Below are 114,000 nucleotides of genomic sequence, written 5' to 3'. Positions count from 1 at the left end.
GCACCGGTGGCCGCCACGCTTTCGGGCATCATCGCCTTGACGGTGGCCGCCGTGCCCACCGGCATGAAGGCGGGCGTGCGGATCTGACCGCGGGGCGTGTCGATCACGCCGCTGCGTGCGCGCCCATCGGTGGCGGTCAAACGGTAGGAAAAAACGCTGTGTCATGGCCGCTCTGTGGCGTATCGCACCCCGATTGCCAAGCCCCGCCTAGCGTTCGAGCACCAGCGCCGAGACGCCTTCGGGGTCCGAGATCCGCCGCACGGGATATCCTGCGGCCCAACCGCGCGCCTGTGCCGCCGCGCGCGCGATCAGCGGGTCGCTTTCCGGCAGAACCCGCGCAAAGCGCCAATCCCGTGGCCCGGACACGCCGACGCGCGGCGCCACCAGGGCGGCAAGAACGGCCTCGCCGTCGGGCACCTGCGCCGGTTCGGCCACGGTGCCGGCCCATGGCTCTCGCAGCAGCCGCAGAACCGAGACCGGGCGCGCCGGCACCTGCCCCGACAGACCGGGCGGGCGATAGGCGATGATCCCCTGCGGCTCGGCCCGCAAACCGACCAGATCCACCGGGATGGGCACCTCGCGCAGGATCGCGCCGCGCGACAAGGCCGCGAGGCCCGCCGCCTCGGCGAGATAGGCGCCAAAGGTCAGGCAGCCCGCGCCGCCGCCCGACCACGGGTCCTCCAGCAGGCCGTAGCGCCGCGCCCGCGGCGACGTGGCAAAATCGGCCAGCCGCGCGCGCATGGCCGCGCAGGCCCCCGGGCTGACCTCGGCCGCAAGGACGGCACCGCCCCCGGTCGCAAAGGCGCGGTCCTGCGGCGCGGGAAACCCCGCCTCGGTCACCAGCCCGCCATCCTGATAGGTGGCCAGCACCGCTGACAGGCCCCAGCCCTGCGCCAGCAGGCGCAGGGCCCGCCGCCTGCGATCGCCGGTATGCGAGGTGACGCCGCGCCGGCCATTGCATTGCCAGGCCACCACCAGATGCCCGATCCAGGCGGGCGACATGGCCACGGCCACCGGGTTGGACGCCAGCCGCACAAGGCTTTGGCGGGCCAGATCGGGGCCGCGCATGTCAAAAGGCACGCGCGGCGGCAGATAGGCCAGAACCACGTAATCGCGGCTGTCATCCAAGCCGAGGCGCGTCAGGAAAAGGGGCCAGGGGGCCTCTTCGAAGGGCGCCAGCGTCAGATCGGTCGCATCGCGCGTGACAGTCGGCGTCCCGCGCGCGCTGCTGGCCGTGGTCTCCGGCCCCGCCGGGCCCTGCGGCACGGCCACGCAGCCCGCCAAGGCCGCCACTGCCCCCGCCAAGGCGATTGCCACATGCCGGCGCGCGCTCAATGCCCTGTTGCGCCGCATCTGTCCCCGTGCTTTTGTCGCGCCAAATCCGCCATCGACCCTGACGAGCGATCGCATCCCTGCCAAGACAATCGACCCTTTGCAGCGCCCGGCCCCGCGCCGACCGTTGCCTTGCTACCACGCCTATGCCGGGAGAGGACACAGCCATGCCCGAGAGTGACAGCCCCCTGCGCCTGGGGTGGGAGGAATGGGTCGCCCTGCCGGGCCTTGGTCTGCCCGCCATGAAGGCCAAGGTGGACACCGGCGCGCGCACCTCGGCGCTGCATGCCTTCGACATCGAGACCTTCGGCCCCGCCAGCCGGCCCAAGGTGCGCTTTGCCGTGCACCCCGTGCCGGGCCGCACCGACCTGACCATCGCCTGCTCGGCCGCGATCAAGGACCGGCGCGAGGTCACCAGTTCGAATGGCGAGACCGAGTTGCGCTATGTCATCGAAACCGACCTGTCCGTCGGTGGCACCTCGACGCCCATCGAGGTCACGCTGACCGACCGGGGCACCATGGCCTATCGCATGTTGCTGGGGCGTCAGGCGATCCAGCCCGACTGGGTCGTCGCCCCCACCGACAGTTTCTGCCAGGAAAAGCTGAGCTATGACATCTACAGCTCGGCCCGTGTGAAACAGGCTGCGCCCAAACGCGCCCTGCGCATCGCGGTGCTCAGCCGCGAGGACAATTACTCGACCCGCCGCCTGGTGGCCGAGGGCGAGGAACGCGGCCATACGATCGAGGTGATCGATACCACGCGCTGCTACATGGCGATCAACGCACTGGCCCCCGAGGTGCATTACGACGGCACCCGCCTGCCCCGCTATGACGCGGTGATCCCGCGCATCGGCGCCAGCGTGACCGCCTACGGCACCGCCGTTCTGCGCCAGTTCGAAACCATCGGCACCTATTGCGTGAACGGGGCGGCGGGGATCACCGCCAGCCGCGACAAGCTGCACGCGCATCAGTTGCTGGCCCGCCACAGGATCGGCATGCCGCAGACGGCCTTTGCCGCCTCGCCCAAGGATACCGACAACATCATCGGGCTGGTCGGATCGGGCCCCTTGATCATCAAGCTGCTGGAATCGACGCAAGGAAAAGGTGTCGTGCTGGCCGAAACCCGCAAGGCCGCGCAGTCGGTCATCGATGCGTTTCGCGGCCTGCGCGCCAATTTCCTCGTCCAGAGCTTCGTCAAGGAGGCCGCCGGCGAAGACATCCGTTGCCTCGTCGTGGACGGCAAGGTCGTGGCCGCGATGAAACGCACCGCGGGCGGGGATGATTTCCGCTCGAACCTGCATCGTGGCGGCAAGGCCAGCGCCGTGCGCATCACCAAGGCCGAGCGCGACACGGCCCTGAAATCGGCCAAGCTGTTCGGCCTCGGGCTGGGCCGGGGTCGATCTGCTGCGCTCCGAGGATGGGCCCAAGGTGCTCGAGGTGAATTCCTCGCCCGGGCGTCCAGGGTATCGAGGAGGCGACGGGCAAGAACGTCGCCGCCCATCTCTTCGATGCCATCGAGAAACATGTCCGGCCGCAGCCGGTGCGCAAACGTCGGGGCGCCTGACGGCTTTACCCCGATGCCGCCAATCCTTATATGTCTTGTCGGATATTGAACGAGGCCGCGCATGACCGAACATCAAGAGCATCTCGAAGGCACGCCGCTGATCAAGCCGTCGTCCACGGATCATCCCCTGTACGAGCAGGTGGTCGAGGCCTGCCGCTCGGTCTATGACCCCGAGATTCCGGTGAACATCTTCGATCTGGGTCTGATCTACACGATCGAGATCTCGCCAGAGAACGCCGTCCATGTGACCATGACCCTGACCGCGCCGGGCTGCCCGGTGGCGGGCGACATGCCCGGCTGGCTGGCGGATTCGATCGAACCGCTGGATGGCGTGAAGCAGGTGGACGTGGAAATCACCTGGGATCCGCCCTGGGGCATGGACATGATGTCGGACGAGGCCCGCTTGGAACTGGGGTTCATGTAACCGCCCGCAGACACGACGGCTTTCTCCAATCCGCCCCGGCGCGGCACCGCGTCACCCTGGCACGGATCGCCGCCCACGGACCGGCGCGCGCCGGCCTTGTGCGCGGCGACAAACGGACCCCCCTTCCCCCATGGCCGCCCACACCTTTGCCGCGCTGTTTCTGGCACATGTCATCGCAGACTATCTGGCCCAGACACGCTGGCTGGTCGACAACAAGCGGCGTCCGATCGCGCTGGGCACCCATATCGCCCTTGTGTTTCTGGCGATGGTGCTGACGACCCTGACCTTTTCGCCCTGGTTTCTGGCGCTGACCGCCGCGCATCTGCTGATCGACATCCTCAAGACCTTCGGCATGCCATCGGGCTTGCCCAGCTACATCGCCGATCAGCTTTTTCACATCGCCTCGATCGTCGCTGTCGCCGTCCTGGCGCCGGGGCTGTGGTCGCTCAGCCCGCTCTCCTCGGTCCCGGCGCTTCCGCAGGCTTACCTGATCGCGGGCGCGGTCATCTTTGCCGCGCGTGGCGGGCAATATGCCGTGCTGACCCTGCTCGGCGGGACCGAGCCGCCGGCGCGCGAAGGCGTCGTGACAGGCTGGGTCGAGCGGGTGGGCCTGTGCCTGGCGATCCTGATGGGCCTGCCGCTGCTGGTGCCCGCGATCATGGCACTGAAGCTGATCTATGTCTGGCGCCATTGGGCGCAGCGGTCCCGGCAGGGACGCCGCCGCCTTGTGCTGGGCAGCGTGGTCAGCTTCACCTGGGCCTTTGGCACCGCACTGGGCCTTGCGCTGCTGGTGCCGTCGGCCCTGCCCGGTTGAGCCGAGGCCAAAGACCCCCTACATTACGCCTACAACGCGCAGGAGTAGTCCCGATGTTCGGCATTCCCGGAAAACAGGCCGTCACCCTCACACCCGCCGCCGCCCGGCAGATCGCCAAGCTGATGGCCCAAGGCGGCACACAGGGTCTGCGGATCGGTGTCAAGAAAGGCGGTTGCGCCGGCATGGAATACACCATGGATTACGTGACCGAGATCGACCCCAATGACGAGGTGGTCGAACAGGACGGCGCGCGCGTGATGATCGCGCCGATGGCGCAGATGTTCCTGTTCGGCACCGAGATCGATTACGAGGTCTCGCTGCTGGAGGCGTCGTTCAAGTTCCGCAACCCCAACGTGACCGATGCCTGCGGCTGCGGCGAGTCGATCAAGTTCAAGGATGCCGAGGAACTGGCGGCCGAACGCGCCGCCGCGCAAGGCGGCTGACTTGGCCGTCGCCGAGGCCGATGTCGCGCATGCGATCGAGCTGTTCTCGGATTTGGGAGATATCACAACGCGCAAGATGATGGGCGGCCTGTGCCTGTATCATCAGGGTAAGATCTTTGCGATCCTGATGGCCGACGGGTCCCTCTGGCTGAAGGGCGCGGGTGCGATGGTCGACAGTCTGACCGCCGAGGGCTGCACGCGCTGGACCTACCAGCGCGCGGGCCGGGCGCCGACGGTGATGCCCTATTGGTCGATGCCCGAAAGCGGACTGGACGATCCCGAAATCGCCTGCGACTGGGCCCGCCGCGCCCTGTCTCACCTGTAGACCGGACCGACGCGGACCGCCGCGCAAGGGCTAGTCTTGCCCATGCAGATGAACATAGGTTTCGGTGTAGCGCCGCGACAGGTGGTCACCGGCCAGAATGACCTTGCCCGACCCGATCGGCGCGACATTGGTGTCATGGGTCGGGTTGAAGAACAGCGGCACGGAAATCCGCTCCTCCGGGCCGCCCAGCACACGGTGCAGGGTGGCGCGCACCCGTCCGTTGCTCCACATCTCCAGCATCTCGCCGAAATTCACGACGAACACACCGGGGTCCGCCTGCACTGGGTGCCAAGAGCCATCGCGCAGCGCCACTTCGAGGCCGGGCTGGCCATCGGTCGCCAGCAGGGTGAGGCACCCGTAATCGGTATGGGGCGCGATCCCGAAATCCTTGTCGCCCGCCCAACCGGGCCGCGCCGGATAGTAATTGCCCCGCAATAGCGCCATGGGCTGCGCGAACTTGTCTGCGAAATAATCGCCGTCCTCGCCAATGGCCCGTGCGATCCCCGACAAAAGCGCAAGCGCTACCCGGCAGGCCGCGTCGAAATACGCCTCGATCACATCGCGAAAGCCTGCGGGTGCCTCGGGCCAGCGGTTCGGCGCGTAGAATTGCAGCTGCGCCAAGGGATCGTCCTGGGCCAGGGTGACACCGCAATCGAAGAATTCCTTGTAATCCGGGTTGGACATCGGATCGACCTGTTCCGACTGCGCCGCCCCCCAGCCACGGTTCGATCCCGTGGCGGCCATGTCCACTTTGGCCTTGAGCGCCGGGGGCAGATGGAAAAAGGCCCGATAGGTTTCGATCACACGCGCAACCGCGGCCTGGCCGAGGGCCGTGTTCTCCAGCAACAGGAACCCCGTGTCGAAAGCGCCCGTGCGCACGTGATCCATCGCCTGCGCATCGCCGCGCGCCAATGCAGCCGCATCCACCTTGGGGATCATCGTCGCCTCCGTTCGCAGCGGGCGGCCCGCTTGACCGGCCCGCCTTTCCTTGCCATCCCAAACGGGCAGAGAACAAGGAGTGATGGGCATGCGCGTCAAGCTGGCGGCTGGAAACTGGAAAATGAATGGCACGCGCGCCGCGCTGGCCGAGATCGACACGCTGGTTGCCGCGCATGGCGATGCCGCGATCGAGATCTTGATCTGCCCGCCCGCGACCCTGCTGGCCCCGATGGCCGAGCGGATCGGAACGGCGAAGATCGCCCTTGGTGGCCAGACCTGTCACCCCCAGGCCTCGGGCGCCCATACGGGCGACATCTCGGCCGAGATGCTGGCCGATGCCGGCGCAACCCATGTCATCCTCGGCCATTCGGAACGGCGGGCCGATCACGGCGAAAGCGATGACACCGTCCGGGCCCAGGCGCGCGCGGCGCTGGCGGCGGGGCTGACCTGCATCATCTGCGTGGGCGAGACCGAGGCACAGCGCGACGCGGCGAATACGCTCGACATCATCTCGGGGCAGTTGGCCGGCTCGATCCCCGATCTGTCCACCGGCGAAAGCCTGATCGTCGCCTACGAGCCGGTCTGGGCGATCGGCACCGGCCGGACGCCGACCCTCGACCAGATCGGCGAGGTTCATGACTACATCCGCGCCGAGCTGGAACGCCGTTTCGGCGCGGGGGTCGGGCGGTCGGTCCGGCTGCTTTACGGGGGATCGGTCAAGCCCGGCAATGCCGCCGAGATCTTCGCCGTGTCGAACGTGGACGGGGCCTTGGTGGGGGGCGCCTCGTTGAAGGCCTCCGATTTCGGAGGGATCATCGACGCCCTGCAACAGGCCTGAGCCCCTGCCCCCGAAAGCGCCGCCAGCCTGCAAAGCCGGCGGCGCCTGTCGGGTCGCGTTCCGCGTTACTCGGTGGCCGGAACGAAGCGTTCCGTCGCGATGCGGATGATGCCCTGATAGCTGTCGGCATATTGCACCACCGACAGCATGTAGCGGCCGGGATCGAGACGCAGCGCCAACTGGCTGTTGAGCGACCCGCCCGCATCGTCGTTGAAGGCGATCTCGCGTCCCAGATCGTCGAACAGCGCGATCATCGGGTCGCTGTCGGTGACCTCGATCGCGTCGATCAGGATCATCCCCCGCGATGGCATCTCGAAGGTGAACCATTCGGCATTGCGCCCGCTGACCTGGGCGTCGCGCACGGCGCGGGGCGGCAGCACGCCCATATCCACGACCGGCCACGACCCGTCGAGCGGCGGCGCGGCCTCGCCCAGGGTATAAAGCTCGTTCAACGCGGCCTGCTGGTCATAGCGCGCCACCCGCACCGTCACCGGCAGCTCGGGGTCCGCCAGCGCCCGCATGCCGATGCAATAATCGCCTGCGGGAAGCGGATCGGTGAAATCGATCCGGCTGTTGAGGCTGTCGTAATCGTCGTTCTCGGCCAGCAATTCGCCCTGCCCGTCGAAAACGTAGATGTAGGGATCTGCATTCGGGTTTTCGGCCCGAATCGTCAGGGGCTGCGGCGATGCCAGCGAGAAGCGGTAATACGGGGTGCCGCTGATCGTGTTCGTCGCCTCGGCCCCGCCCTCATCCAGCATCGCATCCAGCATGTCGCCGCCAAGCGGGGTGGCCGGCGTGTCGGGCAGGCAAGGATCGATGCCGACGAAGATCGGCATGTCGGGGTCGCCATCGCCATCGAAGAACCCGCCCGACAGGCCCTGCGTGATCGCGGCATGACCCAATTGTCCCACGGCGATATCTGCCGTCAGGGCGGAGCCGCCAAATCCGCGGGTCGCAAGGCAGTACTCGCCCGGTTGCAGCAGGGTTTCGGCCCGGGATGCCAGCCCGCCGCCCGAGTCGTCGTCGGTCACGACAAGTTGGCCGCCCGCATCATAGAGCTCGATGACGCTATCGCCGCCCGGTGTCGGCTGCGCCTCGAGACGCACCTCCATGGGCTGACTGAGCGAGAACAGGGCCACGGTGCTGCCGCCCGAGGGCACGGGTTGTTCGATCAGCGACAGGGTGCCCATGGCGGTGGCGACATCGGACGCCTCGGGTGTGCCGCCGATCCAAGTGCCGCCCGCCCCGATGCCGCCGCACTCGACCTGCTGGGCCAGGGCCGGCCCCGTCGTCAGGCCCAGGACCAGGGCCAGGGGGGACGCGGCAGCGGCCACGCTCAATCTGAATCTCATCGCAAATCCTCCACATGGTCCGTGCTCATTCAGCGCTCGGACAGGGGCAGACTAACAAGGCCGCCCCCGCCGAGGCCAGAAAAAGCGCGCGCCCCCCACGGGGAAAATCACGCGATCCGCACCGCGGTTGCGACGCCTAGATGTTCTCGCTTCGGATCGCCTCGCAGACGGCATCGGTGACCTGCTGGGTGGTGGCCGTTCCACCCACATCCGGCGTCACGATCCCGTCGGCACAGACCTTTTCCACCGCGCGCATCAGGCGGGCCGAGGCCGCGCCCTCGCCCAGATGGTCGAGCATCTGGCTGGCCGTCCAGAAACTGGCCACCGGGTTGGCGATGCCCTTGCCGGTGATGTCGAAGGCCGAGCCATGGATCGGCTCGAACATCGAGGGAAACCGCCGCTCGGGATCGATATTGGCCGTCGGCGCCACCCCAAGCGACCCGGCCAGCGCCCCGGCCAGGTCCGACAGGATGTCGGCATGAAGATTGGTGGCCACGATCGTGTCCAGCGACTGCGGGGTCTTGACCATGCGCACGGTCATCGCGTCGACCAGCATCTTGTCCCAGGTCACGTCGGGATAATCCTGCGCGACCTCGGCGGCGATCTCGTCCCACATCACCATGCCAAAGCGCTGCGCGTTGGATTTCGTCACCACGGTCAGCAGCTTGCGCGGACGCGACCGGGCCAGGTCGAAGGCGTAACGCATGATGCGCGTGACGCCGACGCGGGTGAAGATCGACACCTCGGTGCCCACTTCCTCGGGCAAGCCCCGGTGTGCGCGCCCGCCATGGCCGGAGTATTCCCCTTCGGAGTTCTCGCGCACGATCACCCAATCCAGATCGCCCGCCTCGACCCCGCGCAACGGCGAGGCGACACCGGGAATGATCCTGGTCGGGCGGACATTGGCATATTGGTCAAAACCCTGGCAGATCGGCAGGCGCAGGCCCCAAAGCGTGATGTGATCGGGCACATCGGGTGCCCCCACGGCCCCGAAATAGATCGCATCGAAGGGCTTGAGCTGGTCCAAGCCGTCCTCGGGCATCATCACGCCGGTTTTCTTGTAGTAATCCGACCCCCAGTGGAAGGTGGTCAGATCAAAGCTCAGCGTCTCTTCGCGCTTTTCCAGCGCGGCCAGAACCTGTGCGCCCGCGTCGATCACTTCGGGGCCGATGCCATCGGCGGGGATGGCGGCGATCTTGTATGTCTTCATTTCGGGCTTCCTGTGCTGGCATGCCGTGCGGCGCGTCATCGGGCGCCCGGCCGGCGATCATCGGTTGGGGAAGGTGTGGCAATTCGAACACCGGCCGGCAATAAGCGCTCGATCATATAAAAAAATGATATTATCCAGGCCGCCATGGATCTGCGACAACTCAGGTGCTTCATCGCCGTGGCCGACACCTTGCATTTCGGACGGGCGGCGCAACGGATGGACATGCTGCCCGCCTCGTTCGGGCGGCAGATCAAGCTTTTGGAAGACGGGCTTGGCAGTCGCCTTCTGGTGCGGACCACGCGCCATGTCTCGTTGACGGCGGCGGGCCGTCGCTTTCTCGACGGCGCACGCGATGTGGTCGAGCGCGCCGACCGCCTTGAAAAGGCGTTTCGCGACGAAAACGAGGATCGCGCCGCCGTCTTGCGCATCGGGGCCATCGACAGCGCGGCCGCCGGGCTGATGCCGCAACTTCTGCCGCATCTGCGCGAGGTGCATCCCGAGATCGAGGTGGAACTGTTCGAGCAAAAGACCATCCGCCTGATCCCGCGCCTGCTGTCCGGTCGCCTGGACATCGCCATCATACGCCCGCCAGAAAGCAGCGACCCACGGCTGACCTTTCAGCACCTGTTCCATGAAACAGCCGTGGTGGCGGTGCCCAAGGGGCATCGCCTGGCCGGGCGCGATGCGCTGAGTGTCGCGGACATGGCCGACGAGCCGCTGATCGTGCCCGACCGCCGCTCGCGTCCGCACAGTCATGACCTGACCATGAAACTGTTTCTCGAGGCCGGGCAAAGCGCCCGCATCGTGCAGATCGCCGAGGAAAAACAAACGATTGTCAGCCTTGTCGGTAGTGGCGTCGGCTTGGCGATCGTTCCGAAATGGGCCTCGCGGCTGGCGGTGGGCGGTGTGGCCTTTGTCGCGCTGAGCCCACCCTCGGCGGCGGTGCGCGACAAGCTTTCGCTGGCCGCAGTCTGGCTGCGCGACACACGCCACCCGGCCCGCGACGCCTTTCTCGAGGTTCTGCATGGCAAACTGGCCGAGATTGCCGCGACGGCCTGATGGGTGTTCGCAATTATTATATAATTTACATGTGCGACGAGCCGAGCTTTTGCCCTTGAGCGGCTGGCTCGGTGCCTTATACCTTCACGCAATGCGCCCGCTGGGGTGCATGCCGCGAGAGACAGGGCAAAACGTCCCGGCGGCAAGAACAGTGGAGGACTAGATGACAAAATCTGCATTTGCGAAACTGACCGTCGTCGCGACGGCGACCGCCCTGAGCACGGGCATGGCATTCGCCCAGGCTGACGCGGATCGCGAGGGCTGGCCCGAAAGCTTTACCGTCGGCACGGCATCGCAGGGCGGCACCTATTTCGGCTATGGCAATGGCTGGGCGAACCTGGTGGCCGAAGAGAGCTGGGCCTTTCGGGCAGCGGCGAAGTGACCGGCGGTCCGATGCAGAACATGGCGCTGGTGCACACCGGCGAGGTCGATTTCGGCATGACCACGATGGGCCCGGCCGCAGAAAGCCTGGCCGGCGGCAACCCGATCGCACCCGGTCTTCAGATGACCAATGCCTGCGCCATGTTCCCGATGTACCAGACGCCCTTCTCGATCACGGCGCTGGCGTCCTCGGGCATCACCTCGGTGTCGGAAATTCCGGCGGGCGCCCGTATCGGCTTCGGCCCCGCAGGCTCGACCTCGGACACGTACTTCCCCCGCATGATGGAAGAACTGGGTGTCGAATTCGACCGCCGCAACGGTGGCTGGTCGGACCTTGGCGGCCAGTTGCAGGACGGTCTGCTGGACGTGATCGCCTTTGCGGCGGGCGTTCCGGTTCCGGCCGTGTCGCAGCTCGAGGTGCAGACCGACATCAACATCATCGAATTCACCGAAGAAGAGCAGGCCCAGATCCTGGAAAGCTTCCCGGTGGCCCCGTTCGAGATCGCGGCCGATACCTACACCACGCTTGAGAACGGCGCACGCTCGGTGTCGATGTGGAACTTCGCCATCGCCAACTGCGCCCTGCCCGAAACCTTCGTCTACGCTGTCGTGGACGCGGTCATGTCGGATAACGAGCGCATGGTGAACGTCCACCGCGCCGCCCGCTCGACCCTGCCCGAGTTCTGGGATCGCAACACCGTCATGATGTGGCACCCCGGTGCAGCCCGCTGGTTCGAGGAAAACGCCAGCGCCGACATTCCCGATGACATGATCCACGGCGACATGTAATCTGGCGCGATCCGGGTCGGGGCGGACCGTTCCGACCTGACCAAGATCACCTCACGGGCCGCGCTCCTCCACGGGGCGCGGCCTATCCAATCACCCGATCAGGGCAAGCCCCCGTTGACGGGGAAAGACAGCGCCGAGCCAGTCGGCCATAGGGGGACATGACATGAGCGACCGGGCCAAGGCCGCCGCAGAGGACCAGATCCAGGGGGCCGTGATTGCCGACGGCGTCGACGAGGAACCCGTCGAGTCCAACCGCCGTCTTTTCACCGGCAAGGCGTATCTCGCCATCGCCACGCTCTCGACCCTTTACGCCGCTTTTCACATGGCCGCGCTGAACGGTCTGTCCGTGTCGGGCATGACGGGGCTCGACCTGCCCTTCCTGCCGCAATTCCCGCTCGAAACCTGGAATTTCCGCATCATGCACATTGCCGGCGCCCTTGCGCTGGGGTTCCTGCTGTTCTCGGCGCACACGTTTGACGGCAAGCAACACCGCGACACGCGCTGGCTGTCCCTCGTTGCCCTGGCGCTGGTCATTCCCGTCGGCATCTCGGCCTTCACGGTCATGGGCTTCATGCAGATGATAAATTCGGGCGATCTGCCCGAAATGGGCGGGCTGATCACCTGGGCCGCTTTTCCGGGCACCGAGATCTACCAGACCGAAATCACCTGGTTCGGCATTCCCCTGCTGATCGCGACGGGCGGTGCGATCGTCACGGGCTGGTTCGAACGGCGCGGGCGCGAGTTGTTCGCCGCCTCGGACGTGGTGCTGGCGCTGTGTGGCATCGTGGTCGCGATGTATCTGGTCACGATCTACGGCACTGCGGCGCGCAACTCGGTCGGCACGCCTTTCGTGCCCATCGGCGTGGCCTTTGCGGCAACCGCCGGGGCGGCCATGATCCTGGAACTGACGCGGCGTGTGGCGGGCCTTGCGCTGGTCATCATCACCGGCGTCTTCCTTGTCTACACCTTCACGGCACATCTGTTGCCGGGCCTGCTGGCCGTGCAGAACCCCTATAGCTGGCAGCGGTTCTTCGGGCATGTCTACTCGGATGCGGGCATCCTCGGGCCGACAACGGCCGTGTCCTCGACCTATATCATCCTGTTCATCATCTTCGCCGCGTTCCTGCAGGCGTCGAAAGTGGGCGATTACTTCGTCAATTTCGCCTTTGCTGCCGCCGGACGCGCGCGCGGCGGCCCGGCCAAGGTGGCGATTTTCGCAAGCGGATTGATGGGCATGATCAACGGCACCTCGGCGGGCAACGTGGTGGCGACCGGCTCGCTGACCATTCCGCTGATGAAAAAGGTCGGCTACGAGAAAAAGACCGCCGGCGCGATCGAGGCCGCCGCCAGCACGGGCGGGCAGATCATGCCGCCGATCATGGGCGCAGGCGCCTTCATCATGGCCGAGATCACAGGCATCCCCTACCAGGAGATCGCCATCGCCGCGATCATTCCGGCGATCCTGTATTTCGCGTCGATCTATTTCATGGTCGATTTCGAAGCGGCCAAGCTGCACATGCGCGGCATGCGCGAGGATGAGCTGCCCAAGTTCCGCGCACTGGCCAAGCAGGTCTACCTGTTCGTCCCGATCATCATCCTGATCGCGGCCCTGTTCATGGGCTACTCGGTGATCCGGGCGGGCACGCTGGCCACCGCGGCCGCGGCCGTCGTCAGTTGGCTGACGCCCCATCGCATGGGGCTGCGCTCGATCCTCAAGGCCTTCGAACTGGCCGGGGTCATGTCGATCCAGATCATCGCGGTCTGTGCCTGCGCCGGCATCATCGTGGGCGTCATCAGCCTGACGGGTGTGGGCGCGCGGTTCTCGTCGGTCCTGCTGGACCTGGCCGCGGCCTCGCAACTGCTGGCGCTGTTCTTTGCCATGTGCATCGCCATCCTGCTGGGCATGGGCATGCCGACCACGGCGGCCTACGCGGTTGCGGCCTCGGTCGTGGCACCCGGCCTAGTGCAACTGGGCATCCCGATGCTGACGGCGCATTTCTTCGTCTTCTACTTTGCCGTCGTCTCGGCCATCACGCCGCCCGTGGCGCTGGCCAGTTACGCCGCCGCCGGCATATCGGGCGCGAACCCGATGGAGACCTCGGTTGCGTCCTTCAAGATCGGGATCGCTGCCTTCATCGTGCCCTTCATGTTCTTCTACAACTCGGCCATCCTGATGGATGGCACCTGGGTCGAGGTGATCCGCGCCGGCATCACCGCGACCTTCGGAGTGTTCCTGCTGTCGGCCGGGGTGCAAGGATGGTTCATGGGCGGACGGTCAGCCTGGTTCCTGCGCCTTGGCCTGATCATTGCGGCGCTCTTCATGATCGAAGGCGGTCTGGTCAGCGACCTGATCGGGCTGGGGGCCGCGGCCATCATCTATTTGTGCAAAAGGTCGTTCACCCGAACCCCGACGCGACCATCCCGGTGCGCGGCGCCGACTGATCGGCCCTGTACCGCCAACGCCGGACCGCAACCGGCCGCGCCACCATGGCGCGGTCGGTCTGATCTGACGGCAGGACTGTGCAGCGCGCGCGGAATGGGGCAGAACACCCCCCATGCAGCGCCTCAGCCAATCCCCCACCGAGCCCGCCTTCGTCCAGAACCCCTATCCGTTCTACGCCCGCGCTCGCGCCGCCGGACCCCTTGTGGTCTGGCAGGAGTACGGCCTGCCGGTCGCGACCACGCACCATGCGATCAACACCATCCTGCGCGACCGCCGTTTCGGGCGCGAGCCGGTGACACCGCCCGACATCCCTGCGCATCTGGCGCCCTTCTATGCCGTCGAAGCGCATTCGATGCTGGAACTCGAACCGCCACGGCATACCCGGCTGCGCGGCCTCGTGCTGCGGGCCTTCACCACGCGCCGGATCAAGGCCCTGGCACCCGAGATCGAGCAGCTGGCCCGTGACCTGATCGACAGTTTCCCTGACGGCCCCTTCGACCTGCTCGACGCCTTCTGCCGACCGATCCCGGTGATCGTGATCGCGCGGCTGCTCGGTGTGCCCGAGGGCATGGCCCCGGATCTGCTGCGCTGGTCCAACGCGATGGTCATGATGTACCAGGCTGGCCGCACGCCCGAGGACGAGGCCCGTGCCGTCGCCGCGACCGAGGAGTTCGTGGCCTTCATGCGTGACTATGTCCGGCGCCGCCGATCCGAGCCGCGCGACGATCTGATCTCGGCCCTGATCGCCGCCGAGGCAGACGGCGACAAGCTCACGACGGACGAGTTGATCACAACTTGCATCCTGCTCTTGAATGCCGGGCACGAGGCGACGGTGCACACCATGGGAAACGGGGTGAAACTGGCGCTCGAGATGGGCGTTCGCCCCGGCACCGCACCCGAGGCCTTCGTCGAAGAGGTGCTGCGCCTCGACCCGCCGCTGCACCTGTTCACGCGATGGGTCTATGACGAGGTCAACCTGTTCGGCCACCGCTTTCGGCGCGGTGACGCGGTGGGGCTGCTGCTCGCCTCGGCCGGGCGCGACGCGGACTGCTACGCGCAGCCCGACCGGTTTCAGCCGACCCGCCAGGGGCCGCCGAACCTCGCCTTCGGGGCCGGGCTGCATTTCTGCGTCGGCGCCCCGCTGGCGCGGCTGGAACTCGGCATCGCCATGTCCGCGCTGTTCCAGGCCTGCTCCGGCCTGCGCCTGGTCGAGGCCCCCCGCTACGCCGAGATCTACCATTTCCATGGGCTCGAGCGGCTGATGGTGACGCGCTGACGCGGCGGCGCTATGCGCCCTTACGGGTTGGACAGGGCGCTCTCGATCCGCGGCATGGCGGCCAGGGCCGCGGCGCGGCCGGCCTTGATCGCGGTCTCGGCCTCGAAAAAGGCCATGGTCGAGAACTCCGTCAGGTCGACCTCGACCACCACATCCGCCGGGTCGGCGGCGGCGCGGGTGCGGCGCAGGTATTCGGTCAGCATGTCGATGGCGGCATTGACCGCGTCGATCCCCTGCGGCGGCGGCGGCACGTCCTCAGGCGGCGGTTGGGGTTGCCAGCCCTCGGGCAGCATCTCGGTGAACCGCGACCCCAGCGTCTTCCACAGGCCCGAGCCCTGCGCTTCGGGCACCCAGACCCGCCCCGAGGGCTTGGCGTTGGGATTGACCGCGATGATGATGTCGGCGCCGCGCGCCCGCGCCACCGAGACGGGCACCGGGTTGGTCAACCCGCCATCCACCAGCCAATGACCGTCGATGAATTGTGGCGTGAACAGGCCCGGTATCGCAATCGAGGCCCGCACCGCCGGCAAAAGCGGGCCATCGCCCAGCCAGATCTCGCGCCCGTTGTCCAGGCGCGTCGCCACCGCCGTGAAGGGCCGAGCCAAAGCGCCGATATCGCAATCCAGCCCCCAGTCCGACAGCACATCGGCGATCGCCTCGCCCGCCACCAGCCCGCCCGATTGCGGACGGAAATCCACCAACCCCAGAAAGCTCGTCTGCGTCAACGCCCGCGCCCAGGCGTCCAGCTCGGCGCGCACGCCCCCGGCCTCGGCCGCGCCGACCAGCGCGCCCATCGAACACCCTGCGATGATGTCGGCCTCGACACCCATCTCGTCCAGCACCGACAGAACGCCCAGATGGCACCATCCCCGCGCCCCGCCCGAGCCCAAGGCCAACCCGATCTTCGGCCGCCGCGTCATCGCCTCGCCCTCACCACCCGAAACACCACATCTTTATCCTGAAAAATATGCCCGCCGGAGGCAAGCCGCGTCAGGGGCTCAAGGCCCCTGTCGCGGCTGCACCGGGCGACGCGCGCCCGCGCGACGCACCCTTTCGGGCGCTATTCGGCGGCGTGTTTGCGGGGCCGCAGCATCGGGCCAAGATAGCGCCCGGTATGCGATCGCTCGACCCCGGCCACATCTTCCGGCGTGCCCTCGGCCACGATCTGCCCGCCGCCATCGCCCCCCTCGGGGCCGATATCGATGATCCAGTCGGCCGTCTTGATGACATCGAGATTGTGCTCGATCACCACCACCGTGTTACCCTGCTCGACCAGTTCGTGCAGCACTTCGAGCAGTTTGCGCACATCCTCGAAATGCAGGCCGGTGGTCGGCTCGTCGAGGATATAGAGCGTCCGTCCGGTCGAGCGTTTGGCCAGTTCCTTGGACAGTTTCACGCGCTGCGCCTCGCCCCCCGACAGGGTCGTGGCCTGTTGGCCCACCTTGATATAGCCAAGGCCCACGCGGACCAGCGCGTCCATCTTTTCGCGGATGCTCGGCACCGCCTTGAAGAACTCCTGCGCGTCCTCGACCGTCATGTCCAGAACGTCGGCGATGGATTTGCCCTTGAACTGCACCTCTAGCGTTTCGCGGTTGTAGCGCGCGCCCTTGCAGGTCTCGCAGGTGACATAGACATCGGGCAGGAAATGCATCTCGATCTTGATGACACCATCGCCCTGACAGGCCTCGCACCGCCCCCCCTTGACGTTGAAGCTGAAGCGTCCCGGCTTGTAGCCGCGGGCCTTGGCCTCGGGCAGGCCGGCGAACCAGTCGCGGATCGGCGTGAAGGCCCCCGTGTAAGTGGCTGGGTTCGAGCGTGGCGTGCGCCCGATGGGCCGCTGGTCGATGTCGATCACCTTGTCGAGATGTTCCAACCCCTTGATCGTCTCGCAGGGCGCGGGCGTCTGCCGCGCGCCGTTCAGCTTCATCGAGGCGGTCTTGAACAGCGTCTCGATGGTCAGGGTCGACTTGCCGCCGCCGGAGACGCCCGTCACGCAGACGAATTTGCCCAAGGGAAACTTGGCGGTCACGTCCTTGAGGTTGTTGCCGGTCGCCTTGACCACCGTCAGGGATTTGCCGTTGCCCTTGCGGCGCTTGGCCGGCACCGAAATCTCACGGCTGCCCGACAGGTATTGCCCGGTGATCGAGGCCGGGTCGGCCGCGATATGCTCTGGCGTGCCCTGCGCCACGATCTGCCCGCCATGCACCCCCGCGCCGGGGCCGATGTCGAAGACGTAATCGGCCTCGCGCACGGCCTCTTCGTCATGTTCGACGACGATGACCGTATTGCCCTGATCACGCAGGTTCTTGAGCGTCGTCAGCAGGCGGTCATTGTCGCGCTGGTGCAGGCCGATGGACGGCTCGTCGAGCACATAGAGCACCCCGGTCAGGCCCGAGCCGATCTGGCTGGCCAGCCGGATGCGCTGGCTCTCGCCGCCCGAGAGCGTCCCGGCATTGCGCGACAGGGTCAGGTATTCCAGGCCCACATTGTTCAGGAACCCAAGCCGCTCGCGGATTTCCTTGAGGATGGCGCGGGCGATCTCGTTCTTTTGCACGCTCAGATGCTCGGGCACCGTTTCGCACCACTTGAACGCCTCCTTGATCGACATCTCGACCACCTGGCCCACATGCAGGCCCGCGATCTTGACCGCCAAGGCCTCTTCGCGCAGGCGATAGCCCCCGCAGGCGCCGCAGGGGCGGTTGTTCTGGTAGCGTTCGAATTCTTCGCGAATCCAGGCGCTGTCGGTCTCGCGATAGCGCCGCTCCATGTTCGGGATCACCCCTTCGAAGCTGCGTTCGACCTGGTAGACGCGGCCGCCCTCGTCATAGCGGAACTTGATCTCGGTCTCGCCCGATCCGCGCAGAAAGACCTGCTGCACGTCCTTGGGCAGATCCTTCCACTTGGTCTTGGGGTTGAACCCGTAATGCTTGGCGATGGCCTGAATGGTCTGCAGGAAATAGGGCGACTTTCCCTTGCGCCAGGGCGCGATGGCCCCGTCTTCCAGCGACAGGGCCGCGTCGGGCACCATAAGCCGTTCGTCGAAGAACAGCTCGACCCCCAAACCGTCGCATTTCGGGCAGGCCCCGAAGGGCGCGTTGAAGGAAAACAGGCGTGGCTCGATCTCGGGGATGGTGAAGCCCGAGACCGGGCAGGCGAAGTTTTCGGAAAAGGTAATGCGTTCGGGCTCGCCCGCGTCCTCGCGCGGGGCGGTCTCGAAAATGGCGATCCCGTCGGCCAGGTCCAGCGCGGTGCGGAAACTGTCGGCCAGCCGCGTCTCGGCCCCTTCGCGCACCACCACTCGGTCCACGACCACGTCGATGTCGTGGCGGAATTTCTTGTCGAGTGTGGGCGGTTCGTCCAACTCGTAAAATTGACCGTCGACCTTGACCCGCTGGAACCCCTGTTTGCGCAACTCGAGGAATTCCTTGCGATACTCGCCCTTGCGGTCGCGCACGATCGGCGCCAGCAAATAGGCGCGCGTGCCTTCCTCCATCGCCATAACGCGATCGACCATATCCTGGACCTGCTGCGCCTCGATCGGCTGGCCCGTGGCGGGTGAATAGGGCGTTCCGGCGCGCGCGAACAGCAGGCGCAGGTAATCGTAGATCTCGGTCACCGTGCCCACGGTCGAGCGCGGGTTCTTGCTGGTGGTCTTCTGCTCGATGGAAATCGCGGGGGAAAGGCCGCTGATGTGATCGACATCGGGCTTTTCCATCATGTCAAGAAACTGCCGCGCATAGGCCGACAGGCTTTCGACGTAGCGCCGCTGCCCCTCGGCATAGATCGTGTCGAAGGCGAGGCTGGATTTGCCCGACCCCGACAGCCCGGTGATGACAACCAGCTGATCGCGCGGGATATCCAGGTCGATATTCTTGAGGTTGTGCTCGCGCGCGCCGCGCACCTCGATCTGCTTCAGCTCGGGCATCGGGGGAACCTGTCGTTAACCGTCTCAGCACAGATAGGCGAGCGGGGCCGAGTCTCCAACCGTAATTTGAGAACGTATAGGGAACGAGCCCTGGGCACAGGGCTGGCTCCGCCGCCGCCGCCCGTCCGCCCCCCCACTCGCCGCGGACCCGATCAGGCCCTTGCGCGTTCCCCCCACCAGACGAGCGGAGGGCGCGATGCTGGAGTTTTTCGAATCCTGGGGCGATGTGATCTCGCCGGTGACGAATGTGGCGATGGTGGCGATCTGGATGATCTATCTACAGGTGTTCTACAACACCTATCGCCGACAGAAACGGACCTCGATCCATATCGACAGGGGCGCCGCGCGGGACGAGACGGCCCGCTGCCTCGTGACCAACATGGGCAAGGAACCAATCTATGTTCTGGCCGTGGTGGTCGATTTCGGTCAACCCGACGGCACGTCGCGCGCCGTCGTCACCGATCGCGACGAGTTGACCGAGACCGAGGTCACCAACCCGATAGACCGCACGACCCAAGGGCCTTTGACGCAGGGCCAGGTCATGGATATCGGCAGTCTGGAGGATCTGATGCTGCGGGGCCGCACGCGCCTGGGCGTGGGTATCGACCGCGACCGGCTGCAGGCGATGTGGGTGTCGCTGGTGGCAATCTCGACCCAGGGCGACCATGTCGTGGCGGCGTCCAAGGGCTTTGACGTGGCGCATGTCGAGGGCCAGAACCCCACCTTCACGCCGCGCACGGTGCTGACCAACCAGATCCGCGCGCGGTGGCGGCGGCGGGATCTGCTGGCCCTGCTCGAGGATCGCGACCAGATCTGACGCCTAGCGCAGGACCTGATCGCGGATCGCTGCGCGATAGGCCAGGGCCGTGGCGCCGGCTCCGACCACGCCGAGGCGATGGCAAAGGGCAGCGACGCCCCGACCCCCAGCGCGGCCAGCATCGGCGTGCCCGAGAACGTGCCGACATTGCCAAGCTGCGCCAGCGCGCCATTGGCCAGGGCGCGCTCGGGCGCGTCCGCGTTCAGCCACGGCACAGCTGCGAAACCGGCCCCCGCCACCACGCCGCTGACCGCCATGGCCAGAACCGACATCGCGGGCGCCATGCCGGGGCCGGCAAGCCAAGTGGCCGCGAAGAGCGTCGCCATCACCGCAAATCCCGCCGGAACCAGATGGCCCGGCAAAATCGCGCGCGCCAGGTACCCGGCCGTCAGCGATCCCGCCAGACCGGCCAGTGGCAAGGCGGCGGCCAGCCACGCGGCCCCAAGCGCGACGGGCAGATATGTCACCAGCGCCAGAAACAGGGCCGCGTAGATGCCATGCCCCAGCGCCGGCGCGAACAGGCGCGGTGTCGCATAGATCACCAGATGATCGGCCAGCCCGGGGGCCGCGCGCCGCGCGCCACCGATGCCCCGCGGCAGCATGCGCCACAAGATCACGGCCACGGCCCCGGCCAGCAGCGCGTGACCGCCATAGACGGGCCCCGCCGCCTCCCCCGCCAGGACGGCCGTCAGGCTGAAACCCACGCCAAAGAAGGTGGCCCAAAGGCCCATGACCATCGGCCGATCGCGGTCGTTCGCGACACCCGCCATCAGGGTCGGGATCGCCACAACCAGCGCCAGGTGCCCCGCCCCCTCGACCACACGCAGCGCCATCAGAACGGGGAAGGGCGGCAACACCGCCTGCCCCGCCCCTGCCACGGCCGAGATTGCCAGCGCCAGCAGGATAACCCGCCGCGGCCCGAGGTTGGCCACCACACCGCCCGCCAGAACGCCGAACAGCACCCCCATCACCGCCACCCCCGAAACGGCGAAGGCAACCGGCGCACCGGGATAGGCCGCCGCAAGCGCGTCGAGCGTGACCGAGACCTTGGCGAATTGCGCCGCGGCGATCAGCCCGGCCAGATAAAGCGCCCCGATCAGGGGCCATGATGTCGAAGGCTGCGCCATGACCGCGCGCATCGCACCCGACCTGTCCGCCGTCAAGCACGACCGACGGGCCGGCGCGGGGAAACCCCACCTTTGCCGGTGCCGCGACTCGGCCTAACCTGACATCGACCTAGCGCCCGCGCCCAATTCGCTGCGGGTCGCGCGCCCAGCAATTCAGCCCAAGGATCTTCACGATGCGCCGCCTTTTCCTTGCCCTTCTCAGCCTGTGCCTGTTGCCCTTGGGCGCTGCGGCGCAAAGCCCCGACCGCGCCAACACGATCCTCGTGCTGGACGGCTCGGGCTCGATGTGGGGGCAGATCGACGGCATAAACAAGATCGTCATCGCCCGCGAGGTGATCGCGGACCTTCTGGCCGACATGCCCGACGATCAATCGCTTGGTCTGACGGTCTATGGGCATCGCCAGCGCGGCAGTTGCACCGATATCGAAACCATCGTCGCGCCCGCCCCCTTCACGCAGGATGAGATCCTGTCGGCGGTCAATGCCATCAACCCGCGCGGGCGCACGCCCATGACCGATGCTGTCGTCGCCGCCGCGCAATCCCTGCGCCATACCGAGGAGCCGGCGACCGTGATCCTCGTCTCGGACGGGATCGAGAACTGCAACCCCGACCCCTGCGCCATGGCTGCCGAACTGGAAGCGGCGGGCATCGGGTTCACCGCCCATGTGATCGGCTTCGACGTCGCCTCGGAACCCGAGGCGCGGGCGCAGATGCAATGCATCGCGGACAACACGGGCGGCCTGTTCCTCACCGCCGACAACGCGGCCGAGCTGTCGGCCGCGCTGCAACAGGTGACGATGGCGCCCCCCGCGGCCCCGGCCGTCACCGCCACGCCGCTGCGCATCGAGGCGCGGTTGACGCCTTCGGGCGCGGTGCCGACACGGGCCATCGGCTGGACGCTCTTGTCGGGCTCGGGCGAGGTTCTGGACACCGGCGCACAAGGCCCCGCGATCACGGCCGAGCTGATGCCCGGCGACTATATCGCGCGCGCCACCCGCGCCGAAGAGGACGGCCCGGTGACCTATCAGACGGCCTTTGCCGTCACCCAGGGCATGCCGGGCCCCGTCGTCGTTGCCATGCCCGAGATCGTCGAGGCCGTCCCCGTCACCTTCACCGCGCGGGTCGAGCCGGACATGACCGTGCCCGCCTCGCCCCTTGTCTGGAGCCTGTTCGACGCCACGGGCCAGCAATTGCTGGGCCCGGTCGAGGCGCCGGGCGGAAACGTGGCGCTGTTGCCCGGTGACTACCGCCTGTCGGTCACCCGCGTGACGCAGGAAACAACGCATGAGGCGACCTTTGCCGTCGCCGCCAACACCCCGCAGGAGGTGGTCGTGCCCCTGCCCGTGCTTTTGGTGGATGTCACCTTGTCGGCCCGCATCGGCGGCGCCTCGGGGCCGGCAATCACCGATCCCGTCCTGTGGGAGATCGAGGGGCGCGACGCCGCTCTGGACACGACCAACCCCGTCACCCTCGGCCTGAGCCGCGGGGCCTATCGTGTGACGGCCTATTGGACGGCGCAGGAAATCGAGGAAAGCGTCGATTTCGTGATCGTCGATCAACCGCGCGAGGTCGCCGTGATCTTCCCCGAACCGCAACCCCGCGCCACGATTACCGCACCCGCCTCGGCCGTGGCGGGATCGACGGTCGAGGTCGGCTGGACCGGCCCGGACAATCGCGGCGATTACATCGGTATCGGTCGGGCCGATGGCGAAGGCTCGGGCTGGGTCACCTATGCCGAGACCGACAGCGGCACCCCCGTCACGCTGCTGATGCCGATCGAGGCGGGCGACTACCTGATCCGCTATTTCCTGCGTGACGGGCGCACGCCCATCGCCAGTGCGCCGATCACGGTGACGCCGGTCGCCGCCTCCATCACCGCGCCCGAAAGTGCTGTGGCCGGATCGACCATCGAGGTCGGCTGGACCGGGCCGGATTATCAGGGCGACTATATCGGGATCGGGCGTGCCGACGGACAGGGCAGCGGTTGGGAAAACTACGCCAACACGCGCGACGGAACGCCCCTGCAGCTTTTGGTGCCGGAAACGCCGGGCGATTACCTGATCAGCTATTATGCCCGTCAGGATCGCACACGCATCACCGCCGTGCCGATCACGGTGACGCCTGTCGCCGCCTCCATCACCGCCCCCGACAGCGCGGTGGCCGGATCGACCATCGAGGTCGGCTGGACCGGGCCGGATTATCAGGGCGACTATATCGGGATCGGGCGTGCCGATGGCCAGGGCAGCGCCTGGGAGAATTATGTCGACACGCGCGAGGGCAGCCCGGTGCAACTCCGCGTGCCGGAAACGCCGGGCGACTACCTGATCCAGTATTTCCTGCGGCAGGACCGGACCGCCATCGCCTCGGTCCCCGTCACGGTGACGGCGGCCGAGGCCACGGTCACGGCCCCCGGGACGGCCATCGCGGGACAGGTGGTCGAGGTCGCCTGGACCGGCCCTGATTACGAGGGCGACTATATCGGGATCGGGCGCTCCGACGGCCAGGGCAGCGCCTGGGCCAACTATGCCTACACCCGCGACGGAACACCGGCCCAGCTGACCGTGCCGCCGGAACCGGGCGACTACCTGGTTCAGTATTTCATGGCGCAGGATCGCACGCCGATCGCCAGCACCCGCATCGTCGTCTCGTCCGCCGCGGCCAGCCTGACCGCCCCCGCCGGCGCGGTCGCAGGCGACACCATCGAAATCGGCTGGACCGGCCCGAACTACGACGGCGACTATATCGGGATCGGGCGCGCCGACGGCCAGGGCAGCGCCTGGGCCAACTATGCGTACACCCGCGACGGCAGCCCGGTGCAATTGCTGATGCCCCCCGAGGGCGGGGCCTATGTCATCCGGTATTTCATCGCGCAGGACCGCACCCCAATTGCCGAGGTGCCGATCACGCTTTCCCCGGTCGAGGCCTCGCTCACCGCGCCGGCCACGGCGCAGGCCGGCACCACGATCGAGGTCGGCTGGACCGGGCCCGATTACGCGGGCGATTATATCGGGATCGGCCGGGCCGATGGGCAGGGCAGCGGGTGGACCGCGTATGTCTATACCCGGGACGGCAACCCGGCACGCCTGGTCCTGCCAGACACGTCCGGGGCCTATGTCCTCCGCTATTTCGTGGCACAGGATCGCACGCCGGTGGCCGAGGTGCCGATCACCCTGCTGCAGTAACCGGCCGGCACGAAAGACAAAGGGCGGCCTGTGCAGGCCGCCCTTTTTGCATGGGGCTTGCGCCGAGATCAGATGTGGATCACGCGGTCGAAGGCATCCAGCACCGACTCGTGCATCATTTCGCTGAGCGTCGGATGCGGGAACACTGTTTCCATCAGGTCCTGCTCGGTCGTCTCGAGCTTTTGGCCCACGACATAGCCCTGGATCAGCTCGGTCACCTCGGCCCCGATCATGTGTGCGCCGAGCAATTCGCCGGTCTTCGCGTCGAACACGGTCTTGATCATGCCCTCGGCCTCGCCAAGGGCGATGGCCTTGCCGTTGCCGATGAAGGGAAAGCGCCCGACCTTGACCTGATGCCCCTGCTCCTTGGCCTGCGCTTCGGTCAGGCCGACGCTGGCCACCTGCGGGTGGCAATAGGTGCACCCGGCGATGCTTTCGGGTTTCACGGGATGGACGTTGTTCTTGCCCGCGATCAATTCGGCCACCATGACGCCCTCGTGGCTGGCCTTGTGCGCCAGCCAGGGGCCGTTGGTCGCATCCCCGATGACGAAGAGCCCTTCGACCCCGGTGCGGCAGTAGTCGTCCGTCACCACGAAGCTGCGGTCGATCTTGGCGCCCAACTGTTCCAGCCCCAACCCTTCGGTATTGGCGACGATTCCGACGGCGGAAATGACGGTGTCGAACTCCTGCGTCTCGGTCTTGCCGTCCACCTCGATATGGGCGGTGACCTTGTCAGCGGCGCGGTCGAGTTGCTTGACCATCGCCTTGGGCATGATCTTCATGCCCTGCTTTTCAAAGGATTTCCTGGCGAATGCGCTGATCTCGGCATCCTCGACCGGCAGGATGCGGTCCATGACCTCGACCACGGTCGTGTCGGCGCCCAGCGTGTTGTAGAAACTGGCGAACTCGATCCCGATCGCGCCCGAGCCGATGACCAGCAGCTTTTTGGGCATATGCGGGGGCATCAGCGCGGTCTTGTAGGTCCAGACCCGCTTGCCGTCGCCCTCCAGCCCCGGCAATTCGCGGGCCCGTGCCCCGGTGGCAAGGATGATGTTCTTGGCCGACAGATCCCGCGCACCCTTGTCGGTCTTGACCGACACGCGGCCCTTGGCGGGGATCGTCGCCTCACCCATCACCACGGTCACCTTGTTCTTCTTCATCAGATGGGCAACGCCCGAGCTGAGTTGCTTGGCGACCCCGCGCGAGCGTTTGACCACCGCGTCGATGTCATAGCCGATGCCCTCGGCCTTCAGGCCGAACTCCTTGGCGCGGTGCATCAGGTGGAACACCTCGGCCGAGCGCAGCATCGCCTTGGTCGGGATACAGCCCCAGTTCAGGCAGATCCCGCCCATGTGTTCGCGTTCGACAATGGCCACCTTCAGGCCAAGCTGGCTGGCACGGATGGCGGCGACATACGCCCCCCGGCCCGGCCCCGATCACCACAACGTCAAAACTCTCTCCGGCCACGGTCGTTCCTCCCGGCGAAATGCGATTTGTTCAACGTTAAACAAAATCGCGCCCGCAGGCAAAGCCCGTTCACCCGCCGCATGGCGGGGTTTCTCGGCACGCAAGGCGTGTGCGCCGCCATGTTGCAGACCCGCGCGGCACAAATGCCTGTGGGTCCGCCCGCGCCCGGCTCAGGCGGCCTGTACCTCGGACAGGATCGCCCCGTAGCCACCGTTTTCCAGAAACGCGCGTTCCGCATCCGTTGACACCCGGCCAAGCGCGGCATTGCGATAGGGAAAGCGGTTGAAGCGGCGGATGATCTCGCGATGCGCGCGGGCATGCAGCAGATTGTCCGTGCCCGCCATCCGTTCGGCCATCAGGCGCACGCAATGGTCCTGATCGGTCAGCCGCTCGGAATGCATGAAGGGCAGATAGAAGAACTGCCGCATCGGGCCATCCACGCGCAGGTCCCAGCCGCGTTCGATCGCGTAGCAGGCGATGCTGCGCGCCCGGTCGTCGCTGGCAAAGGCACGCCCGTCATCGCGGAACATGTTGCGCGGAAACTGGTCCAGCAGCACGATCAGGGCCAGCGCCCCTTGCGCGTTGGTGGCCCAGATCTCATCGAGCGCGCCGCCGGCGGCCGCCTCCCACAGGGTTTCGAATTGCGCCCGGATCTGGGCGTCGAACGCGTCGTCTTTCTTGTACCATTTTTCGGGGCCTGCACCCTGCCAAAAGGCCAGCACCTCGTCTGCTCGGTCGGTCATTTGCCGTGTCTCCTCTTCCTCTCAGATCCCGGATTACCAAGCCTATGAGGCATTTTCCGGGCGATTCTCGGCCATCGCGGCCTCTTCCTCGGCGGCCTCGGCCAATTCCTCGGCAGCCTCGACATAGAGTTCCTGCGCGGTTTCGACCGCCACCGGCGAGGCCGCGCCCGGCAGGATCGACGCGTAGGACACCGCCTCGTATTCGTCCTCTTCGGCATAGGCCGACACGCGCTGTGTCATCCGCCAAACGCCATAGACCGCAATCATGACCAGGATCGCGGCGAGAAACATCCAGAACCCGGCCGGGCCGAATTGCGACATCAGCACCCCCATGGCAAGCGGGCCCAGGATGGCGCCGATCCCGTTGACAAACATCAACCCGCCGGATGCGGCCGCCATGTCCTCGGGATCCAGATAGTCGTTGGTATAAGCGATGATGAGCGCGTAAAGCGGTTGCGCCAAACCACCGTTCAACAGGCCCAACACCAGCAGGATCGTGTAGCTGCTTCCCACCAGAGCGCCGATAAGCGCCACGGCCGCCCCTGCGAAAGAGGCACCGATGATCAGCACACGCCGGTCCATGCGATCGGACAGCCAGCCGATCGGGTATTGCAACACGATCGCGCCAATGAAGAACGAAGACACGAAACCTGACAGTTCCAAAAGCGACAGCTCGATCTCGGTCGCATAGACCGGTGCCATGGCGAACTGGCCCGCAAAAATGCACCCCATCGCGGTCATGCCGATCACGCCGAAGGGCGAGGCGGCATAGAGTTGGCGCAGGGTCATGGGCCGCGCCGCATCGAAGGCCGGGGTCGGTGTGGCGCTGAGCAGGATTGGCGCGAAGCTGAGCGATACGAGGATCGACGGAATGACGAACAGGATCCAACCCGATGGATCGCCCGCCGACAGGATGGCTTGCCCGGCCACAAGTCCAAACATCTGCATCAGCATGTAGGCCGAAAGGGACTTGCCCCGCGTCTCGTTCGTGGACGAGTTGTTTAGCCAGCTTTCGGCGGTCACGTAGACGCCCGAGAGGCTGAAACCGACGATGACGCGAAGGGCCATCCAGACATAGGGATCCGTGACCACCGGGTAGGAGATCATCACGGCCGAGATCAAAGAGGCAAGAGCGGCAAAGACCCTGACGTGACCGACCCGCGCGATGAATTTGGGGGCGAGGGTCGACCCCCCGAGAAAGCCCACGAAATAGGCCGAGCCAATCAGCGACAGCTGGACGGTGGTGAACCCCTCCAATGCGCCGCGAACACCCATGAGCGAACCTTGCAGACCATTGCCGATCTGCAAAAGGAACATCCCGAGCAGCAGGGCCCACGAGGCCCGTATCACGTTCAACATGGCGCGCTTCCTTCGCTTTCCGGCAGGCTGGACCAGCGGTCGCCCCGGCGTCTGTCAGATTCGCGACGGAATCAAAAGCGATGCGTCGCCATAGGAAAAAAACCGGTATCCGTTCGCCAGCGCGTGATCGTAGATCGCCTTGATCCGCGCCTGTCCCATCAGGGCCGAGACCAGCATCATCAGCGTCGATTTCGGCAGATGGAAATTGGTCATCAGTGCATCCGTGACGCGCCAGGTGTAGCCCGGGTAGATGAAGATATCGGTATCGCCCTCGAATGGCCGCATGGTGCCATCCTCGGCGGCGGCGGTCTCGATCAGGCGCAAGGCGGTGGTGCCGACCGGAATGATCCGACCGCCCGCCGCGCGGGTCGCGTTGATCTCTTCGGCGGCCTTTTCGCGCACCTCGCCCCATTCGGCATGCATCTTGTGGGTGGTCACATCCTCGACCGTGACCGGCAGAAAGGTGCCCGCCCCCACATGCAGCGTGACGAAGGTGAACGCGATCCCCCGTGCGGTCAGCGCCGCGACCAGCTCTTCGTCGAAATGCAGGCTGGCCGTGGGGGCGGCAACGGCCCCCGCGCGCTTGGCCCAGATGGTCTGGTAATCCTCGCGGTCGCGTTCGTCGGGGGCGCGCTTGCCCGCGATATAGGGGGGCAGCGGCATCGCGCCCGAGGCGTTCAGCGCCGCGTCGAAATCGGCCCCCGACAGGTTGAAGCGCAAGCGCAACCCATGCTCGAGCGAGACCACATCGGCGCTCAACGCGTCGGAAAACACCACCGTTTCGCCGACGGCCAGTTTGCGCAGCGGCTTGGCGAGCGCCGACCAACTGCCATCGGCCTGCGGCTCCATCAGCGTGACCTCGATCTTGGCCGCGACGGGACCCTGCGCGCTGTCGCGATGGCGATGGCCCGTCAGGCGCGCGGGGATGACCCGCGTGTCGTTCAACACGAGGCGGTCGCCGGGCTGCAGTAGATCGGGCAGGTCGTAGACATGGCAATCGCGCGTGTCGGGCCCATCGGCCACCAGCAACCTGGCCGAGGATCGTGGCCGTGCGGGACGCGTGGCGATCCGCTCGTCGGGTAGATCGAAATCGAAATCATCCAGTTTCATCAATCCTGTCCTCGATCCAAGAAATCGGGCGGCGGCGCGCGAAAGATCTCGCGAAACACCCCGGGGGTGAGAATCGACAACGGATTGACCGTCACGTTCGTGTCCGCCCGCGTGCCGCGCAGCATATAGGAGAACCCGAACAATCCCTCGCGCCTGGGGGCGAAAATGGCACCGATCAATCCGTTGACCACGTAGATGGGGGAAATCACGCCCTGCATTTCAAATTGCCGCGACGCGATGTCATAAACCCCGTCCATCGACAAGCCCAGAGACGGCCCGACCGCCGTGCCCTCGCGCAGGCGAATGCGCTCGGGCGTCAGGCGAAAGCGCGCGTCGACATCGCCAAGGTTGATGCCGTCGCCGCTGAGCTGTTCCAGCAAACCGACAACCGAGATCAGGTTCAGCAACTCGGCCACCGCCGGGGCGTTGCGCAGGCGCGGACCGTCCACCGACAGGCGGCCATCATAGCTGCCCGGTTGGCCGGTGGCCTCGAGGATCAGGTCCATCTCGCCGCCATAGGCGTTGGCGTAGATGCCCGCCGCGCGCAGGGCCGCCCCGCCATCGTCGGATTGCAGCCGCACCGAGGGCCCATCATCCCCGGCCACCAGCACGCCCGACACCTGCGCCTCGCCATTGATCAGGCCCCGGAACTGCCCGTGCAGCCCGCCAACGCTGTTGAGGTCGGCCCGCAGGTTGGTCAGGGCGATCCCCTCAGCCACTTGCAGGCGATCCAGCGCCACGCTGACCGGGCCGGCGGCGGTGCCGCTGGCGCCCGCGCCGCCCGTCCCGCCCGAGATGGCTGGGGCGCTGCGCATGTCCAGGATGCCGCCCGTGACCTCGATCACCGGTGCCCCCCCGGATCGGCCGATCAGCGCCCCCTGCACATCCAGCCATGTCCCGATGCGGAATCGCGTGGCGCTGAGCCGGCCCAGCCCGCCCCCCGGCCGCAAGGCGGACGCCCCCTTGCAGGGTCAGACCGCCCGCCTCCAGCCGCAGGTCGGTCACCTCGGGCTCGGGCCCGAGGCGGATCTCGGCACGCAGATCGCCCGTGCGATCCGGGGCCAGACGCCAGCCCAGGGCGGGAATCGCCATGGCCAGCCCCGACAGATCCGAGCGCAGCGACAGGCGCGGCGGGGTTCCGGCCGCACCGAGCACCAGATCGAGATCGGCCATCCCCTGCCCTGCCATCAGCCAGTCGGGCAGACCGATCCCGAGATCGGCCAACGCCGGGCGCGACAGCCGCGCCCGCGCCTCGAGCCGCGAGCCGGGCGCGGCCCCCGGCCCGATCGCGCGCGACCAGGCTCCTGTGACGGGCACGCCGTCAAACGCCGCCCGACCAGCGATCGCAAGGCGGTTTTCGGCAATCGTGAGGGTCAGATCGTCGGCCTCCAGCAGCCGGCCCGGCACAAGGCTGTCGCTGCGATAGCCGGTGACGGCGCCGTCGGCGGCAAGGGTCACACCGGCAAGCGGATCACTGCCCGCCTCGCGCCGCGCCAGCGAGGTGTCTATCCGCACCCGCGCCGTGACCTGCCCGGTGCCGATCCGTTCGGGCGTCATTGTGCCCGCACGTAGCACGCGCAGGGGCGGGGCATTCAAGGCATGCATCAGCGGCACCAGCCCGCCCTGCAGACGCAGGTCGAACGCGGCCGTGGCGGGGCGCTGGCGCAGATCCGCGATCACCATGTCGGATCCGGCCAGCGAGATGCCCTGCGGCTGCCCCTCGGCGGCGTAGCGCGCGGCATCGACCCGCACCACCATGCGCGCGTCCTCGAGATGGAAATACCCGACCCCGTCAGTCAGTGGCGGCCCTTCGGAAAACGGGGCCACGACCGCATCGGCAAAGTCGAACTGGACCGCGTGGTGCCAGTCGCCCCGCGCGGCACGTCGCAGCGCGACATCGACGCCCGTCAGCGTGCCGCCCTGAACGCGGCGCGCCACCCAGTCCCGCGTCCGCGGCACGGCGGAGACCGGCCAATAGCCCAGAACCGTGTCCACATCGGTGCCGGGCACATGCGCATCGACACGGACGCTCAGCCCCTCGGGCGTGACCATGGCCTCGCCATCGGCCAGGATGCGCAGATCGCCGTCATGGATCACGGCCTGACCGACCTCAAGCCGCATCTCGGGCTGAAGGGTCAGGCGCAGGTCCACCGCCCCCCCCTCCGAGCGCGAGCGGCTCCTCGTAAAGATCGCCCGGCGCGGCCAGAATGCGCGTCAGCCGGAACTGGCCGACAAAGGTGTCGCCCCGCGCCGAGACATCGGCATGGCCCGTGGCCTCGAAGCTGAGTTGTTGCGCGGCCAGCGACAGCTGTCCGAATGCCAGCCTGCGCTGCTGCGCGTCATAGGTCAGAACCGCCTCGATCCCGTCGAACCCGACAGGGTCCGTTTCGGGGCCCAGCCCGATCTCGCCCGCGCCGATGGACAGGGTGCCGCCGAAATCGGACACGGTGCCATCATCGGCCAGCCGCGCCATCAACCCGCCCGAGATCGGCGCGCGCATCGGCCCAAGCCACGCAAGCGCCGGGTCGATCGCCGCCAGATCGCGCGCGCCCAGATTGTCAAATCGCAGCGCGATGCCGGTTTCCCCGACGCCCGAGCGGCGCGAGAATTCCATGGCGACGGTAGCGTCCCGCAGGCCCTGCAACCGGCCCGTCACCGATAGCTCCAGCCCCTCGGCATTGCGCGTCAGGGTCGCGTTGGCCTGTTGCACCCGCAAGACGGGGCCGGTCGTCTCATCCTCCATGTTCAAGGTCACGTCGGTTGCCGATATGGCCCGCAACTGGGCAAAGGCGGGCGCGGCGAACATCGTATCGAGGCGCGCCATGGTTTCCGTCAGCGGCCGTTCCGCCGCGCCACGGCCCGCGCCCATGAAATCGACATCGAACCGCCCGTCGGCCCCGCGCGTCAGATGCAGGCCCGGGCCGCGCACGGTGATGTCGCGCGGGCGCACCTGCCCCCGCAGCAACGGTCCGGGCGCGACCCGCACCTGCAGGGCGGGAAAGGCGGCGCGCTCGACCCCGTCATGGTCCAGCATCACCACATCGCGAAACTCGATCGCCGGGGCCCGCCCGCCATCGGGCAGGGCCAGCGCCATGTCGCCCATGGTGATCCGGTTCGCCTGCATCGCGGCATCCAGATGCGCCTCGATGCGCGCCTGCAGCCCCGCAGGCAGGCTGAGCGGCGCCTGCGTCAGACGCCACCAGAGACCGCCGGCCCCAAGCGCCAGCAGCAGCGGCAGGACCGCCAGCAGCAGCAGCGCCGCAAGACGCCAGCGCCCACCGACGCGCCGGCGGGCGCCGGCCCCAGCCCGAGGGGAAGGATCTTCTGACATGATGGCGCGGCCCGGTTTCCTGCCCTTGCTTAATGCCCTTTATAATCGCTCCAAACCGCCTAGCTTGCAATTGCGTCGGGGTGCGGAGGCGCGCCGGCACGACAGCGACACCTGAACGGAGATTTCCCGATGCCCGAGGCCGGCGATATGGCGCCCGATTTCACCCTGCCCCGCGACGGTGGCGAGACGATCACCCTGTCGGCGCTGCGTCCGCGACCCGTGGTGGTGTATTTCTACCCGCGCGACGATACCTCGGGCTGCACCAAGGAGGCCATCGCCTTCACCGACCTGGCACCCGAGTTCAAGGCCGCAGGCGCCACCGTCATCGGTATCTCCAAGGATAGCGTGGCCAAACATGACAAGTTCATCGCCAAGCATGACCTCGGGGTGATCCTCGCCTCGGACGAGGCGGGCGACACCTGCGAACGCTTTGGCGTGTGGAAGGAAAAAAGCATGTACGGCAAGAAATTCATGGGGATCGAACGGTCCACCTTCCTGATCGATTCCGAGGGCAGGATCGCGCGCGTCTGGCCCAAGGTGAAGGTGCCGGGCCATGCCGACGAGGTGCTTGCGGCCGTACGCGCCCTTTGACCCGCAGCGCACCGGGGAAGGTCGGCCCGTCCGGAACGGCCGGCCGCGCGCCACGCCGTCTTGACGCGCCGGCCCCGGTTTCGCAGACCATCGGCCCATGACCGACATGCCCCCCCTTGCCCAAATGGCCGAGGCCGTGCTGCGCACCGCCGATGGCCGCGGGAAGACCGCCCTGTCGCGGCGCTACGCGGCGCAGTGGCAGGCGGCGCGCGCCCGTGGCGAGACACCCGAAATCGGCAGCGCCACGCCGCCGGACCGCCCCGCGCGCCCCGACCGGCCCGCCTTGCTGGACCCGCGCGATGTGCCGCGCCGCCGCCCCGGCAGCCCGCAAGGCCGCCGCGCCATCCTGCATGCGGTCGCCCATATCGAGTTGAACGCCGTCGACCTGCATTGGGACATCGTCGCGCGCTTCACCGATGTTCCCATGCCCATCGGGTTCTACGACGACTGGGTGAAATCGGCAGACGAGGAATCCAAGCATTTCAACCTGATCTGCGATGTGCTCGATCGCATGGATTGCCCTTATGGCACCCTGCCCGCCCATGCCGGCATGTGGCGCGCGGCCGAGGATACCAGGGACGATCTGATGGGCCGCCTTGCGGTGGTGCCGATGGTGCTCGAGGCGCGCGGGCTGGATGTGACGCCCGGCATGATCGAGATTTTCGAAAGGGCGCAACGCGACGAACCGGCCGCCGCCCAGGCCGTCGAGGCGATGCGAGTCATCTATGCCGAAGAGGTCCACCATGTCGCCTATGGGTCGAAATGGTTCCATTTTCTCTGCGGCCGCCACGACACCGACCCCAGGGATGCGTTCCACGATCTGGTGCGTCGCTATTTCCATGGCGCGCTGAAGCCGCCCTTCAACGAGGAAAAACGCGCCGAAGCGGGTCTGCCACCCGATTTCTACTGGCCGTTGGCGGAGTGAGTCGCGCACCCCGGCACAAGCGTTTTCGGCGCGGCAGTGCCGGCGGGTCGGCGGAATTTTGCCAAATTTCGATGATTTAAGCTGCCTTCCGCGCGGAAAACCGCTAGGATGTTGCTCAAAACGACGGTGTGTCTTATCCCCCGGGCGGGCCGTCTTCACCAAGGGACATGGTGAGATGGTCAAAAAAATCGGGGAAGACGAGGCGCAGGACAGTGAATTCTCAGCTTGCAAGTCGCGTGAACGCGACACTTGAGCGACACTTGCCGGAACAACGGCTATTCCTGAAATCAAACGAAGGCACGCGGTTCGTTCGCCTTCGCCCCCTGACCCAGGCCGGCATGATCCTGGGCTCGGCGGTCCTGGTCGGCTGGACGATCATCGTGACCTCCTTTTTCCTGATCGACACGATTTCCGCCGGCAATGCGCGCGAACAGGCGCAGCGCGAGGAACTGATGTATCAGGACCGGCTGAACGCCCTGGCCGAAGAACGCAACGCCCGCGCGACCGAGGCCCGCATGGCCCAGGAACGCTTTGCCCTTGCGATGGACCAGGTCTCGGACATGCAGACGCGTCTGCTCGACGCCGAGGAACGGGCGCGCGAATTGGAAACCGCCGTCGATCGGATCCAGGCGAGCCTGCGCACCACGATCGAGCAGCGCGACGCCGCCCGGATCGAGGTTGCCGCGCTGCAATCCGAATTGCAGGCGGATACAGGCTCGATGCAGACGGCCGCCGCGCGCGAGCGCGAACTGAGCGAGACGCTGGCCTTCCTGACCGAGGCGCTGGAAGAAACGGCGCAGGACCGCGACCTGACCCTGCTGGCCATGGCCGATGCCGCGCAGACCATCGAAGAGCTGAATTTCCAGGCCGCCCTTGACCAGGAGCGTCAGGAACGCGTGTTCAGCCAGATCGAGGATGCGGTGGCCTTGTCGATGGAGCCGCTGGACGAGATGTTCCGCGCCGCGGGCCTGGCGACCGATGATATCATCGGACAGGTGCGCGCCACCTATTCCGGTCAGGGCGGCCCCTTGACCCCCATCGCCATGTCGACCTCGGGCGACCGGCCGGACCGCCTGTCGGGCCGCGCCAACGAGGTGCTTTCCACGCTGGATCAACTGAACCTCTATCGGATCGCGGCCGAGCAACTGCCCTTCAGCATGCCGGTCGGCGGCAATTATCGCATGACCTCGCCCTTCGGCTGGCGCCGCGACCCCATCAACGGCGGCCGCCGGATGCATAACGGCACCGATTTCGCCGGCGCGCGCGGCACCCCGATCCTGGCGGGCGGCGATGGCGTCGTCACCTATGCCGGGCGCATGTCGGGCTATGGCAACATTGTCGAGATCCGCCACGCCTTTGGCCTCAGCACCCGTTACGGCCACTTGTCGCGCATCCGCGTGAGCGAAGGCGAAAGGGTCTCGCGCGGGCAGTTGATCGGTGATATGGGCAATACCGGACGGTCGACGGGCACCCACCTGCACTATGAGGTGCGCCGCAATAACGATCCCGTAAACCCCATGACCTTCATTACGGCAGGACGCGATGTTTTCTAAATCCAAGATCAACGAACCCGGGCCGAAGCAGGGCGGTGCCTCCGACAGCACGCCAGGCACCGCCGGGAGCTCGGCATCGTCTGGCTCCACATCGACGAAATCGGGAGACCCCATGAACAAGCCCACGAACGCCCCCGCCAAGTCCAAGCCGAGCCCCTCGGTGCTCAGCTCCGATTTGACGGTGGTAGGAAACCTTCGCACCTCCGGCGACATTCAGGTCGAGGGGACGGTTCAGGGCGACATCCGGGCCCATCTGCTGACCGTCGGCGAAAGCGCGAATATAGAGGGCGAGATCGTCGCCGACGATATCGTCGTCACCGGCAAGGTGGTGGGCCGCGTGCGGGGCCTGAAGGTGCGCCTGACCTCGACCGCGCGGGTCGAAGGCGACATCATTCACAAGACGATCGCCATCGAAAGCGGCGCGCATTTCGAAGGCTCGGTGCAACGCGCCGAGGACCCCCTGTCGACCGGGCAGCGCAACACCCCGGCGACGGGTCAGACCAGCCGCCCCGCGACCCCGCCGCCGATGCAGCGCCCGATGGCCGCCGCGTCCAAGAGCGACGACAGCTGACGCTGCCACCGGCCGCGCCCCTGGTGTGGCCCCGCGACAAGATCAAAGGCCGGGCCTGCGCGCCCGGCTTTTTTCTGTCACGTTTCCTGCCCTTGCGGTCAGTCCAGCGGCGTCAGGGCGCGGCGATAGATATGCCACGTCGCATGCCCAAGGATCGGCAGCACGACGAACAGGCCCACAAGAAACGGCATCAATCCCAGAAATGTCAGCCCCGCGATGGTCGCGGCCCAGACCAGCATCACGCGCTTGTTGCGCTGCACCACCTTGATCGAGGTCAGCATCGCGGTGACGAAATCCAGTTCCTTGTCCAGCAACAGGGGCAGCGAGACCACCGTCAGCGCGAACAGCACAAGGGCGAAGACCGCGCCAAAGGCCGTTCCGACCACCAGCATGCTGACCCCCTCGGGCTCCAGCAGATAGGCATAGGACGTGGTGACGTTGGTCAGGACCGATGGCCCGAGGAACAGCGCGAACAGCATATGGGCGAAGAAGGACCAGAACAGGAAATACACGATCACCACCCAGGCCATCGAGGGCAGTTGCCGCAGGCGCTGCCGCCAGATCACGCCGAAAATGTCGTTGCGGCGGAAATCGGTGTCGCCGATCTCGAGCCGGCGTGACACCTCGTAAAGGCCCACGGCCAGAAACGGCCCCAGCAGGGGGAAGCCCACGGTAAAGGGGATCGCCCACCATTCCTGCTCGGTCACGAAGAGGAACAGGTAGATCAGCCAACCACCCACCACGTAGACGTGCGAAAAGAACAGGCCCATCATCGGTTTGCGGTAGAAATCCCGCGCGCCCATCCGTAGCGCGTACCACAGATCGCCCATGGCCATCTGGTTCACGCGCGGCACCTTGGACGGCGCGCCGTGGCCCGACACGTCAGTCATGTTCGCACTCCTCCCGTGCGAAGCTTAGACCGCCGATTTCACATGCGTAAAGCGTCTTGGCGGTGGATGGGGCGCGGGCCCATCATCTCTTCCCAGGCCGCAGCCAGGGTCAGCAGCCTTGCGTCCGACCCGGCCGGCCCGATCAGTTGCAACCCGTGCGACAGGCCATTCCCGGCAATCCCGGCGGGCAGATTCACCACTGGAAGACCCGCAAGGCTGGCCGGGACGACCACCTCCATCCAGCGGTGATAGGTATCCAACCCCTGCCCCGCGATCTCGCGCGGCCAGTCCCAGTCGACCGGGAATGGCCAGACCTGGGTCGAGGGCAGAACCACCGCGTCATACTGCGCGAACAGTTGGTCCAGCGCGGCCAGCCAGTCGCGGCGCAGCGCGGCGGCGGCCTCGACCCGGTCGCCTGTCATCGCCAGCCCGCGCGCCACCTCCCATTGCGCCTGGGGGTTGAGGCGCGCACGGGTGTCTTCGTCGCGGTAGTGGATCGCCAGGTCCATCGCCACGGCAAAGCTGCGCAGGTCGGTCCAGCTTTGCCAGAGCAGATCGGCCGGCACCGGCGGGGCCACCGCCTCGACCGTCCAGCCCAGATCGGGCATGCGCGCCACCGCCGCCTCGGCCGAGCCGAGGATGCCTGCCTCCATCGGATAGGCGCCGCCCCAATCGCCCAGCCAGCCGATGCGCGGTTTGGTCGATGCATCAGCGCTTGCGTCGAATGCCCCACCCGACAAGGTGCCGAGAAAGGCCGAAAGGTCAGCCAGGTCGCGCGCCATCGGCCCCAGCGTGGACAGCCGATGCAGCAGCACCGCATCGCGCACATCGCCCGTGACAAGGCCCACGGTCGGGCGCATCCCCCAGACATCGCACCAGGCCGCCGGGTTGCGCAGGCTGCCCATCATGTCCGAGCCATCGGCGATGGCCAACATGCCCGTGGCCAGTGCCGCCGCCGCGCCGCCGGAACTGCCGCCCGCGGTTTTCGACAGGTCCATCGGGTTGCGCGTGGGGCCGAAGACGGGGTTTGTCGAATGCGAGCCCAGGCCGAATTGCGGCACATTCGTCTTGCCGATGATGATGGCCCCTGCAGCGCGCATCCGGCGCACGATGGCGTCATCCTCGACCGGCACGTTCCCCGCCAGGATCGGTGAGCCCCAGGTCGAGCGCAGCCCCTTGACCCCGACCAGGTCCTTGATGGCGACGGGGATGCCGTGCAGCCACCCCTCGGGCGCCATCGCCTCGGCCAGGCGGGCCTCGCCCATCAGGGTTTCGCGGTCCCGCAGGCTGACGATGGCGTTGACATCGCCATTCACCGCGTCGATCCGGGCCAGCGTGGCACGCATCAGATCGACCGGCGAAAGATCGCGCCGCGCGATGGCCTGTGCCAGGTCGAGCGCCCCAAGGCCCATCAGATCGCGCATCTCTTCCCCCGTTCTTTTCTTGTGTCCCCTTCCCCTAGCCCGGATGTGACGAAGCGCGCAATCATCAGGGCTTGATCCCGATCGAGGTCTGGGCGCAAGAACCCGATAGAAAGACTCGGGCAATGCCACCCGAGGCGAGGAGTTCATGCGTCTCAGATTCCTGCCACCCAGCGTCAGCGCCAACCTGCTGGCCGTGTTGATTGCGACGACCGCAACGATCCCGACCCATCCGGGCACGCCCTCGATGCTGGAGGCATTGGGCACGCGGCTGTTTTCCGACGCCGGTCTGACCGACCCTGACAGAAGCCCCGCCGCGGACCCGACCGCGATGGGCGCAACCCCGATGAGGGGGGCGCGGCCCTAATCCTCGGCGCGGGCGTCGGCGCGGCTTTTGCCCGAAACATCCTGCGCCAGAACGCTGGCCATCAGCCCGTCGAGATCGCCGTCCAGAACGCCCTGGGTATCGCTGGTCTCGAACCCGGTGCGCAGATCCTTGACCATCTGGTAGGGCTGCAACACGTAAGATCGGATCTGGTTGCCCCATCCGGCATCGCCCTTGGCCTCGTGGGCCTCGTTGATGGCGGCGTTGCGACGATCGAGTTCCAGCTGATAGAGACGCGATTTCAAGGCCTTCATGGCGATGTCGCGGTTCTGGTGCTGCGATTTCTCGGAACTGGTGACGACGATGCCGGTGGGCGCGTGGGTGATCCGCACGGCCGAGTCGGTCGTGTTCACATGCTGCCCGCCCGCGCCCGAGGATCGGTAGGTGTCGATGCGGATATCGGCGGGGTTCACGTCGATCTCGATATTGTCGTCCCGACCGGGTAGACCCAGACCGAGGCGAAAGACGTCTCTCGCGTGCCCTTGCCGAAGGGCGAGATGCGGACAAGCCGATGCACGCCGCTTTCGGATTTCAGCCAGCCATAGGCATTGGGGCCGGAAATCTTGTAGCTGACCGATTTGATCCCGGCCTCCGTGCCGGCCTCCTCGGATTGCAGCTCGACCTCGTAGCCCTTCTTCTCGGCCCAGCGGGTGAACATGCGCGCCAGCATCTGCGCCCAGTCGCAGGCCTCGGTGCCGCCGGCGCCCGCGTTGATTTCGAGGAACGTGTCGTTGCCATCCGCCTCGCCATCGAGCAGGGCCTCAAGCTCCTTGGCGGCGGCCACCTTGACCAGATCGGCAAGGGCCTGCTCGGCCTCGGCGACGACCTCGGCATCGTCCTCCCATCTCCCAGTTCGATCAATTCGACATTGTCGTTCAGACCCGACTTGATCTGCTCGTAGGTGGCCAGCTTGTCGACCAGCATCTGGCGGTCGCGCATCAGCTTTTGCGCTGCGGCCTGGTCGTTCCACAGGTTGGGATCCTCGACGCGCGCGTTGAATTCCTCCAGCCGGTGCTGGGCGGTCTCGATATCCATGCGCTGACCCAGCAGGTCCAGCGATTTGCGGATCTTCTCGATATGGCCTTGGGTTTCGGCGCGCATCTTTGTCTGCCTTTCTCGAACGGTGTGGCAGAGATAGAGGATCGCGCGCCCACCCTCAAGCGGGCGCGCGCAGATCCCGCGCGCTAGTAGAGACCGCCCGAGGACAGCGTGCCGAACCCGGTGCCCGTGGGCACGCGCGCCTCACCACCGCCGGTGGTTTCGACCGTCGCCTCTTCGGGGGCGGTGGCGGCGGGGCCGCCCTCGGGCGCATCGCCCTCGCCCGCGCCGAACATCGGCAGGTCCGACCCCATGCCCCAGCCGCCGTCGATGACCGACAACAGCCCCTCATAGGGGGCCTCGCCCTCGCGAAACAGCTCGTAGACCACATGCTCGCCCTGGCTGCCGGCCGGCAGACGCTGACCGGAATAGCGGTCGATCGGATAGAAGGTGCCGCCCTCGGGCACCTCGAAGGCGCCGCCGCCATATTCGCGGATCGCCTCGCGCATGAACTGGGCAAAGACGGGTCCGCACATGCCGCCGCCCGACGCCCCGCGCCCAAGGCTGCGCGGCTGGTCATAGCCGATGTAGCAGCCCGCCACGATGGTCGAGGAAAAGCCCACGAACCACACGTCGCGTGCATCGTTGGTCGTGCCGGTCTTGCCCGCTAAAGGCACGCCCAGACCCGCGCCGCCCACCGTGCCGGCGGCGGTGCCGCGTTGCACGACGCCCTGCATCATCGAGGTTAACTGATAAGCGGTGATCGGGTCGATCACCCGCTCGCGGTTCGACACGATGCGCGGGGCAAGGCCAGCGTCGATCTGCTCGAGATCGCAATCGGCGCACAGCCGCTGATCATGGCGATAGACGGTGCGGCCATAGCGATCCTGGATGCGGTCGACCAGCGTCGGTTCGACCCGCTCGCCACCATTGGCGAACATCGCATAGGCCGCCACCATGCGGAACAGGGTGCTCTCCTGCGCGCCGAGGCTGTTGGCCAGGAACGGCTGCATGTCGTCATAGACGCCGAAGCGTTCGGCATAGCGCGCGACGGTTTCCATGCCCACATCCTGCGCCAGGCGCACCGTCATCAGGTTGCGCGACCGCTCGATCCCGGTGCGCAGCGGCGAGGGCCCGTAAAACTGGTTCGAGGCATTGGTCGGTCGCCAGATGCCATCGCCGGTCTCGACCTCGATCGGGGCGTCGATGACGATGGTATTGGGGCTGTAGCCCGAATCCAGCGCGGCGGCATAGACCAGGGGCTTGAAGGACGAGCCGGGCTGACGCGTGGCCTGCGTGGCGCGGTTGAAGCTGGAGGCCTGGTAGGAAAACCCGCCCTGCATCGCCAGGACGCGCCCCGTGTTCACGTCCATCGCCATGAAGGCGCCCTGCACCTCGGGCACCTGCCGCAGGGTCCAGCGCATGAAGCTGCCATCGCTGTCGCGGGTCATGGCGCGCACATGCACGACATCGCCGACGCTCAGCAAATCGCCGGCCACCCGCGCCTGCGATCCGCGATTGCCGTCTGCGTCCACCGGGCGCGCCCATGTGACATCCTCGGCCGGGATGAAATGGCCGTCCGCGTCCTCGTCCACGCCCTCGATCCCGATCCGGGCGCTGCTGTCGCCGACCGCAAGAACGACGGCCGGGTACCAGCCGTCGATATCGCGCGGAATATCGGCGCGCGCCAAGGCACCACGCCAGCTTTCCTCGTCGGTCAATTCGGCGGGGTCGACCCGGTCCTGCGGGCCGCGCCACAGCCCGCGGTCGCGATCATAGCGTTCAAGCGCGCGGCGCAACGCGGCCTCGGCCACCTCTTGCAGGCTTTCATCCATCGACGAGCGCACGGCATACCCGCCGGTGAAGAACTCATCCTCGCCATAGCGGTTCGACAGCTGGCGGCGGATCTCGTCGGTGAAATAGTTCCGCGGCGGGATCGAGCCGCGATACGCCTCGATATGGCCGCCCTGAACGGTTTCCAGCGGCGCGGCCTGCGCCTGTTCCATCTCGTCGCGGGTGATGTAGCCGTTCTGTAACATCTCGCGCAGCACATAGTTGCGGCGGCTGACGGCATCGTCGTAATCGCGCACCGGATGCAGCGTAGCGGGGCGCTGCGGAAGGGCGGCCAGGTAGGCCGCCTGCCCGATCGTCAGATCCTCGAGCGGGGCGTTGAAATAGGTTTGCGCGGCCGCGGCCACACCGTAGGAGTTCTGCCCGAGGAAGATCTCGTTGAGATACAATTCCAGGATACGGTCCTTGGACAGGCTCCGCTCGATCCGCGCGGCAAGGATGATCTCGCGCACCTTGCGTTCGATGGTGCGGCTGCCATCCAGAAGGAAGTTCTTCATCACCTGCTGCGTGATGGTCGAGGCCCCGCGCACGTCGCGCCCGCGCGAGCGCACGGCCTCGACGAAGGCGGCGGCGATGGCGCGGGGGTCATAGCCCTGGTGCTCGTAGAAATTGCGGTCTTCGGCCGAGACGAAAGCCTGGGCCACGAAATCGGGGATTTCCTCGGCGCTGATGAACAGGCGGCGCTCGGCGGCGAATTCGTCCACCACCTGCCCCTCGCGCGAATAGATGCGGCTGATCGTGGCCGGCGCGTAATTGGCGAGGGTCTCGTGATCGGGCAGATCGCGCGAATACATGAACAGCAAGCCGCCGATGCCAAGCGCGGCAAAGACCAGCCCGAGGGTCACCGCGCTGAACAGCGCGCCGAAAATGCCAGTGATGAATCGGATCATGCCCGCGCCTTTTTCTGCATATCCCGCTTATACGGGGCGCGGCGGATCGGGTCAAAAGCCACAGGCGGGTTTTCGCGCGCCCCAAAGAGGTGCAGATTGCCCCGATGAGCACGCGTCCCGGCCCCGATGACATTCTGCCCACCTACGAGGTCGAGGCCGCGCAATGGGCCGCCACGCGCAACCGCAGCTTGTGGGAGGAACCGGCCCTGCAGGCCTGTGTCGCGGACCGTCCGCCGGGGTTGCGCGTGCTGGACCTGGGATGCGGATCGGGTCAGCCCATCGCCGCGTGGCTCGTCGGGCGGGGCGATCGTGTCACCGGCGTCGATGGGGCGGCCGCCATGCTGGCCGAGGCGGCGGCACGGGTGCCCGAGATGCGGCGCGTTCACCGCGACATGCGCGGCCTGGCGCTCGGGCAGACATTCGACATCCTGTTGGCGTTTAACAGTTTCTTTCACCTCTCGCCGACGGACCAAGAGGGCATGTTCCCGATCTTTGCCGCCCATGCCGCCCCCGGCGCGCGCCTGTTGCTGACCACCGGCCCCGCGGCCGGCGAGGCGGTCGGCACCGTGGGACGCTCGCCCGTCTATCACGCCAGTCTCGCGCCCGAGGCCTATCGGCGGCTATTGATGTCACATGGCTTCGACGTGATCTGGTTCCGCCCCGAGGATGCCGCGTTGATGGGCCACTCGGTCTGGCTGGCCCGGTATACCGGCGGACCGCGCGACGCCTGAATTTCCTTCTCGAAGGAAATTCGGCCCAGTCCGCGCGGATCACTGCCGCAACAGGGCGCTGCGCGCGGCGTCGGCCTCGGCCCAGTCGAGGATGGCCGCGACCAGCGCGCCCTGCATCCGCGCGCGCCAACCCGGATTCAACAGGTTTTCCAGGTCGCCATCGGCGGACATGAACCCGATCTCCAGCAGGACCGACGGGATATCCGCCGCCTTGAGCACCGTAAACCCCGCCGCACCCCTTGGGTGGGAATGCAGCGCCACACCGGCCCGGTCTATGCCCGCAACCAGCGTGTCCGCCAACGCGGCGGCGCGCGGCGCGGTTTCGACCCGCGCCAGATCCATCAGGATGTCGGCCACCACGTCGTCGGTGCCCGACAGATCCACCCCTTCGAGCAGGTCGGCGCGGTCATGCTGTTCGGCCAAGGCCGCCGACGCCGCGTCCGAGGCCGTCTCGGACAGGGTATAGACGGTGGCGCCCTGGGCCCGCCCCTCGGCCACGGCATCGGCATGGATCGAGATGAACAGGTCCGCCCCCGCCGCCCGCGCCAGAGTGATCCGAGTGGGCAGCGGGACGAAAATATCGGCATCGCGAGTCATCACCACCTCGACCTGACCGGTGCGGCGCAGCGCCTCGCGCAGCTCGCGCGCAAAGGTCAGGACGAGGTCGGCCTCGTGATGCGCCCCCCGCACGGCACCGGGATCGACCCCGCCATGGCCCGGGTCGAGAACGACCACCAGCCGTCCATCGGTGCGGCTGATCTCGTCCACAAGCGGTGCGGCCTGCCTGGCGGCAAGACCGGCCTCGGTGCCCGGTGGCGCACCGGCGGCGGCGGCGAAGGCCTCGGGCGTTGCGGGCTCGAGCCGCAGGGTGATTTCGGCCGCACCTGTCACCGGATCGGTCTGCATCGCTGCGACCGCGGGCAAAAGCGGGGCGTCGAGTGTCAGCACCATGCGCGACCAGCCCGGCTGGTAGGCCGCGCCGGTATCGACGCCGGTCACGGCCTCGGCCCCATCGAAATCGGCTGGCAAGCCAGACCAACTTACCTGTCGCAGATCGACCACCACACGATAGGGCCCGGTCAGGCTAAAGACGCGAAACGGCACCGCCTGGGTCAGGGCCAGCGTCATCTCGGCCCCCTGCCCCCGATCGCCGAGCGCGCTATCGCCCGCCAGAACACGCGCCATCGCGCCAAATCCCTGCGCCGCGGCAGGCAAGGACGCGACCAGCGTCAGGCATAGGATCAGAACTGCTCTCAGCACGACATTCGCTCCGGTGTCGTTTGGCGCGACGTTAGCAAAGGTCCGGCGCGGCCCCAAGCCTCGAGTCAAGAGCCGTCATCCGGCGGAGAAAACCGGATCAGGCGGGTCACACCCTCTTCGATCTCGGCCGTGCCGCGCGCGTAGGAGAACCGCAGCGTCCCGCCGCCGCGCCCCTTGTCGAAATCGAGCCCCGGCGTGACGGCCACCCCGGCCTCGGCCAGGATGCGGTCGGCCAGGGCAAGGCTGTCGCCGGTCAGATGGGACACATCGGCATAGACGTAAAAGGCCCCGTCGGCTGGCGCTGTATTGGTCAGGCCGGCCTTGGCCAGGCCGGCCAACAGGATCTCGCGGTTTCTGGCATAAACCGCGCGGTGCTGGTCCAACTCGGCCCGCCCCTCGGGCGACAGGGCGCCAAGGGCCGCGATCTGGCTGGCATGGCTGGGGCAGATGAACATGTTCTGCGCCAGCCGTTCGATGGTGCGCACGTGATCCTCGGGCACGACCATCCAGCCAAGACGCCAGCCCGTCATCGAGAAATACTTGGAGAAGGAGTTGATGACATAGACCTCGTCCGTCACCTCAAGCGCCGAGATGGCCCGCCCCTCGTATTGCAGGCCGTGATAGATCTCGTCCGAGATCAGGGCGATGTTCTGGGCGTCGCAGGCGCCGGCCAGCGCGTCGATCTCGCCCTGCCCCAGCATGGTGCCGGTCGGGTTCGCGGGGCTGGCCACGATCAGGCCGGCCAGATCCTCGGTCAATTGCCCCGGCGTGGGTTGAAACCGGGTCTGGGGCGTGGTGACGAGGCCGACGGGATCGAGGCTCATGGCGCGCAGGATCTGCCGATAGGAGGGATAGCACGGCTCGCCCAGGGCCACCCGGTCGCCCGCGTCGAACAGCGCCGAAAAGGCCAGAAGGAACCCGCCCGACGCCCCCGAGGTGAGCACGACCCGCGCCGGATCGAGGTCGAGCCCGTACCATTCGTCATAAAGTGCCGCGATGGCCGCGCGCAGATCGGGACGGCCCAGGGCGACAGTGTAGCCAAGGGGGCCTTTTTCCATCTCGTCCGCCAGCCGGCGCCGGGCGGCCTCGGGCGCGCCGCTGCCCGGTTGGCCGACTTCCATATGGACGATGTGGCGCCCGGCCTCTTCCGCCGCGCGGGCGGCCTCCATCACGTCCATCACCATGAAGGGATCGACATTCGATCGGGTTGATATGCGCATGCTCTGCCCCCTATGCTCCGCGCCGATCAGAAAGCAGCCCCGAGCCGGGGCGTCAATGCGACCCGCCTGCCCGCCACATCGACACGTGCCCCATCGTGCGCCTGTGTCGCGCAGGTCGCCGCGGCGCTTTGTGCTACGTGGGCACGACCGTGTCCGACAACCGGAGAGAGTGAGCCGAATGAAATTCCTTGCCCCGCTGGCGCTTGCCGCCACCCTTGCCACGCCCGCCCTGGCCGATCTGACCGAGATGACAGATGCCGAGCGCGACGCGTTCCGCGCCGAGGTGCGGGCCTATTTGCTGGACAACCCCGAGGTTCTGATGGAGGCCATCGCGGTTCTGGAAGAGCGTCAGGCCAATGCCGAGGTCGAGCGCGACCAGATGGCCGTGGCCGCCAATGCCGATGCGCTGTTCAACTCGGCCTTCGACTGGGTGGGCGGCAATCCCGATGGCGATGTCACCATCGTCGAGTTCTTCGATTATCGCTGCGGCTATTGCCGGCGTGTCGCCCCCGAGGTCGATGCGCTGATCGAGTTCGACGGCAATATCCGCTATGTCGCCAAGGAGTTTCCGATCCTGGGTGACCAATCCTTACTGGCCTCGCAGTTCGCCATCGCGACACGCGTCGCCCTGGGCGATGACGCCTACGAGACCATGTCGGATGCGTTGATCACCATGCGCGGCGACATGACCGAGGCCGCGCTGATCGCCTTGGCCGAGGAAAACGGCCTCCCCTCGCAAGAGATCGTCGCGGCGCTGGACGATCCGCTTGTGGCCAGCACCATCGCCTACAACCGGGATCTGGCCGGTCGGCTGAGCATCACCGGCACCCCCACCTTCGTCTTCGGCGACCAGTTGGTGCGCGGGGCGATCGGTGTCGATGACATGCAGCGTATCGTCGAGCTCATCCGCGCCGAGGCGAACTGATCCCACGGACAGCCGCATGAAAAAGGCGCCCCGCGGGGCGCCTTTTTGTTTGTCGCGGTTGTCAGGGGTCAGCCGCCGAGCGACCACCACCCTTTTTTCTTGGGCTTGTCCGGCGCTTCCGACGTGTCCGGCTCGGGCCCTGCGTCGGCCAGTGCAGGCTCCGGCTGGGCCTCGGGGTCAGGCGCGGCGTCGGCTTGGGTTTCAGGCGCGGCGTCTGCCTCGGGCGTGGGCTCCGGCTCGGCCTCTCGTTCGGGCTGAACAACAGGCTCGGGGTCCGGGGACGCCACAGCAACGGGCTCGGCCGCGGGCGACGCGTCGCCCCCTTGGGCGGGTTCGGCGACCTCCGCCACTGCGGGCTCCGGCGTGACCTCAGGGGCGGTCGCGCCCTCCGGCGCGGCATCGGCCTCGGGGGTGGGATCGGACGCCGCGACGGCCTCGGACGCATCCGCGGCAGGACTGTCGCTCACGGTCTCGGAGGTGTCGTCCTTGCGGCCAAGCCCGCCCCGACGGCTGCGCCGCTTGCGCTTGGGCTTTTCCTCGCCCTCTGCCTCGGGCATCTCATCCACGGCCTGACCCTCGCCCGAGGGGGCATCGGCCGTGTCGCCGGCTGTATCGTCGCCCGCCTCGTCCGTGGCGGTCTGATCCTCGGCTGCCGATGCCTCGCCATTGGATTTGCGGCGCCCGCGCCCACCGCGGCGGCGGCGGCGTTTCTTGCGGGGCTGCTCGTCGCCTTCGGCCTCGGGGCGCTCCGCCGACTCGTCCGACAGAACGGTATCGGCTTCGACGGCCTGCGCCTCGCCCTCGATTTCCTCCATCAAGGCGGCGATCCATCGACACCACGGGCGCGCTGGCCACGACCTTGCGCGTCGCGGTCTTGAACTTCTCGATCTTGAAATCGGGCGAGATCAGCGCGGCATCCGCCTCGATCCGGACGGCCATGCCATAGCGGGCCTCGATGGCGGCAACATAGTCGCGCTTGTGGTTGATCAGGAAATTCACGATCCCGACCGGCGCCGTCAGCAACACCTCGCGCGAGCGGCCGCGCGTGCCCTCTTCCTCCAACTGGCGCAGGATGGACAATGCAAGACTGTCATCGGAGCGCTGGATGCCCGTGCCATGGCAATGGGGGCAGGGCGTGGGTGGTCGCCTCGAGCATACCGGGGCGCAAACGCTGGCGCGACATCTCCAGCAAACCGAAGGTCGAGATCCGGCCCACCTGGATGCGGGCGCGATCGGTCTTGAGCTTGTCCTTGATGCGCTTTTCGACCGCGGCGTTGTTGCGCCGCTCGTCCATGTCGATGAAGTCGATCACGATCAGGCCGGCAAGGTCGCGCAGACGCAACTGGCGCGCCACCTCTTCGGCAGCTTCGAGATTGGTCTTGAGCGCGGTTTCCTCGATCGAGCCTTCCTTGGTGGCCCGCCCCGAGTTCACGTCGATCGCCACCAGCGCCTCGGTCACGCCGATCACGATGTAGCCACCCGATTTCAGCTGTACCACCGGGTTGAACATGTCGGCGAGATAGCCCTCGACCTTGAAGCGCGCAAACAGCGGCATCGGATCGGCGTAGTGCTTCACGTTCTTGGCGTGGGACGGCATGATCATCTTCATGAAGTCCTTGGCCTGCCGGTATCCGGCATCCCCCTCGACCAGCACCTCGTCGATCTCGCGGCTGTAGAGATCGCGGATCACGCGGTGGATCAGGTTGCCCTCTTCGTAGATCGGGGCGGGCGCGACCGATTTAAGCGTCAGTTCGCGGACTTGTTCCCACTGGCGTTGCAGGTATTCGTAATCGCGCTTGATCTCGGCCTTGGTGCGCTTGGCGCCCGCCGTGCGGATGATCAGGCCCGCGCCCTGCGGCACGTCCAGCGACTGCGCGGTTTCCTTGAGCTTCTTGCGGTCGGCGGCATTGGTGATCTTGCGGCTGATGCCCCCGCCACGGGCGGTGTTGGGCATCAGAACGCAATAGCGCCCCGCCAACGACAGATAGGTGGTCAGCGCAGCGCCCTTGTTGCCGCGCTCCTCCTTGACGACCTGCACCAGCATGATCTGGCGGACCTTGATGACCTCCTGGATCTTGTATTTGCGCGGGCGCGGCTTGCGCACCGGGCGGATGTCGTCCTCGGTGTCGTCATCCGCGACAGTTTCCGCGTCGCTGTCATCGGTGCCATCGGCCTCGTCGGCCTCGGCAGCGTCATCGTCACTGTCGTCACCGTCTTCGACATCGTCGCCCGTGTCAGCGTCGTCTTCGGACACGCCGCTTTCGACTGTGTCTTCGGTGTCGGAGACCGCCTCTGACGACGTATCCTCGGCGGTGTCGTCCACCGGGGCTGCCTGATCCTCGACCGGCGCGTCGGTGTTGGCCTTTGCGGGGGCGTCCGCGGGCGCGGTCGCCGAGCCGCCGTCATCCTGACGGAAGCCCTCGACCGGGCCGGCCTCGTCCTCGGTCTCGGTCAGATCGACCACGTCCATGCCGGCCGGCGCGCTTGTGACCGCGTCGCTGTCGTGCCGTGCGGCCATCGTCTCGGGCGCGGTTCCGTCGGCCTCGGGCTTGTCCGTCGTCTTCTTGCGACGGGTGCGGCGGCGTTTGGGTTTTTGCTCCTCATCGGCCTCGGCGGCCATCGCCTCGGCGTATTCGCGTTCCTCGGCCAGCAGCGCCTCGCGGTCGGCGACCGGGATCTGGTAGTAATCGGGATGGATTTCCGAAAAGGCGAGGAACCCGTGGCGGTTGCCGCCGTAATCGACAAATGCGGCCTGAAGCGAGGGTTCGACCCGCGTGACCTTTGCCAGATAAATGTTTCCTGCCAGTTGCCGCTTGCTCAGCGACTCGAAATCGAATTCTTCGACTTTGGTTCCATCAACCACGACAACCCGTGTTTCCTCGGGATGGGTGGCATCGATGAGCATCTTCTTTGCCATGATGTCCTTGCTCGCAGCCCGACCGGCGGTCGCCCTGGGGGTGCCGCCGCGGAAAGACTGCGTTGTTCTGTAGGGGCGATGTGGCGTCGGTGCAGGCCGGGGCGCTGTGCCCCGTCCCTTCGTCCGATATATGCGTCGCGCCGTTGCATCGCGTCCGTGACTCCGGCGTTCAGGTCCAATCCTGACCGCCAATACATGCCCCCGCACGCGGCTGGGGACGGTTTCAATGGGCCGAAGGGCTGACACGCGCTCGGGCCCGAGTGACCTGCTGCCCCCCGATCGTGGCGGGGTTTGTCGCGCGGCGACGGACGGGTGCAGAGAAACTGTGTGACCGGTCGCCTGTGCGACCGTATCTTCACATTAGGGGATGGAATGCGGCAATGACAATGCAGAAACGTGAATTTCGTGCATGGATGCACGAGACGCGGGGATGATCGGCCGGCTTCGCAGCGGCGCGACGGCCGATCCGGCCCGCAATCACAGGTAGTCCGACCGGCTGAGCCCGTATTTCGCCATCTTTTCGTTCAGCGTCCGCCGGGGCAGGCACAACTCCTCCATCACCGCCGAGATCGAGCCCTTGTGACGGCGCATCGTGTTGTCGATCAGCATCCGCTCGAACGCCTCGACATATTCCTTCAAGGGCTTGCCCTCGGTGGTGATGGTCGGCCCCGTCGCTTCGTTATCGGCCATCAGGAGCGAGGTGATCGAGCCCGAGCCGCGGCGATTCTGCAGCACCGCCCGTTCCGCGATGTTCACCAACTGCCGCACATTGCCCGGCCAGGGCGCCTGCAACAGTTGTGCCGCCTCCTGCGCGGTGACCTGCGGCGCGTCACAGCCGTATTCCTCGGCGAATTGCTCCGACATGCGGTTGAAAAGCGTCAGAATATCCTCGCCGCGGGCGCGCAGGGGCGGGCAGACGATGGTCATGGCCGACAGACGGAAAAACAGGTCGGGCCGCAACACATCCTCGAGCGTCTGGCCCTGCGCGTGCTGGTTGCAGATCGCCAGGATCCGGGTCTGCGGCGGGGTTTCCTGTTCGTTGATGAAGGTCAGCAGGCGCGATTGCAACGCGTTGGGCAGCGCCTCGATATCTTCCAGGCACAGGGTTCCGCCGCGCGCCTCCTCGACCAATGGCAGGCCCTCGTCGGGGGCCGGGCCGAACAGCCGGGCGGCAAGATCGGCCTCGTCATAGGCCGAGCACGAGATGGTGATGAGTTTCTTGGCGGCCCGCGGGCCGACGGCATGCAGCGCATGGGCCACCAGCGTCTTGCCGGTGCCGGTTTCGCCGTCGATCAGCACGTGGCTGTCGGCCTGACCCAGATCGAGAATGTCCTCGCGCAGGCGCTCCATCTCGGGGGACGAGCCGATGAGCTTTTTCATCAGCACCTTGCCGTCACTGAGTTCGCGGCGCAGCGCGCGATTGTCCAGCGTCAGGCGACGCTGGGTGCTGGCCCGTTTGGCCAGTTCGGTCATCCGGTCGGGGTTGAAGGGCTTTTCCAGGAAATCATAGGCGCCAATCCGCATCGCCTCGACCGCCATGGGCACGTCGCCATGGCCCGTGATCAGGATCACGGGCAGGCCGCTGTCCTGCGCCATCAACCGCTTGAGCAGCGTGACCCCGTCCATGCCGGGCATCTTGACGTCGGTGACGACCACGCCCGGATAATCCGCGCCGATCCCCTTGAGCGCATCCTCGCCCGAGGCGTAGGTCTCGGTCTCGAAGCCGGAAAGCGACAGCCACTGGCTGATCGACTGCCGCATGTCCTGCTCGTCATCCACGATCGCGATTTTCATTGCGGCCCCTTCCTTGTTCGTTGCCGTCACGCCCCTGACCCGTCGTCATCCGCATCGGCCGGCCGGTCGCCCAGGCGCGGCAGGCGCACCTCGAACACCGCGCCATCGCCCGCACTGTTGCGCGCGGTCAGTCTGCCGCCAAGGTCCGACACGATACCGGACGAAATGGCAAGGCCCAGCCCGACGCCCTCGCCGGGTTTCTTGGTGGTATAGAACGGCTCGAACAGGGTTTCGAGATCGTCGATGCCGCTGCCGCTGTCGCGCACGCTCAGCACCGCCTCGTCGCCTTCGGCGATGATCAGGTCCAATTCGCGACGGTCGCTTTCCTTCATCGCGTCCAGCGCGTTCCTGAGCAGGTTGATCACCACCTGCTCCAGCCGCAGCCGGTCGGCCAGCACCATCACCGGGCGGCGCGGCATGCTTTGCGTGATCTCGACATCGCTGGAGCGCAGTTGCGGCTCCATCATGGTGATCGCGCCCTTCAACGCCTCGCGCAGATCGACGGGTTCGAGCGCATCGCCGCCCTTGCGCGCATAGGATTTCAACTGCCGCGTGATCGCGCCCATCCGTTCGATCAGGTCGTCGATCCGTTGGAACGAGGACGCCGCCTCGTCCACGCGGCGGCGCTGCAGCAACAAACGCGCGCCCGCCAGATACGTCTTCATGGCCGCAAGGGGCTGGTTCAACTCGTGGCTGACCGCGGCCGACATCTCGCCCAGGGCGGCCAGTTTCTGGCTCTGGGCCAGGCTTTGCTCGGCCTCTTCCAGCGTCTTTTCGACCCTCTGACGCTCGGCGATTTCGCGCTGCAGACGGACGTTCAGACGCCGCAGTTCGGCCGACTCGCGTTGCAGCACCACCGATTGCAGGCGCGCGCGGCGGCTGAGGACATAGAACGCGCCGGCCAGCAGCAGGGCAAATCCCATGATTTCCAGCGCCAGCACCGAATTCACGCGCTCGCGCACCGAGGCATAGGCCGTATAGCTGACGATGCGCCAGCCCCGGAACGAGATGCGGCTTTGCAGGCGGATCGTGTCATCCCCGAAAAAATAGGGACGCGGATCGCCAAAGGCCCAGTCGCCCGTCGCCTCGAGCGCGCGCTGGATCGCGTTGGGGGCCGGCTGACGTTCGAGGGCCTCGTCCTCGGTCAACCCGCGCCAGCGCGGTTCGGTGGACAAGATGATCTGGCCGGTGCTGTCGGTCAGGAACACCGCCTCGGAGGTGCCGCGCCATCGCTCGACGATCCGCGCCAGGTCGACCTCGACCAGGATGACACCCAGCAGGCGGTTGTCCAGTTCGACCCGGCGCGAGAAGGTAAAGCCGAACACCCCCGATTCCGACTGCGAGATGTTGAAAACCGTATCCGAGGACCGCAGGGCCGAAACGAAATAGGGCTCGGACGACCGCAATTCCGACAGGCGCTGGCGGTCGGTGGCTGCAACGACGCGGCCCTCGCGGCTCAGCAGCATCAGCGACGCGGCCCCGATCTCTTCGACAAAGGAAATCAGGTGGGCGGAAGTATTGGAATATTCGTTCTGTTCGAGCGAGCGGATCAGCACCGGATCGCGCGACAGCAAAAGCGGGACAACCGAATGGCGCTGCACCTCGGACAGGATCGACCCTGAATAGAGCGCAAGCCGCAGTTCAGCCCGGTTGCGCGTGGTCTCGGTGAACCGTTCGGTGAGCAGGATGTTGGACACCCAGACCACCGCCACGGCCACCGACAGAAACAAAAGCATGGTCAGGCGCGTCACCCAGGGGCGGCCCACCCTGTTGCGACGGCTGGCTGAAGGGGCGCTGTCTGTCACGCTCATGGGGGTCAGGTTACGCCAGCGGGGGCATGGCGCTCAACCCTCGGCTGCCGCGCGCCCGGCTCAGGCCGCGACCAGCGCTGCGGCGAGGCTGGCAAACAGGACCCCGCCGTCGGTATTGCCATGGGCCGCATCCACCGCGCGTTCGGGATGCGGCATCAGCCCCAGCACCCGCCGATTCTCGGACAGAACCCCGGCGATATGAGCGACCGAGCCGTTCGGATTGCCCTCATAGGCAAAGGCGATCCGGTCCTCGGCCTGCAACCGCGCGAGGCCCGCGTCGTCGATCTGGTAGTTGCCGTCATGATGGGCGACGGGCAACGCGATCTCCTGACCCGGCTTGTAGGCATTGGTAAAGGGGCTGTCGGTCGTGGCGACAGTCAGCGGCTGCATCCTGCAGGTGAATTTCAGCCCCGCGTTGCGCATCAGAACGCCCGGCAGCAGCCGCGTTTCGCACAGCACCTGGAACCCGTTGCAGATGCCCAGAACATGCCCGCCACGTTCCGCGAACCCGGCCACGGCGCGCATGATCGGCGATTGCGCGGCAATGGCCCCGCACCGCAGGTAGTCGCCATAGGAAAACCCGCCCGGCACGCCGACAATATCCAGCCCCTCGGGCAGATCGGTGTCCTTGTGCCAGACCATCTGCGTGTCGAACCCCGCCTGTCGGAAGGCCACGGCAAGGTCGCGGTCGCAGTTGGAGCCGGGAAAGACGAGAACGGCGGCACGCATGGTCGAAACTCCTGATCAGGCGGTGAAATCGGTGATGACGGCCACGCCCGGCGGCGCGGCGCGGTCGAAAAGCTCAAGCTCGGCGGTCGCATCGGACAGGCCCACGCGGCGCGCGATCATCGGCGAGAGGTCCAGATCCGTTGCGGTGAGGAAATCGAGCAGCGAGGGGTAGCGATGGGCCGGCATCCCGCGCGTGCCATAGATGGCAAGCTGGCCGGAATAGACGGCATCCCACGGCAGGTCCATCCGCAGATGATCGCCCGCCGGCATGCCGACCTGAACCATGCGCCCCAGCTTTCGGCAGGATGTCAACGCGTTCTCGGTCGTTGTCGTGACGCCCAACGCCTCGACAGACAGGTGGACGCCGCCGCCCGTGGCCTCGCGCATGGCGCCCGTCGGGTCGTCGCCGCGCGCATCGATCACCACCTCGGCCCCCAGCGCGCGGGCCTGCGCCAGCTTCTCGGGTACGACATCGGCCAGCGCCACGCGCGCGCCCATCGCCCGGCCCAGCATCAGGGCCGCGATGCCCACGCCGCCACCGCCCCAGATACCCAGCCATTCGCCGGGCCTGAGCGCGGCACGCCCCGTCAGCGCATGCCAGGCCGTCGTCACGCGGCATCCCAGCGCCGCGGCAAGTGCCGGGTCCATCCCCTCGGGCAGGCGCGTGAGATTGGCATCGGCATGGGCGACCGCGACACGCTCGGCATAGGCGCCGTCACAGGTGAAACCGGGCAGCACTTGTGTCGCACAGATCGTCTGCTGCCCCGCTTGGCAGTCGGGGCAGGCGCCGCAGGCCAGAATGAAGGGCGCGATCACGCGGTCGCCCACACGCCAGCAGCGCGTCTCAGGGCCGGTTTCGACCACCACGCCGCAATATTCGTGGCCGGGGATATGGGGCAGATCGACCGGGTCGCCCCCGGTCCAGACATGCCAGTCGGACCGGCAGATGCCGCAAGCCAGCACCTCAAGCACAACCCCGTCGCGGGGACAAACCGGGTCGGGCGCGCGGCCGATCTCAAGTGGCTGGCGCCAGCCGGTCAGCCGCGCCGCCCGCATCAGGCGATCTCCACCCGGTAGCTTTCGATCACGGTATTGGCGAGCAGCTTTTCGCACATGTCGGTCACCTGCGCCTCGGTCGTGCCGGGCGCCAGGTCCAGCTCGATCACCTTGCCCTGGCGCACGCCTTCGACCCCGTCGAAGCCCATCGCGCCGAGCGCGGATTTCACCGCCTCGCCCTGCGGGTCCAGAACACCGGGTTTCAACATCACGGTCACGGTGGCCTTCATCGCCCCTGCCCTTCCCTTTTGCAGTCTCATGCACGACCCCGGCGGGGCAGCGCGGTCAATTGATCAGCGTCGGCTTGGTCGGGCCGGCTTCGCGCTGCGGCATGACACCCAGCCGGCGCGCCACCTCGGTATAGGCGTCGGCCAGATTGCCCAGATCGCGGCGGAACACGTCCTTGTCGAGCTTCTGGCCGGTCTCGATATCCCACAGGCGGCAGCTGTCTGGGCTGATCTCGTCGGCCACGATCAGGCGCATGTAATCGCCGTCCCAAATGCGGCCGATCTCGATCTTGAAATCGACCAGCTTGATGCCGACGCCCAGAAACAGGCCCGACAGGAAATCGTTCACCCGCAATCCCAGCGACACCATGTCGTCGAGATCCTGCTGCGTCGCCCAACCGAAGGCGAGGATATGCTCTTCGGCCACCAGCGGATCGCCCAGAGCGTCATCCTTGAAATAGAATTCGACGATCGGGCGCGGCAGGGGCGTGCCCTCCTCGATGCCGAGACGCTTGGCAAGGGACCCGGCGGCGACGTTGCGCACGACCACTTCCAGCGGAATGATCTCGACGGCGCGGATCAACTGCTCGCGCATGTTGATGCGCTTGATGAAATGGGTCGGCACGCCGATGCTGTTCAAGCCGGTCATGAAAAACTCGCTCAGACGGTTGTTCAGAACGCCCTTGCCCTCGATGGTGGCGCGCTTCTCCGCGTTGAAGGCGGTGGCATCGTCCTTGAAATACTGGACGAACGTGCCCGGTTCGGGGCCTTCGTACAGGACCTTGGCCTTGCCTTCATAGACCTTCTTGCGCCGTGCCATGGACAGGTTCTCCCGGGGAAAAGCGAAAAAAGCGGCGATGCCTTGCGCGACACGCCGCCCTTTCCCCGAGCCTATAGGCCAAAGCGCGGAGTGTCGCAAGGCGCGGTGAAGATCGCGGCTTGCGGGCGGGGGGCAGAGCCACGTATTGTCGCGCTCAAACGCCCCATTCGGACGCAGGAGACACCGATGACGACCTTCGACGACCGCGAAAGCGCCTTCGAGAACAAATTCGCCCATGACGAGGAAATGAAATTCAAGGCCGAGGCCCGCCGCAACAAGCTGATGGGTCTGTGGGTGGCCGACATCCTGGGCAAGACGGGCACCGAGGCCGAAGAGTATGCCAAATCGGTCGTTCTGGCAGATTTCGAAGAGGCCGGCCATGAGGACGTCATGCGCAAGGTGATGGGCGATCTGGGCGACAAGGTCAGCGAAACCGACGTGCGCAAAAAATATGACGAGCTTCTGGCCGTCGCCAAGGGGCAGCTGCTGGAAGAGAACTGAGTTCGGCCCGTGCCAGGATCCGGCCCCGCGCGGACGCGGGGCCGTTTTCGTTTCCGGTGGCCGGATCCGGCGATCGGGCCCTTGTGCCGCGACATCACGCAGCTCACGTCAGGATGACGCAAAAGATCGGAGAGAAAGCTCGATGACCAATGCCCTGAGCGACATGCTGGAAACCCGTGACTGGCTGATGGCCGACGGGGCCACCGGCACCACCTTGTTCAACATGGGCCTGCAATCGGGCGACTCGCCCGAATTGTGGAACACCGACCATCCCGACCGGATCGCCGAGTTGTACCGGGGCGCGGTGGACGCGGGCTCGGACCTGTTTCTGACCAATTCCTTCGGCGGCACCGCAGCGCGGCTGAAGCTGCATGATGCCCAGGACCGGGTGGGCGAGCTGAACCGCGCCGCCGCCGAGATCGGGCGCGAGGTCGCCGACCGCGCCGACCGCAACGTGATCGTCGCCGGCTCGATGGGACCAACGGGCGAGATCATGGCGCCGATGGGCACCCTGACCCACGAGAGCGCCGTCGAGATGTTCCATGAACAGGCGGAGGGGCTGAAAGAGGGCGGCGCCGATATCGTCTGGGTCGAGACGATCAGCGCGCCCGAGGAATACGCCGCCGCCGCCGAAGGGGCGCGGCTGGCCGGCATCGACTGGTGTGGCACGATGAGCTTTGACACCGCGGGCCGCACGATGATGGGGTTCACCTCGGCCGATCTGGCCGCGCTGGTGGAACGGATCGACCCCGCCCCGATCGCTTATGGCGCGAATTGCGGCGTGGGCGCGTCGGACCTGATGCGCACCGTGCTGGGGTTCCGCGCGGCCGGCAGCGAGCGGCCGATCATCGCCAAGGGCAATGCCGGCATCCCGAAATACGAGGACGGGCATATCCACTACGACGGCACGCCCGAGTTGATGGCCCGCTACGCCGTCATGGCACGCGATGCGGGGGCCACGATCATCGGCGGGTGTTGTGGCACCACGCCCGCGCACCTCCGGGCCATGCGCGCCGCGCTTGAAGAGACCCCGCGCGGCCAAGCCCCGACGCTGGAGCAGATTGCCGCCGCCCTGGGCGCGTTCTCGTCCGGGTCGGACGGCACCGATCGCGACAGCCCCAAGCGCAGCCGCGGCGGCCGCAGACGGGCCCGCAACTAGGCCGCGCCGCCGTCACCGGGCTTGCGCGCGATCAGATCGACAAGGGCGGACAGGCCGTTGTGACCGATGCCTTCGTCGATTTCGGCGTCGTAATCGGCAAGGCGCAGGATCTCCCACCCGTCGAAAGCGGCCTGTAGCTGGGGGGCGGTATACATGTTCGCGGCATCGGGTGGACCGCCCGTGCCATAGCCGACCTGCCGCGGCGCATAGCCATGCAGCAGCATCAGGCCACCAGGGCGGGTCGCGCGGGCCATGTCGGCGAGCATGCGGTCGCGCGCCGGCGGACCGAGAAACTGGATGAAGATGCCGACAACCGCGTCGAACGCGCGTGACCAATCCCAGGCGTCGATGTCGGCGACGTTGAAATCAACATGCACCCCGCGCGTTGCGGCGAGGTTTCGGGCCTTTTCGACGGCGACGGCACTGCCATCGAAAGCGGTGACCGCGTGGCCCAACCCGGCCAGATGCACGGAATTGCGCCCCTCGCCATCCGCCACGCAGAGAACGCGACGGCCCGGCCCGAGGACATGCGCCCGGTCTGCAAGGAACCCCGCCGGCGCGGTTCCGTAAACATAGTCGTCGCGGTCGAACCGCGCATCCCAGCCCGTCATGAGCCGTCTCCTGTCGCGTTTCGTGAGGCAGGTAAAGCGACGACGACGCTGGGACAAGGTTGTTTTTCTCGAGAAAAACGGACCGGAAAACCCCCGGTTTTCCGCTCCGGAGATCTCGAGATTTCCGTCCCCTGCCGTCACAGCAACGGCAGTTGATCGCCCGGACGCGGCGGGCGATGAAACAGGTCGCAGCGCAGGCGCGGCTGTTCGGTATCGAGGCCCAGCGCCCGTGTCGCCCGGGCAAAGCGCTGCTGGATCAGGTCGGCCCAAATCCCCTGCCCTTTCAGGCGCTTGCCCCATTCGGGATCATAGTCGCGCCCGCCATGCATATCGCGGATCTTGGTCATGACGCGCCCGGCGCGGTCGGGGTGGTGTTCGGCCAGCCAATCGGCCCAAAGACCCGCCACCTCGCGCGGCAGGCGCAGCGGGATGGTCGAGGCCGCCACCGCGCCGGCGTCGCGCGCCGCGCTCAGGATTGCTTCGAGCTCGTGGTCGGTCAGACCGGGCACGAGGGGCGCGGCCATGACCCGCACGGGGCAACCCGCCCTCGTCAGCGTTTCGATGGCGCGCAGACGGTGCGCGGGCGCGGGCGCGCGCGGCTCCATCCGGCGCGACAGATCAGGGTCCAGCGTGGTGATCGAGATGCCCGCGCGGGCAAGCCCCGCCTGCCCCATCTCGCCCAGGAGATCCGCGTCGCGCTCGATCAGCGCGCCCTTGGTGACCACAGCGACCGGGTGGCGATACTCGGACAAGACCTGCAACAGGGCGCGCATGATCCGGCGCTCGCGTTCGATCGGTTGATACGGGTCGGTATTGGTGCCGATGGCGATGACCTTGGGCATGTAACCGGGTGCGCGCAGCTCACGCTCCAACACGCGCGGCGCCTCGGGGCGGGCGATCAGCCGGGTTTCGAAATCGAGGCCGGGCGACAGGCCCAGATAGGCATGGCTGGGGCGGGCGAAACAGTAGATGCACCCGTGCTCGCAGCCACGATAGGGGTTGATCGAGCGGTCGAAACTCAGATCGGGCGAGGTGTTGCGCGTGATGACCTTGCTCGGCACTTCGTCGGCAACCTCGGTGCGCAACAGCGGCGCGTCCGCGCCGCCGCCATGCCAGCCATCGGCCTCGACCACACGATCGTAGCGTTCGAACCGTCCGGCATGATTGGCCGTCGCCGCGCGCCCGCGCCGGCGGGTCGTTGCCATGTCGGGGTCATGCACCATGCCTTAAAACTAGAACATACCATGAACGTTTGCAATGGCAGGTCGCGGCCCGCTGGAACCATGTCGCAAACCGCCATGTGCGGTCGCGGCAAATGCCTACCTATCCTTTCAGGGACATGGGGCCATGCCCGCATCAAGGAGACGCGCAGATGTCCGAGGAAGAAGACGACATCATCCTGTCGGAGCTGGATGACGAGGAGCTCGTCCAGCAGATGTTCGACGACCTCTATGACGGGTTGAAGGACGAGATCGAGGAGGCGGTTCACATCCTGCTGGACCGCGGATGGGAACCCTACCGCATCCTGACCGAGGCGCTGGTGGGCGGCATGACCATCGTGGGCAACGACTTTCGCGACGGGATCCTGTTTGTCCCCGAGGTCTTGATGGCGGCGGGCGCGATGAAGGGCGGCATGGCGATCCTCAAGCCGCTGCTGGCCGAAACGGGGGCCCCGCGCATCGGCAAGATGGTCATCGGCACGGTCAAGGGCGACATCCACGATATCGGCAAGAACCTTGTGTCGATGATGATGGAGGGCGCGGGCTTCGAGGTGGTGGATCTGGGCATCAACAACCCGGTCGAAACCTATCTCGAGGCGCTGGAGACCGAAGCGCCGGATATTCTGGGCATGTCGGCGCTGCTGACCACCACGATGCCCTACATGAAGGTCGTCATCGACACGTTGTGCGAAAAGGGCATTCGCGACGACTACATCGTTCTGGTCGGCGGCGCGCCGCTGAACGAGGAATTCGGCCGCGCGATCGGGGCCGACGCCTATTGCCGCGACGCCGCCGTCGCGGTCGAGACGGCCAAGGACTTCGTCCTGCGCAAACACAACCAGATGGCCGCCGGCGCCTGACGCGCCGGTGCGGATCGTCCCGAGACGGGCGGCGCATCCGGGGCGCGGGCCTTTTCGTTTCGCGGGGCGGACCTTCTGAGAGCGCGCGCCGCTTTGGGCTTGCAGGCGGCGTGTCATAGGTCTTTTGTCGCCCCATGACCGTCTATGCCATTGGCGATATCCACGGACACCTGACCAAGCTGCGCGCGGCGCACGCCCGCGTCGACGCGGACCGTGCCGCCCATGGCACCGACACAGCGCCGTTGATCCATATCGGCGATCTGGTGGATCGCGGACCGGACAGCGCCTGCGTGATTGCCTGCCTGATGCGCCTGCAGGCGCGCGATCCGCGCATCGTCACGCTGACGGGCAATCATGACGCCATGTTCCTCCGCTGGCTCGAGACCGGCCCCGGCCCCGATCCGCGCGACCCGCCGCATGTGCGCTACCTCTCCGACAAGGCCGGCGGCGGGGCAACGCTGGCCTCCTACGATGTCGATCCGACAGGGCCGCCCGACGAGGTCCATGACGAGGCCGTCGCCCGCATCCCGCGCGGCCATCGCGATTTCCTTGCGGGATTGCCGCGCTGGCACCGCGCGGGCGACTGCCTGTTCGTGCATGCGGGCCTCCGCCCCGGCATCCTGGTCGAGGACCAGGACCCCGAGGATCTGATCTGGATTCGCGACGCGTTTCTCGAGGATCCCCGCGATCACGGGGCCCTGGTTGTGCATGGTCACACGCCGGTCGATACCGTGACACATATGGACAACCGCCTCGCCATCGACACGGGCGCAGCTTATGGCGGCCCGTTATCGGCCGTCGCAATCGAGGGGCGCGAGGTGTTCCTTTTGACGGAGGACGGCCGCGTACCCGTCCCGCGCCCGCGCTGATGCCCGCGCGCGATCTGGTCCTCGTGATGGTGGTCGTCCTCGCCTGGGGGTCGAATTTCACCGCGATGAAGATCGGGCTTCAGGAGCTTCCGCCGCTGCTCTTCGTGGGGTTGCGTTTCGCGATCCTATTGCCGCTCCTGGCATTTTTCCGCCGCCCCGCGCCGTGGTGGACGATCCTGGGCGTCGGGGCCTTCATCAACACCGGCCAGTTCGCGTTTCTGTTCAGCGCGATGCGGGACGATGCGACGGCGGGGCTGGCCAGCCTGATCCTGCAAAGCCAGGCCCCGATCACCATCATCCTGGCCGCGATCTTCTTTCGCGAACGGGTGCGCGGCGTGCAGACGGTGGGCATCGCGCTGGCCTGTGCCGGCCTGGCGCTTTTCGGGATCGCGGGGGGAGGGAATGTCACGCTCTGGGGTCTTGTACTGATCTTGACCGGGGCGCTCTCCTGGGCCTGTGGCAACCTCGTGCTTCGCAAATCGCCCGGCGTGAGCATGACGGCGCTGTTCGTCTGGGCCAGCCTGGTGCCGCCCTTGCCGATGCTCGGGCTGTCCATGGCGTGGGAGGGGGGCGACCCGGTCGGCCAGATTGCCGCGCTCAGCCTGGGGGGCTGGCTGGCGGTGGCCTACGTGGCCTTCATCTCGACGGTGCTGGGCTTCTCGATCTGGGGCAATCTGTTGTCGCGGCACCCGGGCGGCCCTGGTCACCCCTTTTGCGCTCTTGATCCCGGTCGTGGGCCTGTCGGTGGCCGCTGTGGTTCTGGGCGAGACGATCACCGGCGGCGAGGCGCTGGCCGCCCTCGTGGTGCTGTCGGGCCTGATCCTCGCCGTTCTGGGGCCACGTTTCGTCGCGCGGTGACCTTCCCGCGCGGCGGTGCCCGCCCCATATTGGGCGCGAGAGAGGAGTCGCCCATGCCCCCTGCCCGTTTCGCCCTGATCCTTGGCCTTGTGATCGCCGCCGGCGGCCTGACCGTAGCCCTTGCGGCCTGGGCCGGCCCGGTTGCGGGCAGCGCCGGCATGGCGCTTGTCATGGTCATCGCCCTGATCGCCCGCGCAGCCCTTGGGCGCGGCGCGTGACGCGGCTCGACGACATCGCCTTGACCGAACATGGGCTGTCGCCCGCGGGCCGGGGCCGGGTTCTGCTGATCGGCTGCGGCGCGCTGGCCCGCGACGTGCTCGCCTTGAAGACCGCCCATGGGTGGGACCATCTCGACCTCGCCTGCCTGCCGGCGATCCTGCACAACCACCCCGAGAAGATCCCCGATGCCGTCGCGCAGGAGGTCGCGGCGAACAGGGGCGCGTATGCGCAGATCTTCGTGCTTTACGCCGATTGCGGCACGGGCGGCCTGTTGCAGGCGCGCTGTGCCGAGCTGGGCGTCGAGATGCTGGAAGGTCCGCATTGCTACAGCTTTTTCGAGGGTAACGACGCCTTCGCCGCGCGCGGCGAGATGACGGCTTTTTACCTGACGGATTTCCTGGTGCGCCAGTTCGACGCCTTCGTGACGCGCCCTCTCGGCCTCGACCGGCACCCGCAGTTGCGGGACGTGTATTTCGGAAACTACGAGAAACTGGTCTATCTGGCCCAAACCAACGACCCGGAGCTGACGCAAAAGGCGCGGGCCTGCGCCCTGCGGCTGGGGCTGGATTTCGAGCGGCGTGTCACCGGGCACGGGGATCTCGAAACAGCCTTGCGGCGGCTCTGAGTGCCAAGAGGGATTGCGCCGGGCCTGCGGCCCGTCGCCCCGCGCGGGCTGCGCCCGCGTGTGGGGGCGTCTGCCCCCGCCGCCTGCGGCGGCTCCCCCGGCATGTTTTTCTGGATAAAGATGAGGATAGAGCACGGGATTGGGTCGATACCGGATCGCGTGTCGGAGGCCGGGCGGCGCGGATAGACGCCTGCCAAGGGGCCGCAGAAAATTGCCGAATTTTCTGCCAGTCACGGCCGTGTTCGGGCGGGTTTGGTGCGACTGGGGCTTTTGCTCGGCCGGGTGGGACTATAGGGAATCGGTGGAGCTGGAGGCGGTGTGGATGGACAATATCAAGGGCATGGCCTGGATGACATTGGCGATGCTGGCCTTTGCGCTGGCCGACATGTTCATCAAGATGACGGTCGATCGCCTGGCCGTGGGCCAGGTGATCCTGTTCTTCGGGGTTGGCGGCGCCCTGGTCTTTGGCGTTGCCGCCAGGATGCAGGGCGCACAGCTGACCTCGCCGGCCTTTTTGTCGAGGCCGGTCCTCGCGCGCAACGCCTCCGAGATCCTGGGCACCGTCTGTTTCGTCATCGCGTTGTCCAAGATCGACCTGGCGACCCTGTCGGCGGTCATCATGTCCTCGCCCCTGCTGGTCACGCTGGGGGCGGCGGTGATCCTGGGCGAGCATGTGGGCTGGCGGCGCTGGCTGGCCATCGGGATCGGGATGGTGGGTGTGCTGATCATCCTGCGCCCGGGTCTCGCCGGGTTCGAGCCGGCCGCGCTCTGGGCCGTGGGGGCGGCGATCGGGTTGTCCGGGCGCGACCTGGCCACGCGCCCGATCCCGCGCGAGGTCTCGACGCTGTTGCTGGGGTGCTGGGGCTTTGTGGCGGCCGCATCCGCGGGGGCGGCGCTGCTGGTTGCGCTTGGCGGCGCGGTGGTGCCCGACGCGTCTGAGACCGCGCAGCTTTTCGGCGCGCTGGCCTGCGCGCTGGTCGCCTATTACGCCATCACGGCGGCGATGCGCGTGGGCGAGATCGGGGTCGTGTCCCCCTTTCGCTACACGCGGCTGGTCTTTGCCTTTCTGATCGCCGCTGTCGTCTTCGGCGAGCGCCCGGATGCCTTTACCCTGATCGGCGCCGGTATCGTCATCGCCACGGGGCTTTATACCTTCTGGCGCGAGACGGCCGCGCGTCGGGCTGTGGCGACCTCGCCCCTTCCCACGGGACGCGCCGGGCGTTAGACCCTGCGGCAATCGAAACAGCCGCAAGCGGAGCTGCCCCCAAATGAGCTACATCATCGACATCCACGCGCGCGAGATCCTCGACAGCCGTGGCAACCCGACGGTCGAAGTGGACGTCACGCTGGAGGACGGCACCCTGGGCCGCGCCGCAGTCCCCTCGGGGGCCTCGACCGGCGTGCATGAGGCGGTCGAACGCCGTGATGGCGACAAGGCCCGCTACATGGGCAAGGGCGTGCAGGAGGCCGTGGCCGCCGTGAACGGCGAGATCGCCGAGGCGCTGGTGGGATTCGACGCGACCGAGCAGGAAGCCATCGACGCCGCCATGTGCGAGCTGGACGGCACCGACAACAAGGGCCGGCTGGGGGCCAATGCCATTCTGGGCGTCAGCCTTGCCACGGCCAAGGCCGCGGCCGATTTCACCGCGCAGCCGCTCTATCGCTACGTGGGCGGCACCGCCGCGCATGTCCTGCCCGTGCCGATGATGAACATCATCAATGGGGGCGAGCATGCCGACAACCCGATCGACATCCAGGAATTCATGATCATGCCGGTGGCCGCGACCTCGATCGCCGAGGCCGTGCGCATGGGCGCCGAGGTGTTCCACACCCTCAAGAAAGAGCTGTCGGCGGCCGGCCTGTCCACCGGCATCGGCGACGAGGGCGGCTTTGCCCCGAATCTCAGCTCGACCCGCGACGCGCTGGATTTCGTCCTGCGCTCGATCGAAAAGGCGGGCTACACGCCGGGCGACGACATCATGCTGGCGCTGGATTGCGCCTCGACCGAGTATTTCAAGGACGGCAGCTACGTCATGGCGGGCGAAGGCAAGACGCTGTCGGCCGAGGAAAACGTCGCCTATCTGGCGGCGCTGTGTGGCGACTACCCGATCCTGTCGATCGAGGATGGCTGCGCCGAGGATGACTGGGACGGCTGGAAGATGCTGACCGATACGCTGGGGGACCGCGTGCAACTGGTGGGCGACGATCTGTTCGTGACCAACCCCGCGCGTCTGGCCGAGGGCATCGAGAAAGGCTGCGGCAATTCCCTGCTGGTGAAGGTCAACCAGATCGGCACCCTGTCCGAGACCATGGCCGCCGTGAACATGGCCCATCGCAACCGCATGACCTGCGTGATGTCGCACCGCTCGGGCGAGACCGAGGATGCCACCATCGCCGATCTGGCGGTGGCCACGAATTGCGGGCAGATCAAGACGGGCAGCCTGGCGCGCTCGGACCGGCTGGCGAAATACAACCAGCTGATCCGTATCGAGGAATTGCTCGGCGAAACCGCCCATTACGCCGGCAAGGGCATTCTGCGCGGCTGACCTCGGGCCCCGGACCGCGACGCCGTGAAGGCCGGGCCATCGCCCGGCCTTTTCTACGTCCGCGCTGCATCAATGCTGCCGGAATCGGCCCGGATCGCCCGCTTGCTCTGGACCTTGTCGCGCAGGCGTTTCACTCTGTCGGGAAGATGACGACTGCACCCTATCCGCGCGGCTCGACCGACCGTCCGACGGCCCCCGTCCTTGCCGCCCCGCAAGGCGAGGGGGCGGCGACGCCGCGCGATTTCTCGGCGCAGATGGCCCTGTTGGTCGAGGCCGATGGCAGCCATTGGACCGAAATGATCTTTCGCTGGTCGGGGATCACGGCGGGCGGGCTGTTGGCGTGGCTCTTTTCAGGCGACTGGCTCTGCCTTGCCTGGGTGGCGGCCTATCTGTCGCTGAATGCGGTGTATCTCGCGACGCTGCATGCGGTGAAGCGGCCGGTCGCGCGGCGGCGCTATATCGCCGCCCTGTTGCTGAATTTCGCCCTTTCGGGGCTGTACACCGCCCTTCCTGTCTACCTGGTGACATTCAAGGATCCCGCGCTGCATTTCATCGGGATTGTCGGCTTCCTTGCGCTGGCTCTGCACAACCTCGTGCAGCATCGCGGCCTGGGGATCGTCGCCCTGTGGGACCAGGGGCTGATCGTGATCGGCGGCAGCGTGGTGGCACGCGAATTGTACATGAACGCCGGCAACGAGGCCGAGCAGATCATGGTCGTGACCGGGACAATGATCCTGATGGTCTATTTCCTGCTGAGCTATCGGTCGAACATCGCGGTCCACAATCGCCTGAGCCGGGCCGAGCGCCTGCGCGCCGAAGGGCAGAAGATGGAAGCGGTCGGGCGGCTTACGGGGGGCGTGGCCCATGATTTCAACAACATCCTGACGGTCATTCTGGGCAATCTCGACCTTTATCGCGAGATCGACTCGCCGGCCGAACGCGATCACCTGATCGACGAGGTCGAAAAGGCCGCCCGCCGCGCGGCGACGCTGACGGCGCAATTGCTGGCATTTTCGCGCCGCGCCACCCTGCTGCCCGAATCGATCCGGCTGGCCGGGTATCTCGATGGGCTGGGCGCGATGCTGGCCCGCGTGCTGCCCGCCAATGTCGATCTGGTCATCCGCCCCCCGGCCCCGATGCTGACGGTCCATGCAGACCCGAACCAGTTGAGCACGGCGCTGCTGAACCTCGTGATCAACGCCCGTGACGCCATGCCGGACGGGGGCCTGATCGAGATTTCCGCCGAGGCCCTGACCCTGCCCGACCCAATGGGCGACAGCCCGGCCCGCCGCGATGGAAGCCGGTTGGAGGGGACATTCTGCGCCATACGGGTCCGCGACCAGGGGACCGGCATTCCACCCGACATGCTGGACGAGGTCCTGCAGCCCTTCGTCACGACCAAACCCCTCGGTCAGGGCTCGGGGCTGGGGCTGTCGATGGTGTTGGGATTTGCCGAACAGACGCGCGGCGCCCTCTTGCTGGGGAACCGGCCGGGCGGCGGCCTCGAGGCCTCGCTGATCCTGCCATCGACAGGTCCGGCGCAAGATGGCGCGCCGATACGGGCCGGTGGCGCGCAGTCGGGCTGACGCTACGCCGCATTTGACAGACAATGGACAGGCCGGAACACTGGAAAACAGGATCGCACGGCTTTGGGAGGAGCCGGGCCCATGCCCTTGGACATGTTATTGACGCTGGTGATCGGCGGCATCGCGGGGATCGCCCTGCTGCTGCATCTGTTCGGCCATTCCGCCGCGCTGCGGCTGGACGCGGATGACGCCCGCCGTCAATGGACGCGGCAATTCCCCGATATCCCGCCAAGCGACGTCCACCTGTCACAGGATCGCGCCGCGGCCCTGATCGAAACGCCGCACGGTCCGGGCCTTGTCTGGGCCATGGGCGCGGATGCCACCGCCCACCGTCTGATCGGGGCCAGCCTGACCGAAACGCGCGATGGTCTGCGCATCGACGTGCATGATTTCGCGGCCCCCGGCCTGCGCGTGCGCCTCGCGCCCGAGGCGCGGGAAACATGGGCGCGGCTGATCGTGACGCAACCCGAGCCCAAGGATGCCAGACCCGCATGACCGAGCCGTTGACCTACCCCGATGTTGTGCAATGGGCCGTGCCGATCTTCATCGCCGCCATCCTGATCGAGTTGATCTGGATCCACCTTTCGGGCCGCGGCGGCCGCTACGAGACGCGCGACGCCGTCACATCGCTGATCATGGGGGCCGGCAATGTCGCCTCCGGGATCGCACTGGGTTTCATCGCCTGGGGCTTTTTCATGGCGCTCTGGGCGATCACGCCGCTGGATCTGGGGACCTCGGTCTGGGTGGTGGCGCTGTGTTTCGTGCTGGATGACCTGCGCTATTACTGGGTGCACCGCTTCGGGCATCGCATCCGCTGGGTCTGGGCCAGCCATGTCAACCACCACTCCAGCCAGCACTACAACCTGACCACGGCGCTCAGGCAGACCTGGACCGGCACGTTCACCTTCATGATGGTGGTGCGCGCGCCCTTGATCCTGCTGGGCTTTCACCCGGCGATGGTGCTGTTTTGCGGCGGTTTGAACCTGATCTACCAGTTCTGGATCCATACCGAGGCGATCGGCCGGATGCCGCGCTGGGTCGAGGCGGTTATGAACACCCCCTCTCATCACCGCGTCCATCATGGCCGCAACCCGCGCTACCTGGATGCCAACTACGCGGGCGTCTTCATCATCTGGGACAAGATGTTCGGCACGTTCGTCCCCGAAGACGATGCCGAGAAACCCGATTACGGGCTGGTGCAGAACCTCGGGACATTCAACCCGATCCGTGTGGCGTTCCACGAATGGGTGGCGATATTCCGCGATCTGCTCCGCCCCGGCCTGACCCTGCGCCAGCGCTGGAACTACGCCGTGAAGCCCCCGGGTTGGAGCCATGACGGCTCGCGCCTGACCTCGGAGCAGATCAAGGCGCGCCACCGCACCCTGCCGCCTGACCCGCGCACCGGGCAGAGGGGCTGAACACGCCGCATTTCCCCTCGACACGGTCATGTCTTTGCCACAAGTTTTTGCCAACGTTCCCCAACGCTTGGCGCGCGAGGTCGAGATACCGTCTGGCACGCCAAGGCCCCTGCAATCCTGACCCCGGCGCGCGCCCCATGCTAGAAACCCTCCTGTCCGGGCCATACGCCCCCTTCACCTTTGCGCTGGCACTGTTGTTCGGCCTTCTCGCCCTGGAAATCGCGGCGCTGATCCTGGGCGGCACGATGATGGGCGATGGCGCGGGGGCGGGCGATCTGGATGCCGAGCTTGATCTCGACTTCGACCTCGCCGATCTGGCTGACATGCCCGAGGTGGGGATCGGCGATCTCGACCTCGATCCGGCCGAGTTCGAGTTGCCCGCCCTCGAAGACGTGGCGACCGAGGCGCCGGCAGCCACGGGCGGTGGCCCCCTCCTTCTCGGGTGGCTGGGTCTGGGGCGCATGCCAACGCTGCTGTGGCTGGCCACGCTTTGCCTGATCGTCGGCTTGGGGGGGCTGATCGTGCAGAACGCGGCCACGGCTTTGCTGGGCAGCCCCCTGCCCGCGATTGCCGCAGCCCTGCCGGTGGCGGGGGCGGCGCTGTGGGCGACGGGCCGGGTCGGAATGGCTTTCGCGCGGCTCCTGCCCCGCACCGAGACCCAAAGCGTCGCCCGGCGTCAGCTTGCCCGCCGTCGCGGCAGGGTGACCCAGGGCACGCCGCGCGCGGACGCCCCGCCGAGGTGCGCGTGCATGACCGCTACGGCAACATGCACCACCTGCGCGCCGAGCCATTCCGCGACGACGACCGGATTCCACAGGGCACCGAGGTCCTGGTGCTGCGCCACCGTGCAACCGGCACGTTCCGCCTCATTCCTCTTGGCGATTGATCCATTGAAAGGAGATTTCATGCAATTCAACAGCCTGCTGATCGCGCTGGTCGCGGTCCTTGCCTTTCTCGTGCTCTTCGGTCTGGTCCTCGGGCGGCTCTACCGCCGGGCCACCCGCGAAATCAGCCTGGTGAAAACCGGGGCCGGCGGTAAGAAGGTGATCATGGATGGCGGCACGCTGGTCGTGCCGCTGCTGCACGAGGTGTCGCCCGTCAACATGAAGACGCTGCGCCTCGAGGTGAAGCGCGACGGCGACGGCGCCCTGATCACGCAGGATCGCATGCGCGTCGATGTGGGCGTTGAATTCTACGTGTCGGTGCAGCCCACCGACGAAGGCATCGCACGCGCCGCCCAGACGCTGGGGGACCGAACCTTTTACGTGGACCAGCTGCGCGAGATGATCGAGGGCAAGCTCATCGACGGGCTGCGCGCCGTGGCGGCCCAGATGACGATGGACGGCCTGCACGAGAACCGCGCCGATTTCGTGCAGGAGGTGCAGAACACCGTCTCCGAAGACCTGCTCAAGAACGGCCTGTCGCTCGAGTCGGTCTCGCTGACCGCACTGGATCAGACACCCTTCGAGGCGCTGGACGAAAACAACGCCTTCAACGCCGTCGGCATGCGCAAACTGGCCGAGGTCATCGCGACCTCCAAGAAAGAGCGCGCCAATATCGAAGCCGAGGCCCAGGTCGCCGTGCGCCGGGCCGAAATGGAGGCCGAACGCCAGAAACTCGCCATCGAGCAGGACGAGCAACAGGCCCGCATCGCCCAGACCCAACAGATCGAAACCATGAAGGCCGCACAAGAGGCCGAGATCGCCGCCCGCATGGAGGACTCGGCCCGCGAAACCGAACGCGCCCGCATTGCCCGCGAAGAAGCCGTCCGCGCCGCCGAGATCGAACGCGAACGCAACCTGCGCGAGGCCGAGATAACCAAGGAACGCGAGCTGGAAGTGGCCGAGCAGGAACGTCAGATCATCATTCAGCAGAAATCCGAGGAAGAAAGCCGCGCCCGCGCCTCGGCCGACCGCGCACGGGCCGAGGCGACCGAGGCCACCGAGGCCGTCATCACCGCCCGCGAGATCGCCGAAGCCGAGCGGATAAAGCAGATCGCCCTGATCGAGGCCACCCGCGAGGCCGAACGCGACGCCACGCGCGTGCGCCTCACCGCCCAGGCCGAAAAGGATGCGGCCCATGACCGTGCCGATGCCCGCCGCGAGGAAGCCCAGGCCGAAGCCGATGCGATCGCCATCCGCGCCGAGGCCAAGAAGAAGGATCTTTTGGCCGAGGCTGAGGGCACGCGCGCCATCACCGATGCCGAGAATGCGCTCAGTTCCAAGATCATCGCGATGAAGGTGGACATGGCGCGTCTCGATGCCATTCCGCGCGTCATGTCCGAAATGGTCAAACCCGTCGAAAAGATCGACTCGATCAGGATCCATCAGATCGGCGGGCTTGGTGCCGGTGGCTCCAATGGCGCGGGCGGCGGCGCATCGGCGGGCGACAAGCCGGTGGTCAACCAGGCGCTCGACTCGGTCATGGGCATGGCGGTGCAAATGCCCGCGCTCAAACGACTGGGTGAGGAACTGGGCCTCAGCCTCGAGGATGGCATGGACGGGATCGTCAAGGGCGTGACCCGCGAAGCCGATACCTGGCAAGACGCCACGCCCGAGGGCGCATCGAACGGAACAAGCGCCAGCCCCGGCACCCCCACCCCAGGCCCGACATCATGAGGCCGACCCCGATCCGGGTCCGCCTGCGCAGATGCGCGCGCGGGCCCGATCGGGGGCAGCAGCCCAAACGCGCCTTGCCCCGCATGACGGCCCTGACGAACAGGAACTGCCATGACCGCTGACCAGATCATCGCAACCTTGCGCCTCACCCCCCATCCGGGAAGGGGGGCATTTTCGCCAGACCTGGATCGACACCGAGGGCCCCGGCCGCCCCGCGGGCACCTGCATCTATTTTCTGCTCCAAGGCGGCGAGGTCAGTCACTGGCACAAGGTCGACGCCACCGAGATCTGGCACTATCACGCCGGCGCGCCCCTCCTGTTGTCGCTCTCGGAAACCGCGGCCGGCCCCACCACCGACCATCTGCTCACCCCCGACCTCGCCCAGGGCCGCCCGCAGATCATCGTGCCGAAGGACCATTGGCAAATGGCCCAAAGCACGGGAGAGCATACGCTGGTCTCCTGCACGGTCTCGCCCGGCTTTCGCTTCGAGGGGTTCACCCTCGCCGCGCCCGGTTTCGACATCCCGCGCAGCTGATCCTCCATCTTTATCCCCAAAATATGCCGGGGGCTTGGGGGCAGAGCCCCCAAAGCCTGAGCCTAGGCCCGCAAGGGCCGCAGGCGAGGCAGGACCAACGCGGCGTCAGCCGCTCCTTTTGCCGGATCGCCCTCAGGGCCGCGAGCGCCGCCCACCGCCCACCGGCGCCGCCACTCCGGTCGTGCCCGGCGCGCTGGTGGGCAGGCCCCGCATCACCCGCGCCGCGAGATAGGCAAAGGCCTGCGCCTCGAGAAAATCGCCATCCAGCCCCACGGCCTCGACCGGGTCGACCGCGCAGCGCAGCGTCGCGGCCACGCCCCCCCATCACCGCCGCGTTGTGCCGCCCGCCCCCCGTCACCAGAACCCGCGCCGGACGGGCCGGCAGATGCTGCATCCCGGCCCCCACCGCCGCGACGGCAACCGCCGCCAGCGTCGCCGCGCCATCGGCGTCCGACAGCCCGTCAAGGCAGTCCACCAGCCCCGCGAAATCGTCGCGGTCCAAAGATTTCGGCGGCATGCGGGCAAAGAACCGCTCGCCCAGCACGGCGCGCACCACGTCGCGGTCGGGCCGCCCATGCAGGGCCAGCGCGCCGCCTTCGTCGCGCGCGCCCAAACCCCGCGCCGCCATGAAATCGTCGATCGGCGCATTCGCCGGCCCGGTATCGAAGGCGACGCAGGCCCCCGGCACCTCGGGGCCGTCCGTGCGGGGATCGACCCAGGTGATGTTGCCCACCCCCCCGAGGTTGAGAAAGGCCACCGGCCCCGCGGCCCCGATCCACCGCGCGCAGGCCCAGTGAAAGAACGGGGCCAGGGGTGCGCCCTGCCCGCCCAACTGCATGTCGGTGCTGCGGAAATCCCAGATCACCTGCCGCCCCGACGCCTGCGCCAGCCGCGCGCCATCGCCCGCCTGATGGGTGCGCGCGCCCTCGGGGTCATGCGCCAAGGTCTGGCCGTGAAACCCCAGCGCCTCGACCGGCTCCAGCCCGTCCAGCGCCTCCAGATGGGCGGCCTCGACCACGCGCGCGGCGGCCTTGGCCCGGTCATCGCCGGGCCAGGTGCCCAAGGCGTCGCGCAGCACCGCGCGTTCGCGCGCATCATAGGGCCGGTAGCGCGTTTCGCCGAACGCGACGATGCGCTGGCCATCGGTTTCGATCACGGCCAGATCGACGCCATCCAGCGACGTGCCCGACATCGCGCCCGCCATGCGCCACCGCTGCCCCTTTTCCTTCATGCCCGTGCCCGTTATAGCCAGCCCCCAAAGCCGCAGCATGGACGCAAAGCGCGATGACCTACCAGCCCAAATCCGATTTCCTGCGCATCATCATCGAGCGCGGGTTCCTGGCCGATTGCACCGACCTGCAGGGCCTTGACGAAAACCTGATCGAGGGTCCGGTCACCGCCTATATCGGATATGACGCCACCGCGCAGTCGCTGCATGTCGGGCATCTGTTGAACATCATGCTGCTGCGGTGGTTCCAGAAAACCGGCAATCGCCCGATCACGTTGATGGGGGGCGGCACGACCAAGGTGGGCGATCCCAGCTTTCGCGCCGATGAGCGCCCGCTGCTGACACCGACCCAGATCGACGCCAATATCGCGGGCATGAACCGCGTCTTCGCGCGCTACCTCGATTACGGCACCTCGGCGACAGGCGCGGTGATGCTGAACAATGCGGATTGGCTGGACGGGCTGAACTATCTCGATTTCCTGCGCGATATCGGGCGGCATTTCTCGGTCAATCGCATGTTGAGTTTCGAGAGTGTGAAATCGCGCCTCGACCGCGAGCAGTCGCTCAGCTTCCTCGAATTCAACTACATGATCCTGCAGGCCTATGATTTCCTCGAACTGTACCGCCGCGAGGGCTGCGTGCTGCAGATGGGCGGCTCGGACCAGTGGGGCAATATCGTCAACGGAATCGACCTGACCCGCCGCGTGCTGGATCAGGAGATCTTTGGCCTGACCACGCCGCTTCTGACCACCTCGGACGGGCGCAAGATGGGCAAGAGCCAGAGCGGCGCGACCTGGCTGTCGGCCGACATGCTCAGCGCGTACGAATTCTGGCAGTTCTGGCGCAACACCACCGATGCCGATGTGGGCCGGTTCCTGAAACTCTATACCGAGTTGCCGGTCGCCGAATGCGACCGTCTGGGCGCGCTGGAAGGGTCCGAGATCAACGAGGCCAAGATCGTCTTGGCCAACGAGGTCACGACCCTTCTGCACGGGGCCGAGGCCGCGCAGGCCGCCGAGGCGACCGCGCGCGAGGTCTTCGAGAAAGGCGGCATGGGCGAGGATCTGCCCACCCTGACCCTGTCGGCTGAGGATCTTGGCGATGGCATCTCGGTGGTGCAGCTGATTACCCGCTCGGGTCTGGCCAAGTCCGGCAAGGAGGCCAAGCGCCTGATCGCCGATAACGGTGCCCGGCTGAACGACGCGCCGCTGACCGATGCGGGGCTGATGATCTCGGCAACCGATCTTGCCCAGCCGATCAAGCTGAGCGCGGGCAAAAAGCGTCACGCGCTGGTCGAACTGGTCAGCTGACGGCGGCACGTTAACGCGATCTTCACCGTGGGCCCTGTAGTCTCGGGCGCATGTTCGACTGTCACGCTTTCGATCCTTGCGACGGGCGCGGCCCCGCCGGCCATGCCGCCGATGCCATGCCCTTGCAACAGACCGCGCTCTGGAGCGCGGCCTGTCGGTCCCTTGGCGCCGTTATCCGCGCCTTGCCTGCGCCTTATGCCGGGACGGCCCTAGTTCGCCATGTGCCCGTTCTGGGCACGATCGCCATGGTGTCGCGGCCGACCGCGGCCCTTGACGTGTCAGGCGCGGCGCGACTCAGGCATGATCTGTCGGCACGCCACCTGGTGGTTCATGCCGAAAACACCGCGCAAGCCAGCGCACTCGCGGCGGCCGGGTTCCGCCGCATTGCCGCCCCGCGCCACATGGCCGAGCTTGACCTTGGGGCCAGCCCGAAAAGCATGGCCGCGCGCCTGTCGGTCAAATGGCGCAACCGCCTGCGCCACGGCCTGCGCCAGCCCGTGATACTTCGCCGCCGCCCCTTCCCCGCCGACCCGTCCCACTGGTTGCTGCGGGCCGAGGCGAAACAGGCGCGGCGCCTGGGGTATCGGCCGCTTCCGCCCGCGATGATCGCAGCCCTGGCCACGGTGCAACCGGGCGCGGCACAGCTGTTCACCGCCTATATGGCCGGGCAACGGGTGGCCGCGATGCTGATGCTGCGCCATGGCCGGGCCGCGACCTACCAGATCGGCTGGACCACGGCCGAGGGGCGCGCGGCCTCGGCGGGTAACCTCCTGATGTGGCGCGCCATGCTGGAGTTGCAGGCGATGGGGGTGGCGCGGATCGACCTTGGCCTTGCCGATCCCGCGGGGGCAGACGGCCTGACCCGGTTCAAATGCGGCACCGGGGCCACGACGCGCCGCCTCGGCGGCAGTTGGCTTGACTCGGGCCTTCTTGCATGGCGCGCGGGCGCAGCGTACCGAACGCCCTGCCGCGCCGCACTCAGCCCGCCACCATGCGCAAGAGCCGCGCGCGCGCCGGTGGCACAGCCCGGATCTCGAGCCCCGTGAACACGTGCAAGGTGCCAAGATCGCGGTCGATCACCGCGTGGTCGCTGACCCAGCCGCCCATCATCAGATAGGTGCGCAGCAATGGCGGCATCTTGGCCTGTGCGCGTTTCAGGTCGGGCTTGCGGCGCAGACGCTTGGCAAAGTCGAACACGGCGGGCGCCTTGACGCGCGGCAACCAGCGCGAGGGGGCGATGTATCTGTCCCGCAACAGGGCAAAGGCGTCGTAATAGTCGCGCGCTTCGGTGCCGTGAAAGGACGAACACCCAAACAGCATCTCGACCCCCTGCGCGTCGACATAGGCCGTCATGGCACCCCAGGCGACGCGCAGGATGTCGGGGTCGCGGCAGGCCGGGTCGATGCAAAACCGCCCCATCTCGACCATCGGCCCGTCAAAGGCCGACAGCGCCGAAAGCTCGTAGAACTGCGCGGAATAGCTGCGTCCGATCTCGGCGCCCGAGGGCAGGTGCAGCATGCGAAAGCAGCATACCAGGCGGTCCGACCGGAGATCCTCGATCAGGACATGGGCGCAGGACGCATCGAAAGCGTCGCTGTCGCGCCCCTCGGGCCGGTCCTGCGCGCCGCCACGAAACGCCCGCCACCGCAGCCGTTGCGCCGCGTCGAGATCCGCGTCGGTTTCAGCCAGCCGCGACCGATACCGCCCTTTCACGAGGCTCAGCACGTCTTGTCCTCCTGCCCTGCCATCCGACACACGGGCCATAGCGGCCCCGCGTGACGGAGGTTTGACACGCACCCGAAGATGACGCTCCGAGCCGTCCGCCACAAGCGGCCCGGACGCCGCAGGCCGATGCATGGAGCGCGCGCACGGCGCGGGGCGTCAGAGGACCTCGCCGAGGTTGATCCGGCCGAAATTCGACAGCAGTTGCTGGAAGAAGCCGAGATTCTGCACCGTCGATTCGGTCACCCGGCGCGACAGTTGCACCACCTGGCCGTCCTCAAGGCCGAAGCGCTCGATATTCTGCACGCGGCCGCCCTGATCAAAGGAGATCGCCACGATCTCGCGTTCAACCACCTCGGGGGCGCGGTAGGTGAAGTTGCGGATCCGATAGGCGGTGTAGAACCAGGCCTCGTCGCGCATCACCCCGGCGGTCGCGGGCCGGCCCACGCGTTCGGCCACCTCGTCGCGGGTGTCGCCAAGGCTGATCTCGGCCAGATCGCCCTCGGGCGGAACATAGCCGTGATTGTCGTAGGTCGCAGCACAGGCCACGAGGCCCAGGCCAAGGATCGCGGCCAATATCAGGCGGTGCGCGGCCCGGCCAAGACGGGGAAGAAGGACGTGATTTCCCATGGTGCCTCTGCTCTCGTTCGTCCGGATCCGGTCGGGTCGCGACGGTGGTGCCGCGTCGGGCTTGCGCCCCGTGCCGACCCTTTGTATCCGCTTAACTTAAGGAGGGCCTCGGGGCAAGACGACCGGCCGTGTCGCGCCCAAGCGCCCTCGCGCCGCAACAAAAGGCCCCGTGCCATGCCGACCGATCCACCGCCCCCCTCGCCTGTGCCCCCGCTGGTCCCCGGACGCCTGTCGCGGGCGGCCCCGCACCAAATCAGCCTCCAGCCCACGGCCGAGGCGCGCGCAGAGCTGGCGCGCGCGCTGTCCATCGATGCGATCCGCAAACTGCGCTTCGAGGGTGCGTTGATCCCCGAGGGCAAGCACGACTGGCGCCTTGACGGGACGTTGGGCGCGACCGTGGTGCAGCCCTGTGTGGTGACCCTGGTGCCGGTGACCACCCGGATCGATGCACCCGTCACCCGACGTTTCCTGCACGACATGTCGCCTCCCGTCCTCGACGACAAGGGCGAGGCCGAGATGCCCGAGGATGACAGCGCCGAACCGCTGCCCGACCGGATCGACCCCTATCAGATCATGGTCGAGGCGCTGGCGCTGAACCTGCCGGACTACCCGCGCGCCGAGGGCGCGGATCTGGGCACGGCGGTGTTTTCCGAACCCGGCATCGCGCCCATGACCGATCAGGAGGCCAAGCCATTGGCCGGTCTGAAAGCGCTGCGCGACAAGCTGGCCAAAGGGTCGGACGACCCGAATTAGCACGGTGATCGCGGCGTGTGGAAAAACGCTTGCATGGCGGGGGAATCCGAGTATGTTCCCGGCCTCATTCGCCCCTGCAGGTCGCGTGGTCTTGTTGACGCGCTGCGCCACCGGATCGACGGGCCGGACCGGCCCACCGGACCCGGCATGACGATCGGGACCGGGGACGAAACGAGATAGAGATACACAGGAACACGGGGCCGGCGCCATCGGGGCGGGGCCCCTCGCAATTTCGAGGTTGAGACATGGCTGTCCCCCAGAACAAGGTCACGCGGTCCCGCCGCAACATGCGCCGCGCCCATGACGCGCTGACCGGCGCCAATCCCAACGAGTGTCCGTCCTGCGGCGAACTCAAGCGCCCGCACCATGTCTGCCCGTCCTGTGGTTCCTACAACGATCGTGAAGTCGTTGCGCAGGCCGACGAGATCGACCTCGACGACGACGCAGCGTAAGTCGATCTGAAGGCGGGCCGGGGATGAGCGACGGCACGGCTCTGACAGGCGAAACGATCCCGGGCACGGTCCTCTCGATCGACGCGATGGGCGGCGACCGTGGACCATCCGTGGTCGTGGACGGCATGGCGAATGCCAGCGCAAAGAACCCCGACCTGCGGTTCATCGTGCATGGTGACCGGCCCGAACTGGAACGTCAGATTGATCGCAAGCGTGGCCTCCTGGCCAAGTGCGAGATCCGCCACGCCGACAGCGTGGTTCGGATGGATGAAAAGCCGTCGCATGTGTTGCGCCACGGCAAATCCACCTCGATGTGGTCGACGATCGAGGCTGTCCGCTCGGGCGAGGCCCAGGTGGCGATCTCCTGCGGCAATACCGGTGCGCTGATGCTGATGTCGATGACACGGCTGCGCAAGATCGAGGGCGTCAACAGGCCCGCCATCGCCTGCCTTTGGCCATCGCGCAACCCCTCGGGGTTCAACGTGATGCTGGATGTGGGCGCCGATATCCGCGCCGATGCCGAGGACCTGCTGCAATATGCGCTGATGGGCGCAAGCTATGCCCGCAACGGCATGGATCTGGCGCGACCGCGCGTCGGCTTGCTCAATGTCGGAACCGAAGAACACAAGGGCCGGGCCGAAATCAAGGTGGCCGCGGACCTGATCGGGCGCGTGGCGCCGGCGGCGGATTTCGATTTCGTGGGCTTCGTCGAAGGCGTCGATCTGCCCTCGGACAAGGTCGATGTCATCGTCACCGACGGGTTCACCGGCAACGTGGCGCTGAAGACCGGTGAAGGCACCGCCAAGATGATCAGCGAGCGCATGCGCGAGGCGTTCAAGCACACGCCGCTCAGCCGTATCGCAGCGCTTTTGGCCTATACCTCGCTGCGCCGCCTGTCCAAAAGCATCGATCCGCGCCGCGTCAATGGCGGCGTGTTCCTGGGCCTGAACGGCACGGTCGTCAAATCCCACGGCGCGTCGGACGCCACCGGGGTGGCGGCCGCCATCAAGCTGTCGGCGCGGCTGTCGGCCTCGGACTTCACCAAGCGTCTGGCCGCGCGCATCGCCCAGGCCGAGCATGCGGCCGCCGCCGCCATGCAGACGGACGCCGACAAAGGGGCCGCCGAATGACATTGCGCGCCGTGCCGGTCGGGATCGGCCATTACCTGCCCTCTCGTGTGGTCGAGAATGCCGAGTTTGAAAAGACGATCGACACCACCGACGCCTGGATCCGCACCCGCTCGGGGATCGAGCGGCGCCATTTCGCCGCCGAGGGCGAGACCACCAGCCAGATGGCGATCGCAGCGGCCAAGGCCGCGCTGGCCCAGGCCGGCCTGACGGCGGGCGATATCGACGCGGTCGTGGTCGCCACCTCGACCCCGGACCTGACCTTTCCCTCGGTTGCGACCATGGTCCAGGCGGGCCTTGGGATGGAGGGGGGATTCGCCTTCGACGTGCAGGCGGTCTGCGCCGGGTTCGTCTATGCCCTGGCCAACGCCAACGCGCTGGTGATCTCGGGCCAGGCCAGGCGGGCGCTGGTGATCGGTGCCGAAACCTTTAGCCGGATCATGGATTGGACCGACCGCAGCACCTGCGTTCTCTTCGGTGACGGCGCCGGGGCCTTGATCCTCGAGGCGCGCGACGAGGCCGGCACCGCCGCGGACCGGGGCGTGCTGGCCACCGACCTGCATTCCGACGGGCGTTTCCGCGATCTGCTCTATGTGGATGGCGGCGTCTCGGCGACCGGCTCGACCGGCGTCTTGCGCATGGAAGGGCGCGAGGTCTTTCGTCATGCCGTTGAAAAGCTTGCCGAAACCGCCCACGCAGCCCTGGATAAGGCCGGGCTGACCGCAGAAGATGTCGATTGGATCGTGCCCCATCAGGCCAATCTGCGCATCATCACGCGCACGGCGCAAAAGATGGGCGTCGGCATGGATCGCGTCGTCGTGACCGTGCAGGATCATGGCAATACGTCGGCCGCGTCGATCCCGCTGGCGATGTCGGTCGGGGTCGCACGCGGCCAGATCAAGACCGGCGATCTGCTGGTCGCAGAGGCCATTGGCGGCGGTCTGGCGTGGGGCGCCGTGGTGCTGCGCTGGTAGCGGCCGGTGGGCGGTGAAACGCCACCCCGCAAACCCCTGCATTGACTTGAGAAATCGCATCCCCCATCCTGCAGCGGATCTAACTGGGGAAGATGTCGATGGCTGGCAAGACTCTGACGCGGATGGACCTGTCCGAGGCGGTGTTCCGCGAGGTGGGACTGTCGCGCAACGAAAGCGCGCAACTGGTCGAACGTGTGCTGGACCTGATGTCCGATGCTCTGGTGTCGGGCGAACAGGTCAAGATCTCGTCCTTTGGAACCTTCTCGGTCCGCTCGAAAACCGCGCGCGTCGGCCGCAACCCGAAAACCGGGGAAGAGGTGCCGATCAGCCCGCGCCACGTGCTGACCTTTCGGCCCTCGCACCTGATGAAAGATCGCGTGGCGGCCGGAAACCGACGCTGACGCCCGCCGCGCACAGCCAAACGCCACAGGGCGGGATCAACCCGCCCGTGACACGAGGACAGAGTGGAATCCGGGGACGGAGCAGGCCATGAGCAAATCCCCCGAAGCGTTTCGCACCATCCGCGAGGTTGCGGATTGGCTGGGTGTCGCCGCGCATGTGTTGCGGTTCTGGGAATCGAAATTCAGCCAGATCCGCCCGGTGAAACGGGCCCGGCGGTCGGCGCTACTACCGGCCCGCCGACATGGAATTGGTGGGCGGAATCAAGGTGCTGCTGCATGATCGTGGCCTGACCATTCGCGGCGTCCAGCGCATGATCCGCGAGGAAGGCACCGCCGCTGTGGCCGCGCTGTCGCCACCGCTCGACACGATGGCCTCCACCGAGGATCTCTTCGAAGGCAGCGCCGAGGAAGCCGCCTGGCGCGCCGACGAAACCCAAGAGGATCTGCCGAAGGCCGACGCCGCGGCGACACAACAGGCCGCACCCCGTCGCGCGGCCGCCGATGACCGTCAGACCCACCTGGCCCTCGATACGCCCGAGACAGACCAGCCTGTCCCCGACACCGCGCCCGAGCCGGACCGGCCGGCCCCCGACACCGCGCCCGCACCGGCCGCGTCGCCGCCCACCGACGCGATGGCCACGCCCGCCCCCGCCAGCAGCACTTGCGCCGATGGCCTTGCGCGCCTTGCCACCTTGGTCGGCGGTACGACCGAGGGCCGGCTCAGACCCGACACGATCACGGCGCTGCGGGCCTTGCTGGCGCGGATGGGCACCGACCCGGCCTGAGGGCGGATCGCAGCCGTCGCGCGCCGCCCGTGCGGTGCGGCCCGGAAAATCCGCACCCACGGCCCCGCCCCCCCTTCGCGCCCGATCTGAAACTTGCTAGAAGGCTCCCCACGTCGGGCTATGGCGCAGCCTGGTAGCGCGTCCGTCTGGGGGACGGAAGGTCGCAGGTTCAAGTCCTGCTAGCCCGACCATGGAAAAACCGCCTTGCCCTGTCGGGTTGGGCGGTTTTTTCTTGCGCGACCCCAATGCCCGGAAAAGAGAGGCCCGCTATGACCGACACCGTTTCCGGCGTTCTTCCCGATCACCGGCTGCGCGCGATGATCGACGCGGGCCAGATCACCGCCGACCGCCCCGTGACGGCGCAGCAAATCCAGCCCGCCTCGCTGGATCTGCGCCTGGGACATGTGGCCTATCGGGTGCGCGCCTCGTTCCTGGCCGGCAAGGGCAACCGACTGTCCGACCGACTGACCGAGTTCGAAATGCACCGCATGGATCTGCGCGAGGGCGCGGTTCTTGAAAAAGGCTGCGTCTATGTCGTCCCCCTGATGGAGGGGCTGGCCCTGCCCGCTGGCGTGTCGGCGGTGGCCAATGCCAAAAGCTCCACCGGCAGGGTCGATTGCCTGACCCGCGTGATCACCGATGGCGGCACCGAATTCGACCGCATCGCCCCGGGCTATGCAGGGCCGCTCTATGCCGAGATCTGTCCGCGCTCCTTCTCGGTTCTGGTCAAGCCGGGCCTCGCGCTCAACCAGATCCGCTTTCGCCTGGGCGAGGCGGTGCTCAGCGACGACGAATTGCGCGCGCGCCACGCGGACCACCCTCTGGTCACCGGCACCGAGGCCGCGGTGATCGATGACGGGCTTGGCTTTTCGGTCGATCTGCGGCCCGAAACCGGCAGCCTGGTTGGATACCGCGCCAAACCCCATGCCGGCGTGATCGACCTGACCCGGATCGCCGCCCATGACATCGCCGAGTTCTGGGAAGAGGTCCGCAGCGAAACCGGCCGCATCATCCTCGACCCCGGCGCCTTCTACATCCTTGTCAGCCAGGAGGCCGTGACCATCCCCCCCGACTGCGCCGCCGAGATGGCACCCTATCTCGCCATGGTGGGCGAGTTCCGGGTTCATTACGCAGGCTTCTTCGATCCGGGTTTCGGCCACGGCATCCCGGCCCGCGGCGTGCTCGAGGTGCGCTGCCACGAGGCGCCCTTTGTCCTCGAACACGGTCAGGTCGTCGGCCGCCTGGTCTATGAGCGCATGGCCCATGCGCCCGAGCAGCTTTACGGCGCCGATCTGGCCTCGAATTACCAGGGCCAGGGCCTGAAACTCTCCAAGCATTTCAAGGCCTGACCCGCCCCTTCATCTTGGCCGAAAAACCTCCGGGGGGCGCGCGCATCGCGCGCGGGGGGCAGAGCCCCCCTGCCCCGGCACGCCCATGTCACGCCCGCCAGCAATACCGCGCAACCGCAGCGCGTCAGCGCTGCCACCGCCGTCGCAGATCGCAGGCCGCAGGCCGAGACGCGCGGCCCTCCCGTCTCAGATTGACCGCCCCGCATAGTCGATCGGATGCGCGTCCAGCGCCGCCTGCTGCTCGGGCGTCAATCGCGCGAAGGGCAGCACATAGGTGTGAATCGAAAAGACCACAGCGCCGGTCTCAGGCAGGCGCAGCAGGCACTGCCGCTCGGATCGCAGGTAATCGGGCCGGACTGTCGGCGTCACCCGCGGATGCGCCTCGGTCGCGGGCTGAAACAGGGCCGGATCGGCATAGAGCAGCGCGTTCTGCCGCCACAGCGGCCGGCCCGGTCGGATGCCGTCGAACAGGCGCTGAACGCGCGGCGCGATGCCGGCGTCATATTGCGCCACGGGGATGTGGATCGCGGTCAGGGGGCGGCCCATCTTCTCGGCCAGCGTCCAGCTGGCCGGGAAACACAGGACGGCCCCCGTCAGAATATGCTCCTCGGCCCCGTCGGGCTTCTGCAGCAGGCACAGATCCTCCTGCACCAGCCGCGCGGCCACAACCAGCGGCCTGTCCGAGGCAAGCGCGACCGTGACGCCATCGGGCCGGGTGACGCTGTCGCCGCTGCGTGAAAACCCCTTTGGCAGATGCGCCAGCACCATCGCCAGCAACTCCGCCGCCGCCGCCTCGCAGCCCGGCACCTCGGCCCAGACGTGCGCGCGCTCTTCCGCGATCAGCCGGTCGCGCAGGGCCATCTGCCCGTCATAAGCCTCGTCCGCGATCAGCCACTCGGCCATATCCAGGGGCGCGATCCCCGGCAGTTTGCGGCCCACCGGCGTCATCCAGGGGGCGCTCGGCAAGCGTTCATGCAGGATTGGGTCACCCATTTCCGACCTTTCATGCCGCGTACTGGCGCGCCGGGCCGGCTCGGCCCTCGCAGGATTTTCCCATCACCATCTTGTGCGTGAGGGAGATGTGCCATGACTGAAGCCTATCGACTTCCCGCGCGCAAGATCGACCCGTCCAAGGGCGTCACCCCGCCCGACGGCACCCTGAACGACCAGGACCGCGTCGAGATCGGCCCTACGCCTCTGGCCTATGCCGAGTGGGCGGCCGCGGGCCTGACGCTGCCCGATCTGCCCGCCATGCGGGCCTGGCGCTTGCAGCGGCTGGTGGACCGGCTGGCCAGACGCTGTTCGACGGCGAGGAGGTCACCGAGAAGGCGCGCGCCATCAAGGGCCCCGACGAGATCCGCGCCATGCGCTGCGCCAGCCATGCCTGCGAAGCGGCCGTCGCCACGATGGAGGCCGCCTGCCAGCCCGGCCTGACCGAGGATGACATCTGGGCGGTGCTGCATGCCGAAAACATCCGCCGGGGCGGCGAGTGGATCGAGACGCGTCTTCTGTCCTCGGGGCCGCGCACAAACCCGTGGTTCCAGGAATGCGGGCCGCGCCGGGTACAGGAAAACGAGATCGTCGCCTTCGATACCGACCTGATCGGCTGTTATGGCATTTGCGTCGACATCTCGCGCACATGGTGGGTCGGCCCCGGCCGGCCCCGCCCCGACATGGTCGAGGCGATGCAGCATGCGCATGAGCATATCACGACCAAAATGGCGCTGTTGCGCCCCGGCCTGTCCTTCCACGAGTTGACATTCGGCGGCCACCAGCTCGCCCCGAAATACGACGCGCGCAAGTATTCCTGCCGCTTTCACGGTGTGGGGCTGTGCGATGAATGGCCCCTCATCGCCTATCCCGACCATTACGTCGACGGCGCCTTCGACTACGAGGTTCAGGCGGGCATGACCTTGTGCGTCGAGGCGCTGGTGGGCGAAGACGGTGGTGATTTCTGCATCAAGCTGGAAGATCAGGTCCTGATCACCGAGGGCGGATACGAGACCCTGACGCGCTATCCGTTCGATCCGGCGCTTATGGGCGAAGGCAGCGGACCGGCGGCCTGAACGACACGACCGCGTGACCTGCCGGGACGCCGGGTTGCGGCCTTGCGCGTCTGCGCACATGCTCCGCCTGCAAGGAGGAGCGCGTCGATGCCCACTGAAAAACTGACCTTTTCCGGCCATGCGGGCGACAGGCTCGCCGCGCGGCTGGACTTGCCCGAGGGGCCGCATCTGGCCACGGCGCTGTTTGCCCATTGCTTTACCTGCGGCAAGGATATCGTGGCGGCGCGGCGCATCGCGGCGCGGCTCGCGGCCGAGGGGATCGCGGTGCTGCGCTTCGATTTCACCGGGCTGGGCCATAGCGCGGGCGAGTTTCGCAACACCTCGTTCACGTCGAACGTGGGCGACCTGCACGCAGCGGCCGAGGCGCTGGCCGAGCGCGGCATGGCGCCATCGCTCTTGATCGGGCATTCGCTGGGGGGCGCGGCGGTGCTCAAGGCGGCGCGCGGCATCGCATCGAGCAAGGCCGTGGTGACCATCGGCGCGCCCTTCGACCCGGCCCATGTCACGCATAATTTCGGCGATGCGCTGGACCGGATCGCGCGCGACGGCGTGGGCGAGGTCGACCTTGGCGGGCGTCCGATCCAGATCGGGCAGGGCTTTGTCGAGGATGTCCGGGGCGAGGCGCTGGCCGGGGATATCGCCCATCTGAACCGCGCGCTGCTGGTGCTGCACGCGCCGCGCGATGCGGTCGTGGGCATCGACAACGCCACGCGCATCTTCACCGCCGCGAAACACCCCAAGAGCTTCGTCACCCTCGACGACGCGGACCACCTGATCACGCGCGGGGCGGATGCCGAATACACTGCCACCGTCATCGCAAGCTGGGTGCAGCGGTATCTCGACCTGTCGCCCCCTGCCCCGCCACCCGGCGCGCCCGAGGGGGTGACCCGCGTGTCCGAGGCAGACCCCGACGGGTTTCTGCAGGATGTGATGGCGGGGCGGCTGCACCATGCCCTCGCCGACGAGCCGCGCAGCTATGGCGGCACCGATCGGGGGTTCGACCCCCTACCCAGTTCCTGGCCGCGGGGCTGGGGGCCGTGCACCTCGATGACGATCCGCATGTATGCACGGCGCAAGGGCTGGCCGCTCGAACATGTCTCGGTGGACGTGACCCATGACCGCGTCCATGCCCAGGATGCACAGGCCGCCGACGCCCCGCTCGACCGTTTCACCCGCTCCATCACGCTGGTTGGCGCGCTCAGCCCCGAGCAGCGCCAGCGCCTGCGCGCCATTGCCGACCGCTGCCCGGTGCACCGCACCCTGGAAGGCGGCGCCAGGATCGAGACCCGCCTGCACGACAGCCCGCCGGCGCCTTGATCCGGATCAAGGCGCAAATCGCAGGACGCGCCCATGTTTCGCCGAACGCTCAGGCAAAGGGAGTGAGGCCATGGGGCTTTTCAGCCGTTTGGACGATGCCAACGAACTGGCCACGGGAATGGCCCATCGCCTGGGCATCGACCTCGAGTCGGGGTTCCAGGGCGGGCCCGTCCAGGCCGCCTACCAGTTTCGGGACATGGTGATGCGATGCTCGACCTGCCGCCACCACGCGGAATGCCGACGCCTGCAAGCCCACAGCATGATGCTCGACTTTCCCCCCCTTTTGCCGCAACCGCGAACGGTTCGAGCGTAGCTGAGACCTAAAGCTCCGACTCCAACGGCAAAAGCGGCGAGGCCTTGATCTCCTCCATGCTCAGCAGGGCGGTGACATTGTGGATTTTCACCTCTGAGATCAGGGCCTGATAGAATCGGTCATAGGCGCGGGCATTGGGCACGCGCACCTTGAGGATATAGTCGATATCGCCGGCCAGCCGATGCGCCTCCATCACCTCGGGATGGGCGCGCAGGGTTTCGAGGAACCGCGATTGCCATTCGGCCTCGTGTTCCGATGTGCGGATCAGCACGAAAAAGCACGCCTCCAGCCCCAGGGCCTCGGCATCCAGCAGGACGGTTTGCCGCCCGATCACGCCGGCCTCGCGCAGCTTGCGAATCCGGGTCCAGACCGGCGTCTTGGACGAGCCCACGACGCGCGCGATCTCTTCCAGCGACCGGCTGGCATCCTCTTGCAACGCGCCGAGGATTTTCCGGTCGAGCGCATCGATCTGAACGGGCATTCCCGCCTCCGTGCTTGGGTGGAACAACGATCCTGTCGCGTCCTCGATACGGAACATTCATCCCTTTTCGCAAGGGATATCTGCCGCTTCACAGGAAAATATTCTATCTTTTTCGCGAAACATAGGTGCGAGGTTCGCCATGCGTCATTTTCCGATCTTTCTTGACCTCGACGGGGCCCGCGTCGTGGTGTCCGGCGGCGACCAGGCGGCGCTGGCCAAGCTGCGCCTGCTGTTCAAGACGCCTGCACGGATCACGGTTTTCGCCGCCGATCCGGCCCCCGATCTGCACGCGCTGGCGCATGCAGGGCGGATCACGCTCATCGCCCGCGCGATGGAGCCAGGCGATGCGCTTTGCGCGCGTCTGTTCTATGCCGCCAATGACGACGCCGCCGAGGATGCCCGCGCAGCCGCCCTGGCCCGCGCCGATGGCGCGCTGGTCAATTGGGTCGACAACCTGAACGGATCGCAGTTCATCACGCCCGCCATGGTCGACCGCAGCCCGGTCACCGTCGCCATCGGCACCGAGGGGGCGGCCCCTGTCCTCGCGCGGCGCATCAAAGCACATCTCGAAAGCCATCTGCCGTCGAACCTGGGCGTGTTGGCGCGAGCCGGGCAGGCCTTTCGCAAGGCGGCCGAGGCCCTGCCGATGGGCCGCAAGCGGCGAGAGTTCTGGGCGGATTATTATGACAGGACTGGCCCGCGCGCCTTCGAACAGAACGGCGCGGCTGCCCTGCCCCGAACCTTGCAAAACCTGCTGGACGACCACTTGGCGGCCAAGCCATCGGCGGGCCATGTGGACCTTGTCGGCAGCGGGCCGGGCGACCCGGACCTGCTGACGCTGAAGGCGCGCAAGCTGCTGGACGAGGCCGATGTGGTGATCCACGACCGGCTGGTCTCGCCCGCGATCCTCGAGCTTGCCCGGCGCGAAGCGGTACTGATCAATGCCGGAAAGAAGGGCTTTGGCCCCGCCATGTCGCAGGAGGAGATCGGCCGCCTCATGGTCGAGCACGCTGCGCAGGGTGCCCATGTGGTGCGCCTGAAATCGGGCGATCCGGGCGTCTTTGGACGGCTTGACGAGGAGTTGGACGCCCTGAATGCCGCCGGAATCGAGTGGGCCATCTGCCCCGGCATCACCGCGGCCAGCGCCGCCGCCGCACAACTGGGCCAGAGCCTGACCAAGCGGGGCCGCAACTCGGACCTGCGGTTGCTGACCGGCCATGACGTCAAGGGCTTTGCCGAACAGGACTGGCGCGCGCTGTCGCGGCCCGGCACGGTCGCCGCGATCTACATGGGCGCGCGTGGAGCGCGGTTCCTGCAGGGCCGACTGCTGATGCATGGGGCCGGCCCGGACACGCCGGTCACGGCGGTGGAAAACGCCAGCCGCATCAAAGCCCGCGTGATCGCCTCGACCCTGGCCGACCTTCCCGCCGATCTGGAGGCCGCCGCGCCCGACGGCCCCGTCATCCTGATGCTGGGCCTTGCCCCCCGCGCTGCCGCAGCACACCTGCCCCAGCTGCAAGAGGAGCTTGCCTGATCGCCCCGCCCCTTTACGCCCAAGGTGCTGACCGCGAACGACCTGCTGCTGGGTGACGCCGTCTGGCTTGCCCCCGACGGGTCCTGGACACGGCAGATGTCGGACGCCCTGTTGATCGAGGACCCGGGCAGCGCCGACCTGCACCTGCTGGATGCCGAGGCGCGGGGCCACGAAGTCGTCGGCCCCTACCTGGCCGATGCGCACCCCGGCGCGCAGGGTCCCGAACCCAGCCATTTCCGCGAAGCGTTCCGCGGGCGTGGGCCGTCGAACCGCCCCCACGGCAAACAGGAAATTGCCTGAGCCGCGACAGGAGAGTGCAGATGTATCGCTATTCCCAGTTCGACCGCGCCTTTGTCCGGTCGCGCGCGGCCCAGTTCCGCGCGCAGGTCGCGCGCCGCCTCGACGGCAGCCTGACCGAAGACGAGTTCAAGCCCCTGCGCCTGATGAACGGGCTCTACCTGCAACTGCATGCCTACATGCTGCGTGTGGCGATCCCCTATGGCACCCTTTCGGCGGACCAGATGCGGCAATTGGCAATGATCGCCGAGCGGTGGGACAAGGGCTATGGTCATTTCACCACGCGCCAGAACATCCAGTTCAACTGGCCCAAACTGGCCGATGTGCCCGACATCCTGGACGCGCTGGCCGATGTCGAGATGCATGCCATCCAGACCAGCGGCAACACGATCCGCAACGTGACCGCCGACCCTTTCGCGGGCGCCGCCGCCGACGAGGTGGCCGATCCGCGCCCCGTGGCCGAGCTGATCCGGCAATGGTCGACCGACCACCCCGAGTTTCAGTTCCTGCCCCGCAAGTTCAAGCTGGCCGTCACCGGCAGCCCCGAAGACCGCGCGGTGACCGCCGCCCATGACATCGGCCTGCGCCTTGTGCAGCAGGGCGGAGACCTGGGCGCGCGGGTGCTGGTGGGCGGCGGGCTGGGCCGCACACCGATGATCGGCAAGGTGCTTCGCGATTTCGTGCCACTGGCTGATCTGCTGCCCTATCTCGAGGCCATCGTGGCGATCTACAACCTGCTGGGCCGGCGCGACAACAAGTACAAGGCGCGCATCAAGATCACCGTCCATGAACACGGGCTGGAGGAAATCCGCGACCTGGTCGAGGCCGAGTTTCCGGCCCGCAAGGCGCTGTTCAACGGCATCGACCAGCAGATGCTGGCCGCCATCACGGCGCAATTCGCCCCGCCCGCCTTTGACCCCGAGGCCGAGGGGAATTTCCGTGCCTGGTATCACGCCGATCCGGCCTTTCGCGCCTTCGTCGATACCAACACGGCCCCGCACCGCGCGCCCGGCTACACGATCCTGACGGTGTCTCTGAAGGCGCCGGGCGAGACGCCGGGCGACGCCACGGCTGACCAGATGCGCGTGCTCGCCGATCTGGCCGAGCGATACGGCCATGGCGAATTGCGCATCAGCCATGAACAGAACGTCATTCTGCCCCATGTGCCGCGCCGTCATCTCAGGGCGATCCACGCCGCCCTGTCCGACGCGGGGCTGGCCAGCGCCAATGTCGGGCTGGTCTCGGACATCATCGCCTGCCCCGGCATGGATTATTGCAGCCTGGCCACCGCGCGCTCGATCCCGGTGGCGCAACAGATCGCCACGCGGTTCGAGGAATTGAAACTGGAGCATGATATCGGCCCGCTCAAGATCAAGATCTCGGGCTGCATCAATGCCTGCGGGCATCACCACGTGGGCCATATCGGCATTCTCGGGCTCGATCGCGCGGGGGTCGAGAACTACCAGATCACCCTTGGCGGCGATGGCGGGCCCGATGCCGTGATCGGCGAACGCGCCGGGCCGGGCTTTGCCTATGACGAGATCGTGGATGCGGTCGAACGCTTGGTGCACGCCTATCTCGCCCATCGCGACGGGCCGAGCGAAGCCTTTCTTGATACCTATCGCCGGCTTGGCGCCGCGCCGTTCAAGGCCGCGCTCCACCCCGAGGACAAGGGACGCGCCAATGCCGCGTGACACGCTTGACTTCGCTCCGGTCGCGGCCCGGGTCAGCCGCCTGAACGAGCGATACCGGCATCACTCGGCCACATCGGTCGTGGAGCGCGCGATCGCCGATGCCGATACCGGGCGCGTGGCCCTCGTGTCGTCGTTCGGGGCCGAGTCCGTCGTCTTGTTGCACATGGTGGCGGTGATCGACCCCGCCGTGCCGGTCCTGTTCATCGATACCGAGTTGCTGTTTCCCGAAACGCTGAGCTACCAGCGCGAGGTGGCGGACCATCTGCGCCTGCGCGATTTGCGCGTCATCCGGGCCAGCCGGACGCGGATCGCCGCGATCGACGCGCAAGGCGATCTGCACCGGACCGATCCCGACGCCTGCTGCGCCTTGCGCAAGGCCGAACCGCTGGACCATGCCCTGGCTCCGTTCGACGCCTGGATCACCGGGCGCAAGCGGTTCCAGGGCGGGCAGCGCGCCACGCTCGAGTTCTTCGAGGCCGAGGGCGCGGCCCGGATCAAGGTCAACCCGCTGGCCCATTGGCAGGCCGAGGACGTGCAGGACTACATGATCAACAACCGCCTGCCCCGGCATCCGCTGGTGGCGCGCGGCTACCCCTCGATCGGCTGCGCCCCCTGCACGACCCCCGTGGACCAGAACGAGGACCCGCGCGCCGGGCGCTGGCGCGGCACCGAAAAGGACGAATGCGGCATCCATTTCGTGGATGGAAAGATCGTGCGCAGCCCGATCCAGCGCGCGTCGTGATACCGGATGAAAGGACCAACAGCGATGACACACAGCGTGATCGTGCGCGACACGGGCTTCGGGCCGGATGACGTTGTCGGCACTTCCTTCGTTCCCTTGGCCGAGGTCGGGGCCACGGGCGCCGCGGCCGTCGCGCTTGCCCCGTCCGATGATCCGGGCGTGCTGGCCCCGCATCTCGACCGGATCACGGTGATCCGCGTCGCCTTCCCGAGTTTTGCCGATGGGCGCGGTTTTACCCTGGCCCGGCGATTGCGCGCCATGGGTTACCGGGGCCGGCTGCGGGCCGCGGGCCATGTCCTGGCCGATCAATACGCCATGGCGCGGCGCGCCGGGTTCGACGAGGTCGAGATCGACGCCGCCCTTGCCGCCCGCCAGCCCCAGGCGCAGTGGCTGGCGCGCGCCGATTGGCGGGCGGGCGACTACCAGGCGCGGTTGCGCGGCCAAGCCAAAGGTTGACGCCACGCCGCCCCTGATCCAGATCAAGGATAACGCCAGGCCCAGGGGCTAAGCCCTGACTGTTCCCAAACGAGCGAGCCCAATCCCGTGAAAGACATCGACGCAGCCGCACCCGCCAAGGCCAAACCCGCCCTTCCCGACGCCCAGACCGTCACCGAAGTGAAACATTGGACCGACCGTTTGTTCAGCTTCCGGTGTACGCGCCCCGCCTCGCTGCGGTTCCGCTCGGGCGAGTTCGTGATGATCGGCCTGATGGATGACCCCGACCCCAAGACCGGCAAGGCCAAACCGATCCTGCGCGCCTATTCCATCGCCTCGCCGTCCTGGGATGACGAGTTGGAGTTCTACTCGATCAAGGTGCCCGACGGTCCCCTGACCTCGCGCCTGCAACATATCGAGGCGGGCGACGAGATCATCCTGCGGCCCAAGCCGGTCGGCACGCTGGTGCATGACGCGCTCTTGCCGGGCAAACGCATCTGGTTCTTTGCCACCGGCACCGGCTTTGCCCCCTTCGCCAGCCTGCTGCGCGACCCGCAGACCTACGAGGATTACGACGAGGTCATCATCACCCATACCTGCCGCGAGGTGGGCGAGCTGCAATATGGAAAGGAGCTGATCGACAGCATCCGTCAGGATGAGCTTTTGGCCGAGCTGATCGGCGAGGGGTTCGCCGACAAGCTGCGCTACTACCCCACCACGACCCGCGAAGAGAGCCCGAAGATGGGCCGCATCACCGACCTGATGCGCTCGGGCGAGGCGTTTCGCGACCTCGGGGTTGAGCCGCTGAACCCCGAAACCGACCGTGCGATGATCTGCGGCAACCTCGCCTTCAACCTGGAACTGAAGGACATGCTGGAAGAATACGGGCTCGAGGAGGGCGCCAATTCGCAGCCCAAGCAATACGTGGTCGAAAAGGCGTTTCTGGACTGACCCGAAGCTGCGCCGCGTCTCAAAACGCCGCATCTCAAAAAGAAACCCCCGCAGCACCGGCCGCGGGGGGTTTTTCGTTGGCTCAGGCCCGGATCGCGCCGGGCCCGGTTCAGCCGATCACTCGCCTAGGCCCAGCAGGCCACGCACCTGCTCCAGAGCCGCCGGCAAAAGCTCGGGGTTGTCGCGGGCGCCTTCCAGCGCGCTGCGTGCGGTGGTCTTGGCCACCGGGTTCAGATCGGACTCGTCGATGGCCGTCAGGGCGGCGTCAAAGTCAAACCCCTCGGTCGTGAAAAGCTCGGCCATGCCGGGCTCTGCGGGCGCCTCGGCGGCCTCGGGGACAGCGCCCGTCACCGCTTCGGCGGCCTCGCCGGCGGCTTCTTCGGTGGCTTCCTCGACAGCCTCGGCCGCAGTGGCAGCCTCACCGGCCGCTTCTTCGGCGGCCTCTTCGACGGCTTGGGCTGCAGCGGCGGCTTCTGCGCCTGCCTCTTGCGCCGCTTGACCCGCGGCTTGGCCGGCCGCCTCGCCCGCCTGCTCGACCGTTTCACCGGCCTCACCGGTGGCCTCGACCGCCTCGTCCACGGTGCCTTCGGCGCCTTGCATCAGGTTGTTGATGGCATCCGTGGCCTCATCGGCCATGTCGCCCATGGTTTCGACCGCGTCGTTCACGGCGCCTTCGACGGTCTCGGCGGCCTCTTCGGCCATGGTCTCGGCCTCTTGCAGGACGCCCTCGGCGGTCTCCTGGGCGGCCTCGCCAGCGGCCTCGGCCGCATCGGCAGCCGCCGCGGCGGCGTCCTCGGCCTCTTCGACGGCCGTGTCGACCGCCTGGTCCGCCTCGTCCGGGGCGACGCCGTTCTGCATCAGAAAGTACCCGCCCGCGCCGAGCGCGGCGAGGACGACGAGAATTATCAATACGCGACTCATTTTGACCCCCACTGGGTTCTGTTCGAGAATGCGCGACGCTTACAACCACATCGAGGATCGCGCAATGGCGGCCCATCGCACCGGCATGGCATCGGGTGGGACAGTACCGGCGTGTTTCGTCCAATTCGCCTTGAACACGGGGGGGTTGAAGGATACCTTGTCGCCTCAAATCAAGGTTACAGAAGGACGACACCCATAGCCCGCAGACCCCATAACGCGCCGCCCACCCGTGACACCGGCCCGCGCGTCAATGACAAGATCCGTGCCCCTGAATTGCGCCTGATCGGTGCCGACGGCGAGAACCTCGGCGTCGTGACCCCGTCACAGGCGATGGACCTCGCGGCACAAGCCGGTCTCGACCTTGTCGAGATCTCGCCCAATGCCACGCCACCCGTGTGCAAGATCATGGATTTCGGCAAGTTCAAGTACGAACAGCAGAAACGCGAAAGCGAGGCGCGTAAGAAGCAGAAGACCATCGAGGTCAAGGAGGTCAAGTTCCGGCCCAACACCGACACGCATGATTACGACGTGAAGATGCGGAACGTGACGCGCTTTCTCGAAGCCGGCGACAAGGTCAAGGTCACCTTGCGCTTCAGGGGTCGGGAAATGGCGCACCAGAACCTCGGGCGTGAGTTGCTGGAACGGGTCGCCGCCGATGTCGAGGGCCTGGGCAAGGTCGAAAACATGCCCAAGATGGAAGGCCGCCAGATGGTCATGATGATCGGGCCGTCCAAATAGGCCCCACCCCGGACCGGGCGCGAAATGGATCAAGGCGTGCCGCGCGGCGCGCCTTTTTCATGTCGCGACACGGGGGCATGGCGCCGCAGCGAAAACCACGATACCCTCAGCGCGAAGCAAGCAGGATGATCGGAATGCGTCTTTGCGGACTAGGACTATTGGCCCTGTGCCTGGGATCCGCGGCACAGGCGGATGGAATCACCCTGTCGGGCAGTGCCGAGATGGGCCTGATCGGTGGCGCGCTGTCGGGCGATGACGCGAACGGCGTGGCCCTGCACACCGATGTCGATCTGCATTTTCATTTTTCCACCACGACCGACAATGGCCTGACCATCGGGTTCGCGGCCGATCTGTCCGATCTGTTGGGGGAAGACGACCCGTTGGAGGCGTTCAGCCGCCGCCACCCGCAGCCCCGCGTCAACGACCGCGCCGATTGAGCCGGCCCGCGTGACACCTGGGCGAACGGGCCGCGGCATGGGCCCGCTCGCCATGGACCGCGTCAGTGAGCGGCCGCAACCGCCCGTCCCGTCATCACCTTGACCAGATGGGCGCGATAGGCGGCCGAGCCGTGAAGATCGGCGATCATGTCGCCCGAGGGCGGTGCCAGCGCATCGACGGCATCCTTCGTGAAGGCCCGGTTCAGCGCCTCCTCGGCCTCGGACCAGCGGAACACACCGTCCGACGACGCCCCGGTGACGGCCACGCGCACGCCGTCGGCGAATTTTGCGACAAAGACCCCCACGAGCGCAAAGCGCGACGCGGGCTGGACGAACTTCTGGTAACTCGCCACCTCGGGCACGGGAAAGCGCACCTCGGTGATGATCTCGCCCTCGTCCAGGGCCGTGGCGAACATGCCCTGGAAATGTCGTCGGCCGCGATTTCGCGCGCATTGGTGAGGATCCGCGCCCCCGAGCCAAGCGCCGCCGCCGGGTAACAGGCCGACGGGTCGTTGTTGGCGAGGCTGCCGCCGATGGTGCCACGGTTGCGCACCGCCGGGTCGCCGATGCGCCCCGCAAGCGCTGCCAAGGCCGGATAGTGGGCCGCGGTCTCGGTCGCGACAGTGGCGTGGGTGGTGGCCCCGCCGATACAGACCTCGCCCGCATCCGACAGGCAAACGCCCTGGATCTGCGGAATGCCCGTCAGACTGACAAGTCGTTCGGGCGCGGCAAGGCGTTGTTTCATGGTGGGCAGCAGGGTCTGCCCACCGCCCAGCGCCTGCGCCTCTTCGGCCCCGAGGGCCGCGACGGCCTCGTCGATGGTGCCGGGCTTGGAAAATTCGAAATTGTACATGAGCCTCTCTCCTTTTCCTCAGGCCTGGTGCATGGCCTGCCAGACGCGATGCGGCGTCAGCGGCATGTCGATATGCATCACATGGGTGTGCCCGCCCCGATGCAGCGCGTCCACCACGGCATTGACCACAGCGGGCGGCGAGCCGATGGCCCCGGCCTCGCCACAGCCCTTCACGCCCAACGGGTTGTGGGTGCAGGGCGTCTGACAGGAATGGTCCACCGCATAGAACGGCACGTCATCGGCGCGCGGCATGGCATAGTCCATGTAGCTGGCTGACAGAAGCTGCCCATCCTCGTCATAGGCGCAGTTTTCGAGCAGGGCCTGCCCGATGCCTTGCGCGAGGCCCCCGTGAACCTGCCCGTCCACGATCATCGGGTTGACGATGTTGCCGAAATCGTCGGCCGCGGCAAAGGACAAGATCTCGACCTTGCCGGTGTCGGGATCAACTTCGACCTCGCAGGCATAGGCGCCCGCCGGGTAGGTGAAGTTGTTGGGATCGTAGAAGGCGGTTTCCTCAAGTCCCGGCTCGATCTCCTCCAACGGATAGTTGTGCGGCACGTAGGCGGCCAGCGTGACATCGCCCCATGCGACCGACTTGTCGGTGCCCGCGACAGTGAACTCACCATCCTTCAACTCGATATCGCCCTCGGCAGCCTCCATCAAATGGGCGGCGATCTTTTTTGCCTTGGCGATGATCTTCTCGGTCGCCCGGACCATCGCGGACCCGCCCACAGCGAGAGAGCGCGAGCCATAGGTGCCCATGCCCATGGGCGTGTTGGCCGTGTCGCCATGCACAATCTCGACCATGCCTTCGTCGATGCCGATCATGTCGGCCACGACCTGCGCGAACGAGGTCTCGTGCCCCTGCCCGTGGCTGTGGCTGCCGGTCATCACGACCAGACCGCCGGTGGCGTTGACGCGCACGGTGGCCGATTCATAGAGGCCCGCGCGTGCGCCCAACTGCCCGACAAGGGCCGAGGGGGCAATGCCACACGCCTCGATATAGGAGTTGATGCCGAGGCCGCGCAGCTTGCCGCGCTTTTTCGACTCTTCCGCGCGGGCCTCGAACCCGTCGCGGTCGATCATCTCCATCAGCTTGTCCATCGTCGCGTGGTAGTCGCCGGTGTCGTATTCCACGGCGACCGGCGTCGCATAGGGAAACTCGGTCACGAAGTTCTGGCGGCGCAATTCCACCGGGTCGACGCCCAGCTCGCGCGCGGCCTTGTCGATCACGCGCTCAAGCTGAAAGGTCGCCTCGGGCCGGCCCGCGCCGCGATAGGCATCGACGGGCACGGTGTTGGTGAAGACGGCCTTCACGTTCACGTAGATCAGCGGCGTCTTGTAGTTACCGGCCATCAGCGTGCCATGCAGCCACGTGGGCACCGAGGGCGCGAAGGTGGACAGGTAGGCGCCCATATTCGCATAGGTTTCGGTCCGCAGCGCGGTGAAGTTGTTGTCGGCATCCAGCGCCAGTTCGATCCTGGTGACATGGTCGCGGCCCTGCGCGTCCGAGATGAACGCCTCGGACCGGCTGGCCGTCCATTTCACCGGGCGTTGCAGCGCCTTGGCGGCAAAGGTGCAGAAGGCTTCTTCGGCATAGTGGAAGATCTTCGAGCCGAAACCGCCGCCCACATCGGGGGCCACGACGCGCAGCTTGTGCTCGGGGATGCCAAGCACGAAGGCCCCCATCAGCAGGCGGATCACATGCGGGTTCTGGCTGGTGGTGTAGAGCGTGGATTCATCCGTGCCGGGCGCATAGTCGCCCACGGCCACCCTCGGCTCCATCGCGTTGGGGGCAAGGCGCTGGTTCACCAGTTCCAGCGTCGTGACATGCGCGGCCTCGTCAAAGGCCTTGGTCACCGCGTCCTTGTTTTCCTCGACGAAGCCCCAGTCGTAGCACAGGTTGCTGTCAAGCTCGTCATGCACCTTGGGCGCGCCGTCCTGCACCGCAGCCTTCATGTCGATGACGGCGGGCAGTTCCTCGATATCCAGTTCGATCGCCTCGGCCGCGCTGCGGGCCTGCGCCGCGCTTTCGGCCACCACGGCGCAGATCGGATCGCCCACATGGCGCACCTTGCCTTGCGCGAGGATCGGGTGCGGCGGCTCCTGCATCGGGTTGCCGTGCCGGTCGGTCACCTGCCAGCCGCAGGGCAGACCGCCCACGCCCTCGAAATCCTTGCCGGTGAAGATGCGGATCACACCCGGCATCTTCTCGGCCTCGGTGGTGTCGATCCCGTTGATCTTTCCATGCGCCATGTCCGAGCGCAGGAAATGCACATAGGCCTGGCCCATGAGGTTGATATCGTCGGTATAGCGGCCGCGCCCGGTCAGAAAGCGCAAGTCCTCGCGCCGCTTGCTGCTGGCGCCGATGCCATGATCCTTCGGCATGGTCGTCCTCCCTGTAAATCAGATCGCTTCGCCGCGGCCCGCCACCATAGGGGGCCGTCGGGAAAGGGGGCCTCCTCCTGCCCCCCCGTTGCGCCTATTCGGCGGCGATGGCGCCCACATCCTGCCCGCTGGCCGCCATGATCGCCTTGACGATGTTGTGGTAGCCCGTACAGCGGCAGATGTTGCCCTCGAGGTATTCGCGGATCTCGCGCTCGGTCGGCTTGGGGTTGTCTTTCAGCAGCGCCGCCGCCGACATCACCATCCCCGGTGTGCAGAAGCCGCATTGCAACCCGTGATGATCCTGGAACGCCTGCTGGATCACCGAGAGCGAGCCATCGGGGTTCGCCATCCCCTCAATGGTCATCACCTCGGCGCCTTCGGCGTCCAGCGCCAGCACCGAGCAGCTTTTGACCGCCTCGCCATTCATATGCACCACACAGGCGCCGCACTGGCTGGTGTCGCAGCCGATATGGGTGCCGGTCATCTTGAGCCCCTCGCGCAGGAACTCGGCCAGCAGGGTGCGGCCCTCGACGTCGCCGGAAACGGATTTCCCGTTCACGGTCATCGTTACCTGGGTCATTCAACTCCTCCCTTGGTTATTGGGCGGTATCCAAGCACGGAACCGGGCATCTGCAAATGGAAATCTTTCGTGAGCGAAACCGCCCAGTCTCGGCGTTGATCTGCAGCGGGTCCGGGTGCTACCGCTTGCGGGTGGGAGGGCGCGCCATGCAGATCACAAGCACCGTCGCAGGACGTGAAAACGCGGTTATCACGCTGTTTTCCGACGTGTTTTCCGACTCCGACGGCGCGGATGAGGGGGCGCTGATCGGCAAACTGGTGCGCCAGATGCTGACCCGCACCCCCGAGGCAGACCTTGTGCCCTATCTCGCGCTGGACGGCGACAGCCTGATCGGTGCGGTGCTGTTCACACGGCTGGCCTTTGCCCAGGATCCGCGCACGGTGTTCCTGCTGTCGCCCATGGCGGTGGCGACGCGCTGGCAGGGTCACGGCGTCGGTCAGGCGCTGATCCGTGCGGCGCTGGAGGATCTGCGCGCACGGGGGGTTGACGTGGCCGTGACCTATGGCGACCCGGCCTTTTACGGCAAGACCGGGTTCCAACCCGTCAGCGTCGAGGCCCTGGCCGCCCCCCTGCCCCTGTCGCACCCCCATGGCTGGATCGCACAGTCGCTGGACGGCACGCCCCTGACACCGATCAGCGGGGGATCGGCCTGCGTCGCGGCCCTTGATAACCCGGCCTATTGGTAGCCCGCCCCGGCGCGACGGGGTCCGCCTGAACGATTGACTTGCATCAAACGCCCTGCGCGCGCCAAGGGTAGCATTCCCCTGCGCCGCGTCGCGTGGCGCGCCAGTCGCACAGGGGTGGGGTGTGGTCGATGCCGAGGCGTGTCCGGCGGGGGGGGGGGCTTGTCGATGACAGATGTGTCGTCCGGTCCTGTCCGCGCGGACCCGCGACACCGCCCCGCCCCATCCACCGTTCCCTTCGGCAGGTCGCCGGCGCGCCGCGCCTCGAAACGGTGGCGATGTCTGATAGGCATGTCTCGACGGACAGAAAGGAAAGTGTCATGTCCCCCTCGTTCAAACCGGCCTTGGCCACCTGCATCGCCCTGGCCCTGACGGCCCCGGCCCCGGCGCAGGACCTCGCCACTTACACAGCCGCCAACGAGGCCGCCATCGCCGCTTGGGAGGCCATGCCGATCACGATCCCGACCGCCCTGTTCATCCAGCAGGAAGCCCCGGCCTACGGTTATTTCGACCCGCGCGAGACCTCGATCTTCCAGCCGGGCGAGCCGCTGATCGTCTATGCCGAGCCGATGGGGTTCGGCTGGCAACGCAATGACAACGGCACCTTCGCCCTGGATGTCGAGGTCGATCTGGTGCTGAGAAACCCGGCCGGGGATATCCTGATCCGGCAAGACGGGTTTGGGCGCTACACCGTCACCACCCGCCGCCAGAACCGCGAGTTCTTCCTGTCGCTGCTGCTGAACCTCGATGGTGTGCCGCAGGGCGAATATGTGCTGGACTACGTCGTCCATGACATGGTCGACGGCGGCGCGGCGACGATTTCGCTGCCGTTCATCATCGCCGCCGGGTGATCCGGGCCGGTCCAGCCCCCGGACCCGGTGCGTCGGCTTCGGCCACATGCCCCGGCCCGCGCAAGGCGGACGGGCCGGCGATGGTGTGATCCCGCCGATCGGGCGCCGCGCCCGATCGGCCCCTCCGACACCGGCCAGGCATGTCTTGTGTCGGAAGATAATGTCGCACGGTGTTGAGGTCGCCCGTCATGGGCCTACCTCTGTTTCAGAAATTTCTGAAATCTCTGCGCGAACAGGATTTTGGCATGACACCAACGCCCCTCCAGCAGGAGTTCATCCTGCATTTCGGAGAGATGGGCAGCCGGTGGGGGATCAACCGCACCGTCGGGCAGATCTACGCCCTGCTGTTCCTCTCGTCCGCGCCGCTCAACGCGGAAACGATCACCGATGCGCTCGGGATCAGCCGGTCGAACACCTCGATGGGTCTGAAGGAATTGCAAAGCTGGAATCTTGTCCGGCTCAAGCACATTCCCGGCGATCGGCGCGACTATTTCACCACGCCGGACGACCTGTGGGAGATCGTGCGCACCCTGGTGGCCGAGCGCAAGAAGCGCGAGATCGACCCCACCCTGACCAAGCTGCGCGAGCTGGAGATGCAGGGCCCCGCAGGCGATGATTATGCCGAGGCCCGCATCGCCGAGCTGCGCGAACTGATCGAGACGATGACCGGCTTTTACGCCGAGTTGGACCGGCTGGAGACCGACCGACTGGTAAAACTGATGACCACGGGCCGCCGCATCGCGGGCCTGATCGACAAGACCGGCGGGGTCATTCCGGCCCTGACGCAACGCAAGTAGCGGACGACCGACCATGGAAACGCTCGACACCCTTATCCTCAGCCGCATCCAGTTCGCGGCGAATATCTCGTTTCACATCCTGTTCCCCACCATCACCATCGCGCTTGGCTGGGTGCTGTTCTTCTTCCGGGTGCGCTTTGCCCAGACGCAGGACGACAAGTGGATGGCGGCCTACCGGTTCTGGGTCAAGGTCTTTGCCCTGTCCTTTGCGATGGGGGTCGTGTCGGGCATCACCATGTCTTTCCAGTTCGGCACCAACTGGCCGGGCTTCATGGAGGTCGTGGGCAATATCGCGGGGCCGCTCTTGGCCTACGAGGTGATGACCGCCTTCTTCCTCGAGGCGGTGTTCATCGGCATCATGCTGTTCGGCTTTTCGCGCGTTCCGGGCTGGCTGCACATGCTGGCCACCTTCCTCGTGGCCTTCGGCACGACGATGTCGGCCTTCTGGATCATCGTGCTGAACAGCTGGATGCACACGCCGCAAGGCTTCGAGATGATCGATGGCCAGGCCTTTGCAACCGACTGGTGGGCGATCATCTTCAACCCGTCCATGCCCTATCGCTTCGCGCACATGATGCTGGCCAGCTTCCTGACCGTGGGCTTCCTGGTGGCCGGTGTCTCGGCCTTCCGCTGGCTGATCGGCGACCGCTCGCGCGAGGTGCGGGCGATGCTGAAGACCGGCGTGGCGATAGGTGCGCTGCTGATCCCGGTGCAGATCTTCATGGGCGACCTGCACGGTCTGAACACCAAGGAATACCAGCCGGCCAAGGTCGCCGCGATGGAGGGGCTGTGGGAAACGCAGGACGGGGCACCGCTGGTCCTGTTCGGCATCCCGGATGAAGAGGCGCGCGAGAACCGCATGGCCATCGAGACTCCCCGGTCTTGCCTCGTTCATCCTGACGCATGAGTGGGATGGTGAGTTGACCGGCCTGAACGATTTCGTGGCCGAGGACGGCACCGTCCTGCATCCGCCGGTGGCCCCCGTCTTCTGGTCGTTCCGCGTCATGGTCGGAACGGGCGTGGCCATGCTGCTGCTCAGCTGGGCGTCGGTCTGGTTCATGTGGCGCCGCCGCGACCGGCACGAGGGCCGGATCAAGGGCCATTGGTTCGCGGTCGAGGGCCTGCCCAGGCCGCTGCTCTACGCGCTGGTCCCGATGGCCTTTTCGGGCTGGCTCGCCACGCTGGCGGGCTGGTACACGACCGAGATCGGCCGCCAGCCCTGGCTGGTGCAGGGGGTCATGACCACCGATATGGCCGTGGCCGATGTGCCGGCGCCGATGGTTCTGGGCACGCTGATCACCTATCTGGCGATCTATGCCGCGCTGCTTCTGGCCTATATCGCCGTCATCACCTATCTCGCGCGCAAGGCCGCGCGTGGCGAGGATGGCCGCGCCATCGACATGAGCCATTCGGGCAAGGCGCAGGTCGCGGCCCTGAGCCCTGCGGAGTGACGCCCATGCTGCCCGACTTCGCAAACCCTGCCGACTGGCTGCCCTGGGCCTTTGCCTCGCTCATGGGCTTGTCGATCCTGATCTACGTGATCCTCGACGGGTTCGACCTCGGCGTCGGCATCCTGTTCCCGCTGGCCGAGCCGGCGGAACAGGATCGCATGATCGGCTCGATCGGGCCGTTCTGGGATGCCAACGAGACCTGGCTGGTCCTGGCGGTGGGGCTGCTGCTGGTTGCCTTTCCGCAGGCACATGGCATGATCCTGTCCACGCTCTACCTGCCGGTCTTCGTGATGCTGGTCGGGCTGATCCTGCGCGGTGTCGCCTTCGAATTCCGCGCCAAGGCCCGCGCGCAGCACAAACGGTTGTGGAACCGCCTGTTTTTCGCCGGCAGCCTGATGACCGCGCTGGCCCAGGGCTTCATGCTGGGGCTTTACATCATGGGCCTTGAACAGACTCTGGCCACATACGCCTTTGCGACGCTGACGGCGGTCTTCCTCGCGGTCGGCTACAGTTTCATCGGCTCCACCTGGCTGATCCACAAGACCGATGGCGATTTGCAGCTCAAGTCGGTGCGTTGGGGCCGCGAAAGCCTGTGGGGCGTGATCCTGGGTATCGGGGCGGTGTCGCTGGCCACGCCGCTGGTCAGCACGCGGATCTTCGACAAATGGCTGGCGGCGCCGCAGGTCTTCTACCTTGCGCCGCTGCCCATCCTGTCAGGCCTGGCGATCTGGTGGTTGTGGCGCATGCTGCGCGCCATGCCCTTTTCGGGCGACCGCCGGTCGTGGTTGCCGTTTTCGGTGACCACAGGGCTGTTCGCGCTGGCCTATCTTGGCATGGCCTACAGCTTTTACCCCTTTGTCGTGCCCAAGCGGCTGACGATCTACGAGGCCGCCGCCGCCCCCGAAAGCCTGTTCATCATCTTCGTGGGCGCCTGCGTCGTGATCCCGGTCATCCTGGGCTATTCCGTGCTGGCCTACGTGCTGTTTCGCGGCAAGGCGACCGAATTGCGCTACGATTGATCACATCGCCATGAAAAAAAGGGCGGCCGTGTCGGCCGCCCTTTTCTTGTTGAAAGCCCGCGCGTCACAGCGTGTCGTCAAGAAACTCCAGCAAGCCCGACCAACTGCCCTGATCGGCCTCGACGTCATAATCGCGCGAGCCGTAGACGGTAAAGGAATGCCGGGCGCCGCCGAAGATCGCGGCATCATGGGGCACGCCGGCCGCGTTCAACTCGGCCATCACGGCGCCCAGATCGCCGATGCCCGACACCGGGTCCGCCGAGCCGTGAAAGAACATGACCGGGGCGCCATTGGCCATCGACCAATCCTGCCCCTCGGGCGTGGGCAGACCGCCATGGAAGCTGACGAAGCCATCTAGATCCGCCCCCGCGCGCGCCGCCTCGAGCACGGCCGCCCCGCCAAAGCAATAGCCCATCATCACCATGTCGTCCGTGGCCCCGGGCAGATCCGCCGCCGCCATGATCGAGCCCATCAGACGCTCGCGGAACGCCGCGCGGTCGCCGTAAAGCGCGCCCGACAGCGCCCGGTAGTCATCGACACCCTGCGGATCGGTCTCGGCGCCGTAGACGTCGATGGCAAAGGCGGTATAGCCGGCGGCCGCCAGCATGTCGGCGCGGCGCTCCTCGTACTCGGTCATGCCGTCCCAGTCATGGACGATCAGAACCGTGCCACGCGGCGTCTCGAGGGCCGTGTTCGTGGCGACGTAGCCTTCGAATTCCATGTCGCCGACCGTGTAGGTGACATGTTCGCCGATGATCTCGGCGGCGGCCAGCGAGGGCAAGGCCGTGGCGATCAGGGCTGAGGCAAGGATGCGCTTGGGCATGTTGGTCTCCCGGTTGGGTCGCTGTTCACGTGGGACAAAGGGTAGCACGCCCCGCCCCGTGTCCAGATCACAGATGCGCGGGGGCGGTTGTGCGCCAGCGCGCGTCAGCGGGGTTTCGGGCCGTCCCTTGGCTGCGGACGCGACGGGATTTCCTTGAGCAAGCCGCCCACCCCCATGGCGGCGATGTCCGCGTCGGTGACGGGGTATCCGCAAATCACGCGCTCCAGCACCCAATCGGCCCCGTTCAGCGCCGGGCTGCGCGCACAGCCCGGCAGACCGATCACCGGCCGCGCGCCGATCTCGCCCAGAAACAGCAGGTTGCCCGGATCGACCGGCATCCCGAACCGGATCAGCCGACCGCCCGCGCGGCGCATCCCCATCGGCGCGACATCCGCGGCGTCCGAAGTGGCCGAGCCGGTGAGGACAAGGGCAAGCCCGGTGTCGAGCCCGGCAAGGGCGGCCGCGATCGCTTCGGCCTCGTGGGCGACATGCACCACCCTGTCCAGCGTGACGCCCAACGCCTCCAGCCGGCCCCGAACGGCGGCGATGCCCTTGGCGTCGGGTTTCTGCGGCGCATCGGCGACATGGGTGACGATCAGCCCGGCCGAGCGCAAGACCGGCGCGATCCGGCGCATGGCCCCGGCCCCGGCGGCGCAGGCCGCGCTCAACGCCGCCTCCGACACGGCATAGGAAATGATCTTGACGGTGCCGACCATGCTGCCCTCGGACACGCGGGCCAGCGGCGGCAGGGTGGCCAGCGTGACCATCGGATCGATCCGGTTCAGCGCATGGATGTCCGCGACGTTCAGATCGACGATCCCCGGCCCCGTGGCGCGGATGTTCACCCGTCCGGTAAAGGCCGGATCGAGGCGCAGGCCCGCGGCCTCCGGCACGGGCACCAGCGCCCGGGCCAGACGCAGCGCGGCCGCGTTCTCGGGCACATCACCGGGGTCCAGCCGGGCAATCGTCACCTGCGTCAGACCGGCCCGCGCAAGATCCGCCACATCCTCGGCGGTCAGGGCGTGCCCCTTTTTCAGACGCCGGGATCCGACCGTCAGACTGTAGGCAAGCAGCCCGCCCTCGGCCTGATCCAGCGCGACCGCCCCGAACCTCATCCCTGCCGCAACCTTTGGGTGACCTCGGCCAGGATCGACACGGCGATCTCGGCCGGGCCACGCGCACCGATATCCAGGCCGACGGGGGCGTGGATGCGCGCGATCGCGTCCTCGGCAAAGCCGGCTTCGGTCAGGCGGGCCACGCGCTTGGCATGGGTTCGCGTGGACCCGAGGCACCCGAGATAGAACACATCCGAGCGCAGCGCCCGCTCGATGGCCGGATCGTCCAGTTTCGGATCATGGGTCAGGGTCACAACGGCCACGCGCGGATCGAGCCCGAGGGCATCCAACGCCTCGTCGGGCCAATCCTCGACAATGGTTTCGCCGGGAAAGCGCGCCGCGGCCCCGAACGCGGGCCGCGGATCGACCAGCACCGGGTCATAGCCCGCCAGCCGCGCCATCGGCAGCAGCGCCTGGGCGATATGCACCGCACCCACCACGACCATGCGCAAGGGCGGGTTATGGATGTGGATGAAGGTCGCGCCATCGTCCTCCATCCCCGAACGGTCCATGCGAAACCTGTCGGGCCAGGCATCGGCGGCGTCGAGCCTGCGCGTGCCGCGCGCGGTATCCACAACATAGGCCACCGGGCAGCGCGCGGCGCGGGCGGCAACGAGATCTTGCAAAAGGTCCACGGGCAGTGCGCCGCCAACGGGTTCCAGCCAGACCCGGATGCGCCCGCCACAGGCCAGTCCGACGGCAAAGGCCTGATCGTCGGAGACCCCGAATTCCAGCATCTGCCCACTGTCGTCGCCCACGGCCTCCATCGCCTCGACCACTACGGCGCCCTCGACGCAGCCGCCCGAGACCGACCCCTCCATCTCACCGTCACCGGAGATGACCAGCTGGCTGCCCACGGGCCGCGGCGCGCTGCCCCATGTCTCGACCACGGTGGCCAGCACCGCCCCCTTGCCAGCGCGGTGCCACTCCAGCGCGATCTCGGGCATGTTCTCCAGATCGTGGGCCATGATGCACACCTCCCTGCCCTTCACCCTAGCCGGGCCTCGGCGGTGCGCAAGTGGACAGACAAAACCCCGGCGCGCGCGGGGCGCGCCGGGGCCTTCCGGTCATGAAACGGGTGCAGCGATCAGTCGGCGCGCGCCACTTGCAACAGCGGCGTGATCCGGCGCACGACGACCCGGCGATTGGCGCGTTCGGCCTCGGCGGTCGAGATGCGCAGATCGCTTTCGCCATAGCCTTGCAGCACCATGTTCGCGGGTGAAACGCCGAAATACTCGGTCAGCGCGCGGGCCACCGTTTCGGCGCGGCGGTCGGACAGGGTGAGGTTGCTCACGGCGCTGCCCACGGCATCGGTATGCCCTTCGATCAGGAAAACCTCGCCGGGGTTTTCCTCGATCAGGCCGGTCATCAACTGCCCGAGGTCGAACAGCGCCTCGGCCTGTCCGGGCTGGATCGCCGCCGAGCCGGTCTCGAAGGTGATGTTTTCGACCTGAACGGCCGGGGCCAGATAGCGCACGCGCTCGATCTGGCGCACCTGGTTGAGGGAAAAGCCACGGTCGATCGCCGCCTGCTGCATCAGGGCGGCGCGCAGGGCGTCCTCGTTGCCCGGTTCGATGCGCGGGGCGGCCGCGCGGTCGGGGTCGGGCAGCGCGGCGACATCGACGGGCGCGACCGCGACGGTATCGTCGAACAGGACGGTTTCGCTGCCGTCGGGCGAGATGACGATACGCTTGACCACGCGCGCCTCGGCGTTGCGGATCGTGACGACGGTCGCGCCATCGGGCTGGCGCACCTCGGTCTGGCTGGAGCCATCGGCATAGCTGCGCGTCGTCACCTCGGCGCCGGGTTGGCGCAGGATGGCGTCATCGTCGCGCAGCACCTGCAGGTTGCCGTTCGGGTCCTGCACCACGACACGGTCCGGGGCGCGACTGACGACCTCGCGATTGCCGTTCAGAAGTGCGCCGATGACAACGGCACCGGCGGCCCCCAGCACCGCGCCCTCGAGGAAACCCGGGCCATCATCGTCGCGGTTGCGCCCATCGGTGGCGGCTGCCGGGTCGCCCGTCTCGGCGAAATCCTCGTCCGAGCGGCGCGCGGTTTCTTCGGTCACGGTCTCGGTCGTTTCCTCGACCGCCTCGGCCGCGTCGGCACCGGCCATGGTTTCCTCGGCGCTGCCAGTGGCGGCTTCCTCGGCGGCGAGGGGCGTTTCGGGCAAGCCGGGGGTTTCGGGCGCGAGTTCGACCTCGATTTGCGCGTCGGCCTCGGCCTCCGCACCGTCGCCGTTGCCGGTTGCCGGCTCCTGAGGCGTTTCTTCGGGGGCGCCCCCGGTTTCGTCGGCCATGTCGGGGCCGGGTTCGGACACGTCCTGCCCAAGCGCCTCTTCGATCTGCTCGGGCGAGTCCACGGGGCCGGCATCGGGGCCTCCATCCTCGGCCTCGGGGGCGGGCTTTCCTGCGGGCTCCTCTGCGGTGTCGGCCTCCTCTGCGGTGCCGGGCGCTTCGGCAGGGGTGGGCGCGTCCGGTGCCTCGACGGGTGCGGCAGGTTCGACCGGGCGCGGCTCGGGCGCGGCGCTCTCTTCGGGGGCCGCGGTCTCGCGATCCGGCGCGGTCGCCTCTTCCGGCGCCGCGTCTGCCGGAGCCACCTCGTCCACGATCTGTCCTGCGCTGTCTGCGGCGTCTTCCACGGCCTCGCCCACGGCCTCGGCCCCGCTTTCGACCGCCTCGCCCGCAGTGTCTAAGGCCTCCTGTGCCCCGTCCAGCAGGCCCTGCGCGGCCTGGGCCGCGCATTCCTCGGGCGACAGACCCGGCGGGCATTCCAGGACATCCCCCGACGGCGCGGCCTCTTGCGCCGCCAGCGGCAGCGGGGCGGGAAGGCTCAACGCAAGGCTGGCCACAAGGGCGGTGGTGGTTGTCAGATTGCGGCGCATGGGCCCTCCGATCGTCTTGTTGCGATTGGTCGGTCAACGCGGCGGCCCGACGGGCAGTTCCCGCGGGCCGCGCAGCCCTAGGCGCCATAGGCGGGGTTTCGCGCGTTGCGGCATGCCCGAGGGGCCGGGCCATGCGCCGATGCCAAATGCGACCCTAGTCCGCCAGCAGGGCCATCAACCGGGCCTTTTCGCCCATGTCGTCCGGGCGGCTGATCGCCTCGGCCAGACCGGCGAGGGCGGCGATGTTGTGACCGGCGCGGAAGGCGTCGACATGGGGCAGCATGGCGCGGATGCCCGCGGCCTTTGGGGCGAACCCCTCCCATCGCAAGAGCGGGTTTACCCAGATCACGCGCCGCGCACTCAACTGCAGCCGCTCCATCGCAGCCGCCAGCCGGTCGGGCTCGTCGCGGTCCAGCCCGTCGGTGATCAGCAGCACCACCGCCCCCTGCCCCAGAACGCGGCGCGACCAGTCGCGGTTGAACGCCTCGAGGCACGACCCGATGCGCGTGCCCCCCTCCCAGTCCTGCGCCTCGGCCCCGGCGGCAGCCAATGCGGCATCCACGTCGCGCTGCGCAAGATGACGGGTGATGTTGGTCAGTCGCGTCCCGAAGGTGAAGGCATGCACCCGCGCCCAGCCTGCGCCCTTCTGGTTGGCCACCGCATGCAGGAAATGCAGCACGGCGCGGCTGTAGGACGACATCGAGCCCGAAATATCGCACAGGCACACCAGCGCGGGCCAGCGCGTGCGATGGTGTTTCGTGCTGAACTCCATGATCTCGCCGCCGCGCCTGAGCGAGCTGCGCATGCTCGCCCGCCAGTCGGGGCTGCGGCCGCGATGCGCGGGGGCGGTCCGCCGGCTTTTCAGCGGTTTCACGGCCAGGGTCATGCGCGCCAGCATGCGCTTGGCCTCGGCCATTTCGGCCAGCGACATCTGCTCGAAATCCAGCGTTTTCAGGCGCTCTTCCCGGCTCATGGTCAGGGTGGCGTCCACCTCGATCTCGGTGCCCTGGTCCTCGGGCTGGTCGATCTCGGGGGCATCCTGCGCCACGCCGTGCAAAAGGGCCTCGGCGGCCCGTTTCTCGGCGGGTTTCGCGGTGCGGTCCTCGGCCACGCCGCGCACGGCGGGCAGCATCAAGGACATCATATGTTCGAGGAACCGCGGGTCGCGCCAGTATAGGCGAAAAAGCTGGTCGAAGGCGTGCCGATGCTCGGGGCGTGACGTGAAACACGCCTGAAGCGTGTAGTAGAAATCGGCCCGGTCGGTGAAGCCCGCCGCCTCGACCGCGCGGATGGCGTCGGCCACGCGCCCCGGCCCGGCGGGCAGGCCGGCGTTGCGCAGCGCCCGCGCGAAATGGGTGATGTTGCGCACCAGTTGCGGGCGTTCGGGCAGATCAAGGGGGGCAAGCTCGGCCATGAAGGAAAACAAGAAGGCCCCGCGCCGCCCGCGTCAAGCGCGACGGCGCGGGGCCGGGACCAAAGCGATCAGTTCAGCGAGTATTCGGTCACGTAAAGCGTGGCGGGATTGTTGGACGAGCGGTTATAGCTGCCCGTCCAGATGTCGTATTGTCCCGTCAGTGGTTGGAAGAAAGTGATTGCTGAATTGGTACCAATCCCCGGGAAATCGTCGTTGTAGTGCCACGACCCGTCCGGTGCGTTGATCAGCAGGACGGTATCGACGTTCGAGCGCGCCTCGAGCACGAAGGACAGTTGCCCCGTGGGCGAGGTGCCGCCGGTATGCGGGTTGCGGTTGTAGAACAGGCGAAAATCGGGGCGCGTCACGACATAGCCGCGTCCAACAAAGGGGCGGCAATTCGCGAGGTTCACGCGCCCGCCAGCCGTCAGGTTGCGCACATAGGGATCGGGGACGAATCCGGCATTCAAGCTATACGAACCAAAGACAGTGGGGTTGTTTGTGCCTGGGCAGGATTGCGCCTGCACGTCCTGCGCCGTCCAGCCCAGCATCGCGGCCATCAGGACGATTGCCGCCGACATTCTGGTGAGAAACTGCATGATCTTGGTCCTTTACCGTCAAGGTTGAAAACACTTAACCAAGCCCTTGCTCACCATGTCAAAAGAAACCGCCTGCAAGGCGGGGTTTCCCGCATCAGGCCGGGCCGGCCTCGGCCTGCAGATCGTCGAGCAACCGCTTGGCCTCGGACCCCTGCAATTTCTGGATGTCGTCCTGATATTTCAGAATCGCCCCCAGCGTGTCGGCGATCACCTCGGGGCTGAGTTCGATCACATCCAGCGCCAGCAGGCATTTCGCCCAATCGATGGTTTCGGCCACGCCGGGGCGTTTGAACAGATCCTCGGTGCGCAACCTCTGCACGAACCCCACCACCTGCTGCGACAGGGCCTGCGAGGCCTCGGGGACACGGGCGGACAGGATCGCCATTTCGCGTGCGATATCAGGGTAATCGACCCAATGATACAGGCAGCGCCGTTTCAGCGCGTCATGCACCTCGCGCGTGCGGTTCGAGGTCAGGATGACGATGGGCGGCTCGGGCGCGCGGATCTGCCAAGCTCGGGGATGGTCACCTGGAAATCGCTCAACGCCTCCAGCAGGAAGGCCTCGAAGGGCTCGTCGGTGCGGTCCAACTCGTCGATGAGCAGCACGGGCGGGCCCGCCGGGTCAGGCCGCATCGCCTGCAAAAGCGGGCGTTCGATCAGATAGTCGGGGCCAAACAACTCGGCCCGCAACACATCCTTGTCGGCGCTGCCCTCGGCCTCGGCGGTGCGGATCGCCATCATCTGCGCGGCGAAATTCCACTCGTAGACGGCGCTGGAGGCATCCAGACCTTCGTAGCATTGCAACCGGATCAGGCGGCGCCCCAGCGCGGCGGCAAGGGCCTTGGCGATCTCGGTCTTGCCGGTGCCCGCCTCGCCCTCGAGAAACAGGGGCCGTCCAAGGCGCAGCCCGAGGAACACCACCGTGGCCAGGGCGCGACCGCAGACATAGCCCTGGGCGCCGAGCACCTCCTGCACCTGGTCAATGCTCGCTGGTCGCATGCCGCTTTCCTCCCACGTGGTTCGCCGTCGCCGGCCGTGGCGCCCATCAAGGCCGCCGCGCGCGGTTGGGTCAACCCCGCTTGGCCAGGACCTGGGTCAACCCGGAAACGCCGGAACGGTCTGTTTCCGGGTTGATCCGCAATCGACACAGTCTGCCCACAAATCGACAAACCCTTTCCATACGGGTCGGGCATTCAACGGTCGCATCGCCCGTGGCACGTTGCCGGGGCGGGTCTTGAAAAGGTATGAGTGTCAGATGCAATCCGTTTCCGAACCCGAGGCAGAACAATTGCCGCGTCACGGCATGACGCGGCCCGAATGGATCGCCCATCTGTCGCAGGTGGGCGCCGGTCATGGATTTCTCGAGCGGATCGGGGCGCGTCATCTGGGCCTTTTCGTCGAGGAAGGCGATACGCTGCTGATCTCCTTCGACCGGGCCGAACGGGTCTATGCCGACAGCGCCGATGGCATGCCTGCCGGGTTCGAAATGGTGCCTCGGCGCGAATGGTCGTTCCTGTCGCTGATGTCCATCGGCCGGGCGGGGTTTCGCGACGCCGAGATCCACGCCTTTTTCGACCGTCTCGTCGATGAGGGCGTGTTCGACAGTTTCGAGAGGGTGCTGTTTCTGGGGCTTGGCCCGGCCAATGGGCATGCGGCCTGCGCCTATTCCGCCGCGGCCCCGGGGGCCCGCGTCATTGCCAGCCGGCCGGCGGCGCGGATCGGCAAGGCCGGCGCGGCGGCCGAGCGCTATGGCAATGCGCCGGCCCTGCTGTCGGCCTGCGAGGCCGCCGTGCTGATGCATGATCCACGCGAACCCGGCGGTCGCGCCAATGCCGAGCTTTTCGCGGATGCCAAGGTCACGCAGGTCAGCCTGCCCTGCACGGCCCCCGATCTCGAGGCGACGATCCTGGATGCCGAGCTACTGTCACCGATGTTCCGGGCCATGGCGAACCTGCGCCTCGATGCGGCGCGCCTGCGCGAGATCCTGCGGCCGGTGCTGCGCGCCAATGGCGATTACCTGATGCGGCTGGCGACGCAGGCGCGGCGCTCGGGCCATCCCCGGCGCGCCGCCGCGATCGCGCGCCATGGCATGACTGCCACGGGCGAGGACAGATTTGCGGCCCTGCTGTCGGATCTGGGCGTCGACGACCGGCCGAACGCGGCGACGGGCTAAAGCCCGCCGGCCTCTTGCAGAAAGGCCACCACCTCGTCCACTCCGCGGCCATCGCGCAGACTGGCCATGACGAAGGGGCGCGTGCCGCGGGCCACCTCGGTGTCCGAGCGCAGCAGGTCGGGATCGACGCCGACATGGGGGGCCAGATCGAGTTTGTTCACGATCAGCAGGTCCGAGCGCGTCACCCCCGGCCCTTTCTTGCGCGGAATATCCTGCCCCGCGGCGGTGTCAATCACATACAGCGTCAGATCCGCCAGTTCGGGCGAGAAGGTCGCGGCCAGGTTGTCGCCACCGGATTCGATCAGGATCACGTCCAGATCGGGAATCCTTTCGCGGAACTCGGCCACGGCGGCCAGATTGATCGAGGCATCCTCGCGGATCGCGGTATGTGGGCACCCGCCGGTTTCGACCCCCTTGATCCGGTCCGCCGGCAGCGCCTGCGCGCGCAGCAGGAACTGGGCATCCTCGGAGGTGTAGATATCGTTGGTGATCACCGCGACCGAATAGGTATCGGCCATCGCCCGGCACAGTTTCTCGGTCAGGGTCGTCTTGCCGGCCCCGACAGGCCCCCCGATGCCCACGCGCAGCGGACCATTCACAGTTTTTCCCATCGCCTCATCCCGACTTTCCGTTTCAATCCTTCGCCGCCTCGATACCGCTGTTCAGGTTCTGTAAATCCGGACCTCCTGGTCCTCATGCTCCATCGCGGCCAGATCGGCCCCGAAACAGGCCGCGCCAAGGTGATCCTCGATCCGGTCGGGATCACAGGCGCAAAGCCTGTCGGCCAGCTGCATGATACGCGGCTGGAATTCCGCCAACATCTGTTGCCCCACCGCCTGCCCAAGCGGCACGAAGCGCACGGCGACCGACACGAGGTTGGCGGCAAAGCCCTGCAGGAACAGGGACAAGACCGATTTTCGGGGCAGATCAAGGCCCCGCGCGGCCAGACCGACGGCCACCGGATAGGGCCGTGCCACCCCATCGCCGCGCCCAAGCCCCGCGACCGTTTCGGCAAAGGCCGCGCCCATCGCGCGCGTCTCCTCCCACCGTTCGGCCGAGCCGGCCATCGCGCGCGCCAGATCGGCCATCGCGTCCGCGTCGCGCCCGGCCAGAACGCCCAGCAGAATCAGGGCATCATTGCGGCCTGCCCCGGCCTCGAGCACCGTCGCGATCCACTCTGTCGCGGTGCGGGCATCATGGACGCGGCCTGCGGCGATATCGGCCTCGAGCCCGTGCGAATAGGCATAAGCCGAGACCGGAAAGGCCGGCGACAGCCATTGCGTCAGATGCAGCAGATCGTCCGACATCATCGCGCGCCCCGACGCCCTGCGCCGCGCAGGCGCGGTCGCCGCATGCGGCCCGGTTCGGCCTCAATGCGAATGATCGTGCCCATGGTCATGTGCGTGGTCGTGCCCGTGTTCATGCCCGTGATCATGGCCATGCGTGCGGCCGTGACCATAGGCCCCGCCCTCGGGGGTGAACGGCTCGGACACCTCGCGCAGACGGGCCCCCAGCCGTGAAAGCATGTCGGCGATGACGTGATCGGGCTGGATCAGCAGGCGACCGGCCTCGATCTGGCAGGGTGTGTGGCGATTGCCCACATGCCAGGCCAGGCGCGGCAAGTCCGGGCCGGTGACCTCGAGCAGCGGTTCGACCGCCGCCTCGACGGCGATCTCGCCGCCATCGGCGGTCAGCAGGACCCCGCCGTGATCCAGCGACACGGTTTGCGGTAGGTCCACAAGCACCCGTTCACCCCCGGCGGTCGTCAGGACCTTGCGCCGCAAGAACCGATCCTCGTAACTCAGCACCACCCGGTCGGCGGGCGTGCCATGCGCATGGCCATGATAGACATGAGCCGTTCTCAGATCCGAGGTCATCTTACCGCTCCGATCGAAACATAGCGCATCATGTCCCGCGCCTCGCCCACGCCCCAGGCCCCGACCGGCGCGATGCCAAGCTCGGGCAGGTAGTGCAGCAATTCGCCATCGCCGTCATAGCGCACCTCGATCGGGATCATGCGATAGCTGCAGGCCCCGATGACCAAACGTGTTTCAGCCTCGAAGCGCATGTCGTGCCGGGTTTCGTCCACGCCGGTCGAATCCTCGGCACGGACCATCGCCGCCCAGCCTCCGCCCGGTTGCGGCTCGGGCATGGCGCCGGGCGGCAAGGGATAGGTGTAGGTGGTTCGCGTTTGCAGGTCGGGCATTCCATTGACCAGATCCTGCGTCTGGAT

At 67.1% G+C, this 114,000-nt stretch carries 98 protein-coding genes, 1 tRNA gene and 13 pseudogenes (2 of these 112 running past the window's edge); 62 read left to right on the top strand and 50 right to left on the bottom strand.

The window, feature by feature from the left end:
• On the bottom strand, positions 1–140 hold the 5' end (the start) of the coding sequence (tgt, locus tag ROSELON_RS12260; RefSeq protein WP_025312666.1) for a tRNA guanosine(34) transglycosylase Tgt. 967 nt of this gene lie to the left of the window's left edge; 140 of the gene's 1,107 nt are visible here — the first part of the coding sequence; it begins with the start codon at positions 138–140; its stop codon lies off the left edge, out of view.
• 67 nt (positions 141–207) lie between these two features.
• Positions 208–1,317, bottom strand: coding sequence for a hypothetical protein (locus ROSELON_RS12255; protein WP_156945936.1), 1,110 nt, complete (start codon positions 1,315–1,317; stop codon positions 208–210).
• 182 nt (positions 1,318–1,499) lie between these two features.
• Between ROSELON_RS12255 and rimK the strand changes: the two are divergent.
• From rimK to ROSELON_RS12230, 5 genes and pseudogenes are all read left to right on the top strand, one after another.
• Positions 1,500–2,896: pseudogene (rimK, locus tag ROSELON_RS12250) on the top strand (30S ribosomal protein S6--L-glutamate ligase).
• A 61-nt stretch (positions 2,897–2,957) separates the two neighbouring features.
• Entirely contained in the window at positions 2,958–3,320 is a 363-nt protein-coding gene (locus ROSELON_RS12245; protein ID WP_025312664.1) for an SUF system Fe-S cluster assembly protein, read from the top strand.
• 130 nt (positions 3,321–3,450) lie between these two features.
• Positions 3,451–4,134, top strand: a complete 684-nt coding sequence (locus ROSELON_RS12240) for a DUF3307 domain-containing protein (RefSeq protein ID WP_025312663.1) — start codon at positions 3,451–3,453, stop codon at positions 4,132–4,134.
• Between the two features lie 53 nt (positions 4,135–4,187).
• Positions 4,188–4,577: a HesB/IscA family protein gene (locus tag ROSELON_RS12235; RefSeq protein ID WP_025312662.1), complete on the top strand. Its 390-nt coding sequence runs from the start codon at positions 4,188–4,190 to the stop codon at positions 4,575–4,577.
• A 1-nt stretch (position 4,578) separates the two neighbouring features.
• The gene (locus ROSELON_RS12230) at positions 4,579–4,902 is read left to right on the top strand and encodes a TfoX/Sxy family protein (protein ID WP_025312661.1); all 324 of its coding nucleotides are present in this window, start codon (positions 4,579–4,581) and stop codon (positions 4,900–4,902) included.
• A 30-nt stretch (positions 4,903–4,932) separates the two neighbouring features.
• Here ROSELON_RS12230 and ROSELON_RS12225 read toward each other — a convergent pair whose 3' ends face one another.
• A complete protein-coding gene (locus ROSELON_RS12225; protein ID WP_025312660.1) occupies positions 4,933–5,841 on the bottom strand; it encodes an isopenicillin N synthase family dioxygenase in 909 nt (302 codons plus the stop codon).
• 88 nt (positions 5,842–5,929) lie between these two features.
• On the opposite strand from ROSELON_RS12225, the gene tpiA reads away from it, so the two are divergent.
• Positions 5,930–6,679, top strand: a complete 750-nt coding sequence (gene tpiA / locus ROSELON_RS12220; protein ID WP_025312659.1) for a triose-phosphate isomerase — start codon at positions 5,930–5,932, stop codon at positions 6,677–6,679.
• A gap of 65 nt (positions 6,680–6,744) precedes the next feature.
• Here the strand turns inward: tpiA and ROSELON_RS12215 are convergent, their stop codons facing one another.
• Complete coding sequence (locus tag ROSELON_RS12215; protein WP_025312658.1) at positions 6,745–8,031, bottom strand: pre-peptidase C-terminal domain-containing protein; 1,287 nt, start codon at positions 8,029–8,031, stop codon at positions 6,745–6,747.
• A 136-nt stretch (positions 8,032–8,167) separates the two neighbouring features.
• Entirely contained in the window at positions 8,168–9,241 is a 1,074-nt protein-coding gene (locus tag ROSELON_RS12210; RefSeq protein WP_025312657.1) for a tartrate dehydrogenase, read from the bottom strand.
• A 144-nt stretch (positions 9,242–9,385) separates the two neighbouring features.
• Between ROSELON_RS12210 and ROSELON_RS12205 the strand changes: the two genes are divergently transcribed.
• The 4 genes and pseudogenes from ROSELON_RS12205 (at position 9,386) to ROSELON_RS12190 (ending at position 15,189) form a co-directional block, all read left to right on the top strand.
• Positions 9,386–10,300: a LysR family transcriptional regulator gene (locus tag ROSELON_RS12205; RefSeq protein ID WP_025312656.1), complete on the top strand. Its 915-nt coding sequence runs from the start codon at positions 9,386–9,388 to the stop codon at positions 10,298–10,300.
• A 226-nt stretch (positions 10,301–10,526) separates the two neighbouring features.
• Positions 10,527–11,470, top strand: a pseudogene (locus ROSELON_RS12200) (TAXI family TRAP transporter solute-binding subunit).
• Between the two features lie 163 nt (positions 11,471–11,633).
• Positions 11,634–13,912, top strand: a pseudogene (locus ROSELON_RS12195) (TRAP transporter permease).
• Positions 13,913–14,025: 113 nt separating this feature from the next.
• Positions 14,026–15,189, top strand: a complete 1,164-nt coding sequence (locus ROSELON_RS12190; protein WP_025312655.1) for a cytochrome P450 — start codon at positions 14,026–14,028, stop codon at positions 15,187–15,189.
• A gap of 20 nt (positions 15,190–15,209) precedes the next feature.
• On the opposite strand, the gene ROSELON_RS12185 is transcribed toward ROSELON_RS12190, so the two are convergent.
• The 3 genes from ROSELON_RS12185 to ROSELON_RS12175 all read right to left on the bottom strand — a co-directional run bounded on the left by ROSELON_RS12185 (position 15,210) and on the right by ROSELON_RS12175 (position 21,058).
• A complete protein-coding gene (locus ROSELON_RS12185; protein WP_025312654.1) occupies positions 15,210–16,109 on the bottom strand; it encodes a patatin-like phospholipase family protein in 900 nt (299 codons plus the stop codon).
• A gap of 140 nt (positions 16,110–16,249) precedes the next feature.
• Positions 16,250–19,114 (bottom strand): excinuclease ABC subunit UvrA, encoded by a 2,865-nt coding sequence (gene uvrA, locus ROSELON_RS12180; RefSeq protein WP_025312653.1) that lies wholly within the window; start codon positions 19,112–19,114, stop codon positions 16,250–16,252.
• Between the two features lie 426 nt (positions 19,115–19,540).
• Positions 19,541–21,058, bottom strand: a complete 1,518-nt coding sequence (locus ROSELON_RS12175; RefSeq protein WP_025312652.1) for an MFS transporter — start codon at positions 21,056–21,058, stop codon at positions 19,541–19,543.
• A 173-nt stretch (positions 21,059–21,231) separates the two neighbouring features.
• Between ROSELON_RS12175 and ROSELON_RS17560 the strand changes: the two genes are divergently transcribed.
• The gene (locus tag ROSELON_RS17560) at positions 21,232–24,240 is read left to right on the top strand and encodes a VWA domain-containing protein (protein WP_025312651.1); all 3,009 of its coding nucleotides are present in this window, start codon (positions 21,232–21,234) and stop codon (positions 24,238–24,240) included.
• A 68-nt stretch (positions 24,241–24,308) separates the two neighbouring features.
• On the opposite strand, the pseudogene lpdA reads toward ROSELON_RS17560, so the two are convergent.
• From lpdA to ROSELON_RS12135, 7 genes and pseudogenes are all read right to left on the bottom strand, one after another.
• Positions 24,309–25,707 (bottom strand): annotated as a pseudogene (gene lpdA, locus ROSELON_RS12165) (dihydrolipoyl dehydrogenase).
• A 170-nt stretch (positions 25,708–25,877) separates the two neighbouring features.
• Positions 25,878–26,450, bottom strand: a complete 573-nt coding sequence (locus tag ROSELON_RS12160) for a DUF924 family protein (protein WP_025312650.1) — start codon at positions 26,448–26,450, stop codon at positions 25,878–25,880.
• 42 nt (positions 26,451–26,492) lie between these two features.
• On the bottom strand, positions 26,493–27,809 hold the full coding sequence (locus tag ROSELON_RS12155; protein ID WP_025312649.1) for an MFS transporter: 1,317 nt from the start codon (positions 27,807–27,809) through the stop codon (positions 26,493–26,495).
• Positions 27,810–27,863: 54 nt separating this feature from the next.
• A complete protein-coding gene (gene queA, locus ROSELON_RS12150) occupies positions 27,864–28,919 on the bottom strand; it encodes a tRNA preQ1(34) S-adenosylmethionine ribosyltransferase-isomerase QueA (protein ID WP_025312648.1) in 1,056 nt (351 codons plus the stop codon).
• Positions 28,919–29,734 carry an AsmA-like C-terminal region-containing protein gene (locus ROSELON_RS12145; protein WP_025312647.1) on the bottom strand — a complete coding sequence of 272 codons (816 nt, stop codon included), beginning with the start codon at positions 29,732–29,734 and terminating at the stop codon, positions 28,919–28,921. Before ROSELON_RS12145 ends, queA begins: the two co-directional genes overlap by 1 nt.
• Positions 29,631–31,070, bottom strand: a complete 1,440-nt coding sequence (locus ROSELON_RS12140; protein WP_025312646.1) for a DUF3971 domain-containing protein — start codon at positions 31,068–31,070, stop codon at positions 29,631–29,633. The genes ROSELON_RS12145 and ROSELON_RS12140 overlap by 104 nt, the downstream gene beginning before the upstream one ends.
• Positions 31,030–32,250, bottom strand: coding sequence for an AsmA family protein (locus ROSELON_RS12135; protein WP_025312645.1), 1,221 nt, complete (start codon positions 32,248–32,250; stop codon positions 31,030–31,032). The genes ROSELON_RS12140 and ROSELON_RS12135 overlap by 41 nt, the downstream gene beginning before the upstream one ends.
• A 129-nt stretch (positions 32,251–32,379) precedes the next feature.
• Between ROSELON_RS12135 and ROSELON_RS12130 the strand changes: the two genes are divergently transcribed.
• The 4 genes from ROSELON_RS12130 (at position 32,380) to ROSELON_RS12115 (ending at position 35,890) form a co-directional block, all read left to right on the top strand.
• Positions 32,380–32,841, top strand: coding sequence for a peroxiredoxin (locus ROSELON_RS12130; protein ID WP_025312644.1), 462 nt, complete (start codon positions 32,380–32,382; stop codon positions 32,839–32,841).
• A gap of 106 nt (positions 32,842–32,947) precedes the next feature.
• Positions 32,948–33,766 carry a ferritin-like domain-containing protein gene (locus ROSELON_RS12125; protein ID WP_038651497.1) on the top strand — a complete coding sequence of 273 codons (819 nt, stop codon included), beginning with the start codon at positions 32,948–32,950 and terminating at the stop codon, positions 33,764–33,766.
• Positions 33,767–33,978: 212 nt separating this feature from the next.
• Complete coding sequence (locus tag ROSELON_RS12120; RefSeq protein WP_025312643.1) at positions 33,979–35,319, top strand: DUF5930 domain-containing protein; 1,341 nt, start codon at positions 33,979–33,981, stop codon at positions 35,317–35,319.
• Complete coding sequence (locus ROSELON_RS12115) at positions 35,309–35,890, top strand: bactofilin family protein (RefSeq protein WP_025312642.1); 582 nt, start codon at positions 35,309–35,311, stop codon at positions 35,888–35,890. The genes ROSELON_RS12120 and ROSELON_RS12115 overlap by 11 nt, the downstream gene beginning before the upstream one ends.
• 98 nt (positions 35,891–35,988) lie before the next feature.
• Here the strand turns inward: ROSELON_RS12115 and ROSELON_RS12110 are convergent, their stop codons facing one another.
• Positions 35,989–36,780 (bottom strand): DUF2189 domain-containing protein, encoded by a 792-nt coding sequence (locus ROSELON_RS12110; RefSeq protein ID WP_025312641.1) that lies wholly within the window; start codon positions 36,778–36,780, stop codon positions 35,989–35,991.
• A 38-nt stretch (positions 36,781–36,818) separates the two neighbouring features.
• The gene (locus tag ROSELON_RS12105) at positions 36,819–38,204 is read right to left on the bottom strand and encodes an amidase (protein WP_025312640.1); all 1,386 of its coding nucleotides are present in this window, start codon (positions 38,202–38,204) and stop codon (positions 36,819–36,821) included.
• Positions 38,205–38,349: 145 nt separating this feature from the next.
• Between ROSELON_RS12105 and ROSELON_RS12100 the strand changes: the two genes are divergently transcribed.
• On the top strand, positions 38,350–38,568 hold the full coding sequence (locus ROSELON_RS12100; RefSeq protein WP_025312639.1) for a hypothetical protein: 219 nt from the start codon (positions 38,350–38,352) through the stop codon (positions 38,566–38,568).
• Here ROSELON_RS12100 and prfB read toward each other — a convergent pair.
• Positions 38,565–39,633, bottom strand: a pseudogene (prfB, locus tag ROSELON_RS12095) (peptide chain release factor 2). The gene ROSELON_RS12100 and the pseudogene prfB overlap by 4 nt on opposite strands.
• On the opposite strand from prfB, the gene ROSELON_RS18790 reads away from it, so the two are divergent.
• Positions 39,532–39,774: a hypothetical protein gene (locus ROSELON_RS18790; protein WP_245605465.1), complete on the top strand. Its 243-nt coding sequence runs from the start codon at positions 39,532–39,534 to the stop codon at positions 39,772–39,774. The pseudogene prfB and the gene ROSELON_RS18790 sit on opposite strands and share 102 nt — an antisense overlap.
• On the opposite strand, the gene ROSELON_RS12090 is transcribed toward ROSELON_RS18790, so the two are convergent.
• Positions 39,771–42,365: a penicillin-binding protein 1A gene (locus tag ROSELON_RS12090; protein ID WP_025312638.1), complete on the bottom strand. Its 2,595-nt coding sequence runs from the start codon at positions 42,363–42,365 to the stop codon at positions 39,771–39,773. The genes ROSELON_RS18790 and ROSELON_RS12090 overlap by 4 nt on opposite strands.
• A gap of 104 nt (positions 42,366–42,469) precedes the next feature.
• Here ROSELON_RS12090 and ROSELON_RS12085 point away from each other — a divergent pair, with 104 nt between their 5' ends.
• Complete coding sequence (locus ROSELON_RS12085) at positions 42,470–43,096, top strand: class I SAM-dependent DNA methyltransferase (protein WP_025312637.1); 627 nt, start codon at positions 42,470–42,472, stop codon at positions 43,094–43,096.
• A 39-nt stretch (positions 43,097–43,135) separates the two neighbouring features.
• On the opposite strand, the gene ROSELON_RS12080 is transcribed toward ROSELON_RS12085, so the two are convergent.
• Positions 43,136–44,356: an N-acetylmuramoyl-L-alanine amidase gene (locus tag ROSELON_RS12080; RefSeq protein WP_342665287.1), complete on the bottom strand. Its 1,221-nt coding sequence runs from the start codon at positions 44,354–44,356 to the stop codon at positions 43,136–43,138.
• Between the two features lie 65 nt (positions 44,357–44,421).
• The gene (locus ROSELON_RS12075) at positions 44,422–45,576 is read right to left on the bottom strand and encodes a pyridoxal phosphate-dependent aminotransferase (RefSeq protein WP_025312635.1); all 1,155 of its coding nucleotides are present in this window, start codon (positions 45,574–45,576) and stop codon (positions 44,422–44,424) included.
• 178 nt (positions 45,577–45,754) lie between these two features.
• Here ROSELON_RS12075 and ROSELON_RS12070 point away from each other — a divergent pair, with 178 nt between their 5' ends.
• Complete coding sequence (locus ROSELON_RS12070; RefSeq protein ID WP_025312634.1) at positions 45,755–46,501, top strand: DsbA family protein; 747 nt, start codon at positions 45,755–45,757, stop codon at positions 46,499–46,501.
• A 68-nt stretch (positions 46,502–46,569) separates the two neighbouring features.
• On the opposite strand, the pseudogene ROSELON_RS18785 reads toward ROSELON_RS12070, so the two are convergent.
• From ROSELON_RS18785 to purC, 7 genes and pseudogenes are all read right to left on the bottom strand, one after another.
• Positions 46,570–49,418, bottom strand: a pseudogene (locus tag ROSELON_RS18785) (Rne/Rng family ribonuclease).
• 477 nt (positions 49,419–49,895) lie between these two features.
• Positions 49,896–51,212, bottom strand: a complete 1,317-nt coding sequence (locus tag ROSELON_RS12060) for a sigma-54-dependent transcriptional regulator (protein WP_025312633.1) — start codon at positions 51,210–51,212, stop codon at positions 49,896–49,898.
• Between the two features lie 26 nt (positions 51,213–51,238).
• The gene (locus tag ROSELON_RS12055; RefSeq protein ID WP_025312632.1) at positions 51,239–53,023 is read right to left on the bottom strand and encodes a sensor histidine kinase; all 1,785 of its coding nucleotides are present in this window, start codon (positions 53,021–53,023) and stop codon (positions 51,239–51,241) included.
• 60 nt (positions 53,024–53,083) lie between these two features.
• On the bottom strand, positions 53,084–53,752 hold the full coding sequence (gene purQ / locus ROSELON_RS12050; RefSeq protein ID WP_025312631.1) for a phosphoribosylformylglycinamidine synthase subunit PurQ: 669 nt from the start codon (positions 53,750–53,752) through the stop codon (positions 53,084–53,086).
• 15 nt (positions 53,753–53,767) lie between these two features.
• Positions 53,768–54,808 (bottom strand): zinc-binding dehydrogenase, encoded by a 1,041-nt coding sequence (locus ROSELON_RS12045; protein ID WP_025312630.1) that lies wholly within the window; start codon positions 54,806–54,808, stop codon positions 53,768–53,770.
• Complete coding sequence (gene purS / locus ROSELON_RS12040) at positions 54,808–55,038, bottom strand: phosphoribosylformylglycinamidine synthase subunit PurS (protein ID WP_025312629.1); 231 nt, start codon at positions 55,036–55,038, stop codon at positions 54,808–54,810. Before purS ends, ROSELON_RS12045 begins: the two co-directional genes overlap by 1 nt.
• A gap of 55 nt (positions 55,039–55,093) precedes the next feature.
• Complete coding sequence (gene purC, locus ROSELON_RS12035; RefSeq protein WP_025312628.1) at positions 55,094–55,855, bottom strand: phosphoribosylaminoimidazolesuccinocarboxamide synthase; 762 nt, start codon at positions 55,853–55,855, stop codon at positions 55,094–55,096.
• Between the two features lie 186 nt (positions 55,856–56,041).
• Here purC and ROSELON_RS12030 point away from each other — a divergent pair, with 186 nt between their 5' ends.
• Together ROSELON_RS12030 and bmt are read left to right on the top strand one after the other, a co-directional pair.
• Complete coding sequence (locus ROSELON_RS12030) at positions 56,042–56,356, top strand: DUF1476 domain-containing protein (RefSeq protein ID WP_025312627.1); 315 nt, start codon at positions 56,042–56,044, stop codon at positions 56,354–56,356.
• Positions 56,357–56,498: 142 nt separating this feature from the next.
• On the top strand, positions 56,499–57,515 hold the full coding sequence (bmt, locus tag ROSELON_RS12025) for a betaine--homocysteine S-methyltransferase (protein WP_025312626.1): 1,017 nt from the start codon (positions 56,499–56,501) through the stop codon (positions 57,513–57,515).
• On the opposite strand, the gene ROSELON_RS12020 is transcribed toward bmt, so the two are convergent.
• Both ROSELON_RS12020 and ROSELON_RS12015 read right to left on the bottom strand, forming a co-directional pair.
• Positions 57,512–58,126 carry an SAM-dependent methyltransferase gene (locus ROSELON_RS12020; protein WP_025312625.1) on the bottom strand — a complete coding sequence of 205 codons (615 nt, stop codon included), beginning with the start codon at positions 58,124–58,126 and terminating at the stop codon, positions 57,512–57,514. The two genes, bmt and ROSELON_RS12020, sit on opposite strands and share 4 nt — an antisense overlap.
• A 137-nt stretch (positions 58,127–58,263) precedes the next feature.
• The gene (locus ROSELON_RS12015) at positions 58,264–59,331 is read right to left on the bottom strand and encodes a PA0069 family radical SAM protein (RefSeq protein WP_245605345.1); all 1,068 of its coding nucleotides are present in this window, start codon (positions 59,329–59,331) and stop codon (positions 58,264–58,266) included.
• Positions 59,332–59,498: 167 nt separating this feature from the next.
• On the opposite strand from ROSELON_RS12015, the gene ROSELON_RS12010 reads away from it, so the two are divergent.
• The 13 genes and pseudogenes from ROSELON_RS12010 (at position 59,499) to ROSELON_RS11960 (ending at position 71,480) form a co-directional block, all read left to right on the top strand.
• Positions 59,499–60,206, top strand: a complete 708-nt coding sequence (locus ROSELON_RS12010; protein ID WP_025312623.1) for a corrinoid protein — start codon at positions 59,499–59,501, stop codon at positions 60,204–60,206.
• A 134-nt stretch (positions 60,207–60,340) separates the two neighbouring features.
• A complete protein-coding gene (locus tag ROSELON_RS12005) occupies positions 60,341–61,075 on the top strand; it encodes a metallophosphoesterase (protein WP_025312622.1) in 735 nt (244 codons plus the stop codon).
• On the top strand, positions 61,075–62,151 hold the full coding sequence (locus ROSELON_RS12000) for an EamA family transporter (protein ID WP_051508408.1): 1,077 nt from the start codon (positions 61,075–61,077) through the stop codon (positions 62,149–62,151). Before ROSELON_RS12005 ends, ROSELON_RS12000 begins: the two co-directional genes overlap by 1 nt.
• Positions 62,148–62,777 (top strand): DUF1638 domain-containing protein, encoded by a 630-nt coding sequence (locus tag ROSELON_RS11995; protein WP_025312621.1) that lies wholly within the window; start codon positions 62,148–62,150, stop codon positions 62,775–62,777. The genes ROSELON_RS12000 and ROSELON_RS11995 overlap by 4 nt, the downstream gene beginning before the upstream one ends.
• Before the next feature lie 322 nt (positions 62,778–63,099).
• A complete protein-coding gene (locus ROSELON_RS11990; RefSeq protein WP_025312620.1) occupies positions 63,100–64,002 on the top strand; it encodes a DMT family transporter in 903 nt (300 codons plus the stop codon).
• Positions 64,003–64,045: 43 nt separating this feature from the next.
• Positions 64,046–65,323, top strand: coding sequence for a phosphopyruvate hydratase (eno, locus tag ROSELON_RS11985; RefSeq protein WP_025312619.1), 1,278 nt, complete (start codon positions 64,046–64,048; stop codon positions 65,321–65,323).
• Between the two features lie 146 nt (positions 65,324–65,469).
• Complete coding sequence (locus ROSELON_RS17555; protein WP_025312618.1) at positions 65,470–66,909, top strand: sensor histidine kinase; 1,440 nt, start codon at positions 65,470–65,472, stop codon at positions 66,907–66,909.
• An 81-nt stretch (positions 66,910–66,990) separates the two neighbouring features.
• Positions 66,991–67,404, top strand: coding sequence for a hypothetical protein (locus ROSELON_RS11975; RefSeq protein WP_025312617.1), 414 nt, complete (start codon positions 66,991–66,993; stop codon positions 67,402–67,404).
• The gene (locus ROSELON_RS11970; protein WP_025312616.1) at positions 67,401–68,327 is read left to right on the top strand and encodes a sterol desaturase family protein; all 927 of its coding nucleotides are present in this window, start codon (positions 67,401–67,403) and stop codon (positions 68,325–68,327) included. The genes ROSELON_RS11975 and ROSELON_RS11970 overlap by 4 nt, the downstream gene beginning before the upstream one ends.
• 137 nt (positions 68,328–68,464) lie before the next feature.
• Positions 68,465–68,878: pseudogene (locus ROSELON_RS17845) on the top strand (OB-fold-containig protein); the annotation flags it as partial.
• A 215-nt stretch (positions 68,879–69,093) separates the two neighbouring features.
• On the top strand, positions 69,094–69,213 hold the full coding sequence (locus tag ROSELON_RS18780; RefSeq protein ID WP_245605455.1) for a YqiJ family protein: 120 nt from the start codon (positions 69,094–69,096) through the stop codon (positions 69,211–69,213).
• Between the two features lie 19 nt (positions 69,214–69,232).
• Complete coding sequence (locus ROSELON_RS11965; RefSeq protein ID WP_025312615.1) at positions 69,233–70,945, top strand: flotillin family protein; 1,713 nt, start codon at positions 69,233–69,235, stop codon at positions 70,943–70,945.
• 111 nt (positions 70,946–71,056) lie between these two features.
• Positions 71,057–71,480, top strand: a pseudogene (locus tag ROSELON_RS11960) (cupin domain-containing protein).
• Positions 71,481–71,612: 132 nt separating this feature from the next.
• Here ROSELON_RS11960 and ROSELON_RS11955 read toward each other — a convergent pair.
• A pseudogene (locus tag ROSELON_RS11955) lies at positions 71,613–72,711 on the bottom strand (anhydro-N-acetylmuramic acid kinase).
• A gap of 53 nt (positions 72,712–72,764) precedes the next feature.
• Between ROSELON_RS11955 and tyrS the strand changes: the two are divergent.
• Both tyrS and ROSELON_RS11945 read left to right on the top strand, forming a co-directional pair.
• On the top strand, positions 72,765–74,018 hold the full coding sequence (gene tyrS / locus ROSELON_RS11950; RefSeq protein ID WP_025312614.1) for a tyrosine--tRNA ligase: 1,254 nt from the start codon (positions 72,765–72,767) through the stop codon (positions 74,016–74,018).
• Between the two features lie 50 nt (positions 74,019–74,068).
• The gene (locus tag ROSELON_RS11945) at positions 74,069–75,064 is read left to right on the top strand and encodes a GNAT family N-acetyltransferase (RefSeq protein WP_025312613.1); all 996 of its coding nucleotides are present in this window, start codon (positions 74,069–74,071) and stop codon (positions 75,062–75,064) included.
• Here the strand turns inward: ROSELON_RS11945 and ROSELON_RS11940 are convergent.
• Complete coding sequence (locus ROSELON_RS11940) at positions 74,997–75,782, bottom strand: GNAT family N-acetyltransferase (RefSeq protein WP_051508407.1); 786 nt, start codon at positions 75,780–75,782, stop codon at positions 74,997–74,999. The genes ROSELON_RS11945 and ROSELON_RS11940 overlap by 68 nt on opposite strands.
• A gap of 117 nt (positions 75,783–75,899) precedes the next feature.
• A complete protein-coding gene (locus ROSELON_RS11935; protein ID WP_025312611.1) occupies positions 75,900–76,370 on the bottom strand; it encodes an outer membrane protein assembly factor BamE in 471 nt (156 codons plus the stop codon).
• A 174-nt stretch (positions 76,371–76,544) separates the two neighbouring features.
• Here ROSELON_RS11935 and ROSELON_RS11930 point away from each other — a divergent pair, with 174 nt between their 5' ends.
• The 9 genes from ROSELON_RS11930 (at position 76,545) to ROSELON_RS11895 (ending at position 82,211) form a co-directional block, all read left to right on the top strand.
• On the top strand, positions 76,545–77,123 hold the full coding sequence (locus ROSELON_RS11930) for a YceD family protein (protein WP_051508406.1): 579 nt from the start codon (positions 76,545–76,547) through the stop codon (positions 77,121–77,123).
• A gap of 245 nt (positions 77,124–77,368) precedes the next feature.
• Positions 77,369–77,575 (top strand): 50S ribosomal protein L32, encoded by a 207-nt coding sequence (gene rpmF / locus ROSELON_RS11925; RefSeq protein ID WP_025312609.1) that lies wholly within the window; start codon positions 77,369–77,371, stop codon positions 77,573–77,575.
• Positions 77,576–77,598: 23 nt separating this feature from the next.
• Positions 77,599–78,705: a phosphate acyltransferase PlsX gene (gene plsX, locus ROSELON_RS11920; protein ID WP_025312608.1), complete on the top strand. Its 1,107-nt coding sequence runs from the start codon at positions 77,599–77,601 to the stop codon at positions 78,703–78,705.
• Entirely contained in the window at positions 78,702–79,676 is a 975-nt protein-coding gene (locus tag ROSELON_RS11915) for a beta-ketoacyl-ACP synthase III (protein ID WP_025312607.1), read from the top strand. The genes plsX and ROSELON_RS11915 overlap by 4 nt, the downstream gene beginning before the upstream one ends.
• 98 nt (positions 79,677–79,774) lie before the next feature.
• Positions 79,775–80,077, top strand: a complete 303-nt coding sequence (gene ihfA / locus ROSELON_RS11910) for an integration host factor subunit alpha (protein WP_025312606.1) — start codon at positions 79,775–79,777, stop codon at positions 80,075–80,077.
• Between the two features lie 88 nt (positions 80,078–80,165).
• Complete coding sequence (locus ROSELON_RS18775) at positions 80,166–80,357, top strand: MerR family transcriptional regulator (RefSeq protein WP_245605344.1); 192 nt, start codon at positions 80,166–80,168, stop codon at positions 80,355–80,357.
• On the top strand, positions 80,320–80,862 hold the full coding sequence (locus ROSELON_RS11905) for a MerR family transcriptional regulator (RefSeq protein WP_025312605.1): 543 nt from the start codon (positions 80,320–80,322) through the stop codon (positions 80,860–80,862). The genes ROSELON_RS18775 and ROSELON_RS11905 overlap by 38 nt, the downstream gene beginning before the upstream one ends.
• Before the next feature lie 114 nt (positions 80,863–80,976).
• Positions 80,977–81,053, top strand: a tRNA-Pro gene (locus ROSELON_RS11900).
• A gap of 78 nt (positions 81,054–81,131) precedes the next feature.
• The gene (locus ROSELON_RS11895) at positions 81,132–82,211 is read left to right on the top strand and encodes a 2'-deoxycytidine 5'-triphosphate deaminase (protein ID WP_025312604.1); all 1,080 of its coding nucleotides are present in this window, start codon (positions 81,132–81,134) and stop codon (positions 82,209–82,211) included.
• Positions 82,212–82,397: 186 nt separating this feature from the next.
• Here ROSELON_RS11895 and ROSELON_RS11890 read toward each other — a convergent pair whose 3' ends face one another.
• The gene (locus ROSELON_RS11890) at positions 82,398–83,204 is read right to left on the bottom strand and encodes a heme-dependent oxidative N-demethylase family protein (RefSeq protein WP_245605343.1); all 807 of its coding nucleotides are present in this window, start codon (positions 83,202–83,204) and stop codon (positions 82,398–82,400) included.
• A 93-nt stretch (positions 83,205–83,297) separates the two neighbouring features.
• On the opposite strand from ROSELON_RS11890, the pseudogene ROSELON_RS11885 reads away from it, so the two are divergent.
• From ROSELON_RS11885 to ROSELON_RS11875, 3 genes and pseudogenes are all read left to right on the top strand, one after another.
• A pseudogene (locus ROSELON_RS11885) lies at positions 83,298–84,277 on the top strand (M24 family metallopeptidase).
• Positions 84,278–84,364: 87 nt separating this feature from the next.
• Entirely contained in the window at positions 84,365–85,594 is a 1,230-nt protein-coding gene (locus ROSELON_RS11880; RefSeq protein ID WP_025312602.1) for a bifunctional alpha/beta hydrolase/OsmC family protein, read from the top strand.
• Positions 85,595–85,664: 70 nt separating this feature from the next.
• Positions 85,665–85,907 (top strand): DUF6455 family protein, encoded by a 243-nt coding sequence (locus ROSELON_RS11875; protein ID WP_025312601.1) that lies wholly within the window; start codon positions 85,665–85,667, stop codon positions 85,905–85,907.
• A gap of 7 nt (positions 85,908–85,914) precedes the next feature.
• Here ROSELON_RS11875 and ROSELON_RS11870 read toward each other — a convergent pair whose 3' ends face one another.
• Positions 85,915–86,388 carry an Lrp/AsnC family transcriptional regulator gene (locus ROSELON_RS11870; protein WP_025312600.1) on the bottom strand — a complete coding sequence of 158 codons (474 nt, stop codon included), beginning with the start codon at positions 86,386–86,388 and terminating at the stop codon, positions 85,915–85,917.
• 139 nt (positions 86,389–86,527) lie between these two features.
• On the opposite strand from ROSELON_RS11870, the gene cysG reads away from it, so the two are divergent.
• From cysG to ROSELON_RS11840, 6 genes are all read left to right on the top strand, one after another.
• A complete protein-coding gene (cysG, locus tag ROSELON_RS11865; protein ID WP_025312599.1) occupies positions 86,528–87,922 on the top strand; it encodes a siroheme synthase CysG in 1,395 nt (464 codons plus the stop codon).
• A gap of 24 nt (positions 87,923–87,946) precedes the next feature.
• On the top strand, positions 87,947–88,222 hold the full coding sequence (locus tag ROSELON_RS11860) for a DUF2849 domain-containing protein (RefSeq protein ID WP_025312598.1): 276 nt from the start codon (positions 87,947–87,949) through the stop codon (positions 88,220–88,222).
• 20 nt (positions 88,223–88,242) lie between these two features.
• The gene (locus tag ROSELON_RS11855; protein WP_025312597.1) at positions 88,243–89,913 is read left to right on the top strand and encodes a nitrite/sulfite reductase; all 1,671 of its coding nucleotides are present in this window, start codon (positions 88,243–88,245) and stop codon (positions 89,911–89,913) included.
• On the top strand, positions 89,903–90,655 hold the full coding sequence (locus ROSELON_RS11850) for a phosphoadenylyl-sulfate reductase (RefSeq protein ID WP_025312596.1): 753 nt from the start codon (positions 89,903–89,905) through the stop codon (positions 90,653–90,655). The genes ROSELON_RS11855 and ROSELON_RS11850 overlap by 11 nt, the downstream gene beginning before the upstream one ends.
• 24 nt (positions 90,656–90,679) lie before the next feature.
• The gene (locus ROSELON_RS11845) at positions 90,680–91,111 is read left to right on the top strand and encodes a DUF934 domain-containing protein (protein WP_025312595.1); all 432 of its coding nucleotides are present in this window, start codon (positions 90,680–90,682) and stop codon (positions 91,109–91,111) included.
• Positions 91,112–91,198: 87 nt separating this feature from the next.
• On the top strand, positions 91,199–92,041 hold the full coding sequence (locus ROSELON_RS11840; RefSeq protein WP_025312594.1) for a ferredoxin--NADP reductase: 843 nt from the start codon (positions 91,199–91,201) through the stop codon (positions 92,039–92,041).
• Between the two features lie 117 nt (positions 92,042–92,158).
• Here the strand turns inward: ROSELON_RS11840 and ROSELON_RS11835 are convergent, their stop codons facing one another.
• A complete protein-coding gene (locus ROSELON_RS11835; RefSeq protein ID WP_025312593.1) occupies positions 92,159–92,962 on the bottom strand; it encodes a hypothetical protein in 804 nt (267 codons plus the stop codon).
• Between the two features lie 273 nt (positions 92,963–93,235).
• Here ROSELON_RS11835 and infC point away from each other — a divergent pair, with 273 nt between their 5' ends.
• Both infC and ROSELON_RS11825 read left to right on the top strand, forming a co-directional pair.
• Complete coding sequence (gene infC / locus ROSELON_RS11830; RefSeq protein WP_025312592.1) at positions 93,236–93,700, top strand: translation initiation factor IF-3; 465 nt, start codon at positions 93,236–93,238, stop codon at positions 93,698–93,700.
• Between the two features lie 134 nt (positions 93,701–93,834).
• Positions 93,835–94,137, top strand: a complete 303-nt coding sequence (locus ROSELON_RS11825) for a porin (protein ID WP_156945935.1) — start codon at positions 93,835–93,837, stop codon at positions 94,135–94,137.
• 62 nt (positions 94,138–94,199) lie between these two features.
• Here ROSELON_RS11825 and ROSELON_RS11820 read toward each other — a convergent pair.
• The 3 genes and pseudogenes from ROSELON_RS11820 to ROSELON_RS11810 all read right to left on the bottom strand — a co-directional run bounded on the left by ROSELON_RS11820 (position 94,200) and on the right by ROSELON_RS11810 (position 97,958).
• Positions 94,200–94,990: pseudogene (locus tag ROSELON_RS11820) on the bottom strand (FAD binding domain-containing protein).
• An 18-nt stretch (positions 94,991–95,008) separates the two neighbouring features.
• Positions 95,009–97,378, bottom strand: coding sequence for a xanthine dehydrogenase family protein molybdopterin-binding subunit (locus tag ROSELON_RS11815; RefSeq protein ID WP_025312590.1), 2,370 nt, complete (start codon positions 97,376–97,378; stop codon positions 95,009–95,011).
• 94 nt (positions 97,379–97,472) lie between these two features.
• A complete protein-coding gene (locus ROSELON_RS11810) occupies positions 97,473–97,958 on the bottom strand; it encodes a (2Fe-2S)-binding protein (protein WP_025312589.1) in 486 nt (161 codons plus the stop codon).
• A 146-nt stretch (positions 97,959–98,104) separates the two neighbouring features.
• Here ROSELON_RS11810 and ROSELON_RS11805 point away from each other — a divergent pair, with 146 nt between their 5' ends.
• The 5 genes and pseudogenes from ROSELON_RS11805 (at position 98,105) to ROSELON_RS11785 (ending at position 102,759) form a co-directional block, all read left to right on the top strand.
• Positions 98,105–98,644: a GNAT family N-acetyltransferase gene (locus ROSELON_RS11805; protein WP_025312588.1), complete on the top strand. Its 540-nt coding sequence runs from the start codon at positions 98,105–98,107 to the stop codon at positions 98,642–98,644.
• Between the two features lie 317 nt (positions 98,645–98,961).
• The gene (locus tag ROSELON_RS11800; protein WP_025312587.1) at positions 98,962–99,492 is read left to right on the top strand and encodes a hypothetical protein; all 531 of its coding nucleotides are present in this window, start codon (positions 98,962–98,964) and stop codon (positions 99,490–99,492) included.
• 245 nt (positions 99,493–99,737) lie between these two features.
• On the top strand, positions 99,738–100,289 hold the full coding sequence (locus tag ROSELON_RS11795) for a GbsR/MarR family transcriptional regulator (protein ID WP_025312586.1): 552 nt from the start codon (positions 99,738–99,740) through the stop codon (positions 100,287–100,289).
• A 13-nt stretch (positions 100,290–100,302) separates the two neighbouring features.
• Positions 100,303–101,740 (top strand): annotated as a pseudogene (locus ROSELON_RS19210) (cytochrome ubiquinol oxidase subunit I).
• Between the two features lie 5 nt (positions 101,741–101,745).
• The gene (locus tag ROSELON_RS11785; protein ID WP_025312585.1) at positions 101,746–102,759 is read left to right on the top strand and encodes a cytochrome d ubiquinol oxidase subunit II; all 1,014 of its coding nucleotides are present in this window, start codon (positions 101,746–101,748) and stop codon (positions 102,757–102,759) included.
• Between the two features lie 64 nt (positions 102,760–102,823).
• Here the strand turns inward: ROSELON_RS11785 and ROSELON_RS11780 are convergent, their stop codons facing one another.
• The 7 genes and pseudogenes from ROSELON_RS11780 to ROSELON_RS11750 form a co-directional block, all read right to left on the bottom strand.
• The gene (locus tag ROSELON_RS11780) at positions 102,824–103,582 is read right to left on the bottom strand and encodes a dienelactone hydrolase family protein (RefSeq protein ID WP_025312584.1); all 759 of its coding nucleotides are present in this window, start codon (positions 103,580–103,582) and stop codon (positions 102,824–102,826) included.
• 104 nt (positions 103,583–103,686) lie between these two features.
• Complete coding sequence (locus ROSELON_RS11775; protein ID WP_025312583.1) at positions 103,687–104,697, bottom strand: molybdopterin-binding protein; 1,011 nt, start codon at positions 104,695–104,697, stop codon at positions 103,687–103,689.
• A complete protein-coding gene (locus ROSELON_RS11770; RefSeq protein WP_025312582.1) occupies positions 104,694–105,665 on the bottom strand; it encodes an XdhC family protein in 972 nt (323 codons plus the stop codon). The genes ROSELON_RS11775 and ROSELON_RS11770 overlap by 4 nt, the downstream gene beginning before the upstream one ends.
• Positions 105,666–105,784: 119 nt before the next feature.
• Entirely contained in the window at positions 105,785–107,584 is a 1,800-nt protein-coding gene (locus tag ROSELON_RS11765) for an OmpA family protein (protein WP_025312581.1), read from the bottom strand.
• Between the two features lie 154 nt (positions 107,585–107,738).
• Positions 107,739–108,998, bottom strand: a complete 1,260-nt coding sequence (locus tag ROSELON_RS11760; protein ID WP_025312580.1) for a vWA domain-containing protein — start codon at positions 108,996–108,998, stop codon at positions 107,739–107,741.
• Positions 108,999–109,066: 68 nt separating this feature from the next.
• Entirely contained in the window at positions 109,067–109,594 is a 528-nt protein-coding gene (locus ROSELON_RS11755; protein WP_051508405.1) for a hypothetical protein, read from the bottom strand.
• A gap of 94 nt (positions 109,595–109,688) precedes the next feature.
• A pseudogene (locus ROSELON_RS11750) lies at positions 109,689–110,593 on the bottom strand (AAA family ATPase).
• Between the two features lie 256 nt (positions 110,594–110,849).
• Between ROSELON_RS11750 and ROSELON_RS11745 the strand changes: the two are divergent.
• The gene (locus ROSELON_RS11745) at positions 110,850–111,767 is read left to right on the top strand and encodes a hypothetical protein (RefSeq protein ID WP_025312578.1); all 918 of its coding nucleotides are present in this window, start codon (positions 110,850–110,852) and stop codon (positions 111,765–111,767) included.
• On the opposite strand, the gene ureG is transcribed toward ROSELON_RS11745, so the two are convergent.
• The 4 genes from ureG to ROSELON_RS11725 all read right to left on the bottom strand — a co-directional run.
• Positions 111,764–112,378, bottom strand: a complete 615-nt coding sequence (gene ureG / locus ROSELON_RS11740; RefSeq protein ID WP_025312577.1) for an urease accessory protein UreG — start codon at positions 112,376–112,378, stop codon at positions 111,764–111,766. The two genes, ROSELON_RS11745 and ureG, sit on opposite strands and share 4 nt — an antisense overlap.
• 51 nt (positions 112,379–112,429) lie before the next feature.
• Positions 112,430–113,074, bottom strand: coding sequence for an urease accessory protein UreF (locus ROSELON_RS11735; protein ID WP_025312576.1), 645 nt, complete (start codon positions 113,072–113,074; stop codon positions 112,430–112,432).
• Between the two features lie 63 nt (positions 113,075–113,137).
• A complete protein-coding gene (gene ureE / locus ROSELON_RS11730; protein WP_025312575.1) occupies positions 113,138–113,644 on the bottom strand; it encodes an urease accessory protein UreE in 507 nt (168 codons plus the stop codon).
• Positions 113,641–114,000: the 3' portion of a hypothetical protein gene (locus ROSELON_RS11725; protein ID WP_025312574.1), read on the bottom strand. Its footprint extends 237 nt past the window's final position; 360 of the gene's 597 nt are visible here — the last part of the coding sequence; its start codon lies off the right edge, out of view — the gene reads right to left on this strand; the stop codon is at positions 113,641–113,643. The genes ureE and ROSELON_RS11725 overlap by 4 nt, the downstream gene beginning before the upstream one ends.

Source organism: Roseibacterium elongatum DSM 19469, assembly GCF_000590925.1.
Taxonomy (GTDB): domain Bacteria; phylum Pseudomonadota; class Alphaproteobacteria; order Rhodobacterales; family Rhodobacteraceae; genus Roseibacterium; species Roseibacterium elongatum.
This window is presented reverse-complemented; position numbering and strand designations above follow the sequence as displayed.

Excerpts from the sequence above, each read along its gene's own strand:
- ROSELON_RS12010 (WP_025312623.1), top strand. The coding sequence starts at position 59,499 with ATGTCCGAGGAAGAAGACGACATCATCCTGTCGGAGCTGGATGACGAG.
- ROSELON_RS11805 (WP_025312588.1), top strand. The coding sequence starts at position 98,105 with ATGCAGATCACAAGCACCGTCGCAGGACGTGAAAACGCGGTTATCACG.
- ROSELON_RS12070 (WP_025312634.1), top strand. The coding sequence starts at position 45,755 with ATGAAATTCCTTGCCCCGCTGGCGCTTGCCGCCACCCTTGCCACGCCC.
- ROSELON_RS11765 (WP_025312581.1), bottom strand. The coding sequence starts at position 107,584 with ATGCGCCGCAATCTGACAACCACCACCGCCCTTGTGGCCAGCCTTGCG.
- ROSELON_RS11800 (WP_025312587.1), top strand. The coding sequence starts at position 98,962 with ATGTCCCCCTCGTTCAAACCGGCCTTGGCCACCTGCATCGCCCTGGCC.
- ROSELON_RS12085 (WP_025312637.1), top strand. The coding sequence starts at position 42,470 with ATGAGCACGCGTCCCGGCCCCGATGACATTCTGCCCACCTACGAGGTC.
- ROSELON_RS12215 (WP_025312658.1), bottom strand. The coding sequence starts at position 8,031 with ATGAGATTCAGATTGAGCGTGGCCGCTGCCGCGTCCCCCCTGGCCCTG.
- ureE (WP_025312575.1), bottom strand. The coding sequence starts at position 113,644 with ATGACCTCGGATCTGAGAACGGCTCATGTCTATCATGGCCATGCGCAT.
- ROSELON_RS12090 (WP_025312638.1), bottom strand. The coding sequence starts at position 42,365 with ATGATCCGATTCATCACTGGCATTTTCGGCGCGCTGTTCAGCGCGGTG.
- ROSELON_RS12125 (WP_038651497.1), top strand. The coding sequence starts at position 32,948 with ATGCCCCCCCTTGCCCAAATGGCCGAGGCCGTGCTGCGCACCGCCGAT.
- ROSELON_RS12160 (WP_025312650.1), bottom strand. The coding sequence starts at position 26,450 with ATGACCGACCGAGCAGACGAGGTGCTGGCCTTTTGGCAGGGTGCAGGC.
- bmt (WP_025312626.1), top strand. The coding sequence starts at position 56,499 with ATGACCAATGCCCTGAGCGACATGCTGGAAACCCGTGACTGGCTGATG.
- ROSELON_RS11850 (WP_025312596.1), top strand. The coding sequence starts at position 89,903 with ATGCCGCGTGACACGCTTGACTTCGCTCCGGTCGCGGCCCGGGTCAGC.
- ROSELON_RS11945 (WP_025312613.1), top strand. The coding sequence starts at position 74,069 with ATGTTCGACTGTCACGCTTTCGATCCTTGCGACGGGCGCGGCCCCGCC.
- ihfA (WP_025312606.1), top strand. The coding sequence starts at position 79,775 with ATGGCTGGCAAGACTCTGACGCGGATGGACCTGTCCGAGGCGGTGTTC.
- ROSELON_RS12210 (WP_025312657.1), bottom strand. The coding sequence starts at position 9,241 with ATGAAGACATACAAGATCGCCGCCATCCCCGCCGATGGCATCGGCCCC.
- ROSELON_RS11895 (WP_025312604.1), top strand. The coding sequence starts at position 81,132 with ATGACCGACACCGTTTCCGGCGTTCTTCCCGATCACCGGCTGCGCGCG.
- ROSELON_RS12225 (WP_025312660.1), bottom strand. The coding sequence starts at position 5,841 with ATGATCCCCAAGGTGGATGCGGCTGCATTGGCGCGCGGCGATGCGCAG.
- ROSELON_RS18775 (WP_245605344.1), top strand. The coding sequence starts at position 80,166 with ATGAGCAAATCCCCCGAAGCGTTTCGCACCATCCGCGAGGTTGCGGAT.
- ROSELON_RS12145 (WP_025312647.1), bottom strand. The coding sequence starts at position 29,734 with ATGCGCAGCGCCCCAGCCATCTCGGGCGGGACGGGCGGCGCGGGCGCC.
- ROSELON_RS11745 (WP_025312578.1), top strand. The coding sequence starts at position 110,850 with ATGCAATCCGTTTCCGAACCCGAGGCAGAACAATTGCCGCGTCACGGC.
- ROSELON_RS11845 (WP_025312595.1), top strand. The coding sequence starts at position 90,680 with ATGACACACAGCGTGATCGTGCGCGACACGGGCTTCGGGCCGGATGAC.
- ROSELON_RS12045 (WP_025312630.1), bottom strand. The coding sequence starts at position 54,808 with ATGCGGGCGGCGCGGCTGACCGGCTGGCGCCAGCCACTTGAGATCGGC.
- tyrS (WP_025312614.1), top strand. The coding sequence starts at position 72,765 with ATGACCTACCAGCCCAAATCCGATTTCCTGCGCATCATCATCGAGCGC.
- ROSELON_RS12100 (WP_025312639.1), top strand. The coding sequence starts at position 38,350 with ATGCGTCTCAGATTCCTGCCACCCAGCGTCAGCGCCAACCTGCTGGCC.
- purQ (WP_025312631.1), bottom strand. The coding sequence starts at position 53,752 with ATGCGTGCCGCCGTTCTCGTCTTTCCCGGCTCCAACTGCGACCGCGAC.
- ROSELON_RS11990 (WP_025312620.1), top strand. The coding sequence starts at position 63,100 with ATGGACAATATCAAGGGCATGGCCTGGATGACATTGGCGATGCTGGCC.
- ROSELON_RS12075 (WP_025312635.1), bottom strand. The coding sequence starts at position 45,576 with ATGCGCATATCAACCCGATCGAATGTCGATCCCTTCATGGTGATGGAC.
- ROSELON_RS11795 (WP_025312586.1), top strand. The coding sequence starts at position 99,738 with ATGACACCAACGCCCCTCCAGCAGGAGTTCATCCTGCATTTCGGAGAG.
- ROSELON_RS11855 (WP_025312597.1), top strand. The coding sequence starts at position 88,243 with ATGTATCGCTATTCCCAGTTCGACCGCGCCTTTGTCCGGTCGCGCGCG.
- ROSELON_RS11975 (WP_025312617.1), top strand. The coding sequence starts at position 66,991 with ATGCCCTTGGACATGTTATTGACGCTGGTGATCGGCGGCATCGCGGGG.
- purC (WP_025312628.1), bottom strand. The coding sequence starts at position 55,855 with ATGGCACGGCGCAAGAAGGTCTATGAAGGCAAGGCCAAGGTCCTGTAC.
- ROSELON_RS12020 (WP_025312625.1), bottom strand. The coding sequence starts at position 58,126 with ATGACGGGCTGGGATGCGCGGTTCGACCGCGACGACTATGTTTACGGA.
- ROSELON_RS12245 (WP_025312664.1), top strand. The coding sequence starts at position 2,958 with ATGACCGAACATCAAGAGCATCTCGAAGGCACGCCGCTGATCAAGCCG.
- ROSELON_RS17555 (WP_025312618.1), top strand. The coding sequence starts at position 65,470 with ATGACGACTGCACCCTATCCGCGCGGCTCGACCGACCGTCCGACGGCC.
- ROSELON_RS11815 (WP_025312590.1), bottom strand. The coding sequence starts at position 97,378 with ATGCCGAAGGATCATGGCATCGGCGCCAGCAGCAAGCGGCGCGAGGAC.
- ROSELON_RS11760 (WP_025312580.1), bottom strand. The coding sequence starts at position 108,998 with ATGGCCGAGCTTGCCCCCCTTGATCTGCCCGAACGCCCGCAACTGGTG.
- ROSELON_RS18780 (WP_245605455.1), top strand. The coding sequence starts at position 69,094 with ATGCACCACCTGCGCGCCGAGCCATTCCGCGACGACGACCGGATTCCA.
- ROSELON_RS12185 (WP_025312654.1), bottom strand. The coding sequence starts at position 16,109 with ATGACGCGGCGGCCGAAGATCGGGTTGGCCTTGGGCTCGGGCGGGGCG.
- ROSELON_RS17560 (WP_025312651.1), top strand. The coding sequence starts at position 21,232 with ATGCGCCGCCTTTTCCTTGCCCTTCTCAGCCTGTGCCTGTTGCCCTTG.
- rpmF (WP_025312609.1), top strand. The coding sequence starts at position 77,369 with ATGGCTGTCCCCCAGAACAAGGTCACGCGGTCCCGCCGCAACATGCGC.
- uvrA (WP_025312653.1), bottom strand. The coding sequence starts at position 19,114 with ATGCCCGAGCTGAAGCAGATCGAGGTGCGCGGCGCGCGCGAGCACAAC.
- ROSELON_RS12190 (WP_025312655.1), top strand. The coding sequence starts at position 14,026 with ATGCAGCGCCTCAGCCAATCCCCCACCGAGCCCGCCTTCGTCCAGAAC.
- queA (WP_025312648.1), bottom strand. The coding sequence starts at position 28,919 with ATGAAACTGGATGATTTCGATTTCGATCTACCCGACGAGCGGATCGCC.
- ROSELON_RS11835 (WP_025312593.1), bottom strand. The coding sequence starts at position 92,962 with ATGAGTCGCGTATTGATAATTCTCGTCGTCCTCGCCGCGCTCGGCGCG.
- ROSELON_RS12175 (WP_025312652.1), bottom strand. The coding sequence starts at position 21,058 with ATGGCGCAGCCTTCGACATCATGGCCCCTGATCGGGGCGCTTTATCTG.
- ureG (WP_025312577.1), bottom strand. The coding sequence starts at position 112,378 with ATGGGAAAAACTGTGAATGGTCCGCTGCGCGTGGGCATCGGGGGGCCT.
- ROSELON_RS11780 (WP_025312584.1), bottom strand. The coding sequence starts at position 103,582 with ATGCCCAAGCGCATCCTTGCCTCAGCCCTGATCGCCACGGCCTTGCCC.
- ROSELON_RS12000 (WP_051508408.1), top strand. The coding sequence starts at position 61,075 with ATGCCCGCGCGCGATCTGGTCCTCGTGATGGTGGTCGTCCTCGCCTGG.
- purS (WP_025312629.1), bottom strand. The coding sequence starts at position 55,038 with ATGAAGGCCACCGTGACCGTGATGTTGAAACCCGGTGTTCTGGACCCG.
- ROSELON_RS11880 (WP_025312602.1), top strand. The coding sequence starts at position 84,365 with ATGCCCACTGAAAAACTGACCTTTTCCGGCCATGCGGGCGACAGGCTC.
- plsX (WP_025312608.1), top strand. The coding sequence starts at position 77,599 with ATGAGCGACGGCACGGCTCTGACAGGCGAAACGATCCCGGGCACGGTC.
- ROSELON_RS11870 (WP_025312600.1), bottom strand. The coding sequence starts at position 86,388 with ATGCCCGTTCAGATCGATGCGCTCGACCGGAAAATCCTCGGCGCGTTG.
- ROSELON_RS11940 (WP_051508407.1), bottom strand. The coding sequence starts at position 75,782 with ATGGCCCGTGTGTCGGATGGCAGGGCAGGAGGACAAGACGTGCTGAGC.
- ROSELON_RS11905 (WP_025312605.1), top strand. The coding sequence starts at position 80,320 with ATGGAATTGGTGGGCGGAATCAAGGTGCTGCTGCATGATCGTGGCCTG.
- ROSELON_RS11890 (WP_245605343.1), bottom strand. The coding sequence starts at position 83,204 with ATGGGTGACCCAATCCTGCATGAACGCTTGCCGAGCGCCCCCTGGATG.
- eno (WP_025312619.1), top strand. The coding sequence starts at position 64,046 with ATGAGCTACATCATCGACATCCACGCGCGCGAGATCCTCGACAGCCGT.
- ROSELON_RS11970 (WP_025312616.1), top strand. The coding sequence starts at position 67,401 with ATGACCGAGCCGTTGACCTACCCCGATGTTGTGCAATGGGCCGTGCCG.
- ROSELON_RS12130 (WP_025312644.1), top strand. The coding sequence starts at position 32,380 with ATGCCCGAGGCCGGCGATATGGCGCCCGATTTCACCCTGCCCCGCGAC.
- ROSELON_RS11810 (WP_025312589.1), bottom strand. The coding sequence starts at position 97,958 with ATGACCCAGGTAACGATGACCGTGAACGGGAAATCCGTTTCCGGCGAC.
- ROSELON_RS12055 (WP_025312632.1), bottom strand. The coding sequence starts at position 53,023 with ATGAGCGTGACAGACAGCGCCCCTTCAGCCAGCCGTCGCAACAGGGTG.
- ROSELON_RS12115 (WP_025312642.1), top strand. The coding sequence starts at position 35,309 with ATGTTTTCTAAATCCAAGATCAACGAACCCGGGCCGAAGCAGGGCGGT.
- ROSELON_RS11770 (WP_025312582.1), bottom strand. The coding sequence starts at position 105,665 with ATGGCCCACGATCTGGAGAACATGCCCGAGATCGCGCTGGAGTGGCAC.
- ROSELON_RS11825 (WP_156945935.1), top strand. The coding sequence starts at position 93,835 with ATGCGTCTTTGCGGACTAGGACTATTGGCCCTGTGCCTGGGATCCGCG.
- ROSELON_RS12135 (WP_025312645.1), bottom strand. The coding sequence starts at position 32,250 with ATGTCAGAAGATCCTTCCCCTCGGGCTGGGGCCGGCGCCCGCCGGCGC.
- ROSELON_RS11785 (WP_025312585.1), top strand. The coding sequence starts at position 101,746 with ATGCTGCCCGACTTCGCAAACCCTGCCGACTGGCTGCCCTGGGCCTTT.
- cysG (WP_025312599.1), top strand. The coding sequence starts at position 86,528 with ATGCGTCATTTTCCGATCTTTCTTGACCTCGACGGGGCCCGCGTCGTG.
- ROSELON_RS11930 (WP_051508406.1), top strand. The coding sequence starts at position 76,545 with ATGCCGACCGATCCACCGCCCCCCTCGCCTGTGCCCCCGCTGGTCCCC.
- ROSELON_RS12015 (WP_245605345.1), bottom strand. The coding sequence starts at position 59,331 with ATGGCAACGACCCGCCGGCGCGGGCGCGCGGCGACGGCCAATCATGCC.
- ROSELON_RS12110 (WP_025312641.1), bottom strand. The coding sequence starts at position 36,780 with ATGACTGACGTGTCGGGCCACGGCGCGCCGTCCAAGGTGCCGCGCGTG.
- ROSELON_RS12240 (WP_025312663.1), top strand. The coding sequence starts at position 3,451 with ATGGCCGCCCACACCTTTGCCGCGCTGTTTCTGGCACATGTCATCGCA.
- ROSELON_RS12005 (WP_025312622.1), top strand. The coding sequence starts at position 60,341 with ATGACCGTCTATGCCATTGGCGATATCCACGGACACCTGACCAAGCTG.
- ROSELON_RS11915 (WP_025312607.1), top strand. The coding sequence starts at position 78,702 with ATGACATTGCGCGCCGTGCCGGTCGGGATCGGCCATTACCTGCCCTCT.
- ROSELON_RS12060 (WP_025312633.1), bottom strand. The coding sequence starts at position 51,212 with ATGAAAATCGCGATCGTGGATGACGAGCAGGACATGCGGCAGTCGATC.
- ROSELON_RS12030 (WP_025312627.1), top strand. The coding sequence starts at position 56,042 with ATGACGACCTTCGACGACCGCGAAAGCGCCTTCGAGAACAAATTCGCC.
- tpiA (WP_025312659.1), top strand. The coding sequence starts at position 5,930 with ATGCGCGTCAAGCTGGCGGCTGGAAACTGGAAAATGAATGGCACGCGC.
- ROSELON_RS12105 (WP_025312640.1), bottom strand. The coding sequence starts at position 38,204 with ATGCGCGATCTGATGGGCCTTGGGGCGCTCGACCTGGCACAGGCCATC.
- ROSELON_RS11875 (WP_025312601.1), top strand. The coding sequence starts at position 85,665 with ATGGGGCTTTTCAGCCGTTTGGACGATGCCAACGAACTGGCCACGGGA.
- ROSELON_RS11755 (WP_051508405.1), bottom strand. The coding sequence starts at position 109,594 with ATGCAGTTTCTCACCAGAATGTCGGCGGCAATCGTCCTGATGGCCGCG.
- ROSELON_RS12235 (WP_025312662.1), top strand. The coding sequence starts at position 4,188 with ATGTTCGGCATTCCCGGAAAACAGGCCGTCACCCTCACACCCGCCGCC.
- ROSELON_RS12205 (WP_025312656.1), top strand. The coding sequence starts at position 9,386 with ATGGATCTGCGACAACTCAGGTGCTTCATCGCCGTGGCCGACACCTTG.
- ROSELON_RS11965 (WP_025312615.1), top strand. The coding sequence starts at position 69,233 with ATGCAATTCAACAGCCTGCTGATCGCGCTGGTCGCGGTCCTTGCCTTT.
- ROSELON_RS11735 (WP_025312576.1), bottom strand. The coding sequence starts at position 113,074 with ATGTCGGACGATCTGCTGCATCTGACGCAATGGCTGTCGCCGGCCTTT.
- ROSELON_RS11935 (WP_025312611.1), bottom strand. The coding sequence starts at position 76,370 with ATGGGAAATCACGTCCTTCTTCCCCGTCTTGGCCGGGCCGCGCACCGC.
- ROSELON_RS11775 (WP_025312583.1), bottom strand. The coding sequence starts at position 104,697 with ATGAGGTTCGGGGCGGTCGCGCTGGATCAGGCCGAGGGCGGGCTGCTT.
- ROSELON_RS12155 (WP_025312649.1), bottom strand. The coding sequence starts at position 27,809 with ATGTTGAACGTGATACGGGCCTCGTGGGCCCTGCTGCTCGGGATGTTC.